This window comes from Streptomyces sp. NPDC046379, assembly GCF_055587785.1.
This window is the reverse complement of the sequence record NZ_JBVJFP010000001.1, coordinates 170,324-282,148: the sequence shown is the minus strand read 5'-3', so window position 1 is coordinate 282,148 and position 111,825 is coordinate 170,324. Positions and strand designations below refer to the sequence as shown.

General features: G+C 73.0%; 104 protein-coding genes, 1 tRNA gene, 1 other RNA gene and 2 pseudogenes (2 of these 108 only partly in view). 57 read left to right on the top strand and 51 right to left on the bottom strand.

Going from position 1 to position 111,825, the window contains the following annotated elements; all coding sequences use genetic code 11:
* Window positions 1-579, bottom strand: partial view of a TetR family transcriptional regulator gene (locus tag ACZ6KF_RS01285; RefSeq protein WP_356627761.1) — the 5' portion only. The gene continues 63 nt to the left of window position 1, outside the view; 579 of the gene's 642 nt are visible here — the first part of the coding sequence; its start codon is at window positions 577-579; its stop codon lies beyond the left edge, outside the window.
* 124 nt (window positions 580-703) lie between these two features.
* Here ACZ6KF_RS01285 and ACZ6KF_RS01280 point away from each other — a divergent pair, with 124 nt between their 5' ends.
* Window positions 704-2,323: an MFS transporter gene (locus ACZ6KF_RS01280; RefSeq protein WP_469236711.1), complete on the top strand. Its 1,620-nt coding sequence runs from the start codon at window positions 704-706 to the stop codon at window positions 2,321-2,323.
* Between the two features lie 220 nt (window positions 2,324-2,543).
* Window positions 2,544-2,852 carry a small hydrophobic protein gene (locus ACZ6KF_RS01275; protein ID WP_356627583.1) on the top strand — a complete coding sequence of 103 codons (309 nt, stop codon included), beginning with the start codon at window positions 2,544-2,546 and terminating at the stop codon, window positions 2,850-2,852.
* 113 nt (window positions 2,853-2,965) lie between these two features.
* On the opposite strand, the gene ACZ6KF_RS01270 is transcribed toward ACZ6KF_RS01275, so the two are convergent.
* Both ACZ6KF_RS01270 and aceE read right to left on the bottom strand, forming a co-directional pair.
* Window positions 2,966-3,736: a potassium channel family protein gene (locus ACZ6KF_RS01270; protein ID WP_469236709.1), complete on the bottom strand. Its 771-nt coding sequence runs from the start codon at window positions 3,734-3,736 to the stop codon at window positions 2,966-2,968.
* A 17-nt stretch (window positions 3,737-3,753) separates the two neighbouring features.
* Entirely contained in the window at window positions 3,754-6,486 is a 2,733-nt protein-coding gene (gene aceE / locus ACZ6KF_RS01265; protein ID WP_469236707.1) for a pyruvate dehydrogenase (acetyl-transferring), homodimeric type, read from the bottom strand.
* A gap of 387 nt (window positions 6,487-6,873) precedes the next feature.
* Between aceE and ACZ6KF_RS01260 the strand changes: the two genes are divergently transcribed.
* From ACZ6KF_RS01260 to ACZ6KF_RS01235, 6 genes are all read left to right on the top strand, one after another.
* Window positions 6,874-7,311: a DUF3052 domain-containing protein gene (locus ACZ6KF_RS01260; protein WP_167529716.1), complete on the top strand. Its 438-nt coding sequence runs from the start codon at window positions 6,874-6,876 to the stop codon at window positions 7,309-7,311.
* A 115-nt stretch (window positions 7,312-7,426) separates the two neighbouring features.
* On the top strand, window positions 7,427-7,885 hold the full coding sequence (locus tag ACZ6KF_RS01255) for a peroxiredoxin (protein WP_356627580.1): 459 nt from the start codon (window positions 7,427-7,429) through the stop codon (window positions 7,883-7,885).
* 123 nt (window positions 7,886-8,008) lie between these two features.
* Window positions 8,009-8,584 (top strand): calcium homeostasis/redox stress adaptation protein, encoded by a 576-nt coding sequence (locus tag ACZ6KF_RS01250; RefSeq protein ID WP_356627579.1) that lies wholly within the window; start codon window positions 8,009-8,011, stop codon window positions 8,582-8,584.
* A 179-nt stretch (window positions 8,585-8,763) separates the two neighbouring features.
* Window positions 8,764-9,339, top strand: coding sequence for a TerD family protein (locus tag ACZ6KF_RS01245; RefSeq protein ID WP_356627578.1), 576 nt, complete (start codon window positions 8,764-8,766; stop codon window positions 9,337-9,339).
* A 58-nt stretch (window positions 9,340-9,397) separates the two neighbouring features.
* Window positions 9,398-10,534, top strand: coding sequence for a DUF475 domain-containing protein (locus ACZ6KF_RS01240; protein ID WP_356627577.1), 1,137 nt, complete (start codon window positions 9,398-9,400; stop codon window positions 10,532-10,534).
* 109 nt (window positions 10,535-10,643) lie between these two features.
* Window positions 10,644-11,381, top strand: a complete 738-nt coding sequence (locus ACZ6KF_RS01235) for a TerD family protein (RefSeq protein WP_356627576.1) — start codon at window positions 10,644-10,646, stop codon at window positions 11,379-11,381.
* 78 nt (window positions 11,382-11,459) lie between these two features.
* Here the strand turns inward: ACZ6KF_RS01235 and ACZ6KF_RS01230 are convergent, their stop codons facing one another.
* Window positions 11,460-12,362 carry a TerD family protein gene (locus ACZ6KF_RS01230; RefSeq protein ID WP_469158004.1) on the bottom strand — a complete coding sequence of 301 codons (903 nt, stop codon included), beginning with the start codon at window positions 12,360-12,362 and terminating at the stop codon, window positions 11,460-11,462.
* A gap of 210 nt (window positions 12,363-12,572) precedes the next feature.
* Between ACZ6KF_RS01230 and ACZ6KF_RS01225 the strand changes: the two genes are divergently transcribed.
* Genes ACZ6KF_RS01225 through ACZ6KF_RS01215 form a run of 3 tightly spaced genes read left to right on the top strand, consistent with a single transcriptional unit; the run spans window position 12,573 to window position 17,177 of the window.
* Window positions 12,573-13,745 (top strand): HpcH/HpaI aldolase/citrate lyase family protein, encoded by a 1,173-nt coding sequence (locus ACZ6KF_RS01225; protein WP_469236705.1) that lies wholly within the window; start codon window positions 12,573-12,575, stop codon window positions 13,743-13,745.
* Between the two features lie 43 nt (window positions 13,746-13,788).
* Window positions 13,789-16,365 carry a phosphoribosyltransferase gene (locus ACZ6KF_RS01220; RefSeq protein WP_469237190.1) on the top strand — a complete coding sequence of 859 codons (2,577 nt, stop codon included), beginning with the start codon at window positions 13,789-13,791 and terminating at the stop codon, window positions 16,363-16,365.
* Window positions 16,365-17,177, top strand: coding sequence for an HAD family hydrolase (locus tag ACZ6KF_RS01215; RefSeq protein ID WP_356632273.1), 813 nt, complete (start codon window positions 16,365-16,367; stop codon window positions 17,175-17,177). The genes ACZ6KF_RS01220 and ACZ6KF_RS01215 overlap by 1 nt, the downstream gene beginning before the upstream one ends.
* Window positions 17,178-17,384: 207 nt before the next feature.
* On the opposite strand, the gene ACZ6KF_RS01210 is transcribed toward ACZ6KF_RS01215, so the two are convergent.
* From ACZ6KF_RS01210 to ACZ6KF_RS01195, 4 genes are all read right to left on the bottom strand, one after another.
* Window positions 17,385-17,612, bottom strand: coding sequence for an FmdB family zinc ribbon protein (locus ACZ6KF_RS01210; RefSeq protein WP_469158005.1), 228 nt, complete (start codon window positions 17,610-17,612; stop codon window positions 17,385-17,387).
* 9 nt (window positions 17,613-17,621) lie between these two features.
* A complete protein-coding gene (locus ACZ6KF_RS01205; RefSeq protein ID WP_356632269.1) occupies window positions 17,622-18,215 on the bottom strand; it encodes a DUF4383 domain-containing protein in 594 nt (197 codons plus the stop codon).
* A 188-nt stretch (window positions 18,216-18,403) separates the two neighbouring features.
* Window positions 18,404-19,864, bottom strand: a complete 1,461-nt coding sequence (locus ACZ6KF_RS01200) for a hypothetical protein (RefSeq protein WP_469236703.1) — start codon at window positions 19,862-19,864, stop codon at window positions 18,404-18,406.
* A gap of 74 nt (window positions 19,865-19,938) precedes the next feature.
* Window positions 19,939-20,877: a DUF4097 family beta strand repeat-containing protein gene (locus ACZ6KF_RS01195; RefSeq protein ID WP_469236700.1), complete on the bottom strand. Its 939-nt coding sequence runs from the start codon at window positions 20,875-20,877 to the stop codon at window positions 19,939-19,941.
* A gap of 191 nt (window positions 20,878-21,068) precedes the next feature.
* Here ACZ6KF_RS01195 and ACZ6KF_RS01190 point away from each other — a divergent pair.
* Window positions 21,069-21,140 (top strand) — tRNA-Val (locus ACZ6KF_RS01190).
* Window positions 21,141-21,420: 280 nt separating this feature from the next.
* Here the strand turns inward: ACZ6KF_RS01190 and ACZ6KF_RS01185 are convergent.
* Complete coding sequence (locus ACZ6KF_RS01185; RefSeq protein WP_356632263.1) at window positions 21,421-21,768, bottom strand: hypothetical protein; 348 nt, start codon at window positions 21,766-21,768, stop codon at window positions 21,421-21,423.
* Between the two features lie 60 nt (window positions 21,769-21,828).
* A complete protein-coding gene (locus tag ACZ6KF_RS01180) occupies window positions 21,829-23,850 on the bottom strand; it encodes a glycosyl hydrolase (protein ID WP_469236698.1) in 2,022 nt (673 codons plus the stop codon).
* 384 nt (window positions 23,851-24,234) lie between these two features.
* Here ACZ6KF_RS01180 and ACZ6KF_RS01175 point away from each other — a divergent pair, with 384 nt between their 5' ends.
* On the top strand, window positions 24,235-24,492 hold the full coding sequence (locus tag ACZ6KF_RS01175; RefSeq protein ID WP_469174425.1) for a DUF2277 domain-containing protein: 258 nt from the start codon (window positions 24,235-24,237) through the stop codon (window positions 24,490-24,492).
* A 3-nt stretch (window positions 24,493-24,495) separates the two neighbouring features.
* On the opposite strand, the gene ACZ6KF_RS01170 is transcribed toward ACZ6KF_RS01175, so the two are convergent.
* On the bottom strand, window positions 24,496-25,116 hold the full coding sequence (locus tag ACZ6KF_RS01170) for a DedA family protein (RefSeq protein ID WP_356632257.1): 621 nt from the start codon (window positions 25,114-25,116) through the stop codon (window positions 24,496-24,498).
* A gap of 259 nt (window positions 25,117-25,375) precedes the next feature.
* Here ACZ6KF_RS01170 and ACZ6KF_RS01165 point away from each other — a divergent pair, with 259 nt between their 5' ends.
* Window positions 25,376-25,885, top strand: coding sequence for a superoxide dismutase family protein (locus ACZ6KF_RS01165; protein ID WP_469236696.1), 510 nt, complete (start codon window positions 25,376-25,378; stop codon window positions 25,883-25,885).
* Between the two features lie 120 nt (window positions 25,886-26,005).
* Here the strand turns inward: ACZ6KF_RS01165 and ACZ6KF_RS01160 are convergent, their stop codons facing one another.
* From ACZ6KF_RS01160 to ACZ6KF_RS01140, 5 genes are all read right to left on the bottom strand, one after another.
* Entirely contained in the window at window positions 26,006-27,349 is a 1,344-nt protein-coding gene (locus ACZ6KF_RS01160; protein WP_469236694.1) for a zeta toxin family protein, read from the bottom strand.
* Entirely contained in the window at window positions 27,346-27,639 is a 294-nt protein-coding gene (locus tag ACZ6KF_RS01155) for a hypothetical protein (RefSeq protein ID WP_356632251.1), read from the bottom strand. The genes ACZ6KF_RS01160 and ACZ6KF_RS01155 overlap by 4 nt, the downstream gene beginning before the upstream one ends.
* A complete protein-coding gene (locus tag ACZ6KF_RS01150; RefSeq protein WP_469236692.1) occupies window positions 27,636-28,403 on the bottom strand; it encodes a histidine phosphatase family protein in 768 nt (255 codons plus the stop codon). The genes ACZ6KF_RS01155 and ACZ6KF_RS01150 overlap by 4 nt, the downstream gene beginning before the upstream one ends.
* 226 nt (window positions 28,404-28,629) lie before the next feature.
* Window positions 28,630-30,300 (bottom strand): alkaline phosphatase D family protein, encoded by a 1,671-nt coding sequence (locus ACZ6KF_RS01145; RefSeq protein ID WP_469236689.1) that lies wholly within the window; start codon window positions 30,298-30,300, stop codon window positions 28,630-28,632.
* A 213-nt stretch (window positions 30,301-30,513) separates the two neighbouring features.
* Window positions 30,514-31,158, bottom strand: a complete 645-nt coding sequence (locus tag ACZ6KF_RS01140) for an HNH endonuclease family protein (protein WP_469236685.1) — start codon at window positions 31,156-31,158, stop codon at window positions 30,514-30,516.
* 572 nt (window positions 31,159-31,730) lie between these two features.
* Here ACZ6KF_RS01140 and ACZ6KF_RS01135 point away from each other — a divergent pair.
* Both ACZ6KF_RS01135 and ACZ6KF_RS01130 read left to right on the top strand, forming a co-directional pair.
* Window positions 31,731-32,312: a TMEM165/GDT1 family protein gene (locus ACZ6KF_RS01135; RefSeq protein WP_356632243.1), complete on the top strand. Its 582-nt coding sequence runs from the start codon at window positions 31,731-31,733 to the stop codon at window positions 32,310-32,312.
* A gap of 230 nt (window positions 32,313-32,542) precedes the next feature.
* Window positions 32,543-33,202 (top strand): HAD family hydrolase, encoded by a 660-nt coding sequence (locus ACZ6KF_RS01130; RefSeq protein ID WP_356632241.1) that lies wholly within the window; start codon window positions 32,543-32,545, stop codon window positions 33,200-33,202.
* Window positions 33,203-33,384: 182 nt separating this feature from the next.
* Here ACZ6KF_RS01130 and ACZ6KF_RS01125 read toward each other — a convergent pair whose 3' ends face one another.
* Window positions 33,385-34,380, bottom strand: a complete 996-nt coding sequence (locus ACZ6KF_RS01125) for a peptidoglycan-binding domain-containing protein (RefSeq protein WP_469174415.1) — start codon at window positions 34,378-34,380, stop codon at window positions 33,385-33,387.
* Window positions 34,381-34,646: 266 nt separating this feature from the next.
* Here ACZ6KF_RS01125 and ACZ6KF_RS01120 point away from each other — a divergent pair, with 266 nt between their 5' ends.
* Entirely contained in the window at window positions 34,647-36,680 is a 2,034-nt protein-coding gene (locus ACZ6KF_RS01120) for an MDR family MFS transporter (RefSeq protein ID WP_356632237.1), read from the top strand.
* 182 nt (window positions 36,681-36,862) lie between these two features.
* Here the strand turns inward: ACZ6KF_RS01120 and ACZ6KF_RS01115 are convergent, their stop codons facing one another.
* The gene (locus ACZ6KF_RS01115) at window positions 36,863-37,369 is read right to left on the bottom strand and encodes a GNAT family N-acetyltransferase (protein ID WP_356632235.1); all 507 of its coding nucleotides are present in this window, start codon (window positions 37,367-37,369) and stop codon (window positions 36,863-36,865) included.
* Window positions 37,370-37,491: 122 nt separating this feature from the next.
* Between ACZ6KF_RS01115 and ACZ6KF_RS01110 the strand changes: the two genes are divergently transcribed.
* Together ACZ6KF_RS01110 and ACZ6KF_RS01105 are read left to right on the top strand one after the other, a co-directional pair.
* Window positions 37,492-38,208 carry a hypothetical protein gene (locus ACZ6KF_RS01110; protein ID WP_356632233.1) on the top strand — a complete coding sequence of 239 codons (717 nt, stop codon included), beginning with the start codon at window positions 37,492-37,494 and terminating at the stop codon, window positions 38,206-38,208.
* Between the two features lie 5 nt (window positions 38,209-38,213).
* Entirely contained in the window at window positions 38,214-38,864 is a 651-nt protein-coding gene (locus ACZ6KF_RS01105) for a hypothetical protein (protein WP_469174411.1), read from the top strand.
* Between the two features lie 37 nt (window positions 38,865-38,901).
* Here ACZ6KF_RS01105 and ACZ6KF_RS01100 read toward each other — a convergent pair whose 3' ends face one another.
* Complete coding sequence (locus tag ACZ6KF_RS01100; RefSeq protein WP_356632229.1) at window positions 38,902-39,309, bottom strand: DnaJ family domain-containing protein; 408 nt, start codon at window positions 39,307-39,309, stop codon at window positions 38,902-38,904.
* A gap of 120 nt (window positions 39,310-39,429) precedes the next feature.
* Here ACZ6KF_RS01100 and ACZ6KF_RS01095 point away from each other — a divergent pair, with 120 nt between their 5' ends.
* Entirely contained in the window at window positions 39,430-39,822 is a 393-nt protein-coding gene (locus tag ACZ6KF_RS01095; RefSeq protein WP_356632227.1) for an FHA domain-containing protein, read from the top strand.
* Between the two features lie 21 nt (window positions 39,823-39,843).
* Here the strand turns inward: ACZ6KF_RS01095 and ACZ6KF_RS01090 are convergent, their stop codons facing one another.
* Entirely contained in the window at window positions 39,844-40,518 is a 675-nt protein-coding gene (locus ACZ6KF_RS01090; RefSeq protein ID WP_469236682.1) for an O-methyltransferase, read from the bottom strand.
* Window positions 40,519-40,604: 86 nt separating this feature from the next.
* Window positions 40,605-41,822, bottom strand: a complete 1,218-nt coding sequence (locus ACZ6KF_RS01085; protein ID WP_469236680.1) for a DUF2330 domain-containing protein — start codon at window positions 41,820-41,822, stop codon at window positions 40,605-40,607.
* Window positions 41,823-42,163: 341 nt separating this feature from the next.
* Here ACZ6KF_RS01085 and ACZ6KF_RS01080 point away from each other — a divergent pair, with 341 nt between their 5' ends.
* Together ACZ6KF_RS01080 and ACZ6KF_RS01075 are read left to right on the top strand one after the other, a co-directional pair.
* Complete coding sequence (locus ACZ6KF_RS01080; RefSeq protein ID WP_469236678.1) at window positions 42,164-44,230, top strand: bifunctional glycosyltransferase 87/phosphatase PAP2 family protein; 2,067 nt, start codon at window positions 42,164-42,166, stop codon at window positions 44,228-44,230.
* 97 nt (window positions 44,231-44,327) lie between these two features.
* Complete coding sequence (locus ACZ6KF_RS01075; protein WP_356632219.1) at window positions 44,328-44,996, top strand: MOSC domain-containing protein; 669 nt, start codon at window positions 44,328-44,330, stop codon at window positions 44,994-44,996.
* A gap of 96 nt (window positions 44,997-45,092) precedes the next feature.
* Here the strand turns inward: ACZ6KF_RS01075 and ACZ6KF_RS01070 are convergent, their stop codons facing one another.
* Window positions 45,093-45,635, bottom strand: coding sequence for a hypothetical protein (locus ACZ6KF_RS01070; protein ID WP_356632217.1), 543 nt, complete (start codon window positions 45,633-45,635; stop codon window positions 45,093-45,095).
* A 330-nt stretch (window positions 45,636-45,965) separates the two neighbouring features.
* Entirely contained in the window at window positions 45,966-46,373 is a 408-nt protein-coding gene (locus ACZ6KF_RS01065; RefSeq protein ID WP_469158017.1) for an ATP-binding protein, read from the bottom strand.
* 91 nt (window positions 46,374-46,464) lie between these two features.
* Here ACZ6KF_RS01065 and ACZ6KF_RS01060 point away from each other — a divergent pair, with 91 nt between their 5' ends.
* Both ACZ6KF_RS01060 and ACZ6KF_RS01055 read left to right on the top strand, forming a co-directional pair.
* Window positions 46,465-47,301 (top strand): helix-turn-helix domain-containing protein, encoded by an 837-nt coding sequence (locus ACZ6KF_RS01060; RefSeq protein WP_356632213.1) that lies wholly within the window; start codon window positions 46,465-46,467, stop codon window positions 47,299-47,301.
* A complete protein-coding gene (locus ACZ6KF_RS01055; RefSeq protein ID WP_356632211.1) occupies window positions 47,273-47,605 on the top strand; it encodes a DUF397 domain-containing protein in 333 nt (110 codons plus the stop codon). Before ACZ6KF_RS01060 ends, ACZ6KF_RS01055 begins: the two co-directional genes overlap by 29 nt.
* A gap of 48 nt (window positions 47,606-47,653) precedes the next feature.
* On the opposite strand, the gene ACZ6KF_RS01050 is transcribed toward ACZ6KF_RS01055, so the two are convergent.
* The 8 genes from ACZ6KF_RS01050 to ACZ6KF_RS01015 form a co-directional block, all read right to left on the bottom strand.
* Window positions 47,654-49,972 carry a rhamnogalacturonan lyase family protein gene (locus tag ACZ6KF_RS01050; RefSeq protein WP_469236675.1) on the bottom strand — a complete coding sequence of 773 codons (2,319 nt, stop codon included), beginning with the start codon at window positions 49,970-49,972 and terminating at the stop codon, window positions 47,654-47,656.
* A 341-nt stretch (window positions 49,973-50,313) separates the two neighbouring features.
* Window positions 50,314-50,730, bottom strand: coding sequence for an aggregation-promoting factor C-terminal-like domain-containing protein (locus tag ACZ6KF_RS01045; protein WP_469236673.1), 417 nt, complete (start codon window positions 50,728-50,730; stop codon window positions 50,314-50,316).
* Window positions 50,731-51,012: 282 nt separating this feature from the next.
* Window positions 51,013-51,912: an ECF transporter S component gene (locus ACZ6KF_RS01040; RefSeq protein WP_469236671.1), complete on the bottom strand. Its 900-nt coding sequence runs from the start codon at window positions 51,910-51,912 to the stop codon at window positions 51,013-51,015.
* A gap of 32 nt (window positions 51,913-51,944) precedes the next feature.
* Window positions 51,945-53,795: an ABC transporter ATP-binding protein gene (locus ACZ6KF_RS01035; protein ID WP_469236669.1), complete on the bottom strand. Its 1,851-nt coding sequence runs from the start codon at window positions 53,793-53,795 to the stop codon at window positions 51,945-51,947.
* The gene (locus ACZ6KF_RS01030) at window positions 53,792-54,907 is read right to left on the bottom strand and encodes a CbiQ family ECF transporter T component (RefSeq protein WP_469236667.1); all 1,116 of its coding nucleotides are present in this window, start codon (window positions 54,905-54,907) and stop codon (window positions 53,792-53,794) included. Before ACZ6KF_RS01030 ends, ACZ6KF_RS01035 begins: the two co-directional genes overlap by 4 nt.
* Window positions 54,900-55,547 (bottom strand): SCO2322 family protein, encoded by a 648-nt coding sequence (locus ACZ6KF_RS01025; RefSeq protein WP_469236664.1) that lies wholly within the window; start codon window positions 55,545-55,547, stop codon window positions 54,900-54,902. The genes ACZ6KF_RS01030 and ACZ6KF_RS01025 overlap by 8 nt, the downstream gene beginning before the upstream one ends.
* The gene (locus ACZ6KF_RS01020) at window positions 55,544-56,785 is read right to left on the bottom strand and encodes a prenyltransferase/squalene oxidase repeat-containing protein (protein ID WP_469236662.1); all 1,242 of its coding nucleotides are present in this window, start codon (window positions 56,783-56,785) and stop codon (window positions 55,544-55,546) included. Before ACZ6KF_RS01020 ends, ACZ6KF_RS01025 begins: the two co-directional genes overlap by 4 nt.
* Window positions 56,786-57,120: 335 nt before the next feature.
* Entirely contained in the window at window positions 57,121-57,756 is a 636-nt protein-coding gene (locus ACZ6KF_RS01015; RefSeq protein WP_356632195.1) for a TetR family transcriptional regulator, read from the bottom strand.
* 166 nt (window positions 57,757-57,922) lie between these two features.
* Here ACZ6KF_RS01015 and ACZ6KF_RS01010 point away from each other — a divergent pair, with 166 nt between their 5' ends.
* From ACZ6KF_RS01010 to ACZ6KF_RS01000, 3 genes are read left to right on the top strand one after another with little or no spacing between them, the layout of a single operon-like run.
* Window positions 57,923-59,311, top strand: a complete 1,389-nt coding sequence (locus ACZ6KF_RS01010; RefSeq protein WP_356632193.1) for a glycosyltransferase family 4 protein — start codon at window positions 57,923-57,925, stop codon at window positions 59,309-59,311.
* Window positions 59,305-60,039, top strand: a complete 735-nt coding sequence (locus tag ACZ6KF_RS01005; RefSeq protein ID WP_356632191.1) for a class I SAM-dependent methyltransferase — start codon at window positions 59,305-59,307, stop codon at window positions 60,037-60,039. The genes ACZ6KF_RS01010 and ACZ6KF_RS01005 overlap by 7 nt, the downstream gene beginning before the upstream one ends.
* Complete coding sequence (locus ACZ6KF_RS01000) at window positions 60,036-61,112, top strand: prenyltransferase/squalene oxidase repeat-containing protein (RefSeq protein ID WP_356632189.1); 1,077 nt, start codon at window positions 60,036-60,038, stop codon at window positions 61,110-61,112. Before ACZ6KF_RS01005 ends, ACZ6KF_RS01000 begins: the two co-directional genes overlap by 4 nt.
* A 157-nt stretch (window positions 61,113-61,269) precedes the next feature.
* On the opposite strand, the gene ACZ6KF_RS00995 is transcribed toward ACZ6KF_RS01000, so the two are convergent.
* A complete protein-coding gene (locus ACZ6KF_RS00995; RefSeq protein ID WP_356632187.1) occupies window positions 61,270-61,563 on the bottom strand; it encodes a hypothetical protein in 294 nt (97 codons plus the stop codon).
* 157 nt (window positions 61,564-61,720) lie between these two features.
* Here ACZ6KF_RS00995 and ACZ6KF_RS00990 point away from each other — a divergent pair, with 157 nt between their 5' ends.
* From ACZ6KF_RS00990 to ACZ6KF_RS00980, 3 genes are read left to right on the top strand one after another with little or no spacing between them, the layout of a single operon-like run.
* Window positions 61,721-63,016, top strand: coding sequence for a hypothetical protein (locus ACZ6KF_RS00990; RefSeq protein ID WP_469236660.1), 1,296 nt, complete (start codon window positions 61,721-61,723; stop codon window positions 63,014-63,016).
* Complete coding sequence (locus tag ACZ6KF_RS00985) at window positions 63,013-64,599, top strand: substrate-binding and vWA domain-containing protein (RefSeq protein WP_469236657.1); 1,587 nt, start codon at window positions 63,013-63,015, stop codon at window positions 64,597-64,599. The genes ACZ6KF_RS00990 and ACZ6KF_RS00985 overlap by 4 nt, the downstream gene beginning before the upstream one ends.
* Window positions 64,586-65,362 (top strand): hypothetical protein, encoded by a 777-nt coding sequence (locus ACZ6KF_RS00980; protein ID WP_356632181.1) that lies wholly within the window; start codon window positions 64,586-64,588, stop codon window positions 65,360-65,362. Before ACZ6KF_RS00985 ends, ACZ6KF_RS00980 begins: the two co-directional genes overlap by 14 nt.
* Window positions 65,363-65,445: 83 nt before the next feature.
* Here ACZ6KF_RS00980 and ACZ6KF_RS00975 read toward each other — a convergent pair whose 3' ends face one another.
* The 4 genes from ACZ6KF_RS00975 to ACZ6KF_RS00960 all read right to left on the bottom strand — a co-directional run bounded on the left by ACZ6KF_RS00975 (window position 65,446) and on the right by ACZ6KF_RS00960 (window position 68,581).
* Window positions 65,446-66,294 (bottom strand): hypothetical protein, encoded by an 849-nt coding sequence (locus ACZ6KF_RS00975; RefSeq protein WP_356632179.1) that lies wholly within the window; start codon window positions 66,292-66,294, stop codon window positions 65,446-65,448.
* A gap of 154 nt (window positions 66,295-66,448) precedes the next feature.
* The gene (locus tag ACZ6KF_RS00970; protein WP_356632177.1) at window positions 66,449-67,390 is read right to left on the bottom strand and encodes an N-acetylmuramoyl-L-alanine amidase; all 942 of its coding nucleotides are present in this window, start codon (window positions 67,388-67,390) and stop codon (window positions 66,449-66,451) included.
* A 37-nt stretch (window positions 67,391-67,427) separates the two neighbouring features.
* Window positions 67,428-68,078 (bottom strand): class I SAM-dependent methyltransferase, encoded by a 651-nt coding sequence (locus ACZ6KF_RS00965; RefSeq protein WP_356632287.1) that lies wholly within the window; start codon window positions 68,076-68,078, stop codon window positions 67,428-67,430.
* Window positions 68,075-68,581 carry a response regulator gene (locus ACZ6KF_RS00960; protein WP_469158029.1) on the bottom strand — a complete coding sequence of 169 codons (507 nt, stop codon included), beginning with the start codon at window positions 68,579-68,581 and terminating at the stop codon, window positions 68,075-68,077. Before ACZ6KF_RS00960 ends, ACZ6KF_RS00965 begins: the two co-directional genes overlap by 4 nt.
* Window positions 68,582-68,722: 141 nt before the next feature.
* Between ACZ6KF_RS00960 and ACZ6KF_RS00955 the strand changes: the two genes are divergently transcribed.
* Window positions 68,723-69,634 carry a MaoC/PaaZ C-terminal domain-containing protein gene (locus ACZ6KF_RS00955; RefSeq protein ID WP_469236655.1) on the top strand — a complete coding sequence of 304 codons (912 nt, stop codon included), beginning with the start codon at window positions 68,723-68,725 and terminating at the stop codon, window positions 69,632-69,634.
* Between the two features lie 129 nt (window positions 69,635-69,763).
* Here the strand turns inward: ACZ6KF_RS00955 and ACZ6KF_RS00950 are convergent, their stop codons facing one another.
* Both ACZ6KF_RS00950 and ACZ6KF_RS00945 read right to left on the bottom strand, forming a co-directional pair.
* Window positions 69,764-69,943 carry a hypothetical protein gene (locus ACZ6KF_RS00950; RefSeq protein ID WP_469158031.1) on the bottom strand — a complete coding sequence of 60 codons (180 nt, stop codon included), beginning with the start codon at window positions 69,941-69,943 and terminating at the stop codon, window positions 69,764-69,766.
* A gap of 98 nt (window positions 69,944-70,041) precedes the next feature.
* Window positions 70,042-71,289: a hypothetical protein gene (locus ACZ6KF_RS00945; RefSeq protein WP_469236653.1), complete on the bottom strand. Its 1,248-nt coding sequence runs from the start codon at window positions 71,287-71,289 to the stop codon at window positions 70,042-70,044.
* A gap of 187 nt (window positions 71,290-71,476) precedes the next feature.
* Between ACZ6KF_RS00945 and ACZ6KF_RS00940 the strand changes: the two genes are divergently transcribed.
* The 3 genes from ACZ6KF_RS00940 to ACZ6KF_RS00930 all read left to right on the top strand — a co-directional run bounded on the left by ACZ6KF_RS00940 (window position 71,477) and on the right by ACZ6KF_RS00930 (window position 74,387).
* The gene (locus tag ACZ6KF_RS00940) at window positions 71,477-72,316 is read left to right on the top strand and encodes a Nif3-like dinuclear metal center hexameric protein (RefSeq protein WP_469174377.1); all 840 of its coding nucleotides are present in this window, start codon (window positions 71,477-71,479) and stop codon (window positions 72,314-72,316) included.
* On the top strand, window positions 72,313-73,056 hold the full coding sequence (locus tag ACZ6KF_RS00935) for a zinc ribbon domain-containing protein (protein WP_356632285.1): 744 nt from the start codon (window positions 72,313-72,315) through the stop codon (window positions 73,054-73,056). Before ACZ6KF_RS00940 ends, ACZ6KF_RS00935 begins: the two co-directional genes overlap by 4 nt.
* A 170-nt stretch (window positions 73,057-73,226) precedes the next feature.
* Window positions 73,227-74,387 carry a bifunctional RNase H/acid phosphatase gene (locus tag ACZ6KF_RS00930; RefSeq protein WP_469236650.1) on the top strand — a complete coding sequence of 387 codons (1,161 nt, stop codon included), beginning with the start codon at window positions 73,227-73,229 and terminating at the stop codon, window positions 74,385-74,387.
* Here ACZ6KF_RS00930 and eda read toward each other — a convergent pair.
* Window positions 74,362-75,075 (bottom strand): bifunctional 4-hydroxy-2-oxoglutarate aldolase/2-dehydro-3-deoxy-phosphogluconate aldolase, encoded by a 714-nt coding sequence (gene eda, locus ACZ6KF_RS00925; protein ID WP_469236648.1) that lies wholly within the window; start codon window positions 75,073-75,075, stop codon window positions 74,362-74,364. The two genes, ACZ6KF_RS00930 and eda, sit on opposite strands and share 26 nt — an antisense overlap.
* Before the next feature lie 669 nt (window positions 75,076-75,744).
* Entirely contained in the window at window positions 75,745-76,527 is a 783-nt protein-coding gene (gene yaaA / locus ACZ6KF_RS00920; RefSeq protein ID WP_469236646.1) for a peroxide stress protein YaaA, read from the bottom strand.
* A gap of 158 nt (window positions 76,528-76,685) precedes the next feature.
* Between yaaA and ACZ6KF_RS00915 the strand changes: the two genes are divergently transcribed.
* The 5 genes and pseudogenes from ACZ6KF_RS00915 to ACZ6KF_RS00895 all read left to right on the top strand — a co-directional run bounded on the left by ACZ6KF_RS00915 (window position 76,686) and on the right by ACZ6KF_RS00895 (window position 80,989).
* Complete coding sequence (locus ACZ6KF_RS00915; protein WP_469236644.1) at window positions 76,686-78,125, top strand: RNB domain-containing ribonuclease; 1,440 nt, start codon at window positions 76,686-76,688, stop codon at window positions 78,123-78,125.
* A 269-nt stretch (window positions 78,126-78,394) separates the two neighbouring features.
* Window positions 78,395-79,237, top strand: coding sequence for an AraC family transcriptional regulator (locus ACZ6KF_RS00910; protein ID WP_469158170.1), 843 nt, complete (start codon window positions 78,395-78,397; stop codon window positions 79,235-79,237).
* A 19-nt stretch (window positions 79,238-79,256) separates the two neighbouring features.
* A pseudogene (locus ACZ6KF_RS00905) lies at window positions 79,257-80,036 on the top strand (DMT family transporter); the annotation flags it as partial.
* Window positions 80,037-80,151: 115 nt separating this feature from the next.
* Window positions 80,152-80,556, top strand: an RNA gene (gene rnpB / locus ACZ6KF_RS00900) — RNase P RNA component class A.
* 214 nt (window positions 80,557-80,770) lie between these two features.
* Complete coding sequence (locus ACZ6KF_RS00895; protein ID WP_469236641.1) at window positions 80,771-80,989, top strand: hypothetical protein; 219 nt, start codon at window positions 80,771-80,773, stop codon at window positions 80,987-80,989.
* A 70-nt stretch (window positions 80,990-81,059) separates the two neighbouring features.
* Here the strand turns inward: ACZ6KF_RS00895 and ACZ6KF_RS00890 are convergent, their stop codons facing one another.
* From ACZ6KF_RS00890 to ACZ6KF_RS00880, 3 genes are all read right to left on the bottom strand, one after another.
* Window positions 81,060-82,139, bottom strand: a complete 1,080-nt coding sequence (locus ACZ6KF_RS00890; RefSeq protein ID WP_469237187.1) for a hypothetical protein — start codon at window positions 82,137-82,139, stop codon at window positions 81,060-81,062.
* Window positions 82,136-82,810 (bottom strand): hypothetical protein, encoded by a 675-nt coding sequence (locus tag ACZ6KF_RS00885; protein WP_469174363.1) that lies wholly within the window; start codon window positions 82,808-82,810, stop codon window positions 82,136-82,138. The genes ACZ6KF_RS00890 and ACZ6KF_RS00885 overlap by 4 nt, the downstream gene beginning before the upstream one ends.
* Window positions 82,811-83,061: 251 nt before the next feature.
* Window positions 83,062-84,138, bottom strand: a complete 1,077-nt coding sequence (locus ACZ6KF_RS00880; protein WP_469174361.1) for a LacI family DNA-binding transcriptional regulator — start codon at window positions 84,136-84,138, stop codon at window positions 83,062-83,064.
* A gap of 221 nt (window positions 84,139-84,359) precedes the next feature.
* Here ACZ6KF_RS00880 and ACZ6KF_RS00875 point away from each other — a divergent pair, with 221 nt between their 5' ends.
* From ACZ6KF_RS00875 to ACZ6KF_RS00835, 9 genes are all read left to right on the top strand, one after another.
* Window positions 84,360-86,777 (top strand): polysaccharide lyase 8 family protein, encoded by a 2,418-nt coding sequence (locus tag ACZ6KF_RS00875; protein ID WP_469236639.1) that lies wholly within the window; start codon window positions 84,360-84,362, stop codon window positions 86,775-86,777.
* 176 nt (window positions 86,778-86,953) lie between these two features.
* Window positions 86,954-87,679: a heparin lyase I family protein gene (locus ACZ6KF_RS00870; RefSeq protein WP_469236637.1), complete on the top strand. Its 726-nt coding sequence runs from the start codon at window positions 86,954-86,956 to the stop codon at window positions 87,677-87,679.
* 252 nt (window positions 87,680-87,931) lie between these two features.
* Window positions 87,932-89,014, top strand: coding sequence for a LacI family DNA-binding transcriptional regulator (locus ACZ6KF_RS00865; protein ID WP_469158046.1), 1,083 nt, complete (start codon window positions 87,932-87,934; stop codon window positions 89,012-89,014).
* Window positions 89,015-89,043: 29 nt separating this feature from the next.
* Entirely contained in the window at window positions 89,044-90,888 is a 1,845-nt protein-coding gene (locus ACZ6KF_RS00860) for a beta-galactosidase (protein ID WP_469236635.1), read from the top strand.
* 155 nt (window positions 90,889-91,043) lie between these two features.
* On the top strand, window positions 91,044-92,354 hold the full coding sequence (locus tag ACZ6KF_RS00855) for an ABC transporter substrate-binding protein (RefSeq protein WP_356632133.1): 1,311 nt from the start codon (window positions 91,044-91,046) through the stop codon (window positions 92,352-92,354).
* A gap of 65 nt (window positions 92,355-92,419) precedes the next feature.
* On the top strand, window positions 92,420-93,322 hold the full coding sequence (locus ACZ6KF_RS00850) for a carbohydrate ABC transporter permease (protein WP_356632131.1): 903 nt from the start codon (window positions 92,420-92,422) through the stop codon (window positions 93,320-93,322).
* A 2-nt stretch (window positions 93,323-93,324) separates the two neighbouring features.
* Window positions 93,325-94,242 carry a carbohydrate ABC transporter permease gene (locus ACZ6KF_RS00845; protein WP_356632129.1) on the top strand — a complete coding sequence of 306 codons (918 nt, stop codon included), beginning with the start codon at window positions 93,325-93,327 and terminating at the stop codon, window positions 94,240-94,242.
* Window positions 94,243-94,316: 74 nt separating this feature from the next.
* Complete coding sequence (locus ACZ6KF_RS00840) at window positions 94,317-95,297, top strand: hydroxyacid dehydrogenase (protein ID WP_356632127.1); 981 nt, start codon at window positions 94,317-94,319, stop codon at window positions 95,295-95,297.
* A gap of 100 nt (window positions 95,298-95,397) precedes the next feature.
* Window positions 95,398-96,129 carry a DUF7873 family protein gene (locus tag ACZ6KF_RS00835; protein WP_469236633.1) on the top strand — a complete coding sequence of 244 codons (732 nt, stop codon included), beginning with the start codon at window positions 95,398-95,400 and terminating at the stop codon, window positions 96,127-96,129.
* Window positions 96,130-96,639: 510 nt separating this feature from the next.
* Here ACZ6KF_RS00835 and ACZ6KF_RS00830 read toward each other — a convergent pair.
* Both ACZ6KF_RS00830 and ACZ6KF_RS00825 read right to left on the bottom strand, forming a co-directional pair.
* Window positions 96,640-96,975: a MazG-like family protein gene (locus tag ACZ6KF_RS00830; protein ID WP_356632281.1), complete on the bottom strand. Its 336-nt coding sequence runs from the start codon at window positions 96,973-96,975 to the stop codon at window positions 96,640-96,642.
* 138 nt (window positions 96,976-97,113) lie between these two features.
* Complete coding sequence (locus ACZ6KF_RS00825; RefSeq protein ID WP_469158173.1) at window positions 97,114-97,683, bottom strand: DoxX family membrane protein; 570 nt, start codon at window positions 97,681-97,683, stop codon at window positions 97,114-97,116.
* Window positions 97,684-97,832: 149 nt separating this feature from the next.
* Here ACZ6KF_RS00825 and ACZ6KF_RS00820 point away from each other — a divergent pair.
* Together ACZ6KF_RS00820 and ACZ6KF_RS00815 are read left to right on the top strand one after the other, a co-directional pair.
* A pseudogene (locus ACZ6KF_RS00820) lies at window positions 97,833-98,155 on the top strand (nuclear transport factor 2 family protein).
* 417 nt (window positions 98,156-98,572) lie between these two features.
* The gene (locus tag ACZ6KF_RS00815; RefSeq protein WP_356632119.1) at window positions 98,573-100,219 is read left to right on the top strand and encodes an alkaline phosphatase D family protein; all 1,647 of its coding nucleotides are present in this window, start codon (window positions 98,573-98,575) and stop codon (window positions 100,217-100,219) included.
* Here ACZ6KF_RS00815 and ACZ6KF_RS00810 read toward each other — a convergent pair.
* The gene (locus ACZ6KF_RS00810) at window positions 100,206-101,315 is read right to left on the bottom strand and encodes a Gfo/Idh/MocA family protein (protein ID WP_469236631.1); all 1,110 of its coding nucleotides are present in this window, start codon (window positions 101,313-101,315) and stop codon (window positions 100,206-100,208) included. The two genes, ACZ6KF_RS00815 and ACZ6KF_RS00810, sit on opposite strands and share 14 nt — an antisense overlap.
* 133 nt (window positions 101,316-101,448) lie before the next feature.
* Here ACZ6KF_RS00810 and ACZ6KF_RS00805 point away from each other — a divergent pair, with 133 nt between their 5' ends.
* The 3 genes from ACZ6KF_RS00805 to ACZ6KF_RS00795 all read left to right on the top strand — a co-directional run bounded on the left by ACZ6KF_RS00805 (window position 101,449) and on the right by ACZ6KF_RS00795 (window position 105,238).
* The gene (locus ACZ6KF_RS00805) at window positions 101,449-102,777 is read left to right on the top strand and encodes a multidrug effflux MFS transporter (RefSeq protein WP_356632117.1); all 1,329 of its coding nucleotides are present in this window, start codon (window positions 101,449-101,451) and stop codon (window positions 102,775-102,777) included.
* On the top strand, window positions 102,735-103,925 hold the full coding sequence (locus tag ACZ6KF_RS00800; protein ID WP_469236629.1) for a serine hydrolase domain-containing protein: 1,191 nt from the start codon (window positions 102,735-102,737) through the stop codon (window positions 103,923-103,925). The genes ACZ6KF_RS00805 and ACZ6KF_RS00800 overlap by 43 nt, the downstream gene beginning before the upstream one ends.
* A 293-nt stretch (window positions 103,926-104,218) precedes the next feature.
* Window positions 104,219-105,238 (top strand): small ribosomal subunit Rsm22 family protein, encoded by a 1,020-nt coding sequence (locus tag ACZ6KF_RS00795; RefSeq protein WP_356632113.1) that lies wholly within the window; start codon window positions 104,219-104,221, stop codon window positions 105,236-105,238.
* Here ACZ6KF_RS00795 and ACZ6KF_RS00790 read toward each other — a convergent pair whose 3' ends face one another.
* Window positions 105,239-105,439 carry a DUF6243 family protein gene (locus ACZ6KF_RS00790; protein WP_356632111.1) on the bottom strand — a complete coding sequence of 67 codons (201 nt, stop codon included), beginning with the start codon at window positions 105,437-105,439 and terminating at the stop codon, window positions 105,239-105,241.
* A 139-nt stretch (window positions 105,440-105,578) separates the two neighbouring features.
* Between ACZ6KF_RS00790 and ACZ6KF_RS00785 the strand changes: the two genes are divergently transcribed.
* Window positions 105,579-106,214 (top strand): TetR/AcrR family transcriptional regulator, encoded by a 636-nt coding sequence (locus ACZ6KF_RS00785; RefSeq protein ID WP_469174341.1) that lies wholly within the window; start codon window positions 105,579-105,581, stop codon window positions 106,212-106,214.
* Between the two features lie 244 nt (window positions 106,215-106,458).
* Window positions 106,459-107,199 carry a bifunctional DNA primase/polymerase gene (locus ACZ6KF_RS00780; RefSeq protein ID WP_356632107.1) on the top strand — a complete coding sequence of 247 codons (741 nt, stop codon included), beginning with the start codon at window positions 106,459-106,461 and terminating at the stop codon, window positions 107,197-107,199.
* Window positions 107,200-107,221: 22 nt separating this feature from the next.
* Here ACZ6KF_RS00780 and ACZ6KF_RS00775 read toward each other — a convergent pair whose 3' ends face one another.
* Entirely contained in the window at window positions 107,222-108,223 is a 1,002-nt protein-coding gene (locus ACZ6KF_RS00775; RefSeq protein ID WP_469236626.1) for an SCO2278 family lipoprotein, read from the bottom strand.
* A gap of 140 nt (window positions 108,224-108,363) precedes the next feature.
* On the opposite strand from ACZ6KF_RS00775, the gene ACZ6KF_RS00770 reads away from it, so the two are divergent.
* Window positions 108,364-109,008 carry a PhzF family phenazine biosynthesis protein gene (locus tag ACZ6KF_RS00770; RefSeq protein WP_356632103.1) on the top strand — a complete coding sequence of 215 codons (645 nt, stop codon included), beginning with the start codon at window positions 108,364-108,366 and terminating at the stop codon, window positions 109,006-109,008.
* Window positions 109,009-109,200: 192 nt separating this feature from the next.
* On the opposite strand, the gene ACZ6KF_RS00765 is transcribed toward ACZ6KF_RS00770, so the two are convergent.
* A complete protein-coding gene (locus ACZ6KF_RS00765; RefSeq protein WP_469174335.1) occupies window positions 109,201-109,848 on the bottom strand; it encodes a biliverdin-producing heme oxygenase in 648 nt (215 codons plus the stop codon).
* Window positions 109,849-110,001: 153 nt separating this feature from the next.
* A complete protein-coding gene (gene map, locus ACZ6KF_RS00760) occupies window positions 110,002-110,859 on the bottom strand; it encodes a type I methionyl aminopeptidase (RefSeq protein ID WP_356632099.1) in 858 nt (285 codons plus the stop codon).
* Between the two features lie 58 nt (window positions 110,860-110,917).
* Between map and ACZ6KF_RS00755 the strand changes: the two genes are divergently transcribed.
* Window positions 110,918-111,145 carry a hypothetical protein gene (locus ACZ6KF_RS00755; RefSeq protein WP_356632097.1) on the top strand — a complete coding sequence of 76 codons (228 nt, stop codon included), beginning with the start codon at window positions 110,918-110,920 and terminating at the stop codon, window positions 111,143-111,145.
* A gap of 49 nt (window positions 111,146-111,194) precedes the next feature.
* On the opposite strand, the gene ACZ6KF_RS00750 is transcribed toward ACZ6KF_RS00755, so the two are convergent.
* A protein-coding gene (locus ACZ6KF_RS00750) for an MFS transporter (protein ID WP_469236623.1) crosses the window boundary here: on the bottom strand, window positions 111,195-111,825 show its 3' end. Its footprint extends 704 nt past the window's final position; the window shows 631 of its 1,335 coding nt (coding positions 705-1,335); its start codon lies off the right edge, out of view; the stop codon is at window positions 111,195-111,197.

The window sequence follows — 111,825 nt, the reverse complement described above, 5'->3', positions numbered from 1 at the left end:
CGCCGTCAGGTCGCGCATCGCGTCCAGGCTGAGGTCGCCGCGGGCGCTCCACTGCCGCTCGGTGACGCGCAGGACTCCGCCGAACAGGGCCACCGCGACGCGCGGGCGCGGATCGGCGTCCACGTCGAGCCCTTCGCGCCGTGCGATCAGCCGGGCGATCTCCTCCTCCGTCTCCGCCGAGCGGCGCAGATGGGCGGCGAGCAGCACGGGCGTGGACTCCACCAGCCGGTACATCCGCAGGTACAAGTCGACCGGGACGACGTCCTCGATGGCCTCGCTGATCCGGTCCCAGCCGTCGAGCACCGCCCGCCGCAGGGCCTCCAGCGGCGGCTCGTGCGGGGGGCGGGAGTGCAGGGCCCGCAGGAAGTGCGCCACGGAGAGGTCGTGCAGGGCGAGGGCCGCCTCGTCCTTGCCGGCGAAGTAGCGGAAGAAGGTGCGCTGCGAGACGTCGACGGCGGCGGCGATCTCGTCCACGGTGGTGCGGTCGTAGCCCTGGGAGGTGAACAGTTCGACGGCGGCGCGCACCAGTGCGTCGCGCGTGCGCTGCTTCTTGCGCTCACGCAGGCCCACGGTTTCCATGGCGTTCATCCGGCCCCTCGTTCGGAACGATTCTCCCTGATCAGGCTATAGGCGAATGACGTGGCAGTTACCGACTTGTGAATCGGTTTGTCAATTGTCAGAGGCTGTCACTAGCCTCGAACACATGACTAGTCAGACCACCACAGACGCCACGGGGTCGGGGGACAAGGCGGCAGCCCCGTCGGTGTCGGCGCCCGAGGCCAAGGGCCTGCGCGGCCACCCCTGGTTCACCCTCATAACCGTCGCCGTCGGCGTCATGATGGTGGCGCTCGACGGCACCATCGTGGCCATCGCCAACCCTGCCATCCAGAAGGACCTGGGCGCCACGTTCGCCGAGGTGCAGTGGATCACCAACGGCTACTTCCTGGCCCTCGCGGTCTCCCTGATCACCGCCGGCAAGCTCGGCGACCGCTTCGGGCACCGGCAGACCTTCCTCATCGGCGTGGTGGGCTTCGCCGCCGCCTCCGGCGCGATCGGCCTGTCCAGCAGCATCGGCCTCGTCGTCGCCTTCCGGGTGCTGCAGGGTCTGTTCGGCGCGCTGCTGATGCCGGCCGCGCTCGGTCTGCTGCGGGCCACGTTCCCCGCCGAGAAGCTCAACATGGCCATCGGCATCTGGGGCATGGTCATCGGCGCCTCCACCGCCGGCGGCCCGATCCTCGGCGGCGTCCTCGTCGAGCACGTCAACTGGCAGTCGGTGTTCTTCATCAACGTGCCGGTCGGCGTCCTCGCCGTCGTCCTCGGGGCGCTGATCCTGCTGGACCACCGCGCCGAGAACGCCCCGCGCTCCTTCGACCTCCTCGGCATCGCGCTGCTGTCGGCCGCGATGTTCTGCCTGGTCTGGGCGCTCATCAAGGCGCCCGAGTGGGGCTGGGGCGACGGCCAGACCTGGACGTTCCTCGTCGCGTCCGTGGTGCTCTTCGGGCTCTTCGCGTTCTGGGAGACGAAGGTCAAGGAGCCGCTGATCCCGCTCGCGCTGTTCCGCTCGGTCCCGCTCTCGGCGGGTGTGGTGCTGATGGTCCTGATGGCCATCGCGTTCATGGGCGGCCTCTTCTTCGTGACGTTCTACCTCCAGAACGTGCACGGCATGGGCCCGATCGACGCCGGCCTCCACCTCCTCCCGCTCACCGGCATGATGATCGTCGGCTCGCCGCTGGCGGGCGCCATGATCACCAAGTTCGGCCCGCGGGTGCCGCTGGCGGGCGGCATGGCGCTCACCGCGATCGCCATGTACGGCATGTCCACGCTGGAGACGGACACCGGCAGCGGCATCATGTCCGTCTGGTTCGCCCTGCTGGGCCTCGGCCTCGCGCCGGTCATGGTCGGCGCCACCGAGGTCATCGTCGGCAACGCGCCCATGGAGCTGTCCGGTGTCGCCGGCGGCCTCCAGCAGGCCGCGATGCAGATCGGCGGCAGCCTCGGCACCGCCGTGCTCGGCGCCGTCATGGCCTCCAAGGTCGACAGCGACCTGGCCGGCAACTGGACGGACGAGGGGCTCCCGGCGATGACGCCGGCTCAGGAGGCGATGGCCTCCGAGGCGGTGCAGGTGGGTGTGCCCCCGGTGGACGCGCAGACGCCGCCGGAGATCGCCGCGAAGATCACGGACGTCGCCCACGACACCTTCATCTCCGGCATGAGCCTGGCGTCGCTGGTCGCCGCCGGGGTCGCGGCGGCGGCGGTGCTGGTGGCGTTCCTGACCAAGCGCGGCGAGAACGCCGGGGCGGGAGCGGGCGCGGCGCACATCTGACGCCCGGACGCCTTCCGGTCGCCGTTCCCCCGTCAGGGTGACAGCAGGGCGGACCGCTGCCAACGGGCACATTCCCGTGGCACGTTCGTACGGCGACACGCCGCCCCGGAGCCGCGGCGCGCTGCCGGAGGGGGGCGGCGCGCCGCGGCCGCGGGGATTGACACGCGATACGGGGGTACCCGCACTTCTGACCGAACGGCCCGAATACTCCAGGGAGTTGATGATGGCGGGCTTCGGACAGGGAACGCGCAGGTACCCCCGCTCACGCGGCCGGACGTGGCAACGGAGCGGGCCGGATCGCGCGACGCTCGGGATGGTGGGCGCCATCTGCGCGGTCGCCGGGTTCTTCGTGCTGGAGATCATCCTCGGACCCGTGGCGATGGTGTGCGGCTGGCTGGCGATGGGCCGCACCTGGACGGGCACCCGCTCGGTGCCGGCCCTGGTGGCCGTCGTCCTGGGCGCGATCGACACCCTCCTGGCCCTCATCTGGCTGGCAGGGCCGGCCTCCCCGGGCGCGGGCATGTTCTGACCGGGGGGATTCCAAGAGGGCCTCGGCACGCTGCCGGGGCCTTCTGGCGCGCCGTCCGCGCCGCGCGGGGTTACTTCTGCCGTCCCCCGCGGGGTCGCTGGACCCGGCCGCCGTCAATCCCCCGTACGGACCCCGTCCCGCTCACGGGCCGGGAGGCCGGCGGGCCCGGACAGGGCCGCCACCTCCGCCCGCAGGGCGCGGACCTCCGCCGTCAGCGCCTGGATCGCCTCCGTCTGGCGCCGTTCCTCCGCGTCGTCCTGCTGGAAGCGGGCGATGAACCACGCCGCGATGTTGGCCGTGACGACACCCAGCAGGGCGATGCCCGACAGCATCAGGCCCACCGCGAGCAGGCGGCCCACGCCCGTGGTGGGGGCGTGGTCGCCGTAGCCGACGGTCGTCATCGTCGTGAACGACCACCACACCGCGTCATCCAGCGTCCGGATGTTCCCGCCCGGCGCGTCCCGCTCCACCGACAGCACCGCCAGCGAGCCGAACATCAGCAGGCCCACCACCGAGCCGACCACATACGTCGTCAGCCGGATCTGCGAGGCCATCCGCGCCCGCCGCCCCACCAGCAGCAGCGTCGACACCAGCCGCAGCAGCCGCAACGGCTGGATCAGCGGCAGCAGCACCGCGCACAGGTCCAGCCAGTTGCGGCGGACGAAGTCCCGGCGTGCGGGCGCCAGCCACAGCCGTACCAGGTAGTCGACCGCGAACGCGCCCCACACCACCCACTCGACGATCCAGCAGGCCCGGGTGACGGACGCGCTCGGCGAGCCGTCGACGATCGGGATCGCGTAGGCGACGGCGAACACCACGGCCAGCGCCAGCAGCGGCCGTTGTGTGCGCCGTTCCCACCGGACCTGCGCGCAGTGCACCTTCATGCCCGCATCGTAGGGCCCTACGCGTCGCCCCCCGCCGGGCCCGGGTCGGCCGCCGCGACGTCCAGGAGCTGGTAGCGGTCGATCGCCTGCTTCAGCGCCGAACGGTCCACCTTGCCCTCACGGGCCAGCTCGGTCAGCACCGCCAGCACGATCGACTGCGCGTCGATGTGGAAGAACCGCCGCGCCGCCCCCCGGGTGTCCGCGAAGCCGAAGCCGTCCGCGCCCAGCGACCGGTACGTCCCCGGCACCCAGCGCGCGATCTGGTCCGGCACCGCCCGCATCCAGTCCGACACCGCCACGAACGGCCCCTCGGCCCCGGCCAGCTTCCGGGTCACGTACGGCACCCGCTGCTCCTCCTCGGGGTGCAGCAGGTTGTACTCCTCGCAGGCCACCGCGTCGCGCCGCAGTTCGTTCCAGGAGGTCGCCGACCAGACGTCCGCCCGGACGTTCCACTCCTCGGCGAGGATCCGCTGCGCCTCCACCGCCCACGGCACCGCGACCCCGGACGCCATGATCTGCGCCGGGATCGAGCCGGCCGTGCCCGCGCTGAAGCGGTGGACGCCCTTGAGGATGCCCTCCACGTCCGCGTCCTGCGGCTCGGCGGGGTGCTGGATGGGCTCGTTGTAGACGGTGAGGTAGTAGAAGACGTCCTCGCCGTCCGGCCCGTACATCCGGCGCAGCCCGTCCCGCACGATGTGCGCGATCTCGAAGCCGAACGCCGGGTCGTAGGCCACGCACGCCGGGTTCGTCGACGCCAGCAACTGGGAGTGGCCGTCCGCGTGCTGCAGCCCCTCACCGGTCAGCGTCGTACGCCCGGCGGTCGCCCCCAGCACGAAACCGCGCGCCAGCTGGTCGGCCATCTGCCAGAACTGGTCGCCCGTGCGCTGGAAACCGAACATCGAGTAGAAGACGTACACCGGGATCAGCGGCTCGCCGTGCGTGGCGTACGCCGAGCCCGCCGCGATCAGCGACGCCGTGCAGCCGGCCTCGGAGATGCCGTCGTGCAGCATCTGCCCGGTCGGCGACTCCTTGTAGGCGAGCAGCAGCTCGCGGTCCACGGCCTCGTACTGCTGACCCAGCGGGTTGTAGATCTTCGCGCTCGGGAAGAAGGAGTCCATGCCGAACGTGCGGTACTCGTCCGGCGCGATCAGCACGAACCGCCGGCCCAGTTCCTTGTCCCGCATCAGGTCCTTCAGCAGTCGCACGAACGCCATCGTCGTCGCGATGGACTGCTGGCCCGAGCCCTTCTTCACGGTCGCGTACGTCTTGTCGTCCGGCAGCGGCAGCGGCTTCGCGCGCACGACGCGCGTCGGGACGTACCCGCCGAGCGCCCTGCGGCGGTCGTGCATGTACTGGATCTCCGCCGAGTCCCGGCCGGGGTGGTAGTACGGCGGCAGGCCGGACTCCAGGTCCTTGTCGGAGATCGGCAGGTGCAGCCGGTCCCGGAAGCGCTTCAGGTCGTCGACCGTCAGCTTCTTCATCTGGTGCGTGGCGTTGCGGCCCTCGAAGTTCGGGCCCAGCGTCCACCCCTTGACCGTCTTGGCCAGGATGACCGTCGGCTGCCCCTTGTGCTCGACCGCCGCCTTGTACGCCGCGTAGATCTTCCGGTGGTCGTGCCCGCCGCGCCCCAGGTGCAGGATCTGGTCGTCGGTCATGTTCTCGACCATCGCGCGCAGCCGCTGGTCGTCGCCGAAGAAGTGCTCGCGGATGTAGGCGCCCGACTCGGTGGCGTACGTCTGGAACTGGCCGTCCGGCGTGGTGTTCATCCGGTTCACCAGCAGGCCGTCGCGGTCCTGGGCGAGCAGCGGGTCCCAGGTGCGGTCCCAGATCAGCTTGATGACGTTCCAGCCGGCGCCCCGGAAGACCGACTCCAGCTCCTGGATCACCTTGCCGTTGCCGCGCACCGGCCCGTCCAGGCGCTGCAGGTTGCAGTTGACGACGAAGGTGAGGTTGTCCAGGCCCTCGCGCGCGGCGATCGTCAGCTGGCCCAGCGACTCGGGCTCGTCCATCTCGCCGTCGCCGAGGAACGCCCACACGTGCGACTTCGACGTGTCGGCGATGCCGCGCGCGTGCATGTAGCGGTTCATCCGCGCCTGGTAGATCGCGCCGATCGGGCCGAGCCCCATCGACACGGTCGGGAACTCCCAGAAGTCCGGCATCGAACGCGGGTGCGGGTACGAGGACAGCGCGTACGGCGCCTTCGACTTCTCCTGGCGGAACCCGTCCAGATGCCGCTCGGACAGCCGGTCCAGCAGGAACGCGCGGGCGTAGATGCCGGGCGAGGCGTGGCCCTGGAAGAAGATCTGGTCGCCGCCGTCGCCCTCGTCCTTGCCGCGGAAGAAGTGGTTGAAGCCCACGTCGTACAGCGACGCCGAGGACGCGAACGTGGCGATGTGGCCGCCGACCCCGATGCCGGGACGCTGGGCGCGCGAGACCATCACCGCGGCGTTCCAGCGGGTGGCGTTGAGGATCTTGCGCTCGATCTCCTCGTTGCCCGGGAAGAACGGCTCGGCCCGGGTGGGGATCGTGTTCACGTAGTCCGTGCTGCGCATCTCGGGCACGGCCACCCGCTTCTCGCGGGCCCGTTCGATCAGCCGCAGCATCAGGTAGCGGGCCCGCTCACGGCCGCGCTCGTCGACGGCGGCGTCGAGCGAGTCGAGCCACTCCTGCGTCTCCTCGGGGTCGAAGTCGGGAACCTGACTCGGAAGGCCGCCAATGATGATCGGATTGCGATCGGATCCGGAAGCCACGCTGTTCCTTACCTGTCGGAGGGCCGTTTCGGTGGGATGTCGCGGTTTGTCTGCACCGTCCCCCATCGTGTACCTCGGGGAGGCAAACGTCACCTCTACCGAAAGGTAACCATCGGGCGCGGGCCGGCCGCGGGGGCAAATCCATTCGAGTCTCGTACCCTGCGATGATTCCCAAACGCACAAACGGGGCAGAAAGGTGTGGTGTGTGTCACCAGTGCTCCCGGCGGCATGCCTGGAGTTGCGGCGACACGGCCCGGATCGTCACTGTTTCGGCGGTCCGAACCGCCGGGTACTTGCGCGATCCGTCCCGCCCGTGTGGACTACGGCCAATGCTTCGCGCACGCGCGTGGCTGAGTTATTCCCAAAGACATGATCAGGAGGCAACCCGTGAGCGCGACCGCGGACCACGCGGAGGAGCGGACGAACCCTGCCGCCAGGCTGGGGTTCCAGCCCGGGCAGGTGGTCCAGGAGATCGGCTACGACGACGACGTCGACCAGGAGCTCCGCGAGGCCATTGAGGAAGCCATCGAGGGCGACCTCATGGACGAGGACTACGACGACGTGGCCGACGCCGTTGTGCTGTGGTTCCGTGACGACGACGGCGACCTGACGGATGCGCTGGTGGATGCCACCACGTACATCGAGGAGGGCGGCGCGATCCTGCTCCTGACGCCGAAGACCGGCCGTTCGGGATACGTGGAGCCGAGCGACATCTCGGAAGCCGCGACGACGGCGGGTCTGACCGCGTCCAAGAGCGTCAGCGTCGGCAAGGACTGGAGCGGCAGCCGGCTGGCGACGCCCAAGGCCGCGAAGTCCAAGCGGTGACCGTACGTTGAACGGCGGACGGGCCGGTCCGCACCGGCCCGTCCGCGAGCCCTCGGTGATCGCTGCGTAGGGTGGACTCCCACCCGAACAGCCCACCGAAGGGATGCAGGACACCATGGCGATCCAGGCCGGCGACAAGGCGCCCGACTTCGAACTGAAGGACAACCACGGGCGCACGGTACGGCTCTCGGACTTCCGCGGCGACAAGAACGTGGTGCTGCTCTTCTACCCGTTCGCCTTCACCGGCGTGTGCACCGGCGAGCTGTGCGAGGTCCGGGACAACCTGCCGAAGTTCTCCGACCGCGACACCCAGGTGCTCGCCGTCTCCAACGACTCCATCCACACCCTGCGCGTCTTCGCCGAGCAGGAGGGCCTGGAGTACCCCCTGCTGTCCGACTTCTGGCCGCACGGCGAGACCTCGCGCGCCTACGGCGTCTTCGACGAGGACAAGGGCTGCGCCCTGCGCGGCACCTTCGTCATCGACAAGGAGGGCGTCGTGCGCTGGACCGTCGTCAACGGCCTCCCGGACGCCCGGGACCTCGGCGACTACGTCAAGGCGCTCGACACCCTGTGATTGTCGGGCCCCAGGCCCTGCGGGGCCCGGGAACCCCTCACTAGGATCGACTCGTTCGATCCGGTAACTGACCGATGCCAAGCACGACGGGGCTTCCCGCCCCTGGACACCAATGGAGGACTCGTGGGAGTCAGCCTCAGCAAGGGCGGCAACGTATCGCTGACCAAGGAGGCCCCCGGCCTGACCGCGGTCATCGTCGGACTGGGGTGGGACGTGCGCACCACGACCGGCACGGACTTCGACCTGGACGCCAGCGCGCTGCTGCTGAACAGCGCCGGCAAGGTCGCCAGTGACGCGCACTTCATCTTCTTCAACAACCTCAAGAGCCCGGACGGCTCGGTCGAGCACACCGGTGACAACCTCACCGGTGAGGGCGAGGGCGACGACGAGCAGATCAAGGTCAACCTCGCCGCGGTCCCGGCCGACGTGGAGAAGATCGTCTTCCCGGTCTCCATCTACGACGCCGAGAACCGCCAGCAGTCCTTCGGCCAGGTGCGCAACGCGTTCATCCGCGTCGTGAACCAGGCCGGCGGCGCCGAGCTCGCCCGTTACGACCTCAGCGAGGACGCCTCGACGGAGACCGCCATGGTCTTCGGCGAGCTCTACCGGCACGGCGCGGAGTGGAAGTTCCGCGCCATCGGCCAGGGCTACGCCTCGGGCCTGCGCGGCATCGCGCAGGACTTCGGCGTGAACGTCTGAGCGAGCGGCACCGCTCGACCGGACATCCCGTTCCCCGAGCACCCCGCCGAGTTCACCGAGCACCCCGCTCAACCGAACACCCCGCTCCACCGTCCGGCGCCGCACGGTTTGCGTGCGGCGCCGGATGCGCAGACAACCCAAGAAGCAGTGCCAGGGCAGCACCAGGGGAGGACAGCATCATGGGTGTCACGCTCGCCAAGGGAGGCAACGTCTCCCTGTCCAAGGCCGCGCCGAATCTCACGCAGGTGATGATCGGACTCGGCTGGGACGCCCGCTCCACCACCGGAGCCCCCTTCGACCTCGACGCCAGCGCCCTGGTGTGCAGCGCGGGCCGGGTGCTCGGTGACGAGTGGTTCATCTTCTACAACCAGCTCAAGAGCCCGGACGGCTCGGTCGAGCACACCGGCGACAACCTCACCGGCGAGGGCGACGGCGACGACGAGTCGCTGCTGATCGACCTCTCCAAGGTGCCCGCCCAGTGCGACAAGATCGTCTTTCCGGTCTCGATCCACATGGCCGACGAGCGCGGCCAGACGTTCGGCCAGGTCAGCAACGCGTTCATCCGCGTCGTCAACCAGGCCGACGGCCAGGAACTGGCCCGCTACGACCTCAGCGAGGACGCCTCCACCGAGACCGCGATGATTTTCGGCGAGGTCTACCGGTACCAGGGCGAGTGGAAGTTCCGGGCCGTTGGGCAGGGGTACGCGTCGGGACTGCGGGGCATCGCTCTAGACTTCGGGGTCAACGTTTCGTAAAGCCGGGTGCGGCGCGGGGGAGACCCGTACACCCCGTACACAAGGGATTGGGTAGCCAGTGGTTCTGAAAACCTTCGGCTGGTCGTTCGCGGTCACCGCGCTCGGCCTCGTCGCGGCGGTCTTCGTCGGGGGGTGGACCGCCTTCGGCATCGTGGCGATCCTCTCCATCCTCGAGATCTCGCTGTCCTTCGACAACGCAGTGGTCAACGCCGGAATCCTGAAGAAGATGAATGCCTTCTGGCAGAAGATCTTCCTCACCATCGGCATCCTGATCGCCGTCTTCGGCATGCGGCTGGTCTTCCCCGTCGTCATCGTCGCCGTCAGCGCCCAGATGGGACCGATCGAGGCCGTCGACCTCGCGCTCACCGACAAGGACCGCTACGAGGCACTGGTCACGGACGCCCACCCGGCGATCGCGGCGTTCGGCGGCATGTTCCTGCTGATGATCTTCCTCGACTTCATCTTCGAGGACCGGGACATCAAGTGGCTCGGCTGGCTGGAGCGCCCGCTGTCCAAGCTCGGCAAGGTCGACATGCTGTCGGTCTGTGTCGCCCTGACCGTCCTGCTGATCACCGCGATGACCTTCGCCACCCACGCCCACCTGCACGCCGGTCCCGCGAACAAGGCGGAGACGGTCCTGCTCTCCGGTGTCGCCGGCCTCATCACGTACATGATCGTCGGTGGTCTCTCCGGCTACTTCGAGGACAAGCTCGAGGAAGAGGAGGAGCGCGAGCACGAGGCCGAGGAGGAGGCCGTCCGGGCCGGCAAGCCCAAGTCCGCCGTGGCGCTGGCCGGCAAGGCCGCGTTCTTCATGTTCCTCTACCTGGAGGTCCTGGACGCGTCCTTCTCCTTCGACGGCGTCATCGGCGCCTTCGCCATCACCAACGACATCGTGCTGATGGCGCTCGGCCTCGGCATCGGCGCCATGTACGTCCGGTCGCTCACGGTCTACCTGGTCCGCCAGGGCACCCTGGACGACTACGTCTACCTGGAGCACGGCGCGCACTACGCGATCGGCGCCCTCGCGGTGATCCTGCTGATCACCATCCAGTACCAGATCTCCGAGATCATCACCGGCCTGATCGGCGTCGTCCTGATCGCCGCCTCCTTCTGGTCCTCCGTGCGCCGCAACCGCGCGCTCGCGGCGGCCGAGGGCGGCTCCGGGGACAAGACCGAGGTCTCCTCCGGGGTGTGACGCCCCTCCCGGCGAGGAACGCTCTGAGCGGGGCGGCCGTCGAGCACGACAGTGTCTCCTCGGGCCGCCCCGCTCGTTTTGTCACAGGACCGGAAGGTGGGGGCGGGGAATGGGCTTGCTGGACGGGCTCAGAGGCGCACGCGCGGCCCAGTTCGACTCGGGCGGCACGGCCTCGAACGCGATCGAACTGACCAAGCGGCGCGGCCAGGTGTCGCTCACCAAACAGGGGGCGGAGACCGGCCACCTGCGGATCAACCTGGCCTGGCGGATGCGCAGCTCCGACATCGGCGGACCGCAGCGGGAGAGCCTGCTGCGCCACCCGCTGCGGGCGCTGAAGCCGCCGGAGGTCATGGGGCACAGCCAGAGCATGGTCAACGTCGACCTCGACCTGGGCTGCCTGTACGAGTTGCAGGACGGCACCAAGGGCGTCGTCCAGCCCCTCGGCGGCCTCCTCGGCGACGTCAACGCGCCGCCGTACGTGAAGCTCAGCGGCGACGACCGGTTCGGCTCCGGGTCGGGCGAGACGATGTACGTCAACCTGGACCACCGGGAGGCCATCAAGCGCCTGCTGGTCTTCGTGTACATCTACGACCAGACCCCGGCCTTCGACCGCACGCACGCCGTCGTCACGCTCTACCCGGGCAACGGCCCGCGCATCGAGATCGGCCTCGACGAACGCCATCCGCAGGCCCGCTCCTGCGCGGTCGTGATGATCGAGAACGTCAAGAACGAGATCCTGGTGCGCCGCGAGGTGAAGTTCGTCTACGGCTTCCAGGCCGAGCTGGACCGCCTGTACGGGTGGGGGCTCCAGTGGGGCCGGGGACACAAGACGAAGACGCAGCGCTGACGCCTTCCCCTCTGCGGGGCGCCGTGCTGCGGCGGCCGCGGGACGCGCAGGGCGCTGACGGCCCGGCCGGCCGGGCCGTCAGCGCCCGATGAACTGCGGTCCCTGCGGGGGCAGGCGGAAGTCGGGGTCCGGGGCGGCCGCCGGGACCGGGGGCGGCGGGGGGTAGCCGTAGCCGGACTGGACCGTCGCGGGCGCCGCGGAGGTCTGGGGGTAGCCGTAGGTGGCGGCTGCCGGCTGGGGGTAGCCGTACGCCGGCTGGGCCGCCGCGGGCTGCTGCGGGGGGTAGCCGTAGCCGGGCCGGGCCTGCGGCTGTGACGTGGCCTCGGGCTGCGGCAGGGCCGCCGTCGGCTGCTCCGGAGGCAGGGGGCGGGACGGCTCCGGGGCCGGGGCGGGGGACGGGGACTGCTCGGAGGAGCGGGCCTGCCCGTCGTCGGGGTCGGACTCGTCGACCGAGATGCCGTAGTCCGTGGCCAGGCCCTGGAGGCCGTTGGCGTAGCCCTCGCCGAGCGCCCGGAACTTCCAGCCGTCCCCGCGCCGGTACAGCTCGCCGCAGATCAGCGCGGTCTCCTCGCCGGTCTCGGGCTTGACGTCGAAGTACGCCAGCGGCTCGCCGTCCGGGGCCCCGGCGTCGTACAGCAGGATGCGCAGGGACGGCACGCGGTCGAAGGGGATGTCCTCCGCCGAGGCGACCAGGAGTATCTGGCCGACCTCCGGTTCGACGCCGGAGAGATCTGTCTGGATCGTGTCGGTCAGGCCTTCGGCATCCTGCTTCATGCCGAGCCGCCGCACGGTCCCGGACGGGTGCCGGGGCTGGTTGTAGAAGACGAAGTCCTCGTCCGAGCGCACACGGCCGCCGGGGCCGAGGAGCAGCGCGGAGGCGTCGACGTTCGGGACCCCCTGCCCCGGCGTCCAGCGCAGCACGGCGCGTACCGTGGTGGCTTCCAGCGGGACGTTCGACCCCTTCAGCATCGCGTGCGTCATGCGGTCATCCTGCCCTCTCGGTCCTGCTCACGACAACGCGGGGGTGGGCGGGGCGCCGGGCGGTCCGAGGCCGGTGCGACATGCCCCTGCTCGACGTGCGTTACTTGAAGTTCATGCCCAGCGGGAACCCCTGACATGGAGTTCTACGTACTATTACCGGCCACCTTCCAGCAGTCACACAGGCCACCCAAGTCACCCCGGGGGAGTCATATGCGTCATTTCGGGCACTTCGCCCCTGAGGTGCGGGAGCGTCTCTTCCACCGGCAGCCGTGCGAGTTCACCCCGGACTCGCCGGCCCGGCTCCTCTCCGCGGGACTGGGCGCCACCCTCTACAGCCCGGCGACCCGGCCGAGGCTGGCCGACGACATCGTCAAACAGGCCGGCAACGGCGTGGTCTCCATGGTCCTGTGCCTGGAGGACTCCATCGGCGACGCCGAGGTCGGCCCCGGCGAGGAAAACCTCGTACGCCAGTTCAACGACCTGGCCGGCCGGCCCGGCGCGGACGACGGCCTGCCGCTGCTGTTCATCCGCGTGCGCACCCCCGAGCAGATCCCCGACCTGGTCCGGCGCCTGGGCCCGGCCGTGCGGCTGCTGTCCGGATTCGTCCTGCCCAAGTTCACCGAGGAACGCGGCATCCCGTTTCTGGAGTCGCTCTCCGTCGCCGAGGCCGCCAGCGGCCGCCGGCTGTTCGCCATGCCCGTCCTGGAGTCGCCCGAGCTGCTCTACCGCGAGTCCCGCGTCGAAACCCTCGAGGGCATCTCCCGCGCCGTCGACAAGTACCGCGACCGCGTCCTCGCCCTGCGCCTCGGCGTGACCGACTTCTGCTCCTCCTACGGCCTGCGCCGCGCCCCCGACATGACCGCCTACGACGTCCAGATCGTCGCCTCCGTGATCTCCGACGTGGTCAACATGCTCGGGCGCGCCGACGGCACCGGCTTCACGGTCACCGGCCCGGTGTGGGAGTACTTCCGGGTGCAGGAACGCATGTTCAAGCCCCAGCTGCGGCGCAGCCCCTTCCTGGAGGGCCAGGCCGAGGAGCTGCGCGAGGCCCTCATCGAGCACGCCATGGACGGGCTGCTGCGCGAGATCGCCCTCGACCAGGCCAACGGCCTGCTCGGCAAGACCTGCATCCACCCCTCCCACGTCCTGCCCGTGCACGCGCTGTCCGTCGTCAGCCACGAGGAGTACAGCGACGCCCAGGACATCCTGCGGCCGGAACGCGACGGCGGAGGTGTGCTCCGGTCGGCGTACACGAACAAAATGAACGAGGTGAAGCCGCACCGCGCCTGGGCGGAGCGGACGCTGCTGCGCGCCGAGGTCTTCGGCGTCGCCAACGAGGACATCGGCTTCGTCGAACTGCTCGCCGCCGGCATACCCGGCTGATCCCCGACCCAAGGAACGCATGGACAAGGCAGTGAACAAGGGCATGGACGCCACCCCTGGCGCCCAGGGAGCCGACCCGGCCGACGGCGTCTGGACCGGCGCCTGGGTCGCCGAGCGCCTCGGAGTCCGGCTGACCGGGGACGACTCGCTCACCGGCCTGCTCGGCCTCGCGCTGCGGCGCAACCCCAAGCGGGCCCACCTGCTGGTGTCGAACGTCCTCGGCAAGCACGTCCCGCAGTCCCCGTCGGTCGTCCACGGCTCCGGGTTCGCCCTCGGCCGCCGGGTCCGCGAGCTGCTGGGGGAGACGGGGGCCGGCGCCGCCGTCGTCCTCGGCTACGCGGAGACCGCCACCGGCCTCGGCCACGCCGTCGCCGACGGCCTCGGCAGCGCGCCCTACCTGCACTCCACCCGCCGCCCGGTCCCCGGCGTCGCCCGGGCCGGCGGCTTCGAGGAGTCCCACTCGCACGCCACCTCCCACCTCCTGCTCCCCGAGAACCCCGATCTGCTCGCCGGCGACGGCCCGCTGGTCCTGGTGGACGACGAGTTCTCCACCGGCAACACCGTCCTGAACACCGTCCGCGCCCTGCACGAGCGCTACCCGCGCGAGCGGTACGTCGTCGTCGCCCTGGTCGACATGCGCTCGGCCGCCGACCGGGACCGCCTCGCCGCCTTCGCCGCGGAGATCGGCGCCCGCGTCGACCTGGTCACGGCGGCCCGCGGGACGGTGCTGCTGCCGGACGGGGTGCTGGAGAAGGGGCAGGCGCTGGTGGCGGAGTACGAGGGGCGGGGGCTGCCCGGCTCCGGCTCCGGGGCGGTGCGCGGTGCCGCGGAGGAGGGGTCGTCCGGTCCTGCCGAGGGGCCGGGCGCCGCCCGAGGACGGGGCCTGCCCGATTCCGCGGCGGCGCCGGGCGTCGTCACCCGCGTCGACCTGCGCTGGCCGGCCGGCGTCCCGGACGGCGGCCGGCACGGCTTCACCCCCGCACACCGCCGACGCCTGGAAGCCGCGCTGCCCGCCATGGGCGCCCGCCTCGTCGAGGCCCTCCCGCCCGGCGCGCGGCGCGTGCTGGTCCTCGGCTGCGAGGAGCTGATGTACGCCCCGCTCCGCCTCGCCCGCGAGCTGGAGCAACTGGCCCCCGACGCCGACGTCCGCTTCTCCACCACCACCCGCTCACCCGTCCTCGCCGTCGACGACCCCGGCTACGCCATCCGCACCCGCCTGGTCTTCCCGGCCCACGACGACCCCGCCGACGGTCCCGGCGAGCGCTACGCCTACAACGTCGCCGGCGCCGGATTCGACGCCGTGGTCGCCGTGGTCGACTCCACCGCCGACACCCCCGCCCTGCACGCCCCGGACGGTCTGCTCGCCCGGCTCGCCGCCCACACCCCCCAGGTGCTGCTCGCGGTCATACCCTCATACGTACCCGAGGCCCCGCAGGCCTCCGAAAGGCCCCCCATGCTGCCCGAGCCCCTCCGCGGCCCCGCCTTCTCCTCGTACGCGCCCGACGAGGTCGGCTGGCTGCTCCAGGACCTGTCGGACGTCACCCTGGAGGCGCCCACCGAGGAGCGCGAGGAGGCCATCCAGAGCGGCGGCGCCCACTACGCCGAGTCGCTGCCGGTGGAGTACCAGCCCACTGAGCAGTACCAGCAGCTGTTCCACGCCGCCCTGGAGGCGTCCGCCGCCCGCGTCGCGCACGCCGTCGGCGTCGTCACCGAGACCGTCCTCGCCGAGCACCCGAACCCCGCGTCCCGGCCCGTGCTGGTCTCCCTCGCCCGCGCCGGCACCCCCGTCGGCGTCCTGATGCGCCGCTGGGCCCTGCACCGGCACGGCCAGGACCTGCCGCACTACGCCGTCTCCATCGTCCGCGGCCGGGGCATCGACGCCAACGCCCTGCGCTGGCTGGCCGACCGGTACGACCCGCGCGACGTCGTCTTCGTGGACGGCTGGACCGGCAAGGGCGCCATCACCCGCGAACTCACGGCAGCCGTACGGGAGTTCGAGGAGCGCGAGGGCGTCACCGGCTTCAACCCGGAGATCGCGGTGCTCGCCGACCCCGGCTCCTGCGTACGCACCTACGGCACCCGCGAGGACTACCTCATCCCCTCCGCCTGCCTCAACTCCACCGTCTCCGGCCTGATATCGCGCACCGTGCTGCGCGCCGACCTGGTCGGCCCGCACGACTTCCACGGCGCCAAGTTCTACCGCGAACTCGCCGGCGCCGACGTCTCCGCCGCCTTCCTCGACGCCGTCTCCGCCCGCTTCCCCGAGGTCGCGGACACCGTCGACGTCGCCGTCAAGGAACTCCTCGCCGCCGACCGCACCCCCACCTGGGAGGGCTGGGCGGCCGTGGAGCGCATCAGCGAGGAGTACGGCATCCACGACGTCAACCTGGTCAAGCCGGGGGTCGGCGAGACCACGCGGGTGCTGCTGCGCCGGGTGCCGTGGAAGGTCCTCGCCCGCGCCGGGGCCGGCGCCGACCTCGACCACGTACGGCTGCTCGCCGCACAGCGCGGCGTGCCGGTCGAGGAGGTCGCCGACCTCCCCTACACCTGCGTCGGACTGATCCATCCCCAGTACACACGAGGCGCCACCGGCGCGGACGGAAAGGCGGTGGCCCTCTGATGCCGGTCCTGGTGGCGAGCGATCTCGACCGTACGCTCATCTACTCCTCGGCGGCCCTGGCGCTGACCATGCCGGACGCGCGGGCGCCCCGGCTGCTGTGCGTCGAGGTGCACGAGAGCAAGCCCCTGTCCTACATGACCGAGACGGCCGCCGCGCTGCTCGCCGAACTGGGCGACGCGTCGGTGTTCGTGCCCACCACGACCCGCACGCGCAAGCAGTACCTGCGCATCAACCTGCCCGGCCCCCCGCCGAAGTACGCGATCTGCGCCAACGGCGGCCACCTCCTCGTCGACGGCGTCTCCGACCCCGACTGGCACGCCTCGGTCACCGCGCGGCTCGCGGACGAGTGCGCGTCCCTCGCCGAGGTGCAGGACCATCTGCTGGCCACCGCCGACCCGGTGTGGGTGCGCAAGCAGCGCGTCGCCGACGACCTGTTCGCCTACCTCGTCGTCGAGCGCGAGCTGCTGCCCGAGGAGTGGGTGAAGGAACTCGCCGTCTGGGCGGAGAACCGCGGCTGGACGGTGTCCCTCCAGGGCCGCAAGATCTACGCCGTCCCCAAGCCGCTCACCAAGAGCGCTGCCATGCACGAGGTCGCCCGCCGCACCGGCGCCCACCTCACCCTCGCCGCCGGCGACTCCCTCCTCGACGCCGACCTGCTCCTCGCGGCGGACCGCGGCTGGCGGCCGGGCCACGGGGAACTGGCGGACAGCGCGTGGAGCGGGCCGGAGATCAGCGCGCTCGCGGAGCGGGGGGTACTGGCGGGGGAGCGGATCCTGCGGGAGTTCCTGCGGGCGACGCGGGACGCCGGGTAGGGCGTGCGGGACGAGGGCGTGCGGGGCGCCGGGTAGGGCGTCCGGCGGTTTCTGCGGCGGATGTGCCGATGGGCGGGTGTGCCGATCGGCGGGTGGGCCGAAAGGCGCGGGGCATGAAAGGAAGCGCCCGGGTGTGCCCCGGGTGCCGAAGGGCGCGGGCGCCACGGAAGCCCCGGGTGCCGAGGGGCTGAGGGCCCGGGGCTCGGTTCAGCCGCAGCAGCCCCCGCCGCAGCAGCCGCCGCCCCCGCCGCCCGCGCGGGGCGCCGACGCCGGGGCGGGTGCGGAGGCCGAGCCGCCCACCGCCACGGTCGACAGCAGCTTCACGGTGTCGTCGTGACCCGTCGGGCAGGTCGCCGGGGCGGAGGACTCGGCCATGGGACGGCTCAGTTCGAAGGTGTCGCCGCAGGTCCGGCAGCGGTACTCGTAGCGAGGCATGAGCACAGGTTAACCGGCGTCCCGCGGTGGCTCCAGGGACCGGTCGGCAGCCTTGGTCGACCCGCGGGACAGCCGCTCGCGCGGCTCCGGCTCGACCAGGTCCGGGTGACGGGCGCGCCAGTACGGGTTGTCGTGCGGCAGCGCCGAGCCCACCCGTCCGTACATTCCGAAGACCATCAGCACCACGCCGAACACGAAGCTGAACAGCACGTTCTGGATGCGGAACGCCAGGAAGTTGTACTCCGTGTTCAGCAGGCCCAGGTTCAGAAAGCCGCTGAGGATGAACGCGATGCCGACCACCATGTTCAGCGTCGAGGCGAAGTTGCCGCCGATCACCATCCCCGCGAAGAGCAGCAGCCCGACACAGATGGACAGCACGCTCAGGGCGCCGTTGGTGCTCAGCCCGGCGACCTCGTCGCCCCGGGTGTCGAAGAACCCGACCTTGTCGATCAGGCCGAGGATGCCGAAGGCGACCAGCACCAGGCCCATCAGACCCGCGCCGATCCGGTAGACCCTGTTCAGTCGGTGGTCGACCGGAAGATGCTCGTCGAACCTGATCCGCCGCCCGGCGTCCCCGCCCCGGTGCACTGCGTGTGTGGCCATGTCCGCCTCCTCGTCGCGGTTGCCGGTGGAGGGCGTACGTCCCCTTAATATGTGCCCCTATCGGGCGGCGGGCAACATGACGCCCGCGGGTGGGGCGGCAAGGGCCCGGCGGAGCGGGCAGGGCGCCACGGGCGACGGGCGACGGGCGGCGGGAGCCAGGACCGGGGCCGGTCCGGGCGACGGGCAGCTCAGTGCGCGGCGGTCCCGCGCTCCTCCCGGATCTGCGCGACGACCCGCGCCACGGTCCGCCGTACCGCCTCCGTCTCCGTCAGGAAGTGCCAGTAATCGGGGTGGCGCCCCTCCTCCAGCGTGCCGATCGCGCGCTCCAGCCGGGCCACGGAGTCGTCCAGTGGGCGGGCGTGCCGCGGGTCGGGGGTGTGGCGGCCCGCCATCGCCAGCCGCTGGGCGTCCCGGATGGCGAACCGGGTGCGCTCGATCTCCTCCTTCGGATCCTTCTGGACGGCGTTGAGCCGCCGCAGCCGGTCTCCGGCCGCGGACACCGCCTCGTCGGTGGAGTTCAGCAGGGCGCGGGCCGTGGACAGCAGGGCGGTGGCGTCGGCCCAGCGCTGCTCCTCCCGGGCCGCCCGCGCCTCGGTCAGCTTCTGCTCGGCCTGCCGGATGTGGTCGGCGGCGTGGTCGGGCACATGCTGGAGGTCCTGCCAGCAGGCGAGCGTGAAGCGCCGCCGCAGCTCGCTGAGCACCGGCTCGACCTGCCCCGCGCGGGTGGTCAGGGCCTGGGCGCGGGTCCGCAGCGAGACCAGCCGGTGGTCGATCTCGGCGGCGCGCTCCGGGAGCCGTTCCGCCTCGGTGCGGATCGCCTCGGCCTCCCGCGAGACCCGCTCGGCCCGCTCCAGCGTCTGTGCCACGCCGTGCCGTCCGGCGCCCTGGTTGAGCTTGGTCAGCTCGGGGGCGAGGGCGGCGAGCCGGGCCGCGAGGTCGTCGGCCCGCAGCCCGGACGCCCGTACGGCGTCCAGCGCGTTGGACGCGGCGAGCAGCGACTGCCGGGCCCGCTCGACGGCCGGCGCCAGCCGGGCCAGCTGGGTCTCGGCCTTCCCCAGCAGCGGACCGAGCCCTTCGGCGAACCGGTCCAGGTCGCCCTTGACCTGCCCCAGCTCGTCCTTGGCCCGCGTCAGCTCGGCGCGGGCACTGGCGGCGGCCGAGGCCTCCAGATCGTCCCGGTCGAGATCGTGGGCGTCGACGGCGCTGATGTAACGGTGGCTGGCCTCGTCGATGCGCCGGCCGAGCGCCTCGAAGTCGGCGGCTGCGCGGCGGGCGGCGGGGGAGTCGTCGACGGTGCTGATCGTCTCGATGGAGATCCGCAGGTCGCGCTGGGCGGTGTCGAGTTCGTAGAACGCCTCCGCGGCGGCGTCCTTGGCCGCCTGCGCCTCGGCCCGCTGATTTTCGGCCCGCCCGCCGAACCACCGCCGGGTGCCACCGCCGGCGAAGGCCGCGGGCAGCACGAGCGCGGCGAGCAGCGGCAGCCCGAGCAGCGTCAGCGCGTCGAGGGCGGCGGTACGCGAGGCGGACGGAGGCTCTGCCCGCGAGGCGGACGGACGCTCGGCGCGCGAGGCGGACGGAGGCTCGGCGCGCGACGACGACGGCCATGATGACGGCGAATCCGGCCGAGGTGGTGTCGGTATCGCCGTCACATGCCTCTCCCGTGCTGTCATCCGCCCTGCCCGGTGTCATTGTCCCACCGGTTAAGGACGAACACACGGGCGCGTTAGTTCGCCGTGCGCACGGTGACTTTCCCGTCGCCGGTACGAGCGGTCACCACGTGCTCGCTCCGCTCGTCCCGCGGCACGGACACGTCCACGCCTCCGTCGCCGGTCTCGGTGCTGACGCGGTAGGCGGCCCGGGGCAGGGATATGGTCACGGACCCGTCTCCGCTGCGCGACTCGACGAGGTCGGGTATGACGCCGAGCTGCAGGTCGACCGATCCGTCCCCGGTGCGGGTGCGCACCTCGCGCGAGTCGACGTCGGCCCGGACGGACCCGTCGCGCGTGTGCACGTCCAGGGCCCCGCTGACGCCCTGGACCCGCACGGAACCGTCGCCCGTCTCGACGTTCACCGCCCCGTCGACGTCGCCGACGCGCACGGAGCCGTCGCCCGTCCTGACCTTGACGGCACCGGTGACGTCCTCGACCCGCACGGACCCGTCCCCGGTCCGGATGTCCAGGGCTTCCCGGAACCCGCTGGCCCGCACGCTGCCGTCCCCCTCCCGCACCTTGACGGCGACGCCACGCGGCACCTCGATCCGGTGCCTGGCCTCGCAGTCGGCGACGAACCCCGAGCAGTGCAGGCGCAGCACCAGGCGGTCGCCGTCCTGCATCTCCCAGGAGACCTTGGGGTCCTTCCCCACGACCACGGACCCGTCGAACCACCGGGTGACCCGCACCTCGCCCTCCTTCGCCCCCTCCACGGCGACTATCTCGAGCCGGGAGTCGTCGGAGTCGACGGTGAGCGTCCGCCCGCTCAGCGCGAAGGCCCGCCGCTCGGCGTCCTTGTCCTCCTCGGCGGAGGCACACCCGGTGAGCCCGACGAGCAGCACCCCGAGCCCGGCGGTCCCGAGAGCGGAGCGCGTGAGCGGACGGGAACGGTTGCCGGAACGGGACGGACGGGACCCGGAATGCTGGTCCGACTGGAATCGGAAACGGCCCATGGAAATCGATCTCCCCCTGCTGTCCCGCGCTGTCGCCGGACCTGAATGCTGACTGGTTCGACCGTACGGATCCGCCGTCCGCACGGGGATCCGGCGACCTCCCGGATCCCGGGTGGGGATAACCCCCGGCCGGAGCCGCTGACGGGTTTGCGGGACAGTCCCTCGGGCAAGGTAGGCTGTCGACTCGTCCTGGGCGCGTAGCTCAGCGGTAGAGCGCCGCCCTTACAAGGCGGATGTCGGCGGTTCGAAACCGTCCGCGCCCACAGGGTCAGTTCCTGGAGAGGTCCCGTTCCCCCCTGGCCGGGGAGGGAACGGGACCTCTTTCGTGCGCCCGACTTGCCCTCCGGCCACGGTCCCCCTGTGCGGCAGCTCGGCCGTGAGAGCCGATGTGGTGTTCATCCCGGTGCGACGAGTCGGAGCCAGTCGGCGAGCGCCGCGAAGTCGGCGTCCGTGAGGCCGTCGACGTCGAGGAAAAAGGGAGTGGTTGTTCCATCGCGTCTGTGACGGCGGCACGACGGCGCGGCGTGGCCAGGTCCTGACGGCTCACTGCTCGGCACCGTCGGCCGGCGGCTCGTGCGCGTGCTTCAGTTCCGCGCGGGCGGTCACGCGGTCCTTGCCGGTCAGTTCGGACCAGTAGCGGTGGGTCGTGACGAAGACCGCCAGTTCGTGTTCGCGGCGGCGGAGCTTTTCGACCTCGGCCTGTTCGTCGGGGGTCCAGCCGGGGGAGGCCGGGCGTTCGATCTTGCGCCAGGAGGAGTCGTCGGTGAAGCCGTCCAAGGGCTCGACCGACCAGGGGAGCCGCTTCAGCAGGGCCGACAGCTCGGCCCGGACCTGATGCAGCTCCTCCTGGCCGGCGCGGAGGTCGCTGGGGAAGTCATAGGTCGTAGCCACACGGCAATGCTACGCCTGTTCGATTTTGGTGTGCGAGTTGCCAGGCCGGCGGCGGGGCGGTCATTCGGCCCTGATGTCGTCCACGTACACGGTGCCCTTGGCCGGGCCGCCGCCGTGGCCGAGGTACAGGTTGAACGTCGCCACCCTGGCCAGGTAGCCCGCGTCCAGGACCTCCCCGGCGTGCCCGGTGTCCCACGGGGCGGGCCGGAACTCGCTGAACGGGGCCCGGATCTCCCGTCCGGTGGTGTCGGACAGCGGGACGTTGTACTCGAAGTAGGCGCCGTTCGACACGATCTGGAGCGTCGCGCCGTTCGACGAGCCGTCGCCCCGCAGCCAGAGCACCAGCGACGAGAAGGCGGTCCAGTCCGCGTCCACGGTCTTGCCGATGCCGGTGTAGCCGGCGGAGGTGAAGTCGTACGCGTAGGCCAGCCCGTACGAGCCAGAGGCCCTGTGCTCGGCCGACAGGGTCGTGGTGTTGGCGTTGACGTGGCTGTAGGCCTCGCTCAGGGTGGCGTCGTCCCCGGCGTACCCCTCGAAGTCGTCGATCCACCCGGCGGGCAGCGGGGCGACCTCGCCGAGCAGGACCAGGCTCGAGTCGGTGAGGGTCCTGCCGTGCACCCGCGCGTCCACCGAGAGGGTCACCGACCGGTTGTCCAGCCAGGCCGGGTCGATCGGCCAGTCGCCGGAGTAGAAGCCGTCGGCGTCGAGGCGGAGCCGCCGGGCCGGTCCGCCGTTCACCGCGTACGTCACCCGGCTCGCCGTCCCGTGCGCGACCCGTACCCGGACGGTGCTCTCGGGGCTGGTCAGGCGCTGCCGGTCCGTCGGGGTCACGAGGTGCATGAACGGCGCGTTCGGGACGGCAGTGGTGCGCGCGTCGTACACGCCTCGCAGGCCGCCGGCGAAGACGGTGTACGGGTCCTCGGCGTACGCGACGAAGTCCGCGTGCAGGGCGTGGCCCGGCGTCGGCACGTACTGCCGGGTCTCGCCCCCGAAGTTGGCCCAGGTCTGCATGTAGGTCACCCTGCGCGCCAGCGGGTCCGCCTCGATGGCGCCCAGCAGCTTCGTGAACCACCGCGGGTTGCGGCCCTCCTCCCCGCTCTCCCCGAACTCGGTGTACGCCGGGACCTTGCCCTTCTCCTCGGCCAGCCGGACCACCATCGCCAGGTCCTTCACCAGGCCCTCCAGCCAGGCGTCCGAGCCGGCGGAGTTGTCGTAGGCGTCGTAGCCGAGGACGTCGACGTAACCGTCGCCCGGGTAGGTCTTGAGGTAACCCGTCGGGTCGCCGCCGAAGCTCGAGTTGGGCGAGTACGAGTAGAGCAGGTTGCGGACGCCCTTGGTGTCCCGCAGGTACTCGACCGTGTAGCGGAAGATCTCGATGTACTCCGCCGAGGTGGTGTGGCCGGCGCCCCACCAGAACCAGCCGCCGTTGTTCTCGTGGAACGGCCGGAAGATGACCGGGATCAGCGTGCCGTCCGGTCGGCGCGCACCCTTGACGGCCGCCGCGACGCGGTCGAGGAAGGCGTTGAACTGCGCGTGCTTCGCGCCTCCGGGGAGGATCTGGCCCACGACGCGGCCCGTGGTGTCGTAGAAGTTCTTGCCGGTGACGAAGTTCGGCATGTGGGCGCTGAGCGTGTTGATCCCGCCGAGGGCGTCCGCCTGCCGCAGGCACCGGCTGAGCGCGGCGATGTTCTCGGCCTCGGTGGCGTCCCTGCTGCCGGGGCGCTCGTCGCCGTCGAGGATCAGGGTGTCCCAGCCGAACAGGGCGGGGTGGTCGCCCGCCGCCGCCTTGGTGTCGGACGTCCTGCCGTCCGGCGTGGTGAAGGTGAAGCCGTAGGACAGGGCGTGCTGGTGGCCGAACAGGATGCCGTTGCCCTGCTGCCGCATCAGGTACGCGAACAGCGCGCGCGTCGCGCTCGTCGCCTTGTCGTCGGCGATCCGGACGCGCGTCGGCGCGCCCGTCGGCACCGGGGCGGCGGGCGCCGCCGCGGCCCGGGGCATCCCGGCGCCCGCCGCCACGGCGGCCGTGGCGGCGGTGGCGCCGAGCAGGACGAACGAACGGCGGTTCACGGCGGGGTTGGGCATGGCTGTCTCCTTGTTGCGGCGTGGCGTTGCCTGGCCTTGCGTTGCGTGGGCGGCTCTCGCAAAGAGGGGAAGGGGGAGGTCCCTGCGACGTGCCGACTGTGCCGGATGTGAGACAACGTTGTCCATGCCGGTGCGAGAGTTAAGCAACCGGTTTAGTGAATTGCTGCGGAGATCGTCGGCGGCTGCCTCGGAGGGTGGTACGGGGAAGCGGTCCTGCCGGAGATTAAACGGTCAAGTATTTTGCCCGTGCCGAGCGGTCGGGTGGCGTGCGGACAGTGGGGCTCGGGGCGGCGCCCGGGGCGCGATGCCGTTCATGCGTTCATAGATGCCGTTCATACGTTCATATACGGGTCGCTCGGCGGCCCGGCGAGGCACACTGGTCTCATGTGCCGCAGCATCAAGACGCTTCGTCCGCCCGCGCTGCCCGAAGAGGCCACCGAGGCCGACATCCGCGCCGCCGCCCTCCAGTACGTGCGCAAGGTGTCCGGGTTCCGCGCCCCCGCCGCGCACAACCGGGAGGTCTTCGACCGCGCCGTCGACGCCGTCGCCGAGGCCACGGCCCAACTCCTCGCCGAACTCGAAGTCCGGGGGCAGGGGCAGGGGCGCCGGGCCGTCGCGGCGGTGGGCGAGCAGGCGGGGTAGGGCTTACGCCGGCTCCCCGGCCCCCGGTTCCCTGCGCATCACGTACGTCGCCCCGGCTCCGGCCGCCACCAGCGCCAGCGCCGAGACGCCCGTCGCCAGCCAGGTCGCGCCCAGCCAGTGGGCGCCGAGGTAGCCGAGCGCCACGCTGTACGCCGCCCAGGCCAGGCCCGCCAGCGCCGACCAGGGCAGGAAGTCACGGGCACGGCGACGGGCCGCGCCCGCCATCAGGGAGACCACCGAGCGGCCGGCCGGGGCGAAGCGCGCCAGCACGACCAGCAGGCCGCCGCCCCGAGTGAGGGCCGCACCAAGGCGTCGCTGCGCCGTGCTCAGCCGGCGGGAGCGGGCCACGGCCCGGTCCAGGCGGGGGCCTCCGCGCCAGGCCAGACGGTAGGCCAGGAGGTCGCCCAGCACGGACGCGGTCGTCGCGCAGAGCACCAGGATCACGATGTCGGGGACGTCCCGCGCCACCTGCCCCGTCGCCGCCCCCGCTGCCGCCGCCGTCGACGCCATGATCACCAGCACGCCGCTCGGCAGCACCGGCAGGAACACATCCAGGAGCACCGACACGGCCACCATGGCGTATATCCATGGGCTGCCCGTCAGCTCCCCCACACTCTCCAGCACCGCGGTCCCCCGTCACTCCCCGTCATCCCCCGTAAGCCATACAGCGTACGCCTCGGGTGTGACAGGAGGGCCGGGAGGGTCGTGGGGGTCCGACGGGTCGAACGCGTGGCCGGTGCCATCGCCTCATCGCCGTGCCCGGCGAGACGCCGCCTCACCCTCCCGGCGCTCCCCGGGGGGCGGGGTCGCGCCGACTCCCGTAGCAACGAGGGAGGGATCGGCCGGACAGCCGGCCGGCCCACCGACCGAAGGAACGTGACCCATGCCCATATGCGCCGGCGCCCTCGCCGTCGTCCTCCTCACCGGCGGCGACCCTTCCCCGTACTCCCTCCACACCGACGCCCGCTTCGCCCCGCCCTCCGCCGCCCACACCCGGGCCGCCGTGACCTACGACCGGGCCCTCGTCCCCGTCGGCGCACGCATCGCCGTCGGCCAGCGGATCCGCGGCGGCGGCGCCATGACCGTCGAACTCCGTGTCGCCGGAGTCCGGCCCGGTCACCACTACGGCGTCCACGTCCACCGCGAGCCCTGCGGCGCCGACCCGGCCGCGGCCGGCGGACACTACCAGCACCGGCCCGGCGCCGGCCCTCACCACGTCAGCCCGGACAACGAGGTCTGGCTCGACTTCGCCGCCGACCGCCGGGGCGAGGGGCACGCCGTCGCCCGTCACGACTGGCGGTTCCGGCGTGGTGAGGCGTCCTCCGTCGTGATCCACGACGTACCCGGCGGCGCGGGGGAGCGCGTCGCCTGCTTCACGGTGCCGTTCGGCTGACGTCCGCGGCAGTCGTCCGCGGCGGGCATGCGTGGCAGTCGTCCGCGGCGGTCAGGGGCACGTGCGATCCGCACGACCCGTACCACCACCGACGAACGACGAACAGCGTCGTCCGCTGCGTCATCTGCCGCGGCCGCGGCGTTGCTCGGTGCCGTGACCGGGCCGTGGGGCGGCGGCCGGGCCCTGCGTGGTCGGACCGCTGCCCGGGGGCCGGACGACGCTGGCCGACCGGCTGCGCGCGGCCGCGGCGCTGGGCAGGGCGGGCGGGGGCGAGCCCGGTTCGCCGACGGCGCGGTGTGCGGCGGTGCGCAGGGTCTGGCGCTGCTGCCGTTCCTGTGACCGCTGGTCGGGGGTGAGCGCCCCGCGCCGGGCGAGTTCCCCGAGGAACCGTTCAGCGGCCGCCTCATGCCGTACGGCGGCCTGCGCGGCGCCCGTGGACAGGGCGGTGTGGCGATCGGTGAGGGTGCGCGCGAGGAGTTGTACGACGTCGGCGTCGGTGCGGGCGAGCAGCGTCGGGTCGGGCCCGGCCGGAGCCGTGCCGCGCAGCTGTGCGGCACGCGCGGACACCTCCCGCCACGGCGCGGTCGGCGGCGGCAGAAGGGGCGCGGCGGCGCGGGCGATGTAGTCCAGCTCCGGCACCGCGAAGTCCGGCGCGATCAGCGTCGCGGCGGCGTGCCGGGCGGCGAACTGGGCGGCCTCGGCGGGCGACTGCACGCGGGCGTGCTCGTTCCTGATCGCGGCCACGAGCTGCAGCCGGTCCTCCGGTACGGCCTGGCCGGCGGCGATGGGCTGGGCGTGGACGGTGTGGCCGTCGCGGCGCATGACGACCGCGTAGTCGCCCAGGCCCTCCGCCTCGAAGGCCGCCGCACCGCGGACCACCCCGGCGAGCGCGGCGTCGTGGATCTCCGGGTCGACCAGGCGGCCGTGCCCGCGTTCCTGGAGTTCCTCCACGTAGCGGGACATGATGCCCAGTCGGCTGACCGGGCCGGGTACGGCGACGAAGGCCGTCTCGATCCGGTACGGGGCGACGCCGGGCGGCAGCGGCGCCGACCGGATGCGCCGGCAGATGTCCTCGTACTCGGCCGCGGTGACCATGGCGGACTCCAGCAGGATGTTGAAGCCGCGCTCCAGCGCGTAACTCTGAGCCTGCTCCCACCACGCGTCTCCGTCCGGCCGGACCAGGGCGTCGGCCTCCTGCGGCCGTTCGGCCTGCCAGCGGGCGTAGTCGGGGTGGTGGGGGTTGTAGAAGTCCATGTTGATCCAGGCGGTCTCCCCGTTGCGGTCAAGGGCGTCCTTGACCATGCGGGTCACGGCCGTCTTGCCCGCCCCGGTCTGCCCGGCCACGATCACGGCGACCGGCGCGCGCTGCGGGGTGCTGCCGTCCAGGTAGACGGGCGCGATCTGCTCGCGGAAGATGCGCCGGTTCTCCTCGGGCGGCAGCTGCCCCTCGGTGGTCGGGCTCACGCGGCCCCGCCGGCGAGGTAGCGGCGCACCGTACGGGACAGCGCGTGCGCGCGCTCCAGAGCGGCCGTGTCGTCCGGACGCAGCTGGAGCTGGGCGCGGTTGAGGTCCCGCTGGTAGTGGGTGAGCTGCTCGGCGCGCGTGCCGTCGGCGTCGCGCAGTGCGGCGGAGACCTCCGCCACGGCCGACCGCAGGTCGGCGAGGGCCGCCTCGTAGGGCTGGTCCCCGTACAGGCCGCCGGGTACCGGCTCGACGTGAGCGAGGATCGGGTCGGTGGGGGAGTGGTCGGTCATGCGTGCGTCGTTCCTTCCGTGTCGCCCGGTGGGGTCAGGTGGGCGGTGTCGCCCCAAACGGCCAGACGCAGCCGGAGGCCGTCGCCGTTCCAGTGGGACACCGAGGCGTTCGGGACCGGCGGGAGTTCCCCGGGCGCGGCGGCGCCGATGCCGGCCAGGACGTGGCGCAGGGCGATGACCACGCCGTCGTGCGCGACGACCAGGACCCGCCGTCCGGGCGCGGCCCGCCCCAGGTCGGAGACGAACTGGCCGACGCGTACGGCGACGTCGGTGAGGGCCTCCCCGCCGGGTGGCCGGTAGTGCCACTCGCCCAGCAGTTCCCGCCGGGCCGCCTCCTCCGGGGCCCGGGCCCGCAGCGCGGTCGGCGGATGCAGTTCGAAGACGCCCATCTCCCGGTCCCGCAGCCGTTCGTCGACGAGCATGTCCGGCCGCGGTCCGCCGAGTTCCGCGGCGCGGGCTGCCATCCCCTCCCACGTCTGGAGCGCGCGGGCGTAGGGGGAGCACACGACCAGGTCCGGCCCGGTCTCCGGCGCCTGCCCGGCCAGCCAGCCGCCCAGCGCGCGGGCCTGCGCGGCGCCCCGCTCGGACAGCGGAACGTCCCGGTCCCGGCCGGGCACCGGCGCGGTGGAACCGGACGCCTCCGCCGCGGCGAAAGCGACGTTGGCCGTGCTCTGCCCGTGCCGCACGGCCCACAGACCGCCCAGCGCGCAGGGCGGAACCAGGCCGGCCGGCGGCACCGCACCGGGCGGCGTTCGTAAGCTCATGTCGTCCCTTCGCAGCTGGGTCACTCGTGAGGCCACGGCGTTCATGGGCGGTTCCGGCCACTGCGTCGTCGAACCGGCCGTGTCGGGAACCAATCGTGCACCGGCCGTGGCGGGAACCGGTCGTGCGTCGGCCGTCACGGAAGCGGTCGTGCGCCGGCCGTGGCGGGAACCGACCGACCGTGACAGCAGGTCACTTGATGTCACTGGTGTCACTGACGTCACTGTGTCACTTGTCCAGCGACGTCTCCTCCACCGTCACCAACCGCGACCCGTCCCCCTCCGCATCCGCCCGCGCGTGTTCCAGCCGCAGCCGCGCCGAACGTCCGTGCAGCGTCAGCGTCATGAGCTGGTTGCCGAACCACGGGCCGCCCGTCTTCCGCCACGACACCGGCGCCTTCGGGACCCGGCCGTGCCGGGCGACACCGCGGCCCAGGGCACGCGCGACGGCGCTCCAGCCGAAGCGGAAGCCGATCCGGATCGACAGCGGGACGGAGTTGTGGACGGGGGAGCAGGTGAGCTGGAGGACGCGGGCGTCGGGGGCGGCCTCGCGCCAGGCCGGCTCGGCGATGTAGGCGTGGTGGACGTCCCCCGACAGCACGCACACCGTCGCGGGCGCCGCCGGGCCGGAACCGGCCTCCGCGATCAGGTCGGCCAGGGCGGCGAAGGACTCCGGGAACGCCGACCAGTGCTCCAGGTCGGCCCCGCGGCGGATCCTCTCCCCGAGCCGGGCCCAGCGCCGGCCCCGTTCGCCGCGGCAGAGCATGGCGTTCCAGCCCTCGACGTCGTGCACCAGGTGGGGCAGCAGCCAGGGCAGGGAGGTGCCGATGAGGAGGTGGTCGTACGACTCCCGGTCGTCCAGGACCTGTTCGCGCAGCCACTGCGCCTCGCCCGGGTCGAGCATCGAGCGGTGCCGTTCGTCCAGGACGCGGGCCGCGCGGCTGTCCACCATGACCAGCCGGACGCGGCCGAAGTCGCGCCGGTAGCTCCAGCGGGCGGTGGTGGGGTCGGAGTCGGCGGAGTCGGCGAAGGCGCGCAGGACGTCGGTGGCGTCGGGGGTGTCCCGTACGGAGCGGTACAGCGGGTCGGCGGCCAGTTCGGCGGGGGAGAGGTTGCCGAGGTGCTGGTACACCCAGTACGACATCAGGCCGCTGAGGACGCGCTCGCGCCACCACCCGGTCGCCCGCATGTCGGCGAGCCAGGAGGCGGAGGTGTTCCAGTCGTCGATGACGTCGTGGTCGTCGAAGATCATGCAGGTCGGCACGGTGGACAGCAGCCAGCGCACCTCGGGGTCGAGCCAGGACTCGTAGTAGAGCCGGGTGTACTCCTCGTAGTCCGCGACCTGGGGCCCCGGCGGTCGGCCGAGGTCGCGGCGGCCGGCCAGCCACTCCTGGGTCGCCCGGGAGGTCTCGTCGGCGTACACCTGGTCGCCGAGGAGGAGCAGGACGTCGGGGCGCTCGGCCGTGGGGTCGGCGGCGATGCGGGCGGCGAGGGTGTCCAGGGCGTCCGGCCCGACGGGGTCCTTCTCGTGGCCGGAGGAGCGGTGGACGGGGGAGTCGTGGGCCGGCGGCGCGGCCCAGCGGCAGGAGCCGAAGGCGACCCTCAGCGGGCCGTCGGCCAGGGAGGTGCGGATGAGGGAGGGCGGGTAGGGGGAGTCGGGCGGCGGCCAGACCGGCGTGCCGTCGAGGAGGACCTCGTACGCCGTGGAGGTGTCCGGGGTGAGGCCGGTCACCGGCACCAGGGCGTAGTGGTGGCCCCCGACCTGGAAGGTGCGCGCCTCGGCGCGTGCGCCGTCCGCGCAGCGCACCTCGGCGGTGCACGGACGGCTCGCCTCGACCCAGACGGTCGCGGACGAGCCGTCGACGTACCTCAGCAGTGGCCCCAGGCGCAGTTCCGCCACGTCATCGCCCTCCTCCGTCGCCCCGTACGGTACGGAACGACGGAGGGCCGTGGGGAGATTCCGGTGCGGAACCCACAGGGTTTGCCGGATCGAGATCGGGCGGCCGGGTGTCCGGGCGGAACGGGGCGGAACACACGGGCCGGCAACCCGCCGGGCGGTTACGCGTCCGCGGTCCGCCGGGTTCCGCCTCGGCGGCCCGCCGGGCAGTCGGCGTCAGCAGCCCGCCAGGTAGTTCGTCAGCGCGCTCTTCTCCGCCGAGTCGACGGAGAGGCCGTAGTAGTACTTCACCTGGACCCAGGCGCGGACGTACGTGCAGCGGTAGGCGGTGCGGGAGGGCATCCAGGTGGCCGGGTCCTGGTCGCCCTTGGCCTGGTTGACGTTGTCGGTGACCGCGAGGAGCTGCGGGCGGGTGAGGTCGTTGGCGAAGGCCTGGCGGCGGGAGGTGGTCCAGCTGCTCGCGCCGGAGTCCCAGGCCTCGGCGAGCGGGACGAGGTGGTCGATGTCGACGTCGGAGGCGAGGGACCAGGTGGCGCCGTCGTAGGGCGAGTACCAGCTGCCGCTCGTGGCGGCACACGAGGAGTCGGTGATGACGCCCGAGCCGTCGCGCTTGAGGACGGTCTCGCGGGTGTTGCAGGCGCCGCTGATGGTGATCCAATGCGGGAACAGGTCCCGGCTGTAGCCGGTGCGGTTCTCGGTCTTCACCGGGAGGGAGGCCAGGTAGGAGCGGGCGGTGGCGCCGCTGACCGGGGTGGGCAGGGCCGCGTTGGCGGCGGGGGCCTGGAAGAGGGCCACGGAGGCGATGAAGGCGCAGAAGGCCGCGACGACGCCGAAACGTCGACGCGCGTAGAACCTGGACATGCGAACTCCCTTGGGGGACGAGGGTGTTGGGGTGCGAGCGAGGGAATGCTCGCGGTACGGCATTGCGCGTGGGTGTGCGCACAGTAAGAAGCTAGTGACGTGCGCATGACACAACAAGGTCGCGCGGGGGAGTTCGTGTGGCAGTGACGGCGTGCCGGAGGCGGGGGCGGCGTGCCGGGCGGGGATGAGGCGTACGCGGGGGGCGGGCGCCGGGCGGGGGGTGAGGCGCACGGTGGGGGTCGTGGCGGGACGGGCGGCCGGGCGTGAATGAGGCCGGGCCGGGGTCGAGTGGCGGGCGGAGACGAGGCGTGGGCCGGGATCGCGTACGATGGACGGCGCAGAAGGGGAGTAGCTCTTCGCCGGACCGTCGACATACTGCTCAGCTCGTCTGAGCCGGCGCCCGGAGGCAGGCCCAGCGTCAGGGGACGCGGGGGTCGGCCGGCGAGACCTTCGGCCAGCAGTGCACGTCCGTGCCGTCCGGCGCGGGCCCCGTGTGTGCCGCCGTGCCGAGGTGTCGTGAACGCAGTGCGCAGCACACTCTCGGCGGGGCGCACCCGACCGATTGAGGAACCTTGATCAGCTTCACCGTCACGGCGCTCGTCTTCGGCGTCGTCTTCCTGGCCGAGCTGCCGGACAAGACCGCGCTGGCCGGCCTCGTCCTCGGCACCCGTTACCGGGCCTCCTACGTCTTCGCCGGCGTCGCCGCCGCCTTCGCGCTGCACGTCGTCCTCGCCGTCGCGGCGGGCAGTGTGCTGACGCTGCTGCCGCAGCAGCTCGTGCACGCGCTCACCGGCGTGCTCTTCCTCGGCGGCGCGGCGATGCTGATGCTCAAGAAGACTGACGGGGACGAGGAGATCCGCAAGCCGGAGGACCAGTCCTTCTGGAAGGTCGCCGGGGCCGGGTTCATGCTCATCCTCGTCGCCGAGTTCGGTGATCTGACGCAGATCATGACCGCGAACCTCGCCGCTCGCTACGACGACCCGCTCTCCGTCGGCCTGGGAGCGGTGCTGGCGCTGTGGGCGGTGGCCGGGCTCGGGATCGTCGGCGGACAGGCGCTGATGAAGCGGGTGCCGCTCCAGCTGATCACGCGGATCGCGGCGCTGCTGATGCTGGGGCTGGGGGCGTGGAGCCTGTGGGAGGCCGTCACCGGGTGACGTGGGCGTGCGGCCCCGGTCCGACCGGAGGCCGGCTCGGCCGCGGCGCCTCCCGCCCGGCCCGGCGCGGCCCTCGGGCCGGCTGAACGGAAGGTGAAAGGTTGCCGCGGGCGGTGGCGTCGGGAGGGGGTTGTTTTGTACCGTGAGGAAACAAAGTGGCTCCCGCCCGTTTTCCCTGACCGGCGGGCGGGGCCGCCTTGGTTCCTCCCGCCCCCGTCCTGGAGCTGCCGATGACGGCCCCCGTCGTGCTCACCGCCCGTGCCCTCCTGCTCGACATGGACGGCACGCTGGTCAACTCCGACGCCGTCGTCGAACGCGTGTGGCGGCGCTGGGCCGACCGCCACGGGCTGGACGGCGACGAGGTGCTGAAGGTCGTGCACGGGCGCCAGGGCTACGCCTCCATGGCCGTGCTGCTGCCGCACCGGCCGATGGAGCAGAACCACGCGGACAACGCCCGGATGCTGGCCGAGGAGACCGCCGACATGGACGGCGTGGTGCCGGTGCCGGGCGCGCCCGAGTTCCTCGCCTCCCTGCGCGGGCTGCCGCACGCCCTGGTGACCTCCGCGGACGTCAAGCTGTCCACCGCCCGCATGGCCGCCGCCGGGCTGCCGCTGCCCGCCGTGCGGGTGACCGCGGAGTCGGTCGGCGCCAGCAAGCCCGACCCCGAGGGCTTCCTCAAGGGCGCCGCCGAACTGGGCGTCGCCCCCGCCGACTGCGTCGTCTTCGAGGACTCCGGCGCGGGGATCTCCGCCGCACGCGCCGCCGGGATGCGCGTGGTGGGGATCGGCCCGCGCGCCGGGCTCCACCGGACGGACGTGACGGTGCGGGACCTCACGCAGGTGCGGGTCGAGGCTGTGGGGGACGGGACGTTGCGGGTGTCCGCCGGCTGAGGCCGGGGAGCCGGCCGGGCGGGGTCGCCCCACGGCCGGGGGTGCGGCGGTCCGCCGAGGCCCGCCGCCGAGACCGTGCCCCCGGCTCCCGGCCGGGATCCGTACTCACCCCTCCGCCGCCGGGATCCTGCCTCAGCCCCCCGCCAGGACCTTGCCCTTGGTCCTCCGCCCGCGACCTGCCCTCAACCCCCCGACTGCAGGTGCCCCGTCTCGGCTTCGAGCCGTTCCCGCGTCGCCTTCCCGTACACGCCGGGCTCGTCGCCCTGCACCCCGCGCCACACCTGGTAGGTGCGCACGGCGTCCTCGACCTCCTCGTTGAAGTGGCCGTGGATGGCGTGGTGGTAGATGTACACCGCCTTCAGGCGCGTCTGGAGTTCGACGACCTCCGGGCCCCGGTCGCCCCGGCGCAGGACCTGGGCGTCGGCGGGGCGGGCCGAGTCGGTGGCGCGTGCCGTCGACGCCGTGGGAGTGGGCGAGGCCGTCTTCGACGGTGACGGCGAGGCGCTGGACGACGACGGGGTCGGCGTCGGGGACGGACTGTGCGTCGCCGAGGGGGACGGCGTGGCCGAGGGCGACGCCGACGCGGCGGCCGTGGGCGACGGGGCGGAAGCGGTCTGCTCGGCCGTGGTCGGGGCCGGGACCGCCTCCCGTACGTCCTCGGGCAGGGCGCTGTCCCGCGACGGAGTGTCGTACGAGAACAGACCGCCGGCGAACCCGGCCGCCGCCACCACGGCCACCGCCGCACCCGCCGCCCCGAGCAGCGCCGTACGACGCCTGCGGGTCCGGCGAGGGTCCTTTGCGTCGGCCGGGGCGGGGCGCTGCCCGTCGGCGCCGGGCTCCTCGCCGTGCTCGGCGTCGAAGCCGTGCTCGGCGTCGAACAGGCTCAGGTCGTGTGCGTCGGGCGCAGCCCCGGTGGCCCCCGGGGGCACCGGCCGCAGCGTCATCGTCGCCTCCACCGGCGTTTCGGCCGGCGGCGGGGCGGTGTCCTTGCCGCCGGCGCCCAGGTCGACGTACGGCCGGATGCGCAGCGGGTCGAAGTCCTCCGCCGCCGCCTGTTCCGCCGTGCGCGCGTCGCGCAGGGCGTCGGAAGCCCGTTGTGCGCAGGCGCACGACGGGGTGTTGTCCGCACCCCGAAGCGCCCCGCAGTCCGGGCACGCAGTCCCCTTCGGCTCCGCCACGCGTTCGTTCCCTCCCCTGGTTCGTTCCCCGGTATTTCGGCGAACGGCAGAAATTATGCAGATCTCGTGTGCGCGGTGTTCGGGAAGGTCGCCCCTCGGTAGCGGAACGATCGATTCCGGAGGGTGGCCTTCCGGACTCGACGGGCCATAAACGGGCACACCGCCCACGATGGGAGGGGAAGAGACCAGCCACTGGCCGAACCGGCCGTCGACTGGACCGGCCGCCGGCCGGACAGGCCACCAGTCACCGGCCCCGGGAGGTGCGTATGGCCCACGGAACGCGCGAGGCCTCGGAGCAGACGGAGCACGTGTCCCGCCACGTCCTCGTCTCCATCGGGGCGCTGCTCCTCGGCATGCTGCTCGCCGCGCTCGACCAGACGATCGTGTCGACGGCGCTGCCCACCATCGTCAGCGAACTCGGCGGCATGGACCATCTGTCCTGGGTCGTCACGGCGTATCTGCTGGCCTCGACGGCCGCGACGCCGCTGTGGGGCAAGCTCGGCGACCAGTACGGCCGCAAGCGGCTGTTCCAGGCGGCCATCGTCATCTTCCTGATCGGCTCCGCGCTGTGCGGGCTCGCGCAGGACATGCCGCAGCTCATCGCCTACCGCGCCCTCCAGGGCCTGGGCGGCGGCGGGCTGATGGTGCTGTCGATGGCGATCGTCGGGGACCTGGTGTCGCCGCGTGAACGCGGGCGCTACCAGGGGCTGTTCGGCGGGGTCTTCGGTGCGTCGAGCGTGCTCGGGCCGCTGCTCGGCGGTCTGTTCACCGACCATCTCAGCTGGCGCTGGGTCTTCTACATCAACCTGCCCGTCGGCGTCGTCGCCCTCGCCGTGATCGCCACCGTCCTGCACGTACCGCGCCGCTCCACCCGGCACCGCATCGACTACCTCGGCACCCTGCTCATCGCCTCCGTCGCCACCTGCCTGGTCCTGGTCGCCTCGCTCGGCGGCACCACCTGGGCCTGGGCCTCGCCGCAGATCGCCGGGCTCGCGGCGGCCGCCGTCGTCCTCGCCGTCGCCTTCGTCGCCGTCGAGCGGCGGGCGGCCGAACCGGTGCTGCCGCTGAAGCTGTTCGCCATCCGCACCTTCACCCTCGCCGCCCTGATCAGCCTGATCATCGGCTTCGCCATGTTCGGCGCGATGACCTATCTGCCGACCTTCCTCCAGGTCGTCCTCGGCGTCTCGCCGACCATGTCGGGCGTGCACATGCTGCCGATGGTCGCCGGCATGCTGCTGGCGTCCACCGCATCCGGCCAGATCGTCAGCCGCACCGGCCGCTGGAAGGTCTTCCCGCTGGCCGGCACCGCCGTCACCACCCTCGGCCTGCTCCTCCTCCAGGAACTGGACGAGAACAGCTCCGACCTGGCGATCAGCGGCTGCTTCCTCGTCTTCGGACTGGGCCTCGGCCTGGTCATGCAGGTGCTGGTGCTGATCGTGCAGAACGCCGTCTCCTATCAGGATCTCGGCGTCGCCACCTCCGGCGCGACCTTCTTCCGCTCCATCGGCGCGGCCTTCGGCGTCGCCGTCTTCGGCACGATCTTCGCCAACCGCCTCGACGACGAGCTGCTCGACGCCTTCCGGGGCGCCCGACTCCCGCCCGGAGTCTCCGTCGACGCCCTGGAGGCCGACCCTCGCGGCATCGAGGCGCTGCCGCCCGCGCTCCAGCCGCCGGCCGTCCACGCGTACGCCACCGCCATCACCGACGTCTTCCTCTACGCCGCCCCCGTCGCCCTGATCGCGTTCGTGCTGGCCTGGTTCCTGCGCGAGGACCGGCTGCGCGGCTCGGTCACCGCGCCCGACGTCACCGAGACGCTGGCCAGCAACCCGGTCGAGCGGTCGTCGTACGACGAGGTGTGCCGGGCCCTGTCGGTGCTCGGCACCCGCGAGGGGCGGCGCGAGGTCTACCGGAAGATCACCGCGCGGGCCGGGTACGACCTGCTGCCCGCCGCGAGCTGGCTGCTGCTGCGGATGAAGAGGTACGGCCGGGTCGAGCCGGCCGTGCTCGCCGAGCGCAGCACCGTCCCGCTGAGCGTCGTCATCGAGGGCGCCCGGCAGGTCGAGGAGCGGCGGCTGGCGGTCCGCGAGGGCCTCGACCTGATCCTCACCGAGCGGGGCGCGGCGGTCGCCGAACGGCTGGCCCGCGCCCGCGAGGAGTCCCTCGCCGAACTCCTCGGCGACTGGTGGGGCCCGGACCGGCCCACCGACCTCGTCCAGCTGGTCCACGAGCTGAACGGCGAACTGTGCGGCTCGGTCCACGAACAGCCGCATGACGCACGGGCGGTGGGGCGGCCGGCTTGAGCGGGGCACGCCGCCGCCGGCCGGACGGGCCGGGCATCTCCCCGTCCCCCGCCCCGGCGAGCCTCGCCCCGGTCGCGCTCGACCAGTCCGGTCCTGCCCCGGCCGCCTTCCACCAGCCCGCCCTCGCCCCGCCCGCCTCCGCAGCCCGCCCGCCCCCACAGCACGCCCCCGCCCCTTCCGCCTCAGACGCTCCTTCCGCCTCCGGCGTCCACGAGCCGCTTGCTGAACCAGTGCTCGGCGTACGGCTCGTCGTTGTGCGGTGCCGTCTCCTCGTAGCCGAGGCGGGCGTACAGCGTCCGTGCCTCCACCAGGTCGCTGCGCGTGTCCAGAATCATCCGGTGGGCGCCCAGTTCGCGGGCGGCGGACTCGGCGGCGGCGACCAGGAGGGCCGCGCCGCCCTTCCCACGGGCCTCCGGGAGCAGGAACACGCGGGTCAGCTCCGCGGTCGCCGGGTCGGAGGTCGGGCTGACGCCCGCCGTGCCGGCCGGGACCCCGTCGTACCGGGCGACGAGGAGAACGGCCGGGCCGTTCGCGGCGCCGGCGGCCATCTCCCGCTCCAGCTCGGCCGGGTCGGTGCGGTGGCCCCGGTGGAGGAGGTACCAGCGGTCGCTGACCTCGGTGTAGTACGCCCGCCACAGCTGTCGCGCTGCGGGGGACTCGACGGGTTCCGGGGAGATCGTCCAGGTCATGCGCCATTGTGCGGGCGGGGCCGGCCCGTGGCGCAACCAGTTTGGGCGGGGGTCCGCGGGCAACCCGGACGAACGACCGGCCCGGTCGAGGGCCGGTCGGGTCGAGAACCGGGAAGGCATCCATGTCCACTGGCTTGATCATTGCTCTGATTTTGATTGCCGCGGTCGTCGTCGTGGCGGCCGCCCTGATGATGCGCCGCCGTGGCGGACACGGCGGACGGGACCTGAAGCGGCGCTTCGGGCCCGAGTACGACCGGGTCGTGGCCCGGCACGACGGCGACCACAAGGCCGCCGAACGAGAGCTGGCCCAGCGCGTGGACCGCCACGCCGACCTGCGCGAACGGCCGCTGGAGCCGGCGCAGCGGGAGCGGTTCGAGGCCCGTTGGACGGCCGCGCAGGAGCGGTTCGTCGACGCGCCGCAGGAGGCGGTCGCCGAGGCCGACCGGCTGCTCGGAGAGCTGGCCGCGCACCGGGGCTTCCCGGACGGCGGCCGGTACGAGGAGCAGCTCGACGCCCTGTCCGTCCACCACGGACACCACGTCCACGGCTACCGCCGGGTCCACCGCATCGCCCACGCGCCCGTGAACGGCGCCTACGACGGCCGAGCCGACGGCGCGGGCAACGGTCCCGTCGGCACCGAGGAGATGCGCGAGGCCATGGTCGAGGCCCGCGCCCTGTTCGACGACCTGCTCCGGCCGACCCGCGACGAGCGCCACGGACGTTCCGAGGTCGCGCGCACCGAGAACGCCGGACGGACCGGTCGGACCGGGACGCCGGCCCACACGGGCGGCGGGCGCGGGCTGCACCTGCCGTGGGCCCGTCACGCGAAGGGGAGTTGAGGAACATGAGCGACGAGACACGCCCCACGGGCGAGCAGGACCGCTTCGAGCGGCGCGAGGTCCTCACCGGCCATGTGACCCCGGAGGACCCGGCGACGGCCCGCGAGGCGCCCGAGTCGGAGACCCCTCTGGCGCCCACGACCTCCGGGGTGTCCGGCAGCCCGGCCGCACCGGCGGTGCCGGAGACGTCCTCGGCGGCCGGGACGCCCGGCGCACCCACCGCACCGGCCGAACCGGCGAGCAGGCCCGACGTCGCGCACGGCGCCCCTGCCCCGCAGAGCACCCCTGCCCCCCAGAGCACCTCCGCTCCGCGGGGCGCAACGGCCCCGCACGGCTCACCGCCCGCCAACCCCTCCGCACCGGGCTCCCGCATGTCCCCCCTGCTCCCGCGCGAGGAGTGCGACAAGCTCGCTCAGCGGCTCCAGCAGTCGGTGTCCTCGTTCGTCGACGGCCCCCGGGCGGCCGTGGAGGAGGCCGACCACGTCCTGGAGGAGATCGCCGCCCGCTTCACGGACGCCGTGACCGAGCGCCGCCGTACGCTGCGCAGGTCCTGGGAATCCACCGACGAGGGCACGTCCGCCTCCACCGACACCGAGCGACTCCGCCTCGCCCTGCGCGACTACCGGGAACTGGCGGACCGCCTCCTGCGCCACTGAGCCCACCGTGTCGGCGGAGCCGACACGGTGAAGGCGGTCACCGCCCCGCCCGGCCCTCCCGCCACCGCCGTACGACGTCGTCCACGTCGTACGGCTTCAGACCCAGCGGAGGGCCGGGCGGCGGCTTGTACATCATGTCGCGGATCTTGACGTTGACGTCCTCGACGATCTTGCGCGCCGCCCGCTCGCTCGGCGCCCGCAGCGCCGCCAGCAGAGCGTCCTCCGCCTCCTTGCGCAGCGCGAGCGTGGGTGGCAGGACGGTCAGGCCCTCGCGGGCCATCTTGCGCTTGACCCACCACAGTTCCTCGTAGGGCGCCTCGACGTCCTTCGGCAGGGGCTTGCCCGCGCCGGGCAGCCGGGCGAAGTCGCCGCGCGCCTGGGCGTCGCGGATCTGTTTGTCGGTCCAGGACTCGAAGCTGACGCCGGGTGGCTTTCGCTCGGTCATGAGGCCATTGTGCCGGACGGCGCGCCGCGGGGCGATTTATCATGCGGCGGCGGGACCGGCAATCGGGCCGTCGCGCAAGGACGTTGGGCCCGCGCAGGGACGCGACACGAGGGAGCGCACGTGCTCGAACTGACCATGGCTTCCGTCTCCGGGACGGATGCGGGCGCCACCGCGGGCATGCAGATGGCCGAGGCGTCCAGCGAGCCGGGCACCGTGCTGCGGGTGGGCCGGGACCGGTCGGTGTGCCGGCTGGTCACGCCCGACGACTGGCTGTTCGTCTCCCGCGTCCACCTGGAGTTCCTGTGCGCGGCGGACGGCGGCTGGCAGGTGACGTGGCTGCGCGGCTCGCAGCCGGACCCCTCGTCGGTGGTCCGGCTGGTGGCCGGGGAGTACGCGCAGCCGCTGCAGTACGGCGGCGGCGTGCGGCTGCCGCGGGGCGGCAGCGGCGAGATCGTCATCCAGGACCGCACCGGGCCGCGCAGCGTGAACGTGGGCTTCTACCACGAGGCATGAGCACGGCGGGTACGGCCGGGCCTACGGCAGCACCCGCGCCAGCGCGAAGCCGTCGTACCCCTTGCCGCCCACGGTCTGGATCGCCGTGCCGCTCAGCCTCGGGCTGCGGGCGATGAGGTCGAGGGCGGCGCGAGTGCCCAGGACGTCGGGCGTGGTGCTGTCCGGGTCGACGACCCGGCCCCCGCGGACGACGTTGTCGATCACGATCAGGCTTCCGGCGCGGGTGAGGCGCAGCGCCCACTCCAGGTAGTGCTCGTTGTTGGCCTTGTCGGCGTCGATGAAGACCAGGTCGAACGGGGGCGGGTTCTCGTCGGCGAGCTTGGGCAGCGACTCCAGCGCCGGACCGACCCGCACCTCGACCAGGCCGTCCAGCCCGGCGCGGGCGATGTTGCGGACGGCGACGTCGGCGTGCCGGGCGCTGTACTCCAGGGAGACCAGCCGGCCGTCGGAGGGCAGGGCGCGGGCCAGCCAGATGGTGCTGTAGCCGCCGAGGGTGCCGATCTCCAGGATGGTGCGGGCGCCCTGGATCTGCGCGAGCAGGTGCAGCAGCTTGCCGTGGGGCGCGCTGACGGCGATCTCCGGCATGCCGGCCGCGGCGCTGTCGCGCAGGGCGGCCTCGAGGGCGTCGTCGTCGGGGGAGAGCCAGCCGGTGAAGTAGGCGTCGACGGCTTCCCAGGTGGACTGATCGTTGCTCATGCGGCTCGACTCCCGTCGTTCATGCGGCTCGACTCCCGTGGCTCATACGGCTCGGCTCCCGCTCCCACTCTCATTAGAAGCGCTAACTAACTGTTCCGACGAAGGTAGTCGGGCGCGGGTTCCCCGGCGAGAGCACCACGCCGGGCCCGCGCCCGCCGTACGGCGACGACCGCTCCGGCGACGACGAGGGCCGCCGCGCCGGCCACCGTCAGGAACCACGCCGGGATGCCGCCCACGCGCCGCAGCCTGTCGACGTGGAACACCTGCTGGTACTCCGCGTCGGTGGCCGCCCGCCGCAGCTCGTGGTCCCCGGAGATCCGCCCCGGCTCCGGGAAGCTCTGGCTGATGGCGGTCAGGAACGGCGTCCCCTCGGCGAACTCGGCCAGCGCACCGGAGCCCCGCGGCACCCGCCCGGCGAACTCGACCCGCGGAGCCGCGCCGCCGATGGCGTCGCGCGGTTCCATGCGGTGGTCGGCGAGGACGTACAGGTCCAGCGACTGCGGGGTCGTCGCCAGCCGGGACAGGCGCATCGGGTAGACGAGGGTGTCCGAGTCGAAGGAGAGATGCAGCGGGTCCAAGGTGCCGGTGAGCGGCTTCCCGCCGTCGGCGTCGGGGGCGAGGCGTACGGCGACGTACTCCCAGCGCTGCTCGACGTACGGGGTGAGGGCCGCTTCGAGGCGCTCCGGGAGGGCGAAGCCGTTGTCCTCCAGCCAAGTCTCCAGTGCGGCCGGGTCGGTGGCGGTCAGCCGGGCCACGTCGAAGGGACCGAGCCGCTGCCGTCCGACCACGCCCACGCCCGCGTCGCCGGGGGCGGCGGCGCCGGGCGGGGCGCCCGCGCCGTCGTTCGTGTCGAGCGGCCAGTCGCCCTCGCGGGGCCAGAAGTAGTACCGGTCGCGGTACACGGGCTCGACGGCCTCCCGCACCTGCGTGAACAGTTCGGGGTCGCCGAGGCGGACGGTCGCCCGGTTCGGCACCGGCATGACCCAGGCCGCCTTCTCGGCGTCGCCGCCGACCGTCAGGCTCATGACGATCTGCTCCCGCCCCCCGTCCCAGCGGACGACGGACTCCTCGCCGTCCACGACGATCCGCTGCTCGCGCTCGCCGACCATCGCTCCGCACCCGCAGGCGTAGGCCGGGGCGACGAGGGAGCCGATCTGGGTGAGCAGGAGGGCCAGGCCGACGGTGAGGGCGCGGGGGTGCGACACCCTGCGTCGCGGCCCGCGCCGGGTCCGCCGGACGACGGAGCCGGCGCCCGTTCTCGCGCCCGCGTCCGTGTCCTCGCCGGTGTCCTCGTTCCTGCCCATGCGCGCCCCCGTGCTCCCCGTGCCGCTGATCCGCGTGCCTGCCAGTCGGCTGTCATGCTGCCAACAACCGATCCAGACGGCGTGACCGCGGAGACGGTTCCCGCCGGGGCGGGCGCTCGGAGCCGTTGCCGGGGCCATTTCCCCACCACTACGGCCGGTTGCGGGCGGTTTCGTGGGCCTACGGTCCACTATCGTCGTAAAGACGAATGCGGCACGGGCGTCAGGTGAAATCAGGGTTGCCCGCGTCCTTCTCCATGGGGTGGTGCGAGCCGCACGGGTTCGCGAAGGCATCCCCACGCACGGTGACGCGTGGGACGGACGGGGCGGGAGGCCGACGGGGCGTGGCGAACGCGGAGCACGGCGGAAGACCGGCGGGAGCCCTCGGAGCGACGGCCGTCGGCACGGCCAGCGCACGGCTGCGCGCGACCCGCGTGGCCCTGTGGCTGGTGGCGGCGGTCCTCGGCGTACGGCAGCTGGCCGTCGTCCTGGGCACGCCACGGGGCGAGCGGCTGACCGACCTGGAGACGTGGGTGGGCCCGGACGGCGTGCTGCACGTCGAGGGCTCGCTGTACGACTCCACCAGCTTCACCGGCACGCCGTTCGGCGGCCTCGTCCTCAAACCGCTCACCCGATCGGCCGAACAGGCGCTCGGCTGGGGCTGGACCTTCGGCACGCTCCTGCTCGTCGTGGTCCTCGGCCTGGTCGTCGCCCGCGCGCTGCCCCAGCCGGTCAGCCGCCGTACGTCGCTGTTCGCGGCGCCCGTCGCGATCTGCCTGCTGATGCTGTCGCTGCCGGTGCGCAACGCCTTCTGGCTGGGCCAGACCAGCATCATCCCCGTCCTGCTGGTGCTGCTCGGCTGTTTCGCCGTGCGCGGGCAGCGGGCGAGCGGGGCGCTGATCGGGCTCGCGGCGGCGCTCCAGCCGACGGTGCTGCTGTTCGCGGCGCTGCTGTGGTTCACCGGCCGCCGCCGCGCCGCCGCCTCGCTGGGCGCGACGTTCGCCGCCTGCACGGCGCTGGCCTGGGCGGCGATGCCGAACGACTCGCACACGTACTGGGTGCACCACATGGCGGGCGTCGGTCTCGGCGGCCGGGCGGACGACCTCGCCAACCAGTCCCTGCATGGTGCGCTCCTGCGCCTCGGCCTCTCCGGCCCGCTGGAGATCGCCGTCTTCCTGTCCCTCGGCGCGGCGGTCGCCGTCCTCGGCCTGCGCCGGGCGGTCCGCTACGCCCACGACGGCCAGCTGCTGCTCGCCGTGGCCGTCACCGGGTGCGCCGCGATCGTCGTCGCGCCCACCGCCTGGCAGCACCAGCTCCTGTGGGTGCTGCTCGCGGTCGTCGGCCGGGTCGGCAGACGCGCCTGCGACCGTCCGGTGTGGCCGGTCGCGGTCGTGCTGGTGATGACCCTGCCGACGACGATGCTCCTGCCCAACCTGGGCACGCTGCGCCCGGTCCGCGACAACGTCGTCCTCCTCGCCGCGCTCGCCGCCGCCACGGCGGTGCCGTTCCTGTCGCGCACGTCGCCGCACTACCGCGACCCGATCCCTACGCGGTACGCCGAGCCGGTCCCGGCCCGCTTCCGCCACGTACCGCTGCTGCCGTTCCTGCGCCGCGTGCTGGACCGCCCGAACCTCCTGCTGGAACTGCTCCTGATCCGCGTCACCTACGCCGCGTACTCGCAGGTGCGGCTGGCCGCGACCGGCGGCACGATCTCCGGCGGCCGGGAGCGCGCCGAGCACCACGGCGCGCAGATCCTCTCCCTGGAACGCGCGCTGCACCTGGACATCGAGCACGCGGCCAACCACGCGGTGGCGAAGATCGGCTGGCTGCGCGAGTTCTTCGACTTCTACTACACGTCGTTCCACTTCGCCGTGCCGCTGACGGTCCTCGGCGTCCTGGTCTGGCGCCGTCCCGTGGACTACCGCTGGGCCCGCTCCACCCTGGGCCTGACGACCCTCCTGGCCCTGGTCGGCTTCTGGCTCTACCCCCTGGCCCCGCCCCGCCTGATGCCGGACCTCGGCATCATCGACACGGTCCACGGCGTCCAGGACTTCTCCCAGCCGGACTACGGCACCCTGACGGCCCTCACCAACCAGTACGCCGCGATGCCGTCCCTGCACTTCGGCTGGTCGCTGTGGTGCGGCGTGATCATCGCGATCGTCGCCCCGCGCCCCTGGATGAAGATCCTCGGCATGACCCACCCCTTCCTCACGGCCTGCGCCATCGTCGTCACCGGCAACCACTGGCTGCTGGACGCGGCGGGCGGCGCGCTGGTGGTGGGCGCGGGGTTCGCTCTGGCGTATCTGGCGCAGGGGCCGCGGGCGCGGGCCGGCGCGGGGGAGCGGGGAGAGCCCGGCGAGGGCGGGACTGCGGCGCGGGAGGGGCGTGAGCGGGAGGTGCGGGCTCCCTGACGGGGCTCGGCCGCTGAGCCGGCACAGGCCGCGCGGCACGGGCCGGGTCCGGAAAATGAGTCGCCGTCCGGGCGCGGCGAGACCTAGCGTCGTGCCCATGCGACTGCTCTCCGTCAACGTCGGCACACCTCGGCCCAACCCCTGGAAAGGGCTCCGCGCCACCGGCATCGACAAGCGGCCCGTCGACGGACCGGTCGCCGTCGTACGGCCCGGTCCCAAGGGCGCCGGCGAGGTCGGGCTCGCCGGGGACAGGGTGTACGACGTGAACCACCACGGCGGGTGCGACCAGGCCGTCCTCGCCTACGCCCGGGAGGATCTCGACGCCTGGGAGCCCGAGTTGGGCCGCCCCCTCCCCAACGGCGTCTTCGGCGAAAACCTCACGACCGTCGGTCTCGACGTCAACGGCGCCCTGATCGGGGAGCGTTGGCGGATCGGCCCGGACGTGGTCCTGGAGGTGACCAGTCCGCGCATCCCGTGCGGAACGTTCCAGGGCTGGCTGGAGCGCGACGGCTGGGTGCGGCGCTTCACGGAGGCCGTGGTGCCGGGGGCGTATCTGAGAGTCGTGGAGACGGGGGAGATCCGCGCCGGCGATCCGGTAGAGATCGTCCACCGGCCCGACCACGACGTGACCGTGGCCCTCACCTTCCGCGCGACGACGCGCGAACCCGAGCTGCTGCCACGGCTGTCGGCGGCGGCCGACGCGCTGCACGAGGAGCTGAAGGACCTGGTGCGCCGGCGGACGGCCGGTCACCGGGGGCGGAACTGAACCCACGACCGCGTGCACCCATTCCCGGGCCCGGCGCGCTCACGGTCCCGAAAACGGGGACCGGGAGCGCGCCGACCATTAGTTTCCGGTCAGGAATCAGCCGTGCCAGACGTCGATGATTCCGACGTTGTCGTTGAGCACGGATCCCAGGTTGGAAACCGGGAGTCGCCAGGTGGCGGCGTAGTTGCGGGCGCGGTTGTGGAATGTCGCCACCGTGCAGTTCCCGTGTCCCACGGCCGAGCTGATGTTGTACGACCAGTAGGAATCGGGGTGCAGACGGTAGCCCGACGCGTCGCAGGTGCCGTAGCTGCCGTAGACGGTGGTCGCTGGGGTGCCGTAGCCGGCGTGGGCGTACCAGGTCATCAGCGCCGTCGACGCCTTGGTGCCGATCCGCTCCTGCACCTTGGGGGTCTTCAGCTGGGCTCGGGCCTCGGCGGCGGTGTCGGCGCAGCCCCGGTACAGCTCCGGGGAGACGCCGCCCTTGGCGGCCTTGCCCACGACGACGACGCAGTGCTTGCCCTCGGCCTTGGATGCCTGGGAGGAGATGTCCGAGGCGCCGGCCGGCGCCGCGGCGGTCAGCATCCCGACGACGGCCGCGGCCGCACCGATAAAGCCAACGGCGCCCTTGTTCTTGAGCATGTCGGTCCCTTCATGCGAGTTTTCCCGTGATGTGCCGTGCAGGAAGACTCTCGCATTGCGCACCGCCGAAGAGCACGCCTTTCGATGAGCGCCGAAAGGCCCAGGTCGAGGGGTGAGCGCGACAATGATTCCGGAATTCCGGCCGCCGATTTTCTTCGCCGTATCTCGGTTTCCTCCGTCACCGGAACGACAGCCACGCTCACGCGTCCCGGGGATACCGGCGCAGCTCGGGCGCGATCCACGGCCGCGGCGAACCGGAGGCCGCCTTCCGTGCCGCCGGTCCCGCCGACCGCCCGGACCGGGGCCTGCGCTGCTGACCGGGCCACCCGGTCACAGCGCGCACTCGAACCACACCGTCTTCCCGCCACCCGGCTCCCGCCTCACTCCCCACCGGTCCACCACCGCCTCCACCAGCAGCAGGCCCCGGCCCCCCTCCGCCTCCAGGTCCTGCTCCCGCGGCATCGCCGGGAGCCGCTCCGACCCGTCCGTCACCTCCACACGCACCCCTGCCGCCCGGCGCAGCACCAGCACCGAGCACCGCCGGTCCGGTACATGCCGCACGACGTTCGCCACCAGCTCCGTCACCGCCAGCTCCACCGCGTCCGTCAGCACCGCCAACTGCCATTCGTCCAGGCGCCAGCGGACGATCCTGCGGATGTGCCGGGCCGAGTGCTCGCCCGCCGTGATGGTCAGGCGGTACGTCTCCGGAGCGGGGGCGAGGGGAATGTTTTCGTTCACGGGACGAGGCTGGCCTGCCGTGACTACTCTTTGCCATCGAACAGATACAACGGGTTCCCGCGTGGGCCCGGTTGCGTGAGAGGGGCCGCGCGTGACCCACATCAACGTCCTTGACCCCGGCGCCTCGCCGCTGGACTACTACGGTTTCGAGCTGCGGCGGCTGCGGGAGGCCGCCGGGCTCACGCAGCGGCAACTCGGGGACATCCTCAACTACACCGGCTCGTTGGTCGGCCAGATCGAGACCGCGCGCAAGGTTCCCACGGTCGAGTTCAGCGAGCGGGTGGACGCGGCGCTGGGGACGGGTGGCTTGTTCTCGCGGCTTGTTGAGCTGGTGCTTCGTAGTCAACTTCCGGCCTGGTTTCGGCAGACCGCCGAGCTGGAGGCCAGGGCGGTCGAGATCTGCACCTTCCAGATGCACATGGTGCACGGGCTGCTCCAGACTCCGGCCTACGTGCGCGCCGTTCTCGGTGTGCTGGACGAGACCGACCTCGACGACCGCACCGCCGTGCGGCTCGCCCGCCAGCGCATCTTCGAGAAGGGGGAGCCGCCCGTCTTCTGGGCGGTGCTCAGTGAGGCCGCGCTCCACCAGGAGATCGGCGACCGCGAGGTCATGCGCGAGCAACTGGCCCACCTGTTGTCCTTCGAGCGCAATCCCCTGGTCAACATCCAGGTGCTGCCGTTCGAGGCCGGGGCCCACGCCGGGCTGACAGGCTCATTCACCCTCTTCCGCTTCGGGAGCGACCCGACGATCCTCTACACCGAGGGATATGGCAGCGGACATCCGACCGCCAACCCGGACACCGTCAAGGACTGTTCGCTCCGTTACGATCATCTCCGGGCCGCCGCGCTCTCCCTCAAGGACTCGGCGGAGCTGATCCGGCGAGTGATGGAGGAACGCTATGGAGACCCTCGCGATTCAGTGGCGTAAGTCCAGCTACAGCGGTGATCAGGGCGGCGAGTGCATCGAGTGCGCGCCGGTCGGCCCCCTGGCCTGGCGCAAGTCGTCGTACAGCGGCGATCAGGGCGGCGACTGCATCGAGTGCGCGCCGACCGGTCCTCTGACCTGGCACAAGTCCAGCCACAGCAGCGACCAGGGCGGCGAATGCCTCGAAGTCGCCGAAACTCCCGCCACCGTCGCCGTCCGCGACTCCAAGAACCCCGTCGGACCCGTGCTGACCCTCCACCCCGCCGCCTTCTCCGCCTTCGTCTCCTGGGCCGCCGCCTCCGCCTAGGGGGCGCGTCGGTGGGCCGGGGGTCGCCCGGCCCACCTCATGCGGGCGTCAGGGCAGGTAGACGTTCGGCTGGGGCGGGCGGGTCATGCCCGCGCCGAGGAAGTAACTCGGGTGCGGGGGCTGGTTGTAGGCGGTGTTCTGCCAGGCCAGCGCCACCCGGTACTGGGCGTCGTGCGCCAGGGTGTGCAGCTTGGTCGTCGTCGGGGTGGTCGTCGCGTAGATGCGCAGCGCCGTGTTGCTCGTGTGGCGCCAGATGACCTCCTCCCGCCAGTCGCCGAACAGGTCGCCGGACAGCACCGGCGTGGACTTGGTGCCGTTGCTCGACGCCACGCCGCTGCCGGTCAGCAGGCGGGTCTCGCCGCTGGTGCCGTACTTGTCGACGCGGGTGCCGTCGAGCAGTTCGCGGACGGGGTCGGCGTCCCACCAGGCGAGGAAGTTGGCCGAGGACGGGTTGCGTCCGACGTTGCCGCCGGAGGCGTTGCGGAGTTCGGTCATGTTGGGGCCCGCGCCCCAGAACTCCGCGCCGGGATTGCCGGCGTAGATGTCGGCGGCCACGCCGCGGCCCGGGCCCTCGGTGCCGCTGGTCGGGGTGCGGTGGAGGACCTGGCCGGTGCGGGCGTCGTGCAGGTCGGAGCCGGGCTGGTTGCCCGACTCGTGGATGGTGAAGACCTCCAGGCCCGCGCGGGAGGGCACGAAGTCGCCCACGTGCAGGGCGTCGCCGTGGCCGAAGCCGGTGGCGTACATCAGGCGGCCGTCGTCGTCGATGGTCGCGGAACCGTAGACGATCTCCTGGCGGCCGTCGGCGTCCACGTCGGCGACGGACAGCTGGTGGTTGCCCTGGCCGTGAGCGGCCCCGTTGCCCGAGGCGTTGGAGTCGAACGTCCAGCGGCGGGTGAGCCGGCCGTCCCGGAAGTCCCAGGCCGCGACGACGGCGCGGGTGTAGTAGCCGCGGGCCATGATCAGGGACGGACGCCGGCCGTCGAGGTACGCGGTGCCGGCGAGGAAGCGGTCGGCGCGGTTGCCGTAACTGTCGCCCCACGACGAGACGGTGCCGCGCGGGGGCTCGTAGCCGACGGTGGACATCGCCGCGCCGGTCAGGCCGTTGAACATCGTCAGGAATTCGGGCCCGGTCAGGACGTATCCGCTGGAGTTGCGGTGGTCGGCGCTCGCGTTGCCGATGACCGTGCCCTGGCCGTCGCGGGTGCCGTCGGCCGTCTTCATCGCGACCTCGGCGCGGCCGTCGCCGTCGTAGTCGTACACCTGGAACTGGGTGTAGTGCGCGCCCGCCCGGATGTTGCGGCCCAGGTCGATGCGCCACAGCCGCTGGCCGTTGAGCCGGTAGGCGTCCAGGTAGACGTTGCCGGTGACGCCCGACTGGGAGTTGTCCTTGGCGTTGTCCGGGTCCCACTTGACGATCAGCTCGTACTGGCCGTCCCCGTCCACGTCGCCGGGGCTCGCCTCCACCGGCGTGTAGCCCGAGCCGGGGATCTGGAGGGGCACGTCGAGGTGGTTGCCGCCGGTGAAGCGCAGGGAACCCTCCGACGGGGCCTGCTCGACGCCGTTCACCACCGCGCGGACGGTGTACGCGACGTCCTGGGGAGCGCCGTTGTCGAGGTAGTTGGTGGAGTCCGTGACGGGAGAGGCGTTCACCTTCGTGCCGTTGCGGTAGACGTTGAACGCCGTGTCGTACGTCTCGGTGCCCAGCAGCCGCCAGGACACCAGGTTCGCGGAGCCCGAACGGACCGAGACCAGGCCCCGGTTCAGGTCCTCCATCTGCACGGCGTCACCGGTCGTGGGCGGCGGGTTGTCGGAGCCGCCGACGCGGACGAGCTGCCACTGCTGGTTCGCGCCGTCCTGGTCGGTGTACTGGGACAGCCGGGCGCCGTCCGCCGTGGACCACTCCCAGACCTCCAGCGCCTTGCCGCTGTTGCGGTTGATCAACTGGATGTGGCCGCCGTCGGTGTCGACCACCCTGAACTGCTGGTTCGTGCCGCCGTTGTCGGTGTACTGCTGGACGGTCGCACCGTCCGCGGTGGACTTGGCCTGGATGTCCAGCACCTTGCCGCTGAGCACCGACTTCACGCGGTAGTAGCCGTCGCCGGAGTCGACGAACTGCCACTGCTGGTTGGCCCCGTCGTTCCGCGACCACTGGACGATCGCCGCGCCGTCGGCGGTGGAGCGTTCGAAGACGTCCATCGCCTTGCCGCTGTGGCGGTTCACCAGCACGTACGTCGCGCCGGTGTCGATGACGGCGGCGTGCGCCCGCGAGGCGGGGAGGGCGACGAGCGAGACGGCGGCCAGCAGGACCGCCAGCAGAAGGGCGGCCGGGCCGCGGGCTGTTCTTCCCGGACTTCGGTCGACGTACATGTGCGGCTCCTTGAGGTGGATGGGGGCAGAGACGCTGCGCTCCCGCCCGCAGAGCGGTTGAATCGATTCATTTTCTGGCTGTGGAAAGGGTCGGGTCAGCAAGGGGTGGGAGCGCTCCCATGGAGGCTAGGGCCGAGCGGTGAGCGGCGGCAAGACTCGTGCGGCAACCTCGTGCGGAAAACGGGCCGGGTGGGCGTCAATTCGTTTCAAGACGGGGCGTGTTGCGCGCATACGAGAAGGCGGCGGCCCCGGGGATCGGGGGCCGCCGCCTTCGTCGGAGGGGGCCGGTCTGCTGATCGGCGCCGGTCGGCCGATCGGCTGATCGGTACCGGTGGGGCTGATCAGTACCAGCCGTTGGCCTGCCAGAAGTTCCAGGCCGCGACCGGGCTGCCGTAGCGGGAGTTCATGTAGTCGAGACCCCACTCGATCTGGGTCTCGGCGTTGGTCTTCCAGTCCGAGCCGGCGGAGGCCATCTTCGACGCCGGGAGGGCCTGGACCAGGCCGTACGCGCCCGAGGACGGGTTCGTCGCGTCGACGTCCCAGCCGCTCTCGCGCTCGACGATCTTGCTGAAGGCCTGGTACTGCGCGGAGTTCGGGATCAGCTTCTTCGCGATCGCCTTGGCGTCGGCCGGGGAGGCGGTGGTCGCGGCGTGGGCCGGGGTGGCGCTGACGGCCATACCGGCGGTGGCGGCGGCGACGGCGACACCGGTGAGGAACTTCTTGGGGGACGCGATACGGCGAATGCGGGAGACGGTCACGGCGAACCTTTGCTTCGGGGACAGGGCTGTCGCGGCATGCGTGGGCGCCGAGGCCCGGGGGGCTCGTCGGCGCCGTGCGACGTCATCCAGAGAAGCAGCCGGATCGAGGGTCCGCAATGACCCCTTTTACTAGTTGTGGTCGAATGAGGAGCTTTGGTGTCGTGTGTGACCTGGCTCTCAACGTGCAGGTCAGCGCGGTGGGCGACGTGAGCATGCCAGGGATATCGGCTCCTATGCCGCTTCGTATGTGACGTGCGTCCTGTGGGGCGCCTCACCGGCTGCTTACGGTTTTCCGGCCCGGAATGTGACCTGGGCCTCGAAGGCTGCCCGGCGCGTGGCCCGCCGGAGGGCCCGCAGGACCGCCGGACCGAGCAGCAGGGTCAGCACGACCGTGACGACCGCGCGGCCCAGGTCCCAGCCCAGCGACGTCGCCAGGCAGTAGGCGAGGAAGCGGGCCAGGTTCGCGGGGACCTCCGCCTCCGGGTCGAAGGCGATGGACGAGGCCAGCGCGCCCATGAACGGCCAGCCCGCCAGGTTCATGATCGTTCCGTAGGCGAACGCCGCGAGGCAGCCGTACGCCGACAGCAGCAGCAGCTCCGCGCGGCCCCGGAGGCGGTCCGCGCCCGGCAGCAGGCCCGCGCCCATCGTGAACCAGCCCATGGCCAGCATCTGGAACGGCATCCACGGCCCCACCCCGCCCGTAAGCAGGGCGGACGCGAACATCGTCACCGCGCCGAGCACGAAGCCGAAGCCGGGGCCGAGGACCCGGCCGCTGAGGACCATCAGGAAGAACATCGGCTCGATGCCCGCCGTCCCCGCGCCGATGGGGCGCAGCGCGGCCCCCGTCGCGGCCAGCACGCCGAGCATCGCCACCGCCTTCGGGCCGAGGCCCGACTCCGAGATCGTCGCCGCGACGACGGCCACGAGCAGCACGAGCAGGCCCGCGAAGAGCCAGGGCGCGTCCTGGGCGTGAGCGGTGATCTCGGCGGTGGGCGGGGCGAGGAAGGGCCAGAAGAAGGCCGCCGCGCCGACCGCGCTGACCAGGGTCAGGGCCAGGAGGGATCGGGGGCCCAGCCGGACGGCGCGCGCCTGGCGGTCGGGGGGCCGCGCGGCGGCGCCCTGCGCCCGGCTGTCCGAGGACCTCGTGAGAGGGTCCCGCGCCCGGCTGTCCGAGGACCCCACGAGAGGGTCCCGCGCCGGTCGGTCCGGGCGCCTCATGACAGCGCCTTTCGGACCTCGGCCACCGTCAGCCAGCGCTGCGGGGCGAGGATCTTGGTCACCTGCGGGGCGAAGGAGGGGGACGACACCACCACCTCCGCCGTGGGGCCGTCCGCGATCACCTCGCCCTCGGCGATCAGCACCACCCGGTGGGCCAGCTCGGCGGCCAGTTCCACGTCGTGCGTGGCGAGCACGATCGCGTGGCCCTCGGCGGCCAGCCCGCGCAGGAGCGACACCAGGCGGGCCTTCGCCGCGTAGTCGAGCCCTCGGGTCGGTTCGTCCAGGAGGAGAAGGGGCGGGCGGGCCGTGAGGACCACGGCCAGGGCGAGCGTCAGGCGCTGGCCCTCGGACAGGTCGCGCGGATGGGTGTCGTCCGCGATGCCGGGCAGGAGGTCCGAGACCAGGGCCCGGCAGGTGCCGGGGGCGGCGCCCGCGTCCGTGTCGGCCGCCGCGCACTCGGCGGCGACCGTGTCCGCGTACAGCAGGTCGCGGGGTTCCTGGGGGACCAGGCCGACCCGGCGTACGAGGTCGCGGGGGGCCGTACGGTGCGGGACCGCGCCGCCGACGCGGACCGTGCCGGACGACGGCTCCACCAGGCCGACCAGCGCCGACAGCAGCGTGGACTTGCCCGCGCCGTTGCGGCCCATCAGGGCGATCGTCTCGCCGGGGGAGACGGTCAGGTCGACTCCGCGCAGCGCCGTGACGCGGCCCCGGCGGACGGCGAGGGAGCGGACCTCGGCGACATGGGGAGTGGGGGCGCCGGTGGCGGGCGGCCCGGCGCGCAGCCAACGGCGGCGGCCGGGGGAGGGACGGGGCGGGGCGGCCGTACGGACGGGCGAAGGGGCGTCCGGCGGGGTGCTGTCGTCCGGGTGGGTGTGGAGGTCGTCTGCCTTGCGGCGGGTGTGCGGCGGGGTGTTGTCGTCCGGGTGGGTGTGGAGGTCGTGCGTGCTGCGGCGGGTGTGCGGCGCGGCGCTGTCGTCCGGGTGGGTGTGGAGGTCGTGCGTGCTGCGGCGGGTGTCCGGCGCGGTGCTGCCCTCCAGGCGGGTGCGCAGGTCTCCCGCCCTGCGGCGGGCGTCGCGGACCGTCAGCGGCAGCGGGGACCAGCCCGCCAGCCGGCCCAGCTCCACCACCGGCGGACACACCGGCGACACCGCCATCACCTCCGCCGGCGCGCCGATGCGCGGGACCGCGCCGGGAGAGGGGAGCAGCACGACGCGGTCGGCGTACTGGACGACCCGCTCCAGGCGGTGCTCCGCCATCAGGACCGTCGTGCCCAGGTCGTGGACCAGGCGCTGGAGGACGGCGAGGACCTCCTCGGCGGCGGCCGGGTCGAGGGCGGACGTCGGCTCGTCCAGCACGAGCACGCCCGGGTGCGGGGTGAGCACCGAGCCGATCGCCACGCGCTGCTGCTGGCCCCCGGACAGGGTGGCGATCGGGCGGTCGCGCAGGGCGGCCAGGCCCAGCAGGTCCAGCGTCTCCTCGACGCGGCGGCGCATGACGTCCGGGGGCAGGCCCAACGATTCCATGCCGTACGCGAGTTCGTCCTCGACGGTGTCGGTGACGAAGTGGGACAGCGGGTCCTGGCCCACCGTGCCGACGACGTCGGCCAGTTCGCGCGGCTTGTGGGTGCGGGTGTCCCGGCCCGCCACCGTGACCCGGCCGCGCAGGGTGCCCCCGGTGAAGTGCGGGACCAGTCCGCTCACCGCCCCCAGCAGGGTCGACTTGCCCACGCCCGACGGCCCGACGAGCAGGACCAGTTCGCCCTCGGGCACCTCGAAGTCGACGCCGGCGACGGTCGGTTCGGCGGCGCCGTCGTAGGTGACGGAGACGTCCTCGAAGCGGATCACGACGGTTCCTTGGGGGAGGGGGAGTCGGGGGCGGGGGCGGCGAACGCCGGGACCAGGCCCAGCAGGACGGCCGCCGCGGGCCACAGGGGGAGCACCGGGGCGGTCAGCGGGATCACGCCAGGGCTGAGGGCCGCCGGGTCGGTGGAGGCCGCCAGGAACAGCAGGGCGGCGACCGCGACGCCCGAGGCGGCGACCGCGCACGAGCGCGGGTTCCAGGTGTCGGGGCGGTAGCGGGTGCGCGGCGACCGGCGTCCGCCCAGCTTCAGCCCGGCCAGCGCGGCGGCGACCCCGCCGAGCAGCACCGGGACGCCGTAGCTGCCGCCCTCCGCCGTGAGCAGGCCGTACGTCCCCGCGCACACGCCGAGCAGACCGGCGAGGGTGAGCGCGGCCGTCGTCCGCCGCACCGCCACGGGGACCTGGGCGGTACGGCCGTAGCCGCGGGCGTCCATCGCGGCGGCCAGGGCGACGGAACGCTCCAGCGCACCCTCCAGCACCGGCAGCCCGACCTGGAGCAGACCCCGCATCCCCTTGTCGGGCCGCCCCCGCAACCGGCGTGCCGCGCGCAGGCGCTGGGCGTCCGCGATCAGGTGCGGGGCGAAGGTGAGCGCCACCACCACCGCGACGCCGGTCTCGTACAGCGCGCCCGGCAGCGACTTCAGCAGCCGGGACGGACTTGCCAGGGCGTTCGCCGCGCCGACGCAGATCAGCAGCGTGGCCAGGCGCAGGCCGTCGTACAGGGCGAAGACGAGCGTCTCGGCGGTGAGCCTGCCGCCCAGGCGGATGCCCTGCGCCCAGTCGGGCAGCGGCACTTCGGGGAGGGTGACCAGGACGTGCGTGCCGGGCAGGGGGGAGCCGAGGGCCACCGCGAAGACGAGCCGGACCAGCAGCACGGCGAGAGCCAGCTTGAGGAAGGCGCCGTAGGAACGGGACCAGGGGGTGTGCGGGCGGCGGGCGGCCACGACGTACGCGGAGACCGCGACGAGCAGACCGAGGAGCAGGGGGTTGGTCGTGCGGGTGGCGGCGGTGCCCAGGGCCAGCGCCCACAGCCACCAGGCGCCGGGGTGGACGCCGTTGCCGGACCGGTTGCCAGCCGCCGCCCGCACGTCACGCATCCCGGCGCCGCCGGGCCTGCCATACGGCCGCCGCGGCCAGCGCGACGACCGCGGCGCCGCCCGCGATCAGGCCCACGGACGGGCCCTCTCCCTCGTCGGAGTCCTGCTCCGCCGTGGAGCGGGCCGGCTGCTTCTCCTGCGTGCCGACCTGCTCCCCGCAGCCCTTGCGCGGGTAGCCGGCGATCGCGCACAGCAGGGCGTCGGCGTCGTAGCGCAGGGGCTTGGCGACGGCCGCGAGCGCCTCGGCCGTCGTCGCGTCCGGGCCGACCCGGGCGCAGGCCGTGCGTGCGGGCGGCGGGGTCTCGCCCGCGGGGGCGTCGGCCGCCGTGCCGAAGTCGAGGACCAGCGCGACGCGCTTGCGGCCGTCCTTCGCGGGCGTGCCGGCACAGATCTCGTCGAAGCGGGCCGTGCCGCGCGGCTTGGCGGAGTCCTGGGAGTCCGCGCTCACCGAGAAGCGGAAACCCTGCACGTCGCCGTCGGACGGGCGGGCCGTGGCGGGGCCCTCGGTGGCGTACGTCCAGCGGTCGCCGTCGCGCTCCCAGAAGGACCAGTAGCGGTAGCCGGCGGCGCTCGCCCCGCCGGCGCCGCCCAGGGTGAGGAGCAGCGCGGCCAGGGCGAGGGCGTGGCACCGGCGTATCACGGCCGCTGCCTCTTGTTGCGGCCGCTGAGCAGGAAGCCGATGCCGATGCCGGCGACCAGGCCGACGCCGATGATCCACCAGACGTCGGAGCCGCCGTCCTCGTCCTTCGTCTCCTTGTCTTCCTTCTCCTCGGCGGCCTCGGTCCGTGCCTGCTGCGGGGCGGGGCCGGTGGCGCCGAGCCGCTGCACCAGGTCCGTGCCGCCGAACGCGCGCGGGTCCGCGCCCGCCGCGCGGGCGGCGAGGATCAGCTGGGCGTAGGCGGCGGGGCCGCTCTGCTTCGCCCAGGCGGCGGAGTTCTTCTCCAGCCAGGCCAGCGGCCCGGCCGCCCGCTCGGCGCCGCCCTGCGCGGCGAGCGCCACGACCGCGTCGGCGGTGTTGCCGTAGTCCGGCTGGTCCTCGGCGCCGGGGAGGGCGGAGGTCAGGTGGCCGTCCTTCGCCGTCGCCGTCGCCAGGTACGCGGCGCCGTTGGCGGCGGCCTGCTCCGGGGTCGTGGCCTTGGCGCAGGCGGGCTTTCCGGCGGGCTTGCCGGGCTTCGCGGCCCCGGCGGTCAGGCCCTTGCCGAGGGCGCCGAGCACGCCGGCCGCCGTCGCGTCCGCGTTGGCCGCCAACTTGCCCTTCTTGTCGGGCTGGTAGGCGAAGGCGCCGCCGTCCTCGCCGCCGCAGGGCAGGGCGAGGGCGAGCAGGGCGTCGTAGGGGGACCTGCCCTTCCTGACGACCTCGGCGGGCTTCTCGCCGGCCGCGGCGAGGGCGCCGACGACGACGGAGGTGGAGTTGGCGTCGCTGGGGCCGCCGGGGGTGTAGCCCCAGCCGCCGTCGGCGTTCTGCGCGGACTTCAGCCAGGCCACGGCCTTGCCGGTAGCGGCGTCGTGGCCGCCGAGCGCGGCGAGCGCCTGGACGGCGGCGGCCGTGCTGTTGGTGTCCACCATCGTCTTGGCGTCGCACGCCTTGGCGGGCTCGGCGCGGAACGCCGCGAAGGCGCCGTTCGCGCACTGCTGCCCGGTCAGCCAGTCCACGGCCTCCGCGGCCGGCCGCACGCCCACCGCGTCCTGCGCGAGCAGGGCGAGGGACTGACGCCAGACGCCGTCGTAGGTGGGGTCGGCGTCGCCGTACAGCCCGGACGGGACGGTCACGGACGGCGAGGCGGACGGGCTCGGGTCGGCGGCGTGGGCGACGCCGGTCCCGGCGGCGCCGATCACGGCGGTGGCGGCGAGAGCCGCGGCGCTGCGGCGGACGTTCATGATCGGCGGGTGCCTCTCCCTGCGGGGAGCGCGGGCAGCACGGGGCACCCCCGGCGGCTCGGCTCCGTATACCTCGACGGTGCCGCGCACCGGCGGCGCCGGTGCACGTGAGCCGGTCACGGTCCCGTACGCGGCAGTCCGGCTCACCGGCCCGGCGGGCGCGGTTCACGGTTGCGGGTCAGCGCCGGATTCGCACCGGCTTCCCCCCGTACGGGTGTGATGACTTCGCCGCCACTTTACCGGCCCGTAGGCAGACGGCCGGTGGGCGCAGTCCCCCGGCCCCGTCGCCCGGCCCCGTCGAGCCCCTCGTCGCAGCCGCGGCGACCCCCGCCGCCTCAGCCCCGCCCCTGCCGTCCCGACGCCCCGACCGGCACCTCGATCAGCCGGCACGCCGTCTCGATGTCCGCGCCCACCTGGGCGATGGACGCCCGCCCCGACAGCCAGGTGACCAGCGCCGAGTGCCAGGTGTGCTCGATGACGCGGACGGCGGCCAGCTGGGCGGGCGTCGGCTCGCCCGGCAGGGCCATCGCGTCCAGGATGATCGCCGTCGTACGGCGGGACACCTCGTCCACCTCGGGGCTCACGCTGCGGTCCGCGAACGTCAGCGCGCGGACCATCGCGTCGGCCAGATGCGGCTCGCGCTGCAGCGCCCGGAAGGCCCGCATCAGGGTCTCCGCGACCCGTTCGGCCGCCGTCTCGCCGGTCGGCGGCTGCTTGCGCAGCGTGCCGTGCAGCCGCTCCAGTTGGTCCTGCATCACCGCGACCAGCAGATGGATCTTCGACGGGAAGTAGCGGTAGAGCGTGCCCAGGGCGACCTGCGAGGACTCGGCGACCTCCCGCATCTGCACCGCGTCGAAGCCGCCCCGCCCGGCCAGCTGGGCGCTCGCCCGCAGGATGCGGCGCCGGCGCGCCTCCTGCCGTTCGGTCAGGGGCGCGGCCTCCGCCGCGTCCCCCCGGTCTGCCTTCCCCACCCTGCGCACCCCCGGTTGTCGTGGCGTGAATCACCTGATCCACTTCTGACAGTGGCCTTACCTGCCGGTAGATTCGGAGCCTCTCGAACGATCAAGTCTGAAACTTGTTCTAGATTATCGTCCCGGCGTAGTCTCGCGGGACAGTGCAGGCAGAAGGGGACCCAGAGTGACCGCTGAGGCCAGTCGGACGGGCACCAGCCAGGACCCGGCCGCCGATGGCGAGCGACCGCTCCGCATCGCGCTCCTGACCTACAAGGGGAACCCGTTCTGCGGCGGCCAGGGCGTCTACGTCCGGCACCTCTCCCGCGAACTCGCCCGCCTCGGCCACCGCGTCGAGGTCATCGGCGCCCAGCCCTACCCCGTCCTCGACGAGGGCTACGACGGCCTGAGCCTCACCGAGCTGCCCAGCCTCGACCTCTACCGCCAGCCCGACCCCTTCCGCACCCCGAAGCGCGACGAGTACCGCGACTGGATCGACGCCCTCGAGGTCGCCACCATGTGGACCGGCGGCTTCCCCGAGCCGCTCACCTTCTCCCTGCGGGCCGGCCGCCATCTGCGCGCCCGGCGCGGCGACTTCGACGTCGTGCACGACAACCAGACCCTCGGCTACGGCCTGTTGGGCGACCTCGGCGCACCCCTGGTCACCACCGTCCACCACCCCATCACCGTCGACCGGCAGCTGGAGCTGGACGCGGCGCGCGGTGCGGCCCGCCGCTGGTCCGTGCGCCGCTGGTACGCCTTCACCCGGATGCAGAAGCGCGTCGCCCGCAGGCTGCCGTCCGTCCTCACCGTCTCCGGCACCTCCCGCCAGGAGATCGTCGAGCACCTCGGCATCCGCCGCGACCGCGTCCACGTCGTGCACATCGGCGCCGACACCGACCTGTTCTCGCCCGACCCGTCCGTGCCCCGCGTCCCCGGCCGCATCGTCACCACCTCCAGCGCCGACGTGCCGCTCAAGGGCCTGGTCTTCCTCGTGGAGGCGCTGGCCAAGGTGCGCACCGAACAGCCCGGCGCGCACCTCGTCGTGGTCGGCAAGCGCCCCGAGGACGGGCCGGTCGCCCGCGCGATCCGGCGCTACGGCCTCGACGGGGCCGTCGACTTCGTCAAGGGCATCTCCGACGCCGAACTGGTCGACCTGGTCCGCTCCGCCGAGGTGGCGTGCGTGCCGTCGCTGTACGAGGGCTTCTCGCTGCCGGCCGCCGAGGCCATGGCCACCGGCACGCCGCTGCTCGCCACGACCGGCGGGGCCATCCCCGAGGTCGCCGGGCCCGACGGGGAGACCTGTCTCGCCGTGCCGCCGGGCGACGCCGGGGCGCTGGCCGCCGGGCTCGATCGGCTGCTCGGCGACGCCGGGCTGCGGGAGCGGCTCGGGGCCGCCGGACGCGAGCGGGTGCTGCGCCGGTTCACCTGGGCGCGCGCCGCCGAGGGCACCGTCGCCCACTACCGCGAGGCCGTCGCCCGCTCCGCCGCCGAGGGCGGGGGCGCGGCGGCGGCGACGCCCCCGACCGTACAAGTGACCGCCGACTCCCACCGTGAAAGCAGGGCCTCGTGCTGACCGTCGACTTCTCCCGGTTCCCGCTCGCCCCGGGCGACCGCGTCCTGGACCTCGGCTGCGGGGCCGGACGGCACGCGTTCGAGTGCTACCGGCGCGGCGCGCAGGTGGTGGCGCTGGACCGCAACGGTGAGGAGATCCGCGAGGTCGCCAAGTGGTTCGCCGCGATGAAGGAGGCCGGCGAGGCCCCCGAGGGCGCCACCGCCACCGCCATGGAGGGCGACGCCCTCGCGCTGCCCTTCCCCGACGAGTCCTTCGACGTCGTCATCATCTCCGAGGTGATGGAGCACATCCCCGACGACAAGGGCGTCCTCGCCGAGATGGCGCGGGTGCTCAGGCCGGGCGGCCGGATAGCGATCACCGTGCCGCGCTACGGCCCCGAGAAGGTCTGCTGGGCCCTGTCCGACGCCTACCACGAGGTCGAGGGCGGCCACATCCGCATCTACAAGGCCGACGAACTCCTCGCCCGCATCCGCGAGGCCGGGCTGAAGCCGTACGGCACCCATCACGCGCACGCGCTGCACTCGCCGTACTGGTGGCTCAAGTGCGCCTTCGGCGTCGACAACGACAAGGCGCTGCCCGTGCGGGCGTACCACAAACTGCTGGTCTGGGACATCATGAAGAAGCCGCTGGCCACCCGGGTCGCCGAGCAGGCGCTCAACCCGCTGATCGGCAAGAGCTTCGTCGCCTACGCGACCAAGCCGCACCTGCCCCGGGTGGACGCCAAGTGACGACCTCCCGGACGGAACACCTGGTCCTGCCCGGGGTCCTCACCGCCGAACAGGCCGCCGCGACCGTCGCCGGGATCCTCGCCGTCCAGCGCGACGACGGCGCGCTGCCCTGGTTCCGCGGCCACCACCTCGACCCGTGGGACCACACCGAGGCCGCGATGGCACTGGACGCGGCCGGCGAACACGAGGCCGCCGGACGGGCCTACGAGTGGCTGGCCCGGCACCAGAACGACGACGGCTCCTGGTACGCCGCCTACGCCGACGGCGACTTCGCCGACGTCACGGACCGGGGCCGGGAGACCAACTTCGTCGCCTACGTCGCCGTCGGAGTGTGGCACCACTACCTCTCCACCGGCGACGACACCTTCCTCGACCGCATGTGGCCCGTGGTCTACGCCGCCGTCGAGTTCGTGCTGCGGCTCCAGCAGCCCGGCGGACAGATCGGCTGGCGGCGCGACGACGACGGCACGGCCGCCGCGGACGCGCTGCTCACCGGCTCCTCCTCCGTCCACCACGCGCTGCGCTGCGCCCTCGCCATCGCGGAGCAGCGCGAGGAACCGCAGCCCGACTGGGAGTTGGCGGCCGGCGCGCTGCGGCACGCCATCCGCAGCCACCCCGAGCGGTTCCTGGACAAGGACCGCTACTCCATGGACTGGTACTACCCCGTGCTGGGCGGCGCGCTGACCGGCGCGGAGGCGAAGTCCCGCATCGAGGAGAGCTGGGACCGCTTCGTCGTGCCCGGCCTCGGCGTGCGCTGCGTCCACCCGAACCCGTGGGTCACCGGCGGCGAGTCCGCCGAACTCGCCCTGGCCCTGTGGGCGATGGGGGAGTCCGACCGGGCCCTGGAGATCCTCCAGTCCATCCAGCACCTGCGCGACGACGGCTCCGGCCTGTACTGGACGGGCTACGTCTTCGAGGACGACGCCATCTGGCCCCGCGAACTGACCACCTGGACCGCCGGCTCCCTGCTCCTCGCGGTCGCGGCCCTGGGCGGCCACGAGGCGACGTGCGCGGTGTTCGGCGGGGAACGGCTGCCGCGGGGGCTGGAGACGGACTGCTGCGGGGCGGGCTGAGGACACGGGGGCCGGCCGGGCCCGAGGATGCCCGGGGCGGGCCGGGATGCCCCGGCCCGGGCCGGGTCCGAGGGCGCCGGGGGACGCTTTTCGGCCCCCTGCGCAGAGGTCCGTCGGCGGTGGTGACGCCCGGGTCCGTCCACCACCGCCCGCACCGTCAGTGGCGGTGCATGCGTCCCGCCACCGCATGGCCCACGAACAGGTAGACCACCGCCGCCAGGCCGTAGCCGGCGACCACGCGGGCCCAGGCCTCGTCGAAGGTGAACAGGTCGTGCGACCAGCCCGCCAGCCAGCGTGCCGCGTCGTGGACGAACTGGACGAAGTCGTTGGCCGGATTGGCGTCCAGCAGGTACATCAGGATCCACAGGACCAGGATCAGGGCCATGACGTCGGCCACGATCGCGATGACGCGACCCGCCTGGTTGGCGCCGCTGTGATATCGAGGGGACATGCCCTCCGTGTTGCCGCCAAATGCTGGCTGAAACGGGGCAGTTGACGATCACCGTTGATCGCCCTTCACCTCCCGTTGGCGCGGAGTCGACCCCTCCGGGGGATGATGTTCGCCGGGGTCCTTGATGATCCTGGCCCCCTGAGCGGCAGGAGGGCCGTTGTCCGAGGACCGAACCCCCGACAGAACTCCCCCGGTCGGCACGCCCCCGACCGGCGAACCGCGGCTCACCACCCGCCGCACCGCACGCCGGCGCCTGCCCCGGCACGTGCTCCTCGCCCTGCCGCTCGCCGTCGCCGGACTGCTCTCCCTGCTCGTGTCGGGCAACGTTCTGCGCCCCTTCGAACGCGTCACCGTGATCGAGGCGCGCATGGCGTCGAAGTCGGACTACTTCAAGGACCCGGAGGTGGAGCGGCTGCTGCTGGAGCACGGCATACGCGTCGACATCCACCGCCTCGGCTCCCGCGGCGTCGCCACCCAGTCCCTCACGGGCATGGACGTCGTCTTCCCCTCCGGACAGCCCGCGGCCCGGCTGATCCTCAACCGGCAGAACCGGTCCGTGCGTTCGGTACGCCCCTTCGTCTCGCCGCTCGTCCTCGGCACCTTCCGCGACTACGCCAAGACCCTCGTCACGGCCGGCGTCGCGACGCCCCAGCCCACGGCCGACGGCTCCCCCACGCTCTACTACAACCTGGACATGACCAGGTTCCAGAAGCTGCTCGACGGCGTGGACGACCCCGACGACCCCAAGGACGGCCGGGGCCCGGAGGCGGACACCTGGAACGGCATCGGCTTCGACGACATGACCGGGGGCGAGCGCAGCAACACCGGCCGCGTCCTCGTCCGCACCTCCAGCGTCTGCGAGTCCAACGCCGCCGGCACCTACCTGAGCCTCCTCTCCTTCGTCGCCAACGGCAACCGCACCCCGGGCACCGGCGACCGCGCCGCCGTGCGCAGGCTCGCCGCCGAGATCAAACCCCTCATCAACCTCCAGGGCATGTGGGCCGACGAACAGGCCGACAGCTACTTCTCCGACCTCGGCGAGTCCATCTCCCCCGTCTCCCTCATCTACGAGCACCAGTACCTCGCCCACCAGACCGCCCACCACGACAAGCACGACCGGCAGGACACCGACCGCGTCCTGCTCTACCCGACGCCCTACGCCCTCACCGAACCCCAGCTGATCGCCCTCAGCGGCGAGGGCGACCGCCTCGTGCGCGTGATGCAGGAGGACGACCGGCTGCGCCGCCGCGCCATAGAACTCGGCTTCCGCGTCCGCTTCTCCGGCGAGGACGGCACCAGCGAACAGCTCAACGCCCACCTGGAGCGGCACGGCATCCAGGTCCCCACCCCCAACCGCGACCAGACCAAGGTCTACGAACCCGCCCTGGAGGTCCTGGAGGAGATCATCGACCACGTCGGCAACTGCCCGCCCCCCGTCAAGGACGCCCCATGAGCCGCCTCACCCGCGCCCTCACGGCCGCCCTCGCGCTCACCCTCCTCGGCGCCGCCCTCACCTCCTGCACCGACGACCCCGACCACGTCACCCTGCGCGTCCTCGCCAGCCCCGAACTCGCCGACCTGCAACCACTGCTGGACGACCTGGAGGACGACACCGGCGTCGAACTGCACCTGGACTACGCGGCCAACGCCGACCTCGACGGCCAGTACCCGGCACCGCCCGGCACACAGCCGTACGACCTGGCCTGGCTCGCCTCCGACCGGTCCTTCCTCCTGCGGGTGCAGGACTCGGGCGGACGGCTTACCCGGCCCGAGAGCACCGCGATCATGCGCTCACCGGTCGTCGTCGGACTGCGCCCCGCCCTCGCCCGCACCCTGCGCGCCGACGCCCCCGGCGGGCGAATCTCCTGGGCCGACGTCGCCGACGCCGCCGCCGAAGGCGCCGTACGGTTCGGGATGGCCGACCCGCGCACCAGCGACACCGGCCGCGCCGCCCTCGTCGGCGTCGCCACCGCCGCCGCCGGCACCGGCACCGCCCTGCGCGAGAAGGACGTCTCCTGCGACCGGCTGCGCGGCTTCCGCTCCGGCCAGACCCTCACCGCGCCCAGCTCCCGCGACCTCCTCGACCGCTACGCCCGCGACCCCGCCCGCGCCGACGCGCTCATCGCCCACGAGTCCGAACTGCTCTCCCTCAACCGCTCCGGCGACCTCGCCGAACCGCTGGAGATCATCCACCCCGACGACGGCATGGTCCTCTCCGACTTCCCGCTCCTCCTCCTCGACCCCGACCGGCGGGACGCCTACCGCAGGGCGACGGACTGGCTGCTCGGCGACGAGGCACAGCGCGACATGATGCGCGCCACCTTCCGCCGCCCCGTCCACCAGGACGTCGCCCCCGCCCCCGAACTGCGCACCGCCGTCGGCAACGCCCTCTCCTTCCCCGACCGGCTCTCCATCGTCGAACGCCTCGTCGCCGACTACGGCGACCCCGCCACCCGCGCCGCTGACCAGGTCGTCTTCGTCCTCGACTTCTCCACCTCCATGCGCGGCGCCCGCATGGACCAACTGCGCGCCGCCTTCGCCGGGCTCAGCGGCGCCGACGACACCTCCACCGGCAAGTTCGCCCGCTTCTACCGCGGGGAACGCCTCACCGTCGTACGGTTCGGCGGGCGGGTCCTGGAGGAACGCACGGTGACCGTCCACGGCGACGCCGACCTGCGGGAACTCAACAGGACGGTCTCCGGGGGCGGTTACGACGACGCCACCGCCGTGTGGACCGCCCTCGACCACGGCTACCGCGTCGCCGCCGACGCCGTCCGCGACGACCCCGGACGACCGGTGTCGATCGTGCTGATGACCGACGGAGAGAACAACGCGGGCCTGTCGTACGAGGAGTTCCTGCGCCGGCACGAGACCCTCGGCTCCGAGGCCGACGAAGTCCCCGCCTTCCCCGTCCAGTTCGGAGAGGCCGACGCCACCGCCCTCGACCGGGTCGCCGACGCGACCGGAGGCCGCGTGGTGGACGCGGGCCGCTCCTCCCTCACCGACGCGTTCAAGGAGATCCGTGGGTGTCATTGACAGTCAGTGGTGGGGCCTGTGGTGGCCGTGGCTGCTCGTCTGGGCCCTGACGGCCGTCTGCTGCGCCGTCCTGCTCCGGTACGCCCTGCTGCGCCTGGGCTGGCTGCGCAGGCCCCGGAGGCGGAGCGGGCGCACGGTCCTCGGCATGTGCTTCTACCTGCACAAACAGCGGGTCATGGACATCTACGAGGCCGGCCGCTTCTCCGAGGCCCTCGCCGAGGAGGTCGCCGACCGGATGAACGTCACGACCAACCTGGGCTTCGTCGGCAAGCTGTTCTCCTGGACCGGCAAGGCCGACCGGGGCGTCACCAAGGAACGCGTCACGACGTACCTGCGGGAGAGCACCCCCATGAACGTCATCGGCGTCCTCATGGACACCATGCGCAAGGAGGACATGGTCGTCGACGCCGACCTCATCACCGGCCGCCTCGTCCTCAACCGCGCCCTCTCCGACGACCCCCCGGCCGGCTCCGAGGACGGCCGGATCCCGCTGAGCGCCGTCACCACGGAGTGGGTCTCCGTCACCGGCCGCTTCACCGCGAGCCGCACCGAGAACGGCGACGTCCTGCTGCGCGCCCGCTACGGCACCGGCGAACCCGCCGCCCACGTCGTGGTCATCTGCCACGAGGCCGAGGGGCGCGGCGAGTTCCGCAACCCGGACTACTACCAGGGCGAATTCCAGGCCCGCTGCCTCGGCATGGTGCGCACCTGGATCCCGGAGCGCCGGGAGCTGACGCTGGACCCGCTGGCCATCTTCCGCTGAGCGACGCGGAGCAGCGCAGCGGAGAGTGCGACGGCCTCCCACCCCGGGCGGGGTGGGAGGCCGTCGCGCGTCGGCGTAGGGCGTCAGCCGCGCTGGATGCCGCTCGTGTCCTGCAGCACGCCCCGGCGGCCGTCCTGCGTCTGCGCGACCAGCGCCGCGCCGCGCTGCTCGACGGCCAGGTACCAGGTGCCCGGCGCCAGTTCGGCGATCGGGGTCGGCGAGCCGTCCTCCGCGAACAGCGGACGCGGCACCGGCACCGCGAACCAGAACGGGGAGAAGTCCCCGGCCGGCTGCTGCGGCTGCGCGGCCGGGCCGGGCTGGGGCTGCTGCTGGCCGTAGGGCTGAGCGGCGGCGGGACCGCCCGGCTGCGGCTGGCCGCCGAAGGACGACGGCTGCTGCTGGGCGCCCGGGTAGCCGTAACCGCCCTGCGGCTGACCGCCGTAGGGCGGCTGCGGAGCGGCGGGACGCGGGGCCGGGACGAGGGGGGCCTTGAGGGCGGGGACCAGGGGGGAGGCCAGGGCGGCAGCGGCCATCACCAGCGTGGCCACGAGCGCCAGGATCAGGCCGACGCCGGCACCGATGTCGCTGTCGCTCGCGCCCTCGAAGTTGTCGGCGCCACCCATCACGTCGAAGACGTTGCCCAGCGCGCTCCACGCGGCGAAGACGGTGAAGGCGACCCCGAACGGGCCCAGGTCGAGGCCCGCGACCTTCGGCGGCTGCGGCAGCCCCCGGGCGACGACGACGAGCGCGGCGCCGATGATCCCGGCCAGGACGACACCGAGCAGGACCGGCCCGCTGCTCCACAGGTTCGGGATGTCGAGGCTGTCGGGGGCGTCGTCGAGCGAGTACAGGTCGAGGAACGACGCGATGAACAGCAACACCGCTGCTCCGATCACCACGCCGTCGCCTCGAGTGAGGGAGCGGATATTCACTTCAGGTCCTTCGTAGGTCGTCTCGTCGTCGGCAGAGGCGTCGCTGTCACCGTGTCGCCGTCAGGCCGGGTGGGAAGCGCGGGGGTGGCCCCTCATCGTCGGGACGACACTATCGTCCGTCCGATCACGCTGTCCGCCGGGACCGAGGCGTCGATCACCGTCCGCGCAGAAAACCCACGATTCCCTCGGAGATCCCCTGCGCCGCCTTCTGCCGCCAGGCGCTGCTGGTCAGCAGTGCCGCGTCCTTGCTATCGCGCATGTTGCCGCACTCGACGAACACCTTCGGAACCGTTGACAGATTGAGACCGCCCAGGTCCTCACGTGTGACGAGACCGGTACCGCCGCCCACATAGTTGGAGGGCGCACTGCCCGTCACCCGCACCAGCTCGCCGGCGATCCGCTCGCCCAACTCCCGGGAGGGCGCGACGATCCGCCGGGTGTCGGCCGCGCCCGCGTCGACCGCGCCCGGCAGGATCACGTGGAACCCCCGGTTGCCCGCCCCGGATCCGTCCGCGTGGATCGACACCACGGCGTCCGCGCGCGCCTCGTTCCCGATCCGCGCCCGCTCGTCGATGCACGGTCCGTACGGCCGGTCGTCGTCCTGCGTCAGCCTCACCGTGGCGCCCTGCTCCCGCAGCAGCTCCCGCATCCGCCGCGCCACGTCCAGCGTGAACTCGGCCTCCCGGTAACCCGAGTCGGTGGCCGTGCCGGTGGTGTCGCACTCCTTGCGCGCCGTCCCGATGTCCACCGGGCGGTTGATCTCGGTGGTGTGGGTGAAGTTGCCGGGATTGTGGCCGGGGTCGAGGACGATCACCTTGCCCGCGAGGGGGCCGGAGGCGGCCGGGGCCGGAGAGCCGGTCGGCTCCTTCCCCTCGGGGGAGGGCAGGGACGTCGCGCCGGTCGAGCCCGCCGGGGCCGTGGAGGCGGCCGGGGCGGTCGCGGCACGGGAGCCGCTGCCCTCGCCCGGCCCGCCCACGGTCTCGTACGCCAGCCAACCCAGCAGCGCCCCCGGCGCCAGCGCGGCGAGCGCCACGATCAGCACCGTGCGGCGGCGCCGGCGCGGGGGGACGTCGAATTCCGGACCGGTGTAGGACACGTCCGCGAGCCTAACCGTGCCCTGCGAGCGCCCGTGCTCAGATCCCCTGCCCGGTACGCCGCAGCACGCGCAGCGAACCGGTGGCCGACACCTCGGTGAACGCGCCCGAGGCCAGCGCGCGCAGGTGGACGCGGTACGGGGCCTGCCCCGTGAACTCGTCCACCGGGTCCGGGAAGACGTCGTGGATCACCAGCAGACCGCCCTCGGCGACATGCGGCGCCCAGCCCTCGTAGTCGGCGTTCGCGTGCTCGTCGGTGTGACCGCCGTCTACGAAGACCAGGCCCAGCGGCGCGTTCCAGAGCCGCGCGATCTGCGGGGAACGGCCGACCAGCGCGACGACGTGCTCCTCCAGGCCCGCGCGGTGCAGCGTGCGGCGGAACGTGGGCAGCGTGTCCATCAGGCCGATCTCCGGGTCCACCGTCTCCGGGTCGTGGTAGTCCCAGCCGGGCTGCTGCTCCTCGCTGCCCCGGTGATGGTCGACCGTGAGCGCGGTCACCCCGGCCGCGCGGGCCGCGTCGGCGAGCAGGACCGTGGAACGCCCGCAGTACGTGCCGACCTCCAGGAGCGGCAGCCCCAGCCGCCCCGCCGCCACGGCCGCCCCGTACAGCGCCAGCCCCTCGTCGACGGGCATGAACCCCTTCGCACCCTCGAACGCGGCCAGGATCTCCGGCTTCGGCGCCGCGGTCATGGGGGGCATGGGGGTCCTTCCGTCGTACGTCCCTGTGGGCGCACCATGCTGCCGTACGCGCCGCTCGGCGTGAGGGCCGGGTCGACCACCGTCTCGCCGGTCAGCACCTGCCGGACGGCCGTGACCAGGTCGTTCACCGGGCCGTCCTTGATGAGGAAACCGGCGGCGCCGGCGGCGAGGGCCCGCTCCAGCAGGCCCGGGCGGGCGGCCGTGGCGAGGATCAGCACCCGGCAGTCCGGCGCCTGGTCGCGCAACTCGACCGCGACGTCCACCCCGTCCGTGCCGTGCGGACCGGGCCGCTCGGCGTCCACGAGGGCGACGTCCGGGCGGTGCGTGAGCGCCGCCGCCACCACGTCCGCCCCGGCCGGCACCTGCGCCACCACCCGCAGGTCCGCCGCCAGCTGCAGCAGCACGGCCAACGCCCCGCGACCGACGCTCCCGTCCTCGGCCAGGAGCACCCGCACGGACCGGGCCGGGCGGTGGTCGCGGGGCATCTCGTTCACGGGGTCAGCGTAGGCCGCAGGGGGTGATGCGGCCTGTCGGTCCGGCCGTCCGGCCGTCTGTGCGTCCGTGCGTCTGTGGAACGTCCGTGCGTCCGTGCGTGCGGAGGCCGGTCGACCCCCACGCCGGGGTAGGCACAGGCCATGCCCCTCGACGCAGCCAAGGCCCTCGCCGCCGAGCCCCGCTCGCGTGAGATCGCCTGGACCCCCAAGGACGTCCTCCTCTACCACCTCGGCATCGGCGCCGGCCGCCCCGCCACCGACCCGCGCGAACTCCGCTACACCCTGGAGTCCCGGCTCCACGTCCTGCCCTCCTTCGCCACCGTCGCCGGAGCCGGCGCCCCAGGAGTGATCGAGGCCCTCTCCGTCCCCGGCGTCGACGTCGACCTCGCCCGCGTCCTGCACGCCGGCCAGTCCCTGCGCCTGCACCGCCCGGTCCCGCCCGAGGGACGCGCCGCCGTCACCTCCCGGCTCACCGCCGCGTACGACAAGGGCACGGCCGCGCTGCTGGTCCTGCGCACCGACGCCGCCGACGCGGACGGGCCGCTGTGGACCGAGGAGGCGCGGGTCTTCGTGCGGGGCGAGGGCGGATGGAGCGGCGACCCGGGACCGACGCACCGGCCCACGCCGCCGGGCGAGCCATCGGACGCGCCGACGGACTCGTCGTCGTACCGGACCGTCGAACTACCCGTCCGCGAGGAGCAGGCCCTGCTCTACCGGCTCTCCGGCGACCTCAACCCCTTGCACGCCGATCCCGCCTTCGCACGGGCCGCCGGTTTCGACCGGCCCGTGCTGCACGGGCTGTGCACCTACGGCATGACCCTGAAGGCGGTCGTGGACACGCTGCTCGACGGGGACGTGACGCGGGTGCGGTCGTACGACGCCCGGTTCGCGGGGGTGGCGTATCCGGGGGAGACGCTGCGCGTGCGGATGCGGCGGGAGAGGGCGGGGGCGGCGGCGCCACCGGGGGCGGACGTACCGGTGCGGGTGGAGGTGACCGCGGTCGAGCGGGGCGACGCGCCGGTGCTCACGGAGACGGTCGTCGGCTGCGGGTGAGGGCGACGGGACGAAGACGGCGGACGAAGGCGAAGGCCCCGTTCGCCGGATGGCGAACGGGGCCTCGGTCACCGCTCGCTGAGCGGGTTACTCGTCGACCTGCTACTCGTTGTCCGTACTGCTCGTCGCCTAACCCTGCCGTGCGCCGGCCGGCTGCTCCGCGGGCTTGCGGTGCCGGCCGCGCGGGGCCGTCTCGGTGTCGTGCGCCGAGACCGCTCCCCGGTGCCGGCCGTGGCCGGGACCGGGCTGCTGGGCGTCGTGCGGCTGCTGGGACGTGCTGGACGTGCTGACGTCGCTCGTCGGAAGCATCGGAAGAACTCACCCCGTCAAAACATGATCTTTCCTACAGCCGGGCGAGTTTAACCGGCCGCACACGGGGCGAATCCAGGCGGCCACGCCGACTGCCGCTACTTCGTTACAAGCCGGTCCAGCGGGGCCTGTTGCAGCGGAACGGGGCGGGGCGCGAGTGGTTCCGGAGGGTCCGGTTCCGTCGGCTCCCCAGGTGCGGAAGCCGTGCCGTCGTCCGGGACCGGACCCTCCGGGTTCGTGTCCCCCGGAACCGGGAACTCCGCTGGTTCCAGGGGAAGTTCGGCCACCCCGCAGGGCGTCGCCGCGGTGGCGTACGGCAGTCGCAGCACACCGTCGCGGGTCCACACCCCCGAGCCCGCCAACCAGCCCTGGGGCGCGGCGAGATGGCGTACGCGCCGGTCGGCCGGGCGCCACATGCCCACCCAGCCGCCGCCCGGCCCGTCCACCCGCAACGCCACCGCGCAGCTCTCCGGCGTCAGCACCTGCCCCGGCTGCACCGCGAAGGGCGTCAGCGCGCAGCCCTCGATCCGCAGCGACTCCGGGAACCGCACCGGCAGCATGCTCCCCAGCACCCCCCAGCCCAGCCGGCCGCCCTCACCCGGCGCGGGTGCGTCGGAGTGGATCAGCAGCAGCCCGCTGTCGACGTCGGCGAGCAGCAGCCGGTCGTCGCTGCCGGCGGCGATCTGCAGCAGCGGCGTGATCTCGCCGCCCCGCGCGAGGTCCACCACGACCGTCTTGGTGCGGCCGTCGACCTCCCGGTCCAGGGCCAGCATCCGCCCCGAGTCGTCCAGCCACACCCCGCCCGAGCAACGCCCGGGGATCTCCGCGAGATGCTCCGGCCCGAAAGCGCCGCCCGCCACCAGCCACACGGCGCTCGCGTGCCGGCCCACGGCGAGGGCGTACGCCCGCTCGCCGCCCGGCGCGGGCGGCAGCAGCCGTACCAGTGTGTCGTCGTCCCGGCAGTCGACCGCGCCGAGCGGCAGCTCACCGGTGCCCGGTCCGGTCGGGTACAGCAGCGCGAACAGGTGGCGCCCGTCGGCGACCCGATGGATCAGCACCCGGCCGTCGCCCATCGGCTGCACCTCGGTGCCGGGCTCCTCCGGCTGGTGCGCGGGCAGCGGCACGGCGTACGGCTCGGGGCCGTCCAGCGTCCAGCGCTCCGGGAACCACGCGTCACCGCCGCCCGCCAGCCGGGCCGCGTAGGAACCGTCCACCGTGATCACGCAGCCCGGCCGCCGACGGGGCCGCGGGGCCGGGGTCGCGGCGTCCTCGTCCGTCGCGCGGGTCGAGCGGGGCGCCTCTCGCTTCAGCGCAGCCGGATACTCGGGAGACGCACAGGCCGTCATCGTTCGATCACCTCCAGTGAGGACGCTAGTTTTCGCACGCACAGGCGGCGCGGCGCCCGCCGAACGCTTCACACATACGGGTGGCCCCACGGCGGTTCGGCTGAGGGAACGGGGGCCGGTGTGCTGCCGGGGCTGGCGGTGACGGCACGGGTACAGCGGGGCGAAACAGGCAGGTAGCCTGTCTTCCGTGCCCCGTCTGTCTGAAGTCATCGCCGCGCTGGAGAACCTGTGGCCCGCCGAGCGGGCCGAGTCCTGGGACGCGGTCGGCACGGTCGTGGGCGATCCCGTCCAGGAGGTGACCCGGGTCCTGATCGCCGTGGACCCCGTACAGGAGATCGCCGACGAGGCGGTGCGGCTCGGCGCGGACCTCCTCGTCACCCACCACCCCCTCTACCTGCGCGGCACGACGACGGTCGCGGCCTCCACCTTCAAGGGCCGGGTCGTGCACACCCTGATCAAGAACGACGTCGCGCTGCACGTCGCCCACACCAACGCCGACACCGCGGACCCGGGCGTCTCGGACGCCCTCGCGGGCGCACTCGACCTGCGCGTCGTACGGCCCCTGGTGCCCGACGCCACCGACCCGCAGGGCCGCCGCGGCCTCGGCCGGATCTGCGAACTCGACCACCCGCTGCAGCTGCGCGAGTTCGCCGCCCGCGCCGCCGCACGGCTGCCCGCCACCGCGCAGGGCATCCGGGTCGCCGGCGACCCCGAGGCGCTCGTCCGCACGGTCGCCGTCAGCGGCGGCTCCGGCGACAGCCTCTTCGACCACGTCCGCGCGGCCGGCGTCGACGCCTTCCTCACCGCGGACCTGCGCCACCACCCGGCGTCCGAGGCACGGGCCCGGACGCCCCTCGCGCTGCTCGACGCGGCGCACTGGGCCACCGAGCAGCCCTGGTGCGAGCTGGCCGCAGCCCAGCTCGACGAGATCTCCGACCGGAACGGATGGGACCTGCGCGTCCACGTCTCGAAGACGGTCACCGACCCCTGGACCAGCCACTCCCCTTCACCTGGAGCCCCCAACTGAACGCCGCGCCCGCCGACCAGATCCGACTCCTCGACGTCCAGGCCCTCGACGTCCGCCTCCAGCAGCTGGCCCACCGGCGCCGGTCGCTGCCCGAGCACGCCGAGATCGAGTCGCTGACGAAGGACCTCACGCAGCTGCGCGACCTGCTGGTGGCCGCGCAGACCGAGGAGAGCGACTGCGCCCGCGAGCAGACCAAGGCGGAGCAGGACGTCGACCAGGTGCGCCAGCGCGCCGCCCGCGACCAGCAGCGCCTCGACTCCGGCGCCGTCACCTCCCCGAAGGACCTGGAGAACCTCCAGCGCGAGATCGTCTCCCTCGCCAAGCGCCAGGGCGACCTCGAGGACGTCGTCCTGGAGGTCATGGAGCGCCGTGAGTCCGCGCAGGAGCGGGTCGCCGAACTCACCGAGCGCGTCGGCTCGGTGCAGGGCAGGATCGACGACGCGACCGCCCGGCGCGACGCCGCCTGCGAGGAGATCGACGGCGAGGTCGCCTCGGTGACCAAGGAGCGCGAGGTCGTCGCGGCCTCGGTCCCCGCCGAGCTGCTGAAGCTGTACGACAAGCTGCGCCAGCAGCAGGGCGGCATCGGCGCGGCCCGGCTCTACCAGCGCAGCTGCCAGGGCTGCCGGCAGGAGCTGGCCATCACCGAGCTGAACGAGATCCGCTCGGCCGCGCCGGACACGGTGATCCGCTGCGAGAACTGCCGCCGGATCCTGGTGCGGACGTCGGAGTCGGGGCTGTAAGGCGGTAGGGAGCGGCAGGGCGGTGGGACGGTAGGGCGGTGGGACGGTAGGGCCTGCGGGGCTTGCCTGCCCGGCGGGATCTTTCGGATGCGGGGCTTGCCTGCCCGGCAGGGTCTTTTGGAGCGGCAGGCCTGAGCAGGGCCGGCCTTGGGAGCGGAGGAGCCTTCCCGGTGCGGGAGTTCATCGTCGAGGCGGACGGCGGGTCACGGGGCAATCCCGGGCCCGCGGGATACGGCGCGGTCGTGCTGGACGCGGCGACGGGGGAGACGCTGGCCGAGGCGGCGGAGTACCTCGGCACGGCGACGAACAACGTCGCCGAGTACCGCGGCCTGCTCGCCGGCCTCCGCGCGGCCCACGCCCTGGACCCCTCGGCGCGGGTGCGCGTCCGCATGGACTCCAAGCTGGTCGTCGAGCAGATGTCCGGCCGCTGGAAGATCAAGCACCCCGCGATGAGGCCGCTGGCGACGGAGGCGGCGGGGATTTTCCCGGTGGATCGGGTGACGTACGAGTGGATTCCGCGCGAGTCCAACAAACACGCCGACCGGCTCGCGAACGAGGCGATGGACGCGGGGGCGCGAGGGGAGCGGTGGGCTCCGCGGGACGGGGGGATCGGCGACGGCGCCACGGCCGACGCGACCCGCGACGCCGACGTACGCGCCGCCCGGAACGTCGCCACCCCCGGCGTCGGCTGGGGCGCCCCCGACCTCGGCGCACCCGCCACCTTCGTCCTGCTCCGCCACGGCGAGACCCCGATGACGCCGCAGAAGCGGTTCTCCGGGAGCGGCGGCAGCGACCCCTCCCTCTCCGACTCCGGCCGGGAGCAGGCCGAGCACGTCGCCGCCGCGCTGGCGAGGCGCGGGACGATCGAGGCGATCGTCGCCTCCCCCCTCGCCCGCACCCGCGAGACCGCCGGCATCGTCGCCGCCCGCCTCGGCCTGGACGTCGCCATCGAGGACGGGCTGCGCGAGACCGACTTCGGCGCGTGGGAGGGCCTCACCTTCGCCGAGGTGCACGAACGCCACCCCGAGGACCTGAGCGCCTGGCTCTCCTCGCCGGAGGCCCAACCCACGGGCGGCGGCGAGAGCTTCGCGGCCACCACGACCCGTGTCGCCGCCGCCCGGGACAAGCTGGTCGCGGCGTACGCGGGCCGCACGGTCCTGCTGGTCACCCACGTGACCCCCATTAAGACCCTGGTCCGCCTCGCCCTCGGCGCCCCGCCCGAGTCCCTGTTCCGCATGGAGCTGTCGGCCGCGTCGATCTCCGTCGTCGCGTACTACGCCGACGGCAACCCCAGCGTCCGCCTCCTCAACGACACCTCGCACCTGCGCTGACCCCGGCCGCCGCCCGCGCGAGCGCCTCCACCCGCCCCCAGTCCCGCGCCGCGACCGCGTCCGCCGGAACCATCCAACTCCCGCCCACGCAAGCCACGTTCGGCAGCGCCAGATACTCCGCCGCGGTCGCCGCCCCGATCCCGCCGGTGGGACAGAAGCGGGCCTGCGGCAGAGGGCCGTACAGCGACTTGAGGAACGCCGTGCCGCCCGCCGCCTGAGCCGGGAAGAACTTCATCTCCCGCACGCCCCGCTCCAGCAGCGCCACCACCTCCGACGCGGTCGACACCCCCGGAAGGAACGGCGCCCCCGATCCCCGCATCGCCTCCAGCAGTACGTCCGTCCAGCCCGGGCTCACCACGAACCGCGCCCCGGCCCCGACCGCCTCCGCCACCTGCCCCGGCGTGATCACGGTCCCCGCCCCGACCACCGCCTCCGGCACCGCCCGGACGATCGCCCCGATCGCCTCCAGCGCCCCCGGCGTCCGCAACGTCACCTCGACCACCGGCAGCCCGCCCGCGACCAACGCCCGCGCCAACGGCACGGCGTCGTCGGGATCGTCGACCACGACGACGGGCACGACCGGAACACCGGCCGCGAGGTCCAGGAAGGAAGGAGACCTGGGGAGGGGGGCGGGGGAGGGCACGTCGGGGGAGGGAACATCGGGGGAGGGAACGTCGGGTGGGGACATGGATGCGATCCTGCCGACGCCGGGCGCAGCATGCAACGCTCGTTGCGCAGGGCGCAATTCGCTCCGCTTCTCCGTAGCACGTGCCGTTGCCGCTACTCAGTTGCGGGCGCCGCTCGTGAGGCGGAGCGCTGCTCCTGAGTGGGAGCGCTGCTCTGGAGTGGGAGCGCCGATCCTGAATGAGAGCGCTGCTCCGTGGCTGGAACACCGCTCTGGAGGTGGTGTTGCCGCATTGGAGCGGCGTTCCGGACGGTGAACGTTGTTCTCGCCCCGGAGCGGCGCCCCCGCCGGGAGCGGTGCTCCGCCCCGGGATCGGTGCTCTAACTGGGGGGCGCCGCGTGTCAGTAGCCGGAAGGGTGCTCCCGCCCTGGAGGGCGTACCCGACATGGAGCAGTGCTCTCTCCCGGAGCCGTGGAGCGGTGCTCTCAAGCAGGACCGGTGCTCCGGGTCCGGAGCGGTGCTACCGCCTACGACCGTGCCGTTGGTCCGGAGCGGTGCTCCTGGTCTGGAGCGGTGCTCCAGCCCACGGCCGTGCTCCGGGTCCGGAGCGGTGCTCTGGAGCAGTGCTCTCGCCCACGGCCGTGCTCCAGGTCCGGAGTGGTGCTCCCCGCCCAGGACCGTGCCCTTGGTCCGGAGCGGTGCTCCCCGCCCAGGACCAACACCGCCGGCTCCTCAGTGCACCTCGTCCACCAGCACATCCAGCGCCCAGGCGACCCCGCCCTTCCCCGGCGCCCACACCTCCACCGCGTACCCGAGATCCCGGAGCGCCTCCACCAGATCGGCCGGCCCCTTCGGCGCGACCCCGGCCGTGAGCAGGCTCCGGACGATCCGCCCCTTCGTCGCCTTGTTGAAGTGGCTGACGACCTTCCGCGTCGGCGCGTGCAGCACCCGCACCGTCGCCGTCCGCCCCGCGACCTCGCCCTTCGGCTTCCACGCCACCGCGTACGCCGCCGACCGCAGGTCCAGTACCAGGCCGCCCCCGGCCGCCTCGGGCAGCACCTGCGCCATCGGCGCCCGCCAGTGCGCCCCCAGCGCCCCGAGCCCGGGCAGCTTCACCCCCATCGAACAGCGGTACGACGGAATCCGGTCGGTCACCCGCACCGCGCCCCACAACCCCGAGAACACCAGCAGCGAACGCGCCGCACGCCGCTTGGCGGCCGCGTCCAGCGAGGCCAGGCCCAAGGCGTCGTACAGCACCCCCGTGTAGATCTCCCCGGCCGGCCGCGCCCCCGCGCCCAGCAGCCCGGCGTTCTTCGCGACCTCGCCCCGCAGCCCCTCGCTCAGCCCGAGCACCTCGCGTGCCTTGTCCTCGTCCCCCGAACACAGGTCGACCAGTTCGCCGAGGACGGCCTCCCGTGCGGCGTTCAGCCCCGGCAGCGACAGCGACTCCAACCTCAGCGGGGCGCCCCGGCCGGACGACGCCTTGCCTTCCGAGGGCGGCAGCAGGACAAGCACACGTACTCCTTCGATCGAGCTCCGCGCCAGGGTACGGCGTGCCCCACGCCCCGGATGCCACCGCACCGGCCCCGCGGATGCCACCGCACCGGCCCCGCGGATGCCACCGCACCGGCCCCGCGGATGCCACCGCACCGGCCCCGCCCTACCCTCGCTGTATGCCTCGCCGCCCGCTCCGTGTGACCGACGCCTCCGAGGACCCGCTGCGGGCCGCCCTCGCCGCGGTGCGCGCGGATCTCGACGTGCCCGGCGCCTTTCCCACCGACGTCCTGGCCGAGGCCGACCGCGCGGCGAGGGCGCCGGACCTGCCCGAGCACGACGCCACGGACATCCCGTTCTTCACCGTCGACCCGCCCGCCTCCACCGACCTCGACCAGGCCCTGCACCTGGCCCGGCAGGGCGACGGCTACCGCGTCCGGTACGCCATCGCGGACGTCGCCGCGTTCGTCGCACCCGGCGGCGCCCTCGACGCGGAGGCCCATCGCCGGGTGCTCACCCTGTACTTCCCGGACGACAAGGTCCCCCTGCACCCGCCGGCGCTCAGCGAGGACGCCGCCAGCCTCCTGCCCGGCCGGACCCGCCCAGCCGCCCTGTGGACCATCGACCTCGACGCCGACGGCCGCACCCTCGCCGTCGACCTCCGACGCGCCCTGGTCCGCAGCCGCGCGAAACTCGACTACGAGGGCGTACAACGGCAGATCGACACGGGCGCCGCGGAGGAACCCGTCGCCCTCCTCAAAACGGTCGGCACCCTGCGCGAACGCCTGGAGGCCGACCGCGGCGGCATCTCCCTCAACGTCCCCGAACAGGAGATCGTCCGCCAGGACGACGGCACCTACGCCCTCCACTACCGCGCCCCGCGCCCCGCCGACGGCTGGAACGCCCAGATCTCCCTGCTCACCGGCATGACCGCGGCCGACCTCATGCTGGCGTACGGCACCGGCGTCCTGCGCACCCTGCCCGCCGCGCCCGACGGCGCCGTCGGCCGCCTGCGCCGCACCGCCCGCGCCCTGGACATCGACTGGCCGCACCACGTCTCGTACGCCGCGCTGGTCCGTTCCCTCGACCCGCACCGCCCCGCCCACGCGGCCTTCCTCCAGGAGTGCACCACCCTGCTGCGCGGCGCCGGCTACACGGTCTTCCACGACGGCGTCCTCCCGCCGATCACCACCCATGCGGCCGTCGCCGCCCCTTACACCCACTGCACCGCCCCGCTGCGCCGCCTCACCGACCGCTACGCCACCGAACTCTGCCTCGCCGCCGCGGCCGACCGCCCCCCGCCCGACTGGGTCCGGTCGGCCCTGGACACCCTCCCCGCCGAGATGACCACCGGCTCCCGCCGCGCCGGCCAGGTCGAACGCGCCTGCCTCGACGCCGTCGAGGCCGCCCTGCTCAAGGACCGTGTCGGTGAGGTCTTCGAGGCCCACGTGACCGACGTCGACGAACGCCGCCCCACCCGCGGCACCGTCCAGCTCACCTCCCCGGCAGTGGTCGCCCCCATCGAGGCCGACCGCCCCCTCCCTCTGGGGCACCCGATCCGCGCCCGCCTGACGGAGGCGGATCCGGCGCGGGCACGGGTGCGGTTCGCGCCGGTGTGAGCGGCGGGACAGAGCCGGCGGGACCGAGTGGCCCGTGCCGCCACCGTCGAGGGAACGGGGGGGGTGCCGGTCTCGCGGCCTCTTCAGCGAACCGGAGAACGACGACTACCGGCGCCTGCTCCAGTGCTCCTTCGGCGACCCCCCGCCCCTCCCCGAGCCCTTCGCCTTCGACCTGGACACCGGTGACTTCCTCTGATTTCCTCTGATCCTTTGTGGGCGGGGGTGTCCCCTGCGGGCGGGGGTGCGAGGTGGACGACGTACGCGAGCCGATGGGGGAGCGGGTGCCGGTGCGGGAGCAGGCCCGCTGGACTCGGGCCAGGCTGGGGCGCTGCGGCCCCCCGCTCGACCTGCTCACCGCCCGCTTCAGCCGGCACGAGTACGCTCCGCACGCCCATGAGGAGTTCACGATCGGGGTGACCGTCGGCGGACTGGAGGTCATCGCGTACCGCGGGGGACGGATCCACGCCGGCCCCGGTTCGATCGTCGTCCTGGAACCCGGCGAAATGCACACCGGCGGTCCCGCCGCCCCCGACGGCTACGCCTACCGGGCCCTGTACGCCGGCCCCGCCCTCCTCGCCGACGGCGTCAGCGGACCCGGCCGGCCGCACTTCCGCGAACCCGTACTGGACGACCCCGAGCTGGCCGCCGCGCTGCGCAGCGCGCACACCGACGTCAGCGCCCGCCCCGACCCGCTGGAGGCGGAGTCCCGGCTGCCGTGGCTGCTCACCGCGCTCACCCGCCGCCACTCCACCGCCCGAGCCGAAGACGACGCGATCCCCGGCGCGGACCGTATCGCCCGGGTCGTCCGCGACCGCCTCGCCGACGAACTCCTCGCCCCGCCCTCCCTGGCCGACCTCGCCGCAGACCTCGGCCTGTCCCGCTACCAGCTCCTGCGCGCCTTCCGTACGACGGTGGGCGTGCCGCCGTACGCGTGGCTGGCCCAGCACCGGGTGACCAGGGCCCGCGGCCTGCTGGAGGCGGGGCTGCGCCCGGCCGAGGCGGCCGGGCTCGTCGGCTTCGCCGACCAGGCGCACCTGACGCGCTGGTTCCGGCGCGTGCTGGGGGTGACGCCGGCGGCGTACCGCAACAGCGTTCAAGACAGCGCGCGCTGACCGGGCCGACACTCGCCGCATGACTGCACGCGGCTGGTTCCTGTTCTCCCTGATGGGAGTGGTCTGGGGCATCCCCTACCTGTTGATCAAGGTGGCGGTGGACGAGCTGTCCCCGTCGGCGGTGGTGTTCGCGCGCTGCGTGCTCGGCGCGGCCCTGCTGCTCCCGTTCGCCCTGCGCAGGCCCGGCATGGTCCGCTCGGTGCGGACGCACTGGAAGCCGATGCTGGCGTTCGCGGTCATCGAGATCGTCGGCCCCTGGTACACCCTGACCGATGCCGAGCGCCACCTCTCCAGCTCCACCGCGGGCCTGCTGATAGCGGGCGTGCCGATCGTCGGCGTCGCGCTGGCCCGGTTCTTCGGCGGGGCGGAGTCCCTGGGCGCCCGCAGACTCACGGGCCTGGGGCTGGGCCTGGCCGGCGTGGCCGTCCTGACCCTCCCGCACCTGACCGGCGGCGACGCCCGTTCGCTGGCGGAGGTCCTGCTGACGGTCGTCGGCTACGCCACCGCCCCCCTGATAGCGGCACGGCACCTCAAGGACGTCCCGACCCTGCACCTCATCACCCCCTGCCTGACCCTGTCGGCCCTCGTCTACGCCCCCGCCGCCATCGCCACCCGCCCGGCCGCCCTCCCCTCACCCGAGACCCTGGGCGCCCTCGCCGCCCTGGGCGTCGTCTGCACGGCGGTCGCCTTCGTCGCCTTCCTCGAACTGATCAAGGAGGCCGGCCCGGCCCGCGCGTCGGTCATCACGTACGTCAACCCGGCGGTCGCGGTGGCGGCCGGGGCCGTCCTCCTCGACGAACACCTGACCGGGACGGTCCTGGCCGCCTTCGCCCTGATCCTCGCCGGCTCGGTCCTGGCCACGGCGACGGCGCCGCGGCGGGCGCCGCGCCGGGTACCATGGTCGACACGGCAGACGAGCCGGGCGGACGGCCGCGTGGAGTCCCCCTAGGGGGCTTCCCGAGGAACGTCCGGGCTCCACAGGGCAGGGTGGTGGCTAACGGCCACCCGGGGTGACCCGCGGGACAGTGCCACAGAAAACAGACCGCCGGGGACCTCGGTCCTCGGTAAGGGTGAAACGGTGGTGTAAGAGACCACCAGTGCCCAGGGTGACCTGGGCAGCTAGGTAAACCCCACCCGGAGCAAGGTCAAAAGGAGCGCCGTAACAGGCGCTCTGCGCGGACGTTCGAGGGCTGCCCGCCCGAGTCCGCGGGTAGACCGCACGAGGCCGGTGGCAACACCGGCCCTAGATGGATGGCCGTCACCCAGGGCTCCGCGAGGAACCCCGGGAACAGGACCCGGCGTACAGCCCGACTCGTCTGCCTTCATCGACGCCAACTGGTCCACGGATGCCGCCCAGTGCCGTGTCTTGGCCGCCGACGCCGCCGACCGCCCTCGCGCGGACGGACGTGTAGGTGGTCGCTGTCTGACGATCTCCGGTCGGCCTGGACGGGGTCGTCACGGAAGGATCTCCGTGCGGCGAAGGTATGGAACCGGCGCACGACATGGTGGGCGCCGCGTGGCAGGCTGCGGCCCATGCTCGCATGCGGTTGTCTGAACCCCGTCGGCATCGGGGTGCACTTCGCCGCCCAGGGGCTGGTTGTGGTGTTCGGACTCGTGGTCGGACTGGTGTGTCTGTGCGGGCTGTTCATCGGTGCTCTCGTCCTGGGCGTGCGCCTTAGCGGATGGCGGCGGGACCAGGACGGGGAAGACGAGGGGATCGGCATCGACGGGTTCCGGTGGACTGAGGAGTAGCGCAGCTCTCGTGCTGTCTCGGTGGTACCCGAGGGCGACGCGGCTGCCGCGCGTTGCCGACCATTCGGGGTCAGCGGTTCACGGACTGGATTTCCTGGACGGCGACCGCCTGCTCGCTGCCGAAGATGCCGTTCGGGAGGTCGCCGCCGGCGCCGCCCGTGCCGGTCCAGGTGATGTCCCAGGTGATGGTGGCCCGGAGGTCGAAGGCGCCGTTGCCGGAGGAGCGGAGGTACTTCAGGCCGCAGGGCGGGGTCTCGTCGGCCCTGCCCTTGGTGTAGGGCTCGCCGATCGAGCCGTCGGCGTTGATCGTGCACTCGCCGGACGCCGGATAGGCCTCGGCGTCCTCCGTGCCCGGCTCCAGTTTGAGGGCCACCGGTTTTGCGGTCGTGGTGGCCGAGAGGGTGAGGCCGGGGACGCTGATGGCCGCCGTGGCCCGGACCTCTTCGAAGACGGCCTTGTCCAGCCAGGCCCACGTCGGCAGATTCACCTTCGTGACGGTCTCGGGGGCGAGGGTGACCTCGGTGTCCGGGAGTTGCATGTGCTGGTAGGCCAGGGCCGCCAGGATCTCCGGGCTGATCGCCTGTTCGTACTGGGGTGGCGGAGTCTCGCCGTTGTTCACCCAGAAGGGGAGGTCATCGCAGGAGTTCCGTTTGAGAGGGTCGGGTTCGGCGGGATTCTGGACGGCGGCCCAGAACATGCCCTTGCCGTCGTTGTCGACGTTGTAGTCCTTGTAGCCGGGGGTGTTGGACCAGCCGTATTCGTCCTCGTAGTGCCGCTCCATCTCATTGAGAGCGGCACCCGCGTGGCCACCCATGCCAGGTGCCTTCATCTGACTCTCGATGTCCTTGGACATCTTCTCCTTGAAGTCCTTGGCACCGAGATAGGGGGCGTACCAGCAGGGCGGGGGCGTCCAGTTGACGTCCGCGGACGTCACGTTCCCGCGGCTGCCATCACCGGTGACGGCTCCGGAGTACTGGATGCGGGCCGCGGCATGGATGCCGGTCTTGTCGCTGCCGCCGCTCGTTTCCTCTTGGCTTGCTCCTTGGTCAGAACCCACCGGCTTCCCCGCGTAGGCGAATTCCGTCAGGACGAGCGTGCTGAAAGCCAGTGTCAGCGTGGTGGCAAGGAGTGTGCGGCGTAATCCCTTCACTGACACTTCGCCGCCTTCGTCTCGACGAACACCTGGGATGCCTGCCACAGATCCGTGCCGGTGGGATGCTTCACCATGATGATTTTGTAGTGGTCGAAGTCTTCGATGCTCGGCTCGGTCTCAAGAACCTTCCCGGTCTTGACTTCCTTGCCGAAGAACCGTGTCGAGTCCGCGCAGAACGCCACCTCCACCGACGTGCCTTTCTCGGTGGACCGTGTGGTGGCGTCGTAGTGGCGCAGGGTGCCGGTGGCGGTCCAGCCTCCCTCGATCCAGGCGTTGATCTGCGTGTTCGCGTAGTGAAGCCCTTCCCCGGAGGCGTACGCGACGACAGCAGCGTCAGTGGCCGTGCGCTTGTCGACACCCCGGTAGATCGCCCGGAAGAAGTTCGCCGCGTCCGCCATCGCCGCCGCCTCGTTCTGTTTCTCAGGCATGTCCCAGTCGAATACCAGGTTCATGTCCTTCGGCAGCGACACGTCCACGCCGTCCGGCCGGTCGTTCGACGACGGCACGTCCGAGGGCTCCGCCGACTTCTCCGGCTTCTCGGTCGTCTGTTCCGCCCCGGCGATCCTGCCGTTGTCGTCGGCCTTGTCGTCCTCGCCGCCGCACGCCGTCAGGAGCAGAGCCGCGGCGGTGGCGAGCGCGGCGGCGGTGGGCAGGGTGCGGCGCTTCACAGTGGACTCCCCGTGAGACAGAAGTGCGGGCAAGGCATAGACGGTATCGGTGGGGTTCTCGATTTCTCCAGCCCGAACTACCCAGGTGGTGACGGGATTCAGGCCATTTCTCCCCCTGGCCTGTGGGTGGTGTCCGAATTGCGTCCCGTGAGTGGGCATGCCGCTACCGAGGGCCCGGAGAAGGGCGGAGTCTGGGGGTGCGCCCGCGGTGGGACGTGTCCCGACGGGCACGGTGGCCCCTCCTCCGGTCGTCACGCCCCCGCACTCGACCCCCGCACCCGCAGCTCCGGCAGGATGGACACCTGGCGGCGAGGTCGGTCCGGTTCCGTGACGCGGGCGGTGAGGAGTTCGACCGCCGAGACGCCCACCTCGTGCTTCGACGGGGCCACCGCGCTCAGGGGCAGGTCGCCCAGGCCCGCCACCTCGTCGTCGTACGAGACCACCGCCAGGTCGCCCGGGACGGTCAGCCCGCGGGCGTTGAGGCGCTGGAGCAGGACGAGGGCGTCGCCGTCCGGGTGGACGACGGCCGCGTCGATGCGGCCCGCCGCCACGGCGTCCAGGAAGCGTTCCATCGTGCCGTCGTACTGCGAGGTGCCGGGGCGGTCCATGCCGAGGTCCGAGTGGGCCGCCTCCAGGGCGGGTTGGAGACCGGCCAGGCGCAGGCCCGCGTGGAAGCCCTCCTCGATCAGCGGGGCCGTGGGGGTGCCGCCGCGGGTCAGCAGGGCGATGCGGCGGCGGCCCTGCGTGGCGAGGTGGTGGACGGCGAGACGGGCGCCGTAGGCGTGGTCCGTCACCACGTGCTCCACCGCCGGGCCGACCGGGCGGGGGCGTCGTTCCACCAGGACGAGCGGGATGCCCAGGTCCTCGTACCAGGCGGCGTCGGCGGGGGTCTCCGGGGCGGCGGTGGGGGCCAGCAGCAGGCCGTCGACGCCCGCCTCGACCATCGCGCGGGCGTGGGCGCGCTCGCCCTCGGCGTCGTACTCGGAGATGCGCAGCAGCAGGCGGGCACCGCGCGCCGCCGCCGTCTCCCGGACGGCCCGGATGACGTCCGGGTAGTAGTACGTGGCGGACGGGACGATCATGCCGAACGTCAGCTCACGTGCGAGGGCCGAGGGGCCGGGACCGGCCCCGGGCGACGGGGTCGCCTCGTCCGGGAGGCGCGCTCCGCCGTGCACCCGTACCAACAGGCCGCGCTCGGCGAGCAGTTCGACGTCCTTGCGGACCGTGACGGGCGACACCCGCAGTTCCGCCGCCACCTCGGTGACCCGTACCGAGCCGTGTCGGCGCACCCTGCGCAGGATCGCCTGATGCCTGTCCTCGGCGTGCATCTGATCCGCCCCCTCCCCTCGTCACCGTTCACGGCGCACCCTACGCGTCCCACTGTCTTTTCCGCACGCCTTCTTTCGAAAAGCGAAGAACTGATCGGATGCGCGCCGAAAGCGTTGCTGATGGATGAAAGCGCATGCTACAAACCGCGCACCGTCGTGCCGTAGTGCCGCGCACCGTGGCGCCGTAGTGCCGCCCATGCCGCAACTCCCGGGGGTCCCCCGTGCCATCTCCCTGGTCCCGCCGCGCCTTCGTCCAGGTCGCCGCCGCGGCGCCCCTCGCCGCAGCCGTCGCCGGTGTCGCCGCCGGCCCCGTCCACGCGGCCGAAGCCACCGCCACCGGTGCCGACTTCGCCGCCCTGCGGGCCAAGTGGCGCGAGTTGATGCTCGGCACGGCGTTCAACCCCGCCGCCGAGCCCTTCCGCAAGCTGCTCGCCGACCTCGGCGCCGCCGCGCGCGCCCAGCTCGCCGGCATGGCCCCCGCACCCGGCTCCCTCTGGCCCGACCTGGTCTGGGCCGACCCCGACCCCGACACCGACGCCGAGTCCTACACGTACTCGGCGAGGATCGTCACCAGTTGCACCCGCCTGAACACCATGGCCCAGGCCTACTGCCAGCCCGGCACCGGCCTCACCGGAAACGCCGAGGTGCGGGACGCCGTTCTCGCCGGCCTCGACCACCTGCACGCCGAGGTGTACAACGACCGCACCGCGCCGTACGGCAACTGGTGGAGCTGGCAGATCGGCGCCGCGCAGTCGCTCATGGACACCTGCGTGCTGCTGTACGACCACCTGACGCCGGCACGGATCGACAACCTCTGCCGGGCCGTGGACCACTTCGTGCCGGACCGCGTCTTCGACAGCTACACCGGCACCAGCACCGGCGCCAACCGCGTCGACCTGTGCCGTGCCGTCGTGCTGCGCGGCATCGTCGGGGAGAACCCGGACAAGGTCGCCCTCGCCTCGCGCGCCCTCGCCCCGGTGTTCCCGTACGTCACCTCGGGCGACGGGTTCTACGCCGACGGCTCGTTCATCCAGCACCGCAACGTCCCCTACATCGGCGGCTACGGCTCCGTGCTCCACGACGGCGTGGGCCGGCTCATGGCGCTGCTGCGCGGGTCGGACTGGGAGATCGGCGGCGCGGGCGCGCAGCTGTTCCTCGACACGATCGACCGGGCGATCGCCCCGTTCCTCTACAACGGCCTGATGATGGACAACGTGTCCTCGCGCGGCATCAGCCGGGCCGGCACCTCCGACCACAGCCGGGCGCACCCCCTCATGGCCACCATCCTCCTCGTCGGACAGGGCGCGTCGGCGGAGGAGAACGCCCGGTGGCGCGCCATGGTCAAGGGGTGGCTGCGGCGGGACTACCACTACCCGGCGCTGAGCAACCCGGGTCTCGGCCTGACGCGGACGTCCCTGCTGCAGGCGCTCCAGGACGACGACTCCGTCAAGGCCGCCCCCGAGCCGGTCGAGCACCGGCTGTTCCACCACATGGCCCGGGTGACCCACCGCCGGCCGGGCTGGGCCGCCTCCGTGTCCATGGCCGCCAAGCACATCGCCCACTACGAGTTCGGCAACGGCGAGCACGCCCGCGGCTACCACACCGGCGCCGGCTGGCTGTCCTGGTGGGGCGACGACTTCGGGCTGGAGCAGTACGCGGACGCGTTCTGGCCCACGGTCGACCCGTACCGCCTGCCCGGCATCACCGCCTCCCGCAAGCCGCTGCCGGACGGCGCGGGCGGCAACTGGGGACAGCCCTGCCCGGACGTCACCTGGGTCGGCGGCACCACCGACGGGCGGTTCGGCGCCACCGGCCAGCACCTCAAGGGCCTGATGAGCACGATGAGCGCCCGCAAGTCGTGGTTCTGGCTGGACGACAGCGTGGTGTGCCTCGGGGCCGGCATCACCTCGGCGGACGGGTTCTCCGTCGAGACGACGATCGACAACCGCAACCTGGGCGCGACCGGCGCCCCCGCGCTCACCGTCGACGGCGTGGTCCAGCCGTCCGGACAGGGCTGGGCGGGCGCCTTCGAGGGCGCGCGGTGGGCGCACATCGCCGGGCACGCCGGGTACGTCTTCCCCGAGGGCACCGACCTCGGGGCCGTGCGCGAGGAGCGCACCGGGGCCTGGCGGGACATCAACGTCAACGGTCCGACCGCCCCCGTCACCCGGCGCTACCTGACGCTGTTCACCGACCACGGCGCCGACCCCGCCGACGCCTCCTACGCCTACGTCCTGCTCCCGGGCGCCGGCGCCGCCACCACCGCCAGGCGGGCGGCCGACAGGGGCTGGCTGAAGATCATCGCCAACACCCGCGAGCAGCAGGGCGTCCGGGTGCCGGGGCTCGGTTTCACCGCCGTCAACTTCTGGTCGCCGGGGACGCAGGGGAAGATCACTGCCAGTGCCCCCGCCTCCGTGCTGATCCGGGAGAACCGCGACGGCACCGCCACGGTCGTCGTCTCCGACCCGGCGCGGCAGGCGAGCGCGCTGGAGGTCGTCTGGGAGCGCCGCGTCTCCGCCGTGCTGTCCAAGCCGCCGACGGTCGCCTCGGCCGCCACCGGTTCCGCGCTGCGGCTGGTCTTCGGCGACCTCACCGGGCAGGCGGGCGCCCCGCAGAAGATCACGGTCCGTCTCGGCTGACCGCGGATCACGCTCGGTCTCGGCCGGCCGTGGATCACGGTCCGCCCGGCCGGCCGCGGATCACGGCTCGTCCCGCCGGACCGCGGATCACGGCCGCTCAGCCTGACCGTGACGCATCGGGGCCCGCCCGACCCCGACGGGCGGGCCCCGTACCCCTCCCCCCAACCCGAAGAGGAATGACCATGCCCCCCACACGTCTGCACTCCTCCCGCGCTGCCCTCGGTCTGGCCGCCGGGGCCGTCGCGATGTCGCTCGTCATGGCGACGGACGCCCACGCCGCCGTCCTCTGGGACGGTGACGCCTCCAAGGGAACCGGAGTCTTCGAGGCCGTCCTGTGCCCCGCGCCGGGCGCCGCGCGCGTCAGGAACTGGGGCGACGCGCACGGCGACTTCTTCGAGTTCCTGAAGCCCGCCGGTTCCGAACGCTGCGAGGGCCACGGCATCAGCACGCCGGGGCTGCTGCGGAACGACAGCACCCTCTGGTTCGGCTGGGACTCCATGACGCGGACCGGCAACGCCCAGACCGTTTTCCAGTGGAAGTCCAACGGCGGCAACGACCAGAACCAGCAGAACTACCCGGTGATCATGAAGGTCGAGGACAGCCGGCTCAAGGTCTGGTACGTCGCCCCGGGTGAACAGTGGAACGCCATCGGCAGCGCCCCGTGGACCCCCGAGGTCTGGCACTCGGTCCAGCTCGGCATCACGACCAGCTCCGCCGCCGGCGGCTCGGCCGAGGTCTGGCTGGACGGCAACCGCATCGCTCACCGGACGGGCATCCGAACCTGGGACGACCTGGGCAACAAGCCCCGCTGGGGCACCTACGGCTCGACCATCGTCGGCGTCTCCTCGACCAACTGGGTCGACGACCCGGTCATGGGCGACGCCCGCGCGGACGTCGACTGAGGCGATGCGGCCCCGCGCCGCCCCACCGCACCCCCGCCCCACCGCACCCCCGCCCCACCGCACCCCCGCCCCACCGCACCCCCGCCCCACCGCACCCCCGCCCCCCGCGCCGATCCGCCGCACCTCCTGGCACCCAGCCGCCTGTTCATTTGATTGTTCGAGCAGAAACGTTCACAAGTGATCGGGTGGGCGCTAGACTGCCGGTCACCGAACGACCATCGACATGACCATCGACAGAGGGGGCCCGGTCGCGTGCACGCCGAGGAACGGCACCAGGAGATACTGCGGAGGCTGCGCGAGCGCGGCTCCGTCCGGGTCACGGAGGTCGCCGCCGAGCTGGGCGTCTCTCCCATCACCGTGCGCCGCGACGTGGAGGCCCTGGCCGAGCGCGGGCTCGTCGAGCGGGTGCACGGCGGGGCGGTGCTCCCGGAGGCCGCCGCCTCCCGCACGCCCGACGCCCCGGCCCGTCCCGGCGGCACCCGTGCCGGTGGCTCCCGCTCCGGCGGCGACCGGGTCTTCGGCCTGATCGTCCCGGCCGCGGACTACTACTACCCCGAGGTCATCAAGGGCGCGCGGGAGGCCGCCGCCGAGCGCGGCATCCGCCTGGTCCTCGGCATCTCCCAGTACAACCCCGAGGAGGAGCGCGCCCAGGCCCGCCAGATGCTGGCCGACGGCATCGACGGGCTGCTCGTCACGCCGTGCGGTCCCGCGGCGGCGCGGCGGTGGCCGGCCGAGCTGGAGGTGCCGTACGTGCTCGTCGAGCGGCGCCCCGAGGACGACGCGACGGGCGCCGAGCGCGTGGTGACCGACCACGTCCACGGCGCGCGGATCGCGGTACGGCACCTCGCGGACGGGGGCCGCGAGCGGATCGGGCTGCTGCTGCGCGAGGACAGCCCGCACGGGCCGCTCGTCCTGGAGGGCTTCCGCGGCGGCCTCAGCGCGGCCGGACTGCCGGCGGACGACGGCCGGCTGTTCCGGCTGCCGCCGCCGGGGGGTGACGCCGCCGGGCGGGAGGAGGCGCTCGCCGCCTTCACCGACGCCGTCGCCGACGGCCTGCTCGACGCGGCGGTCGTGCACAACGACCACGACGCCATCGTCGTCCTCCAGCGGCTGCGCGCCCGCGGCGTCGAGGTGCCCGACGACCTCGCGATCGTCGCCTACGACGACGAGGTCGCCGCCCTCGCCGACATCCCGCTGACCGCCATCGCCCCGCCGAAGCACGCGGTCGGCGCCGCCGCCGTCGACCTGCTCGACCAGCGGCTCGCCGATCCCTCCCGCCCCCGGCACCGCATCGCGATCCTGCCCGAACTGCACGTGCGCGCCTCGAGCGCGTAAGTCCCGCCCCGCACCACTGGAGAGCCCTCATGTTCGCCATCACACCCGGGGGTTTCTCCCTCGACGGCCGTCCGCTGCGCCTGCTCTCGGGGGCGCTGCACTACTTCCGCGTCCTGCCCGCGCAGTGGCCGCACCGGCTGCGGATGCTGCGCGCCATGGGCCTGAACACCGTCGAGACGTACGTGCCGTGGAACCTGCACGAGCCGCGCCCCGGCGCTTACGACTTCGACGGCATCGCCGACCTCGACCGCTTCCTGCACGCCACGCGGGAGGCGGGACTGCACGCGATCGTGCGGCCGTCGCCGTACATCTGCGCCGAGTGGGACAACGGCGGGCTGCCCTGGTGGCTGCTCGCCGACCCCGAGGTGCGGGCGCTGCGCTGCCGTGACGCGGGCTACCTCGCGCACGTGGACCGCTGGTACGACCGGCTCGTGCCGCTCCTCGTCCCGCACCAGGTCACGCACGGCGGCAACGTGCTGATGGTGCAGGTGGAGAACGAGTACGGCTCGTTCGGCACCGACACCGGGCATCTGCGGCACCTGGCCGACGGGCTGCGCGCGCGGGGGATCGACGTGCCGCTGTTCACCTCGGACGGCCCGGACGACTTCTTCCTGACCGGCGGCACGCTGCCCGGGAACCTGGCGACCGTGAACTTCGGCAGCCGCGCCGACGAGGCCTTCGCCTCGCTGGCCCGGCTGCGGCCGGACGACCCGGCGATGTGCATGGAGTTCTGGTGCGGCTGGTTCGACCACTGGGGCACCGAGCACGTGGTCCGCGACCCGCAGGACGCCGCCGGCACGCTCGCCGAGATCCTGCGGTCGGGCGCGTCCGTCAACGTCTACATGGCGCACGGCGGCACCAACTTCTCCACCTGGGCGGGCGCCAACACGGCCGATCCGGCCACCGGCGAGCGCTATCTGCCCACGGTGACCTCCTACGACTACGACGCGCCGATCGACGAACGGGGCGGCGTCACCGCGAAGTTCCACGCGTTCCGGAAGGTGCTGGAGCAGTACGCCGACGGGCCGGTGCCGGACCCCGAGCCGCCCGCGCCCCTGCTCCCGCCCGCGCGGATCGCCCTGACCGAGTCGCTGCGGCTGTTCGACGTCCTGGACGACCTGGCCGGCCCGGAGACCGAGTCCCCGTTGCCGCCCTCCTTCGAGGACCTCGGCGTCGGGCAGGGGCTGGTGCTGTACACCGGGCGGATACCGGGTCCCCGGCAGCCGTATCCGCTGTCGGTGCAGGGCCTGGCCGACCGGGCCCACGTCTACCTCGACGGGACGCCGGCCGGTGTCCTGGAACGGGACGCGACCGAGGCGGTGCCCGACGTCCCGGTGCCCGGGGCCGAGGGGACGCGGGTGGAGCTGCTCGTGGAGTCCATGGGGCGGATCAACTACGGGGCAGGGCTGGGCGAGCGCAAGGGCGTACGGCGGGTGCTGCACACCCAGCAGATCCTGCACGGCTGGCGGGCGCGGGCCGTGGAGCTGGGGCACGGGACGCCCGAGCGGCTGCGCTGGGACGCCTGCGGGCGGCCGGACGACGCGGACGGCGCGGACGGCGCGGACGGCGCGGACGGCGCGGGCGGCGCGGGCGGACCGCAGGGGCGGGGACCGGTGTTCCTGCGCGGTCGGCTGGACGTCCCCGAGCCCGCGGACGCGTATCTCGCGCTGCCCGGCGCCGGCAAGGGCTATGTGTGGGTGAACGGCTTCTGCCTGGGCCGCTACTGGTCCGCGCGCGGCCCGCAGCGCACGCTCTACCTGCCCTGGCCGCTGCTGCGCGCCGGCCGCAACGAGATCGTCGTACTGGAGCTGGAAGCGGACGCGGGCACGGTCCCCGCGGCGGTCGAGACCCGGGACGCGCCCGACCTGGGCTGAGCCCGCATGTTCGTTTACCGTCACCGATCGGCGAAACGAACAAAACGAAGATCGAACACCGCTCATAATTGTTTGATTGTTCGTTTCCTATTGACTCTGATCGCACTTGGCCGAAAGATGTGCGTCATTCACATCGAGCTCCTCAGGAGTCAGCAATGAAGCCGTCCTCCCCCGCTCTCGCCGCCACGGCGGCGTGCCTCGCCCTCTTCGCCACCGCCTGCGGCGGCCAGGACCAGAGCGAGGCCGGCACCGGCACCGCCGAGAAGCCCGTCGAGATCACCTACTGGTCCTGGATGCCCGGGACCAAGGAGATGGCCGCCGAGTTCAACCGGACCCACGAGAACATCAAGGTCACGTTCTCCGAGATACCGGCGGGCCTCAACGGCGGCCACGACAAGCTGGCCAAGGCCGTCAAGGCCGGCAACGCCCCTGACGTCATCAATGTGGAGTACCAGTCCCTGCCCGACCTGGTCACCCAGGGCCTGCTCCGCGACTCCACGGCGGAGCTCGCCGAGGCCGTCGAGGGCTACGCCCCCGAGGCCGTGCGCAGCCTCGTCACCCTCGGCGGCAAGACCTGGGCCGCCCCCTACGACGTCGGCCCGCAGACCCTCTACTACCGCAAGGACCTGTTCGCCAAGTACGGCGTCGAGGTGCCCAAGACCTGGGACGAGTTCGAGGCCGCCGCCAAGAAGGTGAAGTCCGCCTCCGGCGGCAAGGCCCGCATCCTGGACTTCTGGGGCGACGACGTCGCCACCTGGGCCGGCCTCGCCCAGCAGGCCGGCGCCCGCTGGTACGGCTCGACCGGGGACGCCTGGAAGGTCGACATGACCGACGACGCCACCAAGAAGGTCGCCGGTTACTGGAAGGACCTGGTCAAGAACGACCTGGTGTACAACCACAAGGCCTGGAGCCCCGAGGCCACCAAGGCCGTCACCGACTCCCGGGCCATCGCCCTGATCGGAGCCTCCTGGAGCGCGGGCGGCATCAAGACGACGTACCCGAAGCAGGACGGCAAGTGGGCCGAGGCCCCGCTGCCGCACTGGGGCACGCCCGCCACCGGCGCCGTCGGCGGTTCGTCGTTCGCCCTGTCCAAGGACACCAAGAAGGCGGAGGCCGCGGCCGAGTTCGCCCTCTGGGCCACCACGAACGAGGCGGCCGTCAAGGCCCGGCTCGCCGCCGGCACCTCCAGCGGCCTGCCCGCCGCCGAGAAGCTGCGCGCCACCGCCAAGGAGTCCTTCGACGCCTCCTTCTTCGGCGGCCAGGACATCTACGAGGTCGCCGGCTCCCAGGTGCCCCTGATCGCCGAGGGCTGGGTGTGGAGCCCGGTGCACAACTCGACCTCGCTGACCCTGCAGACCGAACTCGGCAAGGCCCAGAAGACCGGCGAGTTCTGGTCGGCGTTCCAGGCGGGCCAGCGCTCCGCCGAGAAGTCGATCACCGACCGCGGGCTGAAGCTCGCCAAGTGACGTAACGCCCCGAGAGCCCGGCTCCCCCCGCGGAGCCGGGCCCGGAAGCAAGGAGCCCCCACCTCATGGCATCGACCCGGTCGGGCCGCGGACGGTACGCCGCGCCCGCCCTCTTCCTCGCCCCGTTCCTCTTCCTGTTCGCCGCCACGCTGCTCGCGCCGATCGGCTACGCGGTCTGGATGAGCCTGTACCGGGAGCAGTCGGCCTCCGGGCTCGGCTTCGGCGGCACGCAGACCCTGTTCGTCGGCATCGACAACTACCTGCGCGCCCTGGACGACCCGGACTTCCGCCGGGGATTCGGGCACATCGCGCTGTACTGCCTGATCTACATCCCGGTCATGGTGGGCGGCGCCCTGGCGCTGGCGCTCCTGGTCGACTCCGCGCTGGCCCGCGCCAAGCGGTTCTTCCAGCTGGCGTACTTCCTGCCGCACGCGGTGCCGGGACTGATCGCCGCGATCATGTGGGGCTTCCTGTACACCCCGGGGCTCAGCCCCGTCATCGACTTCCTGTCCGTCTTCGGCGCGGACTGGGACCTGCTCGGCCCCGACGCGGTCGTCTTCTCCATGGCCAACGCCGCCACCTGGCAGTGGATCGGCTACAACATGGTGATCTTCTACGCCGCCCTCCAGGCCGTGCCGCGCGAGACGCTGGAAGCCGCGGTGGTCGACGGAGCGGGCGAACTGCGCACCGCCTGGTCGGTGAAGATGCCGATGATCCGCTCCTCGGTCGTCCTGACCACGCTGTTCACCGCCGTCGGCGCGATCCAGCTGTTCAACGAACCCGAGGTGCTGCGCAGCCGGTCCTCCTCCATCTCGCCCGACTGGAGCCCGGTCATGTTCATCTACCAGGCCGCCTTCACCGAGCACGACTACGGACTCGCCGCCGCGGCGTCCCTGCTGCTCGCGGTGCTCGGTGCGCTGCTCTCCTTCGTCGTCACCAAGCTCGGCAACCGCTGGAAGGAGGCGTGACCATGGCCCTCGACACCGCCCCCGCCACCGCGCCCGCCCCCGAGGCCAAGGCGGCCCCGCCGCGCCCGTCGGCCCCGGTCCGCAGGTCCTCGTGGTCGTCCCGCGCCGTCGTCAACACGGTCCTGGCGATCGTCGCCGTCTACACCCTGATGCCGCTGAGCTGGCTGCTGGTCAACGCCACCAAGAACAACGGCGACCTGTTCGGCAGCCCCGGCTTCCGGCTCGGCGAGTTCAGCCTGTTCGGCAATATCGCCGACCTCTTCGCGTACCAGGACGGCCTGTTCGGCCGCTGGATGGCCAACAGCCTGCTGTACTCGGTGCTCGGCGCCCTCGTCTCCACCCTCATCTCCCTGCTCGCCGGGTACGCCTTCGCGACGTACTCCTTCCCCGGCCGGGAGAAGGTGTACGGGCTGGTGCTGCTCGGCATCCTGGTGCCGCCCACCGTCGTCTCCCTGCCGATGTACCTGCTCGCCTCCGAGGCCGGCCTCGTCAACACCTACTGGTCGGTGCTGATCCCGAGCCTGGTCAACCCCTTCGGCGTCTATCTGGCCCGGGTGTTCGCCGAGGCGTACGTGCCGCAGGAGACCCTGGAGGCGGCCCGCATGGACGGCGCGGGGGAGCTGCGGGTGTTCCGCTCGGTGGCCCTGCCGATGCTGTCGCCGGCCTTCGTGACCATCTTCCTGTTCACCTTCACCGGCAGCTGGAACAACTTCTTCCTGCCCCTGGTGATGCTGAACGACTCGTCCCTGTACCCGGTGGGCCTCGGCCTGTTCAGCTGGAACTCCGTCCTGCCGCAGGAGCCGCAGCTGTACGCGCTCGTCGTCACGGGCTCGCTGCTGTCGGTCGTGCCGCTCGCCGTCGCCTTCCTCACGCTGCAGCGTCACTGGCGTTCCGGCCTGACCGCGGGAGCCGTCAAGTGACCCCCCAGCCACCCAGCCCCTCTCAGCCCGCTCCGCCGCCGCTGACCCTCCGCCGTCCCCGCACGGTCCTGGCGATGGACGCGCCCGTCCACGAGGCGCTGTTCGACCGGGCGGCGCTCGACCGGCTGGCGGCGCTCGCCGACACCGATCCGTCCTACGTCGTCCAGGACTTCGCGGACCCGGGCGCGGCCGGCGTCCTCGCAGAGGCGGAGGTCCTGCTGACCGGGTGGGGCTGCCCGCCGCTGACCGGCGAGGCCCTGGCCCGGATGCCGCAGCTGCGCGCCGTGATCCACGCGGCGGGCTCGGTCAAGCACCACGTCACCGACGCCTGCTGGGAGCGCGGCATCACCGTCGCCTCGGCGGCCTCCGCCAACGCCCTGCCGGTGGCCGAGTACACGGTCGCCGCGATCCTCTTCTCCGGCAAGCGCGTCCTGCACGCCGCTCGCGTCTACCGCGAGAAGCGGACCTGGGTGAACGCCCTCGACGTGATCGGGACGGGCGGCAACCTCCGTCACACCGTCGGCGTCGTCGGCGCGTCCCGCATCGGACGCCGGGTGATCGAGCTGCTGCGGCCGTACGACCTGCGGGTGCTGGTCCACGACCCGTACGTCGGCGAGGACGAGGTGCGGGCCCTCGGGGCGGAGCCGGCCTCGCTGGACGTCCTGACGGAGTCCAGCGACACGGTCACCATCCACGCGCCCGAACTCCCCGAGACGCGCCACCTGTTCGACCGCCGTCGGCTCGCCCTCCTCCGGGACGGCGCGACCCTGATCAACACCGCGCGCGGCTCCCTGGTGGACACGGCGGCGCTGACGGACGAACTCCTCACGGGCCGCCTGAACGCGGTCCTGGACGTCACGGACCCGGAGATCCTGCCCCCCGACTCGCCCCTGTACGACCTCCCGAACGTCCTGCTCACTCCGCACATCGCGGGCTCCCTGGGCAACGAACTCGGCCGGATGACCCATGCCGCGCTGGACGAGCTGGAGCGGTACGCGAGCGGACTGCCGTACGCGGAGCCGGTGCACCCGGAACAGCTGACGCGCTCCGCGTGAGCCGGGCACCGCGAGGGCCGGGGCGCACGTCCCCCGGAAAAACCCGAGGCCCTCGCGGTGCCGGCCGGTGTACGGTTCCTGCGTTCGAAGGGGGACCGAAGTGGCGAAGCTGAACCAGATCATCGCTGTCGAAAAGGGTGTCAAGAGCAAGGCGCTCCAGGACATCACCGCCGCGCACCACAAGGTGCAGAAGCCCGCGCTGCTGGCCGGCATCTCGCGCACCTACCAGCCGAAGGACGAGGAGGGCGAGCAGCTGCCGCCCGAGTCCACGCGGGTGCAGGTGCAGGCCGAGGACGTGCTGCGGGAGATGTCCGCGTCGCTCACCCGGCTGTTCGACGTGACCGCCACCAAGGACTGGGCCAACTGCACGGCCCGCGCGGACGTCACGGTCGACGGGCGGACGATCGTCGCCGACGTCCCGGTCAGCTACCTCCTGTTCCTGGAGAAGCAGCTCACCGACCTGCACACCTTCGTCAAGAAGCTCCCCACCCTCGACGCCGCCGAGTCCTGGTCCCAGGACCCGTCCACGGACTGGTGGAAGACGGACCCGGTGCGCACGATCCGCACCAAGAAGGTCCCGCGCAACCACGTCAAGGCGGAGGCGACCGAGAAGCACCCGGCGCAGGTCGAGGTGTACTACGAGGACATGCCGATCGGTTACTGGACGACCGTGAAGTTCTCCGGGGCCCTTCCGGCGCGGCGCGTCAACGAACTGGTGGAGCGGGTCGAGAAGCTCCAGCAGGCCGTGAAGTTCGCCCGCGAGGAGGCCAACGGCGCCGAGGTCACCGACCAGCGGGTCGGCGACGCGGTGTTCGGCTACCTGTTCGGCTGACGCCGGCCACGGGTAGCATCCATGATCGCCCCCGCGTGCGAGCGCGGGGGTGCGCGAAGGGCGCGGACCGGAAATGAGGCCCGGTTCGCGCGACGAGCGCAAGCTGACACTGAAGTTCAGCCTGAAGAAGCGGTGACAGTGGAGGTTCGAGTCCTCCCCCCGGCACAGCACCACCACCCACGGGCCGGGGTGGCCCAACATGGCAGAGGCAGCCGCGGTCAATCTCAGACTCTCGCTCCAGTCTCAGCATCGCCGCCGATCGCCGGATCGACCGAGGCCGGACGTACGCCGTCGGATGCGAGTTCGACTCTCGCCTGCACCTCTTGCACGGTGCGGTAGTTCAAAGGAAGAACACGACGGCATGACGACTGATCCGACCTCTTAAACGCCGCCGGCGTGCGCAATTGGGTGGCATCCCCAGGGGCCCGGGAGCTGGATACGACTCCCGGGCTCCGTCACGCGCGGGCGTGCGAGCAGACGCCCCGGCCGGCTGCCCCGAGCCGGCCGCTCTCAGCCGGCCGGCCCCAGCGAACGGGCCTTCACCTTCGCCAGGTGCGCGGCGAAGACCTGGTCGGGCTGCGGGGTCAGCGTGCGCAGGGCCACCAGTGCCGTGATCACCACGTCGCACAGCTCCGAGCGGACGTCGTCCCAGGTGTGGCTGTCGCCCTTGCGCGGGTTCTGGCCCGTCGCGCCGATCACCGCCTGCGCGACCTCGCCGACCTCCTCCGTCAGCTTCAGCATCCGCAGGAGCAGGGCCTTTGTCCCGTCGTGCCGGCGGTTGTCCTCCAGCCAGTGCCACAGCTCGTCGACGGAGGTCCACAGATCGCCCGTGGAGAGGGCCGCCACCCGCTGTTCGCCGTCCGAGGGGGTGGCCGCGGCCTGTGGTGCGCCGGTCGCGGTCGGCCGCCGTTCGCCGTCCGCATCCGTGGCTCGCTGCGCGGCGTCCGCCGCCGTCACCCGCTCGTCGCCCGTCATACGGGCACCCTAGTCGTCCAACGACCCCTCGTCGGCCGTCGGCCGGCCGTTCGGCGACGCCGACTGCTGCTGCAGCTGCTTGTTGCGCAGGCCCACCACCGTCACCGTGGCCGCCGCCGCCATGCCGAGGGCCGCCGGGACCATCCAGCCGCGGTCCAGGGCGTGGCCGAGGGCGTGGTCGAGGGAGAGCCTGCCGGGGCCGCTGATCGCGAGGCCGGCCGCCGCCAGGCCCAGGGTCGCGGCGTACTCGTAGCCGCCCTCCTGGTTGAAGAAGCCGGCGGGCGTGTGCACGGCCGCCGCGCCGCCCATCGCGCCGGCCGCCGCCGCGCCCGCCGCCGGGGTGGCCAGGCCCATCGCCAGCAGCAGGCCGCCGCCGCACTCCGCGAGCCCGGCCGCCGTCGCGCTCGCCTTGCCGGGCCGGTAGCCGATGGACTCCATCCACTGGCCCGTCCCCTCGATGCCGCCCCCGCCGAACCAGCCGAACAGCTTCTGCGCGCCGTGCGCGGCCAGCACCCCGCCCGTCCCCAGCCGCAGCAGCAACAGACCCAGGTCGCGTCGGTCGTAGTACGTCGTCACGATGGCTCCCTCAATGGATCCGGAATCCGAATCGAATGGAATGGAACGAAATGGTCCGCAGCCTCTCCACCGTCGCACCCGGGTACCCGCCCGGCCCCTTCGGCAGGCCGTTCGGGTGGCGGGGTGCGGACCGCGGTGTTCGGCCGGCCGCCATGACCATCCGGACAGCCAAGCAACGCGACCCGGCCGTGCGCGCTTTCGTCACCGCTGTCGACAGCCATGACCGGGCTTCATGACCCTCCTCGCGCCGGGCGCGACCATGGCCGACGACGGCGCCGAACACGACCTCGCCGACTGGGTCGACCGTGAGGTCTTCTTCTCCCGCGGTCATCTGAAGGTCGACAACGAGTCCGACGGCGGCCGCCGCCTCATCGCCCGCCACCGCAACGACGCCTGGGGCGAGATGCGGACCCGGTGGAGCTCCGTCGTCGCGGAGGACGGGCGGATAGCGCGGTTGGAGACCGGCCAGGCGTGACGGCGCCGGGCGCCGTCCAGCGCCCGTCGTCAACGCGTGGCGTGCGGCGGCCGTTCCGTGTCGGCCCGGTGCGTTCCCCGCGTCCCGCGCGAGGCCCACCCCCATCCGGTGCCCGGAACGGCCGCCGCCCTCCCCCCTCACGGTGGTTCGTGGAAAACCGTGCCCCAAGTGTGAAGTTCCTGTGGAGGGGTGTCGAGCATAAGGGCTCCATCGGCGGCGATGGTACGGATGGACGAATTCCGCTTGTGTGAATCGCCGCCCGGGCCCCCTGTGCGGGCGCCACCCTCGCCCGAGGCCGCGCCATCCGGAACTCACGCACCCGCCATGTGGGTGTCGTGCACCCGCCAAGCGCGTGTCGCTCCCGGCCACTCCAATCCCCCCTGAACGCAATCGACAGGTTCTTCAGGGGAGGACCGGATGACACCCGCTGCCCGTCACCCAGAGCACGCTCACGCGCCCGAACTGCGCGCCGCCGCGCGGCACATCGGACGCCGCCGCTTCCTGACCGCCACCGGCGCCGCCGCCGCGCTCGCGTTCGCCGTCAACCTGCCCACCGCCGGAGTCGCCGGCGCCGCCGAACTCGACGCCGCCCGCATCACCGAGAATCCCTTCACCCTCGGCGTCGCCTCCGGCGACCCCCTGCCCGGCTCGGTCCTGCTGTGGACCCGCCTCGCCCCCGCTCCCTACCAGCCCGACGGCGGCCTCCCGGCCGAACGCGTCACCGTCCACTGGGAACTGGCCCGCGACGAGCACTTCCGCCGCCCCGTCAGACGCGGCGCCGCCCATGCCCACCCCGAGTTCCACCACACCGTGCACGTCGAGGTCGACCACCTCGAACCCGGCCGCGTCTTCTACTACCGCTTCCGCGTGGGCCGTTGGATCAGCGAGACCGGCCGCACCCGCACCGCGCCCGCGGCCCGCGAGCAGGTCTCCGCGCTCACCCTGGCCGCCGTCTCCTGCCAGGCGTACCACGACGGCTACTTCACCGCGTACGGCCATCTCGCCGCCGAGGACGTCGACGTCGTCTTCCACCTCGGGGACTACCTGTACGAGTACGCGGTGAACTCCGTCGGCGGGAACCGCAATCACACCGACCGGACCCTGCCCGCCCTGTTCAACCGGGAGACGGTGACCCTGGAGGACTACCGCCTGCGGTACGCCCTCTACAAGACCGACCCCGACCTGCGCGCCGCGCACGCCGCGCACCCCTTCGTCGTCACCTGGGACGACCACGAGACCGAGAACAACTACGCGGGCGACATCCCCGAGAACGACGTCCCGCCGGAGGAGTTCCTGCTGCGCCGGGCCTCCGCCTACCGCGCCTACTGGGAGAACCAGCCGCTGCGCCGCCCGCAGCGCCCCGAGGGCCCGGACATGCGGCTGTACCGCCGGCTGGTCTGGGGCGACCTCGCCCAGTTCGACATCCTCGACACCCGGCAGTACCGCACCAACCAGGCCCAGGGCGACGGCGCCCGCGTCCCCGGACCCGAGGTCGACGACCCGGCGCGCACCATGACCGGCGAGACGCAGGAGCGGTGGCTGCTCGACGGCTGGCAGGCGTCGCGGGCGCTGTGGAACGTCGTACCGCAGCAGGTCGTCTTCTCCCAGCGCAAGTTCGACCTGACCAGCCCCTCGCGCGTGTCGATGGACGCCTGGGACGGCTACCGCGCCTCGCGCCGCCGGGTGCTGGACGGCGCGCGGGCGGCCGGCGTGGAGAACCTGATGATCCTCACCGGCGACGTGCACGTCGGATACGCCTTCGACGTCAAGGAGGACTTCGACGACCCGGCCTCCCGGACCGTGGGCACGGAGATCGTGGCGACCTCCGTCTCCAGCGGCCGGGACGGCACGGAGCGGCCCGCGAACTGGCAGACGTACCTGACCGCCAACCCGCACCTGCGCTTCTACGACGGGCGGCGCGGCTATGTGACGGTCGGGCTGGGGCGTGAGCGGGCGCGGGCCGACTTCCGGACGGTGCCGTACGTGACCCGGCCCGGGGCGCCGGTCACGACGGCCGCGTCCTTCGTGACGGAGGCGGGGGCGCCGGGGCTCAGGCAGGTGTGAGCCGCGGCGCGGCGTCCCCGCCGGGGGAGTCCTCGGCGGGGGCGCCGCCTCCGGGGGAGTCCTCGGCGGGGGAGTCCCCGGCGGGGGCCGTCCCGCCTCCGTGCTCGCCCGGGTAGCGGACGCCGATGCGGTCCCGGATCGCGTCGAGCGTACGCATCACGGCGAGCGAGCCGTCCAGCGGGACCAGCGGGGACTCGGTCTCGCCGGCCCGCAGCGCGCGCATCACCTCACGCGCCTCGTACTTGAAGCTGGTGTGCGGGTCGGCGGCCGGGTCGTGGACGAACCGCTCGGGCTCCCGGCCGGGGCGGTGCAGTACGAAGCGGTCGGGGTGGAAGAAGCCGTTCGGGATGTCGATCCGGCCGCGCGAGCCCGTGACCGAGGCGACCACGGGCAGATCGCCGTTGATGGAGCAGTGCACCGTGGCGAGAGCGCCACTCTCCCAGGAGAGCACTGCTCCGGTCTGGAGATCGACGCCCTCGTCCGAGAGCACCGCTCTCGCCACGACGTCCGACGGCTCACCGAGCAACAGCTGCGCGAACGACACCGGATACACCCCGAGGTCCAGCAGCGCGCCCCCGCCCTGCAGCGGGTCCCGCAGACGGTGCGACGGCGGGAACGGCCCCGCGATCCCGAAGTCCGCCTGCACCGTGCGCACCTCGCCGATCGCCCCGTCGTCCACCAGCTCCTTCACCCGCCGGATCAGCGGGTTGCAGTACATCCACATGGCCTCCATCAGGAACCGGCCCCGCTCCCGAGCCAGCGCCACCAGCTCCCGCGCCTCGCCCAGGTTGAGCGTGAACGGCTTCTCCAGCAGCACGTTCCGCCCCGCCGCCAGGCACAGACCGGCCGCCGTCCGGTGCGCGACGTGCGGAGTGGCGACGTACACCACGTCCACGTCCTCGTCCCGGGCCAACGCCTCCCAGTCGCCGTACGCCCGCGCCACCCCGAACCGCTCCGCGAACGCCCGCGCCGAGTCCTCCGTCCGCGAGGCGACCGCCACGACCTCCGCGTCCGGCAGATCCACCAGATCCGCCGTGAACCTCGCGGCCATCCCGCCCGTCGCGAGAATTCCCCACCGCACCGCGTCCTGCGTCATGACCCGCCCACCCTCGTCGTTCGACATCCCGCACGCCGCTCCCGGCGCGCGTCCGGCACCGCCGATCACCGGCACCGGCACCGGCTCCGAGCTGAGAGCATAGGGAGCGCACAGTACGAAGAGGGAGGGGCACATGCCCGAAGGGGCGCCGATACCGGACCTGTCTCAGGCGACCGCACCGAAGGCGCGGCCGCCGGTCGGCGCACCGCGCCGCAGCACCGGCCCACTGCTCACCCTGGTCCTCGGCGGGCTCACCGCCACCCTGCCGCTGGCCATGGACATGTATCTGCCGGCGCTGCCGGACGTCACCGAGTCCCTGCGCGCACCCGCCGCGACCGTGCAGCTCACGCTCACCGCGTGCCTGGCCGGCATGGCCCTCGGCCAGCTCCTGGTCGGCCCGATGAGCGATCGCTGGGGCCGCCGCCGGCCGCTGCTCGCGGGCATGCTGGTCTACATCGTCACCACCGCCCTGTGCGTGGTGGCCCCGACCGTCGAGGCGCTGGTCGTCTGCCGGCTCGCGCAGGGCCTGTCGGGCGCGGCCGGCCTGGTCATCGCCCGCGCGATCGTCCGCGACCTGTACGAGGGCGTGGCGATGGCCCGCCTCTTCTCCTCCCTCATGCTGATCTCCGGCGTCGCCCCGATCGTCGCGCCGGTGGTCGGCGGCCAGATCCTGCGCGTCACGGACTGGCGGGGCGTCTTCGTGGTCCTCACCGTCCTCGGGGTGCTGCTGACCGTGGTGGTGTGGGCGCGGCTGCCCGAGACGCTGCCGCCCGCGGAACGCCACACGGGCGGCGTGGGCGAGGCCCTGCACTCCATGCGCCGCCTCCTGGCCGACCTGCCCTTCACCGGCTACATGCTCACCGGCGGCTTCACCTTCGCCACGCTGTTCGCCTACGTCTCGGCCTCGCCGTTCGTCGTCCAGGAGATCTACGGCGCCTCCCCGCAGACCTTCAGCCTGCTGTTCGGCCTGAACTCCATCGGGCTGGTGGCCGCCGGTCAGATCAGCGGCAAGGTGCTGGTCGGCCGGGTGTCGCTGGAGCGGGTGCTGGGCGGCGCGCTCGCCGTGATCGTGGCCTCGGTGACCGCCCTGCTGCTGATGACGCTGGGCGTCTTCGGCGACACGGGGCTGGTCCCGGTCGCGACCGCGCTGTTCGTCATGATGACCGCGATGGGCTTCGCCCTGCCCAACTCCCAGACTCTCGCCCTGCTGCGGGTCAAGCACTCCGCCGGTTCGGCCTCCGCGCTGCTCGGCACCACGGGCTTCCTGATCGGCGCGGTCGCCTCCCCGCTCGTCGGGATCGCCGGCGAGCACACCGCCGTGCCCATGGCGGTCGTCCAGGTCGTCTCCATACTGGTGGCGGTGGGCTGCTTCGTGGGGCTGTGCCGCCCCTGGCGGGCGCGCTCGGGCGAGGGCATCCTGTGTGCCGGGTCCGCCGCCGAGACCGTGAGGGAGGAGAGCTGAGCGCGCCGAAACTGCGGGTCGGCACACCGGAACGCGCCGGACTCGACCCCGGCGAGCTCCAGCGCCTCGTCCTGGAGGTACGGGATCTGACGGCCGGGCGGCGGCCCTGGGCGGCCGGCGCCGTCGTCGTCGCCGGGCGCGGCCCGGTGCTCGCGGTGGCGGAGGCCGCAGGGTACGCGGTGCGGTACGCGGCCTACGACCCCGAGACGGGCACCGGCGTCGAACTGCCGCCGGAGCAGCGGGTGCCGGCGACCGTCGCCACCCCCTTCGACCTGGCCTCGCTCACCAAGCTGTTCACCGCGGTCGCGGCCGTGCAGCAGATCGAGCGCGGCACGCTCGGCATCGACGCCAGGGCGGGCGCGTATCTGCCCGACTTCCGAGCCGCCGCCGAACACGGGATCACCGTACGGCAGTTGCTCACCCACACCTCCGGCCTGCGCCCCGAACTGCCGCTGTACGACTGCGTCAGCGCGGCCGAGCGGCTGCGGCTGCTGCGCGACGAGGCGCCGGCCGGTGAACCGGGCACGTACCGCTACTCGGACCTGAACATGCTGCTCCTCCAGCACGTTCTGGAGCGCATCACCGGCCGCCCGCTCGACGTCCTGATCCGGGACGGCATCACCCGCCCGCTCGGCATGACCTCGACCCGCTTCGGCCCCTGCCCGGACGCGGCGGCGACCGAGGACCAGCGCCGGCCCTGGGCGAAGACCGACCGGGGCATGGTGCGGGGCGTCGTCCACGACGAGAACGCCTGGGCGCTGGGCGGGGTCGCCGGGCACGCGGGCCTGTTCTCGACCGGGCGGGACCTGGCGGTGTTCTGCCGGGCGCTGCTCGCGGGCGGCTCGTACGGGCCGGCGCGCATCCTCGGGCCGGACTTCGTGGAGCTGCTGCTGACGCCGCCGGGCCTGGGGTTCGCGCTGGACCAGCCGTGGTTCATGGGCGAGATGGCGGGGCGGGGGGCGGCCGGGCACACCGGGTTCACCGGGACCTCGCTGGTGCTGGACCGGGCGACGGACACGTTCCTCGTGCTGCTGGCCAACACCGTGCACCCGTGCCGACGGGCCCCGGACAGCCGCCCGCGCGCGGCGGCGGCCACACGGGTGGCCCGGGCGATACGGGGGACCGGGGCGGCGGCGGGGGCCGGTTAGAGGGCCGACCGGTCGGAGGGCGGGCTCCGTGGCCGGCGCGGGGACTGGTTCCGCGTCCGGCTGGGCGAGCGGTTCCGGACCGACCTCGGCGATCGGCTCCGTGGTCGGCTCGGCGACCGGTTCCCGGACCGACCTCGGCGATCCGCTCCGCGGCCGGCTGGGCGTCCGGTTCCCGGACCGGCTCGGCGACCGGGGTTCCGGGACCGGCTCGGCGACCGGGGTTCCGGGACCGGCTCGGCGACCGGGTTCCGGGACCGGCCCGGGGGCCTGGGGGAACCTGAGAGAATCGGACGGTGAACGTCCACGCCCCCCTGTCCTCCGCCCCGGCGTCCCCGGCCGAGTCCCTGCGCACCGCCCTCGCGGCGCTGCTCGACGGACTGCCGCCCAAGCAGGCCGCGCAGGCCGTGGAGCGGCTGATCGCCAGCTACCGGGGGGCGACCCCGACCGACGCGCCGATCCTGCGGGACCGCGCGGACGTCGCCGCGTACGCCGCCTACCGGATGCCGGCGACGTTCGAGGCGGTGCGCTCGGCGCTGGAGGCGTTCGCGGCGGCCGTGCCCGGCTGGACGCCCGGCGGTCAGGTGGACGTCGGCGGCGGGACCGGGGCGGCGATCTGGGCGGCCACCGCCGTCTGGGACGGGATGCGGCCGGTGACCGTGCTGGACTGGGCCGAGCCCGCGCTCGCGCTGGGACGGGAGCTCGCCGCCGCCAACCCGGCGCTGCGGGACGCCCGCTGGCAGCGCTCACGCATCGGAGCGGCGCTCACCCTGGAGAGCACTGATCTCGTCACGGTGTCGTACGTCCTCAACGAACTGCCCGCCGCCGACCGCGCCGCCCTGGTCGACGCCGCCGCCGGCGCCGCGCAGGCCGTCGTCGTGGTGGAACCCGGCACCCCCGACGGCTACGCCCGCGTCATCGAGGCCCGCGACCGCCTGATCGGCGCCGGTTTCCGCGTCGCCGCGCCCTGCCCGCACAGCGCCGCCTGCCCCATCGCCCCCGGCGCGGACTGGTGCCACTTCTCGGCGCGGGTCAGCCGTTCCTCCCTGCACCGTCAGGTCAAGGGCGGTTCGCTGCCGTACGAGGACGAGAAGTTCGCGTACGTCGCCGCCACCCGCCTCCCCGTCGCCCCCGCGCCCTCCCGCGTCGTCCGCCGCCCGCAGATCCGCAAGGGCCAGGTCCTGCTCGACCTGTGCGAGACCGGCGAGCAGCTCGGCCGCACGACGGTCACCAAGCGCCACGGCGACCTCTACAAGGCCGCCCGCGACGCCGACTGGGGCGACGCCTGGCCCCCGGAGACCGACGCCGCCCGCTGATCACGACGCGGAGCCGGTACCCTCCGCGCCCCCGGCGCGCTTCTCCTGCAGCCTGCGCAGCAGCTCCCGCTTCTGCGCCTGCGCGTCGGCGCCCGCGCCGCCGGTGCGCGCGCCCCGGCCGCCGCCCCGCAGGGCGTCACGGCCGAGATGGCGCCGTGTGCCGCCGACGCCCAGCATGTTTCCGTTTCCGCCCCGGGCCATGGCCGACTCCTCTGCTCGTTGCCTGTTCTCGCTTCACTTCACGTCACGCCACTCCTGAACGAGACGTATCGTCTCGCAATCGCGACCCCACCACCATCAAGCGAGACGCACCGTCTTGTCAACCTGATAGATTCGCCCCATGGCACAGAAGTCCGCCCCCGACTCCACCCGCCGCAGCGAACGCTCCCGGCGCGCGATCTACGACGCCGCCCTGGCCCTCGTCGGCGAGATCGGCTACTCCAGGACCACGATCGAGGGCATCGCCGCGCGCGCCGGCGTCGGCAAGCAGACGATCTACCGCTGGTGGACGTCCAAGGCCGACGTCTTGCTGGAGGCCTTCCTCGACCTCGGCGAACAGGCCGCCGAGCAGGCCGCACGGGCCGACGGCTCCGACCCCGGCGCCGAGTACGCCATCCCCGACACCGGCGACCTCGCCGCCGACCTCAAGTACGTCCTGCGCGCCACGGTGGACGAACTCCTCGACCCCCGCTTCGAGGCCCCCTCCCGCGCGCTGGCCGCCGAGGGCGTCGTCAACGAGGAGATCGGCCGGGTCTTCGTCGCCCGGCTTCTCGAACCCCAGCTCCAGCTGTACGTGCGCCGGCTGCGCGCCGCCCAGGAGGCCGGCCAGGTCCGCCCCGAGGTCGATCCGCGCATCGCCCTGGAGTTGTTCGTCTCCCCGCTCGCCCAGCGCTGGCTCCAGCGGACGGCGCCGATCTCCCACGAGTACACCGACACCCTGGTCGACTACGCCCTGAACGGACTCGCGCCCCGGTAGAGACCGGCCGGACCGGACCCCGGCGGCACCGCCCACAAGGCGTCGGAGGGGCATCGGCGGGGCGTCGGCGGGGACGTCAAATCCTGCCAAAGTACCCGACAGCGCGTGATCCCCGTGTGGATTCCGTCTCCTCCCACCCTTCCCGGTTGGGGACTGTGGCCCCCCGGAGCGCAGGATGGTGCGACCATGGGACGTGCCGGCCGCTCGCGGCGGGCACCCGTTCCACAGCGAGGCGAGGGGATAGATGAGCGCGCAGTTCGGCGGCCGGTCCGGCCGGCAGGGCAAGATCTCCCAGTGGCTGCGCGGACGTCGGCCCAAGGAGGACGCCGCCGACGACGGCGGACGCGAGGCCCTGCTGCTGGCCGCCGCCGGAGCGGGACTGCCGTTGGCGCCCGCCGCGCACCCGGCCCCCGGCTACCGCTGTTCCTGCGACCGCGTCGGCTGTCCCACGCCCGCCCGGCACCCGGTGTCGTTCGCCTGGCAGACGCAGTCCACCACCGACCGCGCCCAGATCGAGCGCTGGGCCCGCCACCAGCCGCAGGCCAACTTCATCACCGCGACCGGCATGGTGCACGACGTGCTCGACGTGCCGCTGGAGGCCGGCCGGGAGGCGCTGGAGCGGCTGCTCGCGGCGGGCGTCGACGTCGGCCCGGTCGCCGCCAGCGACGACGGCCGGATGCTGTTCTTCACCCTCACCCGCGGCACCCCCGAGGACGAGGACGAGTGGTGGCCCTGCGAGCTGGACTGCCACCCCGAGACGATGGACGAGCACCCCGGACTGCGCTGGCACTGCCGGGGCTCCTACGTCCTCGTGCCGCCCGCCCGGCTCCCCGGCGACGACGACCGCTGCGTCCACTGGGTACGCGGGCCCGAGCACGCCCTGCCCGACCCGCTGACCCTGCTGGAAGTCCTCACCGACGCCTGCGCCCGGCACGCCGGCACGGACGCCGACCAACAGGGCGCCGCCTGGCCGCTGCGCCGCTGAACTCCCGCGGTACGGGCGGCCGTTACCCGCCCTTCGCGGACGTCAGCCCCTGGATCCGCCCGAGCACGTTCACCCCGGCGTCGCCTGCGCCCCGCTCCGGGGTCAGGGCGACCTGGTTGGAGACGAACTCCATCGTCAGGGACTGCTTGATCTCGCCGGTCGTCAGCGCGAGCACGTTCTTGTTCGGCGTCGGGACCGAGGCGCCGGCCGCGGCCGTCTGCTTCACGAAGTGGCGGGTGGTGAAGAAGACCAGCGCCCCGCCGTCCGCCGTGCGCAGGGCGACCGGATCGTAGTCGCCGCCGGTCAGCGGCTCGTCCATGTACTGGGTGGCGAGCCCGGGCCGGGTCTCCTTCTTCTCGCGCTCCGCACGCCAGTCGGTGGTGTGCGGGCCGGGCGCGAAGCCGTTGCCGCCGTCCTCCAAGTACGTCGCGTAGTCGCGGCTCAAGTCCTTCGGGGGAACGGCGAGTTCGGGGGAGTCGGCGGGGAGGGCCTCGGCGAATCCGTCCTCGCCGAGCTTGAACTCGGGCACCTTGCCGGGGTCCACGACCGTCAGGTACGACACCTCCCAGCGCTCGTCCAGGCCGTCGCGGGTGAACACCATCAGCCAGCGGTCGTCGTCACCCCGGTTGGCCCGGGCGTCGGCGAGGAACCAGCGGGGCCAGCCCGCCTTCTCAGGGATCGTGTACTCGACGTCCGCGAATTTCAGCGGCGTGTGCGCGGGGTTGCCGGCCGGGTGGTTGACGTGCCCGGCGTTCAGCCGTGCCTCGTCCATGTCGCCGAGGGGGCCGGTGACGTAGGCGGCGTCGAAGGAACTGTCGTACGCCTTGTCGGCCTTGTTGTAGGCGGTGGTGAACTTCCGCAGCGCCTCGGCGGCTTCGGCCTCGGACGTCGCGGGCAGCACCTCGCGCTCGCCGTGGACGACGACGCATCCGCTCGCCGGCAGCGCCAGGAGGGCCAGCGCGGCAGCGGTGAGCGTGTTCCGGTGGTGCCTGTGAAGCCTGTGCGGGCCGCGATCCCTGCTCATCGGGTGTCCTTCACCTTCCCCTTCCCGGAGCCGAACCCTACCGGGGCGCGCCGACACCCGAACGCCGGGACCGGGTACAGCGGCCACACCGTGACCTTGCCGGGCTTCGACCGGCGGTCGCGCGATGCTTCAATTCCCCGGTGACCGATTACGACGTGCTGCGCGTCTTCTGCGCGGCCAACGGGGGCTACGGCAACGAACTCGGCGTCGTCCGCGAGGGCTCGCACGTGCCGGGGCCGGACGAGCGGCAGGCTCTCGCGGCGAAACTCGGGTTCTCCGAGACCGTGTTCGTCGACGACCCCGAGCGCGGCGTCGTCGACATCTACACGCCCGGCGTCCGGCTGGCGTTCGCCGGACACCCCTGCGTCGGCGTGGCCTGGCTGCTCGACGTGCCCGAACTGGTCACCCGCGCCGGGGTGCTGGGAGCGCGGCAGGACGGGGAGTTCAGCTGGATCGAGGCGCGCGCCGAGTGGGCCGCGCCGCGCGTCCTGCGCCAGTACGCCACCGCCGCCGAGGTCGACGACCTGCCGGTGCCGCCGCCGGGGGACTGGATCTACGCCTGGGCCTGGGAGGACGAGGCGGCCGGCCGGATCCGCGCCCGCGGCTTCCCCGGCCGGGGCGACGGCGTCGACGAGGACGAGGCGACCGGCTCCGCCGCCCTCCAGCTCACCGAGCGGCTCGGCCGGGCGCTCAACATCACCCAGGGCGCGGGCTCCCAGATCCTCACCGCACCCCAGCCCTACGGCTGGACCGAGATCGGCGGCAGGGTACGGCTGGAACGCTGACGCCCGACCCGCGCGACGCAGGCGCCCGAGGCGTCCCGGCCGGAGGGGGTCACGGGGCCGGCGGGTCCTTGCTGTCGCGGACGGGGGCGGGTGCACGCGGAGGAACCGAGGGCCGTACGGGCGGCCCCGCTGACGAGGGACTCTTCCTGAGCGAGCAGCCCGAGAACCGCCCGCACCCGGCGCCTGCCGATGTCACGCCGACAGCGGGAACTCCTCGCCCAGCGCCCCGAACACCGCCGTGTTCAGGGCGAAAGCCCGCTTGCACTCGGACGCGATCCGCTGCCTCTCCAGCTCGTCCGCGGGCAGCGCGTCCAGCAGTTCCCGGTAAGTGCGCTTGAAGGCGGCGGGGTTGGCGATCTCCTCGAAGACGTAGAACCGGACGCCGTCGCCCTTCTTCGCGAAGCCCCACGTCCGCTCCGCGCGGTCGCGGATGATCTGGCCGCCCGAGAGGTCGCCGAGGTAGCGCGTGTAGTGGTGGGCCACATAGCCGCCCGGCCATGCACGGACGCACTCCTCGACCCGCTCCGCGTACGCCCGGGTCGCCGGCAGTGCGGTGAGCGTCGAGCGCCAGCCGGGGCCCCGCAGATGCTCCAGGTCCCGCTCCAGCGCGCGCAGCCGGAACAGCTCCGGCCGGATGAAGGGCCCCGCCACCGGGTCGGACGCCAGGCGCCCGGCGCCGCCCTCCAGTGCCGCGTACACGAACCACAGCTGCTCGGTGTAGCGCGCGTAGGCGTTCACGCCCAGCCGGCCGCCGAGCAGGTCGCTCATGAAGGTCGAGGTCTCCGCCTCCACGTGCTGCTCGTGGGACGCGGTCCGGATCACGGTCGAGAAGGAGTCCATGCCGCCCAGTCTCTGTGGTTAGGTTCACCTAAGTCAACGGCTTTCCGACGTCCTGTCGGTAAAACCGTACCCGGGGCCGTGCGCGGACGGCGGGCAAGGACGACGGCCCGCTCCCGGGGCGGGAGCGGGCCGGACGGGTCGGCGGCAGGAGCGTTACGGCAGCGTCAGGATCTCCGCGCCCGTCTCCGTCACCACCAGGGTGTGCTCGAACTGCGCGGTCCGCCTGCGGTCCTTCGTCACGACCGTCCAGCCGTCGTCCCACATGTCGTACTCGTGGGTGCCCAGCGTCAGCATCGGCTCGATCGTGAACGTCATCCCCGGCTGCATCACCGTCGTCGCGTGCGGGCTGTCGTAGTGCGGGATGATCAGGCCCGAGTGGAACGACGAGTTGATCCCGTGCCCCGTGAAGTCCCGCACCACGCCGTAGCCGAACCGCTTGGCGTACGACTCGATCACGCGGCCGATGACGTTGACCTGCCGGCCCGGTTTCACAGCCTTGATCGCGCGGTTGAGCGACTCCCGGGTGCGCTCCACCAGCAGCCGGCTCTCCTCGTCCACCTCACCGACCAGGTAGGTGGCGTTGTTGTCGCCGTGCACTCCGCCGATGTACGCGGTCACGTCGAGGTTGACGATGTCACCGTCCCGCAGCACGGTGGAGTCCGGGATGCCGTGGCAGATGACCTCGTTGACCGAGGTGCACAGCGACTTGGGGAAACCGCGGTAGCCGAGCGTGGAGGGATAGGCGCCGTGGTCGCACATGAACTCGTGCGCCACCCTGTCCAGTTCGTCCGTGGTCACGCCCGGCGCGATCAGCTTCGCGGCCTCCGCCATCGCCCGCGCGGCGATCCGGCCGGCGATCCGCATCGCCTCGATCGTCTCCGGGGTCTGCACCTCCGGGCCCGTGTACGGCGTCGGCGCGGGCTTGCCGACGTACTCGGGGCGCCGGATGTTTCCGGGCACGGAACGGGTGGGAGACAGCTCCCCTGGTACGAGCAGCGACTGGCCAGACATGTCAGCGAGTCTAACCAGCGGGCATACGAGACCATGTCCCTGGCGAAAGGAGCCGGTCATGGCCCTGTTCAAGAAGCGCACGGTCGGAAAGCCGGGCGAGTGGTTCTACTGCCTGGAGCACCAGAAGGTCGAGGAGGGGCCGGACTGTCCGGGCAAGGACCGTTTCGGGCCGTACACGAGCCGGGCGGAGGCCGAGCGGGCCATGGCCACCGCCCGCGAGCGCAACCTCCAGTGGGAGAACGACCCCCGCTGGCACGACGCCCCCGCCGCGTCCGACGACGACTGAGACGATGACGCAGACGACGGCTCGCGCCGGCCATGCGGGCGACGGCTGATCAGCCGTTCGCGGGCGGGGCGCCGGCCGTCGCCGCGCCGGCCGCAGCCGCCGCGCGCTGATCGCGCAGCCGGACGGCGTGCTCGTTCGTGCGCACGTCGTACGTCATCAGCTTCGGCAGGCACAGCGCCAGCAGCCCCACCCCGGCCGCGCACAGCAGACCGCCCGACCACACCGACGCCCGCACCCCGGCCAGCGCCGCGACACCGCCCGCGCGGACCTGGCCGAGCTGCGGGCCCACCGAGTACGACAGCAGTTCGATCCCGGCGAGCCGGCCGCGCAGCTCGTCCGGGATCGTCTGGTTCCACATCGCCCCGCGGAAGATGCCGCTCACCATGTCGCAGCAGCCGCCCAGCGCGAGGAACAGCAGCACCAGCCACACGTTCCCGGCGACGCCGGCCGCCGCCATCGCGAGCCCCCACAGCAGCGCCGCCCCGGCGACCATCCGCCCGTGCCGGTGCACCCGCGACGTCCAGCCGCTGGTCAGGCCCACCACCAGCGAGCCCGCCGGAATCGCCGCGTACATCAGGCCCAGCGACCACTCGGCGTCCAGCTCGTCCGCGAGGAACGGCAGCACCGCCAGCGGCATCGCCAGGAACATCGCGGCCAGGTCGATGGCGTACGTGCCGAGC

Bases quoted from the DNA above. Each gene is read 5' to 3' on its own strand.
- ACZ6KF_RS01085 (WP_469236680.1), bottom strand. From the start codon at position 41,822: ATGGGCAGGAACGAGGACACCGGCGAGGACACGGACGCGGGCGCGAGA.
- ACZ6KF_RS00955 (WP_469236655.1), top strand. From the start codon at position 68,723: ATGCCCCTCGACGCAGCCAAGGCCCTCGCCGCCGAGCCCCGCTCGCGT.
- ACZ6KF_RS00785 (WP_469174341.1), top strand. From the start codon at position 105,579: ATGGCACAGAAGTCCGCCCCCGACTCCACCCGCCGCAGCGAACGCTCC.
- ACZ6KF_RS00840 (WP_356632127.1), top strand. From the start codon at position 94,317: ATGGACGCGCCCGTCCACGAGGCGCTGTTCGACCGGGCGGCGCTCGAC.
- ACZ6KF_RS01245 (WP_356627578.1), top strand. From the start codon at position 8,764: ATGGGTGTCACGCTCGCCAAGGGAGGCAACGTCTCCCTGTCCAAGGCC.
- eda (WP_469236648.1), bottom strand. From the start codon at position 75,075: ATGTCCCCACCCGACGTTCCCTCCCCCGATGTTCCCTCCCCCGACGTG.
- ACZ6KF_RS00950 (WP_469158031.1), bottom strand. From the start codon at position 69,943: ATGCTTCCGACGAGCGACGTCAGCACGTCCAGCACGTCCCAGCAGCCG.
- ACZ6KF_RS01225 (WP_469236705.1), top strand. From the start codon at position 12,573: ATGCGTCATTTCGGGCACTTCGCCCCTGAGGTGCGGGAGCGTCTCTTC.
- ACZ6KF_RS01175 (WP_469174425.1), top strand. From the start codon at position 24,235: ATGTGCCGCAGCATCAAGACGCTTCGTCCGCCCGCGCTGCCCGAAGAG.
- ACZ6KF_RS00845 (WP_356632129.1), top strand. From the start codon at position 93,325: ATGGCCCTCGACACCGCCCCCGCCACCGCGCCCGCCCCCGAGGCCAAG.
- ACZ6KF_RS00945 (WP_469236653.1), bottom strand. From the start codon at position 71,289: ATGACGGCCTGTGCGTCTCCCGAGTATCCGGCTGCGCTGAAGCGAGAG.
- map (WP_356632099.1), bottom strand. From the start codon at position 110,859: ATGTCTGGCCAGTCGCTGCTCGTACCAGGGGAGCTGTCTCCCACCCGT.
- ACZ6KF_RS01020 (WP_469236662.1), bottom strand. From the start codon at position 56,785: ATGAACGTCCGCCGCAGCGCCGCGGCTCTCGCCGCCACCGCCGTGATC.
- ACZ6KF_RS01115 (WP_356632235.1), bottom strand. From the start codon at position 37,369: ATGACCTGGACGATCTCCCCGGAACCCGTCGAGTCCCCCGCAGCGCGA.
- ACZ6KF_RS00810 (WP_469236631.1), bottom strand. From the start codon at position 101,315: ATGACGCAGGACGCGGTGCGGTGGGGAATTCTCGCGACGGGCGGGATG.
- ACZ6KF_RS00995 (WP_356632187.1), bottom strand. From the start codon at position 61,563: ATGTCCCCTCGATATCACAGCGGCGCCAACCAGGCGGGTCGCGTCATC.
- ACZ6KF_RS01220 (WP_469237190.1), top strand. From the start codon at position 13,789: ATGGACGCCACCCCTGGCGCCCAGGGAGCCGACCCGGCCGACGGCGTC.
- ACZ6KF_RS01165 (WP_469236696.1), top strand. From the start codon at position 25,376: ATGCCCATATGCGCCGGCGCCCTCGCCGTCGTCCTCCTCACCGGCGGC.
- ACZ6KF_RS01215 (WP_356632273.1), top strand. From the start codon at position 16,365: ATGCCGGTCCTGGTGGCGAGCGATCTCGACCGTACGCTCATCTACTCC.
- ACZ6KF_RS01090 (WP_469236682.1), bottom strand. From the start codon at position 40,518: ATGAGCAACGATCAGTCCACCTGGGAAGCCGTCGACGCCTACTTCACC.
- ACZ6KF_RS01120 (WP_356632237.1), top strand. From the start codon at position 34,647: ATGGCCCACGGAACGCGCGAGGCCTCGGAGCAGACGGAGCACGTGTCC.
- ACZ6KF_RS01230 (WP_469158004.1), bottom strand. From the start codon at position 12,362: ATGACGCACGCGATGCTGAAGGGGTCGAACGTCCCGCTGGAAGCCACC.
- ACZ6KF_RS00790 (WP_356632111.1), bottom strand. From the start codon at position 105,439: ATGGCCCGGGGCGGAAACGGAAACATGCTGGGCGTCGGCGGCACACGG.
- ACZ6KF_RS01050 (WP_469236675.1), bottom strand. From the start codon at position 49,972: ATGTACGTCGACCGAAGTCCGGGAAGAACAGCCCGCGGCCCGGCCGCC.
- ACZ6KF_RS01180 (WP_469236698.1), bottom strand. From the start codon at position 23,850: ATGCCCAACCCCGCCGTGAACCGCCGTTCGTTCGTCCTGCTCGGCGCC.
- ACZ6KF_RS00870 (WP_469236637.1), top strand. From the start codon at position 86,954: ATGACCATGCCCCCCACACGTCTGCACTCCTCCCGCGCTGCCCTCGGT.
- ACZ6KF_RS00915 (WP_469236644.1), top strand. From the start codon at position 76,686: ATGCCTCGCCGCCCGCTCCGTGTGACCGACGCCTCCGAGGACCCGCTG.
- ACZ6KF_RS00780 (WP_356632107.1), top strand. From the start codon at position 106,459: ATGAGCGCGCAGTTCGGCGGCCGGTCCGGCCGGCAGGGCAAGATCTCC.
- ACZ6KF_RS00860 (WP_469236635.1), top strand. From the start codon at position 89,044: ATGTTCGCCATCACACCCGGGGGTTTCTCCCTCGACGGCCGTCCGCTG.
- ACZ6KF_RS01100 (WP_356632229.1), bottom strand. From the start codon at position 39,309: ATGACCGAGCGAAAGCCACCCGGCGTCAGCTTCGAGTCCTGGACCGAC.
- ACZ6KF_RS01235 (WP_356627576.1), top strand. From the start codon at position 10,644: ATGGGCTTGCTGGACGGGCTCAGAGGCGCACGCGCGGCCCAGTTCGAC.
- ACZ6KF_RS01150 (WP_469236692.1), bottom strand. From the start codon at position 28,403: ATGAGCTTACGAACGCCGCCCGGTGCGGTGCCGCCGGCCGGCCTGGTT.
- ACZ6KF_RS01280 (WP_469236711.1), top strand. From the start codon at position 704: ATGACTAGTCAGACCACCACAGACGCCACGGGGTCGGGGGACAAGGCG.
- ACZ6KF_RS00985 (WP_469236657.1), top strand. From the start codon at position 63,013: ATGAGCCGCCTCACCCGCGCCCTCACGGCCGCCCTCGCGCTCACCCTC.
- ACZ6KF_RS00815 (WP_356632119.1), top strand. From the start codon at position 98,573: ATGACACCCGCTGCCCGTCACCCAGAGCACGCTCACGCGCCCGAACTG.
- ACZ6KF_RS00910 (WP_469158170.1), top strand. From the start codon at position 78,395: ATGGGGGAGCGGGTGCCGGTGCGGGAGCAGGCCCGCTGGACTCGGGCC.
- ACZ6KF_RS01210 (WP_469158005.1), bottom strand. From the start codon at position 17,612: ATGCCTCGCTACGAGTACCGCTGCCGGACCTGCGGCGACACCTTCGAA.
- ACZ6KF_RS01055 (WP_356632211.1), top strand. From the start codon at position 47,273: ATGGAGACCCTCGCGATTCAGTGGCGTAAGTCCAGCTACAGCGGTGAT.
- ACZ6KF_RS01155 (WP_356632251.1), bottom strand. From the start codon at position 27,639: ATGACCGACCACTCCCCCACCGACCCGATCCTCGCTCACGTCGAGCCG.
- ACZ6KF_RS01255 (WP_356627580.1), top strand. From the start codon at position 7,427: ATGGCGATCCAGGCCGGCGACAAGGCGCCCGACTTCGAACTGAAGGAC.
- ACZ6KF_RS00880 (WP_469174361.1), bottom strand. From the start codon at position 84,138: ATGCACGCCGAGGACAGGCATCAGGCGATCCTGCGCAGGGTGCGCCGA.
- ACZ6KF_RS01195 (WP_469236700.1), bottom strand. From the start codon at position 20,877: ATGGGCCGTTTCCGATTCCAGTCGGACCAGCATTCCGGGTCCCGTCCG.
- ACZ6KF_RS01030 (WP_469236667.1), bottom strand. From the start codon at position 54,907: ATGCGTGACGTGCGGGCGGCGGCTGGCAACCGGTCCGGCAACGGCGTC.
- ACZ6KF_RS01105 (WP_469174411.1), top strand. From the start codon at position 38,214: ATGAGCGACGAGACACGCCCCACGGGCGAGCAGGACCGCTTCGAGCGG.
- ACZ6KF_RS01275 (WP_356627583.1), top strand. From the start codon at position 2,544: ATGATGGCGGGCTTCGGACAGGGAACGCGCAGGTACCCCCGCTCACGC.
- ACZ6KF_RS01075 (WP_356632219.1), top strand. From the start codon at position 44,328: ATGCGACTGCTCTCCGTCAACGTCGGCACACCTCGGCCCAACCCCTGG.
- ACZ6KF_RS00775 (WP_469236626.1), bottom strand. From the start codon at position 108,223: ATGAGCAGGGATCGCGGCCCGCACAGGCTTCACAGGCACCACCGGAAC.
- ACZ6KF_RS00755 (WP_356632097.1), top strand. From the start codon at position 110,918: ATGGCCCTGTTCAAGAAGCGCACGGTCGGAAAGCCGGGCGAGTGGTTC.
- ACZ6KF_RS00805 (WP_356632117.1), top strand. From the start codon at position 101,449: ATGCCCGAAGGGGCGCCGATACCGGACCTGTCTCAGGCGACCGCACCG.
- ACZ6KF_RS00850 (WP_356632131.1), top strand. From the start codon at position 92,420: ATGGCATCGACCCGGTCGGGCCGCGGACGGTACGCCGCGCCCGCCCTC.
- ACZ6KF_RS01205 (WP_356632269.1), bottom strand. From the start codon at position 18,215: ATGGCCACACACGCAGTGCACCGGGGCGGGGACGCCGGGCGGCGGATC.
- ACZ6KF_RS01270 (WP_469236709.1), bottom strand. From the start codon at position 3,736: ATGAAGGTGCACTGCGCGCAGGTCCGGTGGGAACGGCGCACACAACGG.
- ACZ6KF_RS00855 (WP_356632133.1), top strand. From the start codon at position 91,044: ATGAAGCCGTCCTCCCCCGCTCTCGCCGCCACGGCGGCGTGCCTCGCC.
- ACZ6KF_RS00765 (WP_469174335.1), bottom strand. From the start codon at position 109,848: ATGGACTCCTTCTCGACCGTGATCCGGACCGCGTCCCACGAGCAGCAC.
- ACZ6KF_RS01130 (WP_356632241.1), top strand. From the start codon at position 32,543: ATGACGGCCCCCGTCGTGCTCACCGCCCGTGCCCTCCTGCTCGACATG.
- ACZ6KF_RS01140 (WP_469236685.1), bottom strand. From the start codon at position 31,158: ATGTCCAGGTTCTACGCGCGTCGACGTTTCGGCGTCGTCGCGGCCTTC.
- ACZ6KF_RS00965 (WP_356632287.1), bottom strand. From the start codon at position 68,078: ATGACCGCGGCGCCGAAGCCGGAGATCCTGGCCGCGTTCGAGGGTGCG.
- ACZ6KF_RS01070 (WP_356632217.1), bottom strand. From the start codon at position 45,635: ATGCTCAAGAACAAGGGCGCCGTTGGCTTTATCGGTGCGGCCGCGGCC.
- ACZ6KF_RS00895 (WP_469236641.1), top strand. From the start codon at position 80,771: ATGCTCGCATGCGGTTGTCTGAACCCCGTCGGCATCGGGGTGCACTTC.
- ACZ6KF_RS01110 (WP_356632233.1), top strand. From the start codon at position 37,492: ATGTCCACTGGCTTGATCATTGCTCTGATTTTGATTGCCGCGGTCGTC.